This window comes from Lentimicrobiaceae bacterium, from assembly GCA_023227965.1.
Classification (GTDB): domain Bacteria; phylum Bacteroidota; class Bacteroidia; order Bacteroidales; family JALOCA01; genus JALOCA01.
Genome location: JALOCA010000011.1, coordinates 1 through 86832, shown reverse-complemented (window position 1 = coordinate 86832; position 86832 = coordinate 1). Strand labels below are relative to the sequence as shown.

Annotated in this window: 72 protein-coding genes; 49 read left to right on the top strand and 23 right to left on the bottom strand. The window is 39.8% G+C overall.

Annotated elements, in window-relative coordinates; translation table 11 throughout:
- The 4 genes from M0R21_05660 to lepA form a co-directional block, all read left to right on the top strand.
- Window positions 1-204, top strand: a 204-nt coding sequence (locus M0R21_05660; protein MCK9617305.1) for a DUF4469 domain-containing protein, incomplete at its 5' end; no start/stop codon positions are given.
- A gap of 425 nt (window positions 205-629) precedes the next feature.
- Window positions 630-2180, top strand: a complete 1551-nt coding sequence (locus tag M0R21_05655) for a T9SS type A sorting domain-containing protein (GenBank protein MCK9617304.1) — start codon at window positions 630-632, stop codon at window positions 2178-2180.
- Window positions 2181-2386: 206 nt separating this feature from the next.
- A complete protein-coding gene (locus tag M0R21_05650) occupies window positions 2387-4684 on the top strand; it encodes a hypothetical protein (protein MCK9617303.1) in 2298 nt (765 codons plus the stop codon).
- Window positions 4685-4873: 189 nt separating this feature from the next.
- Window positions 4874-6661: a translation elongation factor 4 gene (gene lepA, locus M0R21_05645; protein ID MCK9617302.1), complete on the top strand. Its 1788-nt coding sequence runs from the start codon at window positions 4874-4876 to the stop codon at window positions 6659-6661.
- A gap of 237 nt (window positions 6662-6898) precedes the next feature.
- On the opposite strand, the gene M0R21_05640 is transcribed toward lepA, so the two are convergent.
- Together M0R21_05640 and M0R21_05635 are read right to left on the bottom strand one after the other, a co-directional pair.
- The gene (locus M0R21_05640; GenBank protein MCK9617301.1) at window positions 6899-8566 is read right to left on the bottom strand and encodes a DUF5689 domain-containing protein; all 1668 of its coding nucleotides are present in this window, start codon (window positions 8564-8566) and stop codon (window positions 6899-6901) included.
- A 36-nt stretch (window positions 8567-8602) separates the two neighbouring features.
- A complete protein-coding gene (locus tag M0R21_05635) occupies window positions 8603-11347 on the bottom strand; it encodes a TonB-dependent receptor (GenBank protein ID MCK9617300.1) in 2745 nt (914 codons plus the stop codon).
- A 186-nt stretch (window positions 11348-11533) separates the two neighbouring features.
- On the opposite strand from M0R21_05635, the gene M0R21_05630 reads away from it, so the two are divergent.
- The 4 genes from M0R21_05630 to M0R21_05615 all read left to right on the top strand — a co-directional run bounded on the left by M0R21_05630 (window position 11534) and on the right by M0R21_05615 (window position 15269).
- Window positions 11534-12517, top strand: coding sequence for an endonuclease/exonuclease/phosphatase family protein (locus M0R21_05630; protein MCK9617299.1), 984 nt, complete (start codon window positions 11534-11536; stop codon window positions 12515-12517).
- Window positions 12518-12593: 76 nt separating this feature from the next.
- Window positions 12594-13331: a polyprenol monophosphomannose synthase gene (locus tag M0R21_05625; GenBank protein ID MCK9617298.1), complete on the top strand. Its 738-nt coding sequence runs from the start codon at window positions 12594-12596 to the stop codon at window positions 13329-13331.
- Window positions 13332-13406: 75 nt separating this feature from the next.
- Window positions 13407-14750 carry a dihydroorotase gene (locus M0R21_05620; GenBank protein MCK9617297.1) on the top strand — a complete coding sequence of 448 codons (1344 nt, stop codon included), beginning with the start codon at window positions 13407-13409 and terminating at the stop codon, window positions 14748-14750.
- An 81-nt stretch (window positions 14751-14831) separates the two neighbouring features.
- Window positions 14832-15269, top strand: a complete 438-nt coding sequence (locus M0R21_05615; protein ID MCK9617296.1) for a hypothetical protein — start codon at window positions 14832-14834, stop codon at window positions 15267-15269.
- Here the strand turns inward: M0R21_05615 and M0R21_05610 are convergent, their stop codons facing one another.
- Both M0R21_05610 and M0R21_05605 read right to left on the bottom strand, forming a co-directional pair.
- Window positions 15270-17708 carry a DUF5686 and carboxypeptidase regulatory-like domain-containing protein gene (locus M0R21_05610; protein MCK9617295.1) on the bottom strand — a complete coding sequence of 813 codons (2439 nt, stop codon included), beginning with the start codon at window positions 17706-17708 and terminating at the stop codon, window positions 15270-15272.
- Window positions 17709-17758: 50 nt separating this feature from the next.
- On the bottom strand, window positions 17759-18370 hold the full coding sequence (locus M0R21_05605; protein MCK9617294.1) for a phosphatase PAP2 family protein: 612 nt from the start codon (window positions 18368-18370) through the stop codon (window positions 17759-17761).
- A 204-nt stretch (window positions 18371-18574) separates the two neighbouring features.
- On the opposite strand from M0R21_05605, the gene M0R21_05600 reads away from it, so the two are divergent.
- A complete protein-coding gene (locus M0R21_05600; GenBank protein MCK9617293.1) occupies window positions 18575-19729 on the top strand; it encodes a THUMP domain-containing protein in 1155 nt (384 codons plus the stop codon).
- A gap of 1 nt (window position 19730) precedes the next feature.
- Complete coding sequence (gene priA / locus M0R21_05595) at window positions 19731-22211, top strand: primosomal protein N' (protein MCK9617292.1); 2481 nt, start codon at window positions 19731-19733, stop codon at window positions 22209-22211.
- Window position 22212: 1 nt separating this feature from the next.
- Here the strand turns inward: priA and M0R21_05590 are convergent, their stop codons facing one another.
- Entirely contained in the window at window positions 22213-22518 is a 306-nt protein-coding gene (locus tag M0R21_05590; protein ID MCK9617291.1) for a hypothetical protein, read from the bottom strand.
- A 224-nt stretch (window positions 22519-22742) separates the two neighbouring features.
- On the opposite strand from M0R21_05590, the gene M0R21_05585 reads away from it, so the two are divergent.
- The 3 genes from M0R21_05585 to buk all read left to right on the top strand — a co-directional run bounded on the left by M0R21_05585 (window position 22743) and on the right by buk (window position 26142).
- A complete protein-coding gene (locus M0R21_05585) occupies window positions 22743-24011 on the top strand; it encodes an IgA Peptidase M64 (GenBank protein MCK9617290.1) in 1269 nt (422 codons plus the stop codon).
- 136 nt (window positions 24012-24147) lie between these two features.
- The gene (locus tag M0R21_05580) at window positions 24148-25050 is read left to right on the top strand and encodes a bifunctional enoyl-CoA hydratase/phosphate acetyltransferase (protein MCK9617289.1); all 903 of its coding nucleotides are present in this window, start codon (window positions 24148-24150) and stop codon (window positions 25048-25050) included.
- 21 nt (window positions 25051-25071) lie between these two features.
- Window positions 25072-26142, top strand: a complete 1071-nt coding sequence (gene buk / locus M0R21_05575; protein MCK9617288.1) for a butyrate kinase — start codon at window positions 25072-25074, stop codon at window positions 26140-26142.
- 167 nt (window positions 26143-26309) lie between these two features.
- Here buk and M0R21_05570 read toward each other — a convergent pair whose 3' ends face one another.
- Genes M0R21_05570 through M0R21_05560 form a run of 3 tightly spaced genes read right to left on the bottom strand, consistent with a single transcriptional unit; the run spans window position 26310 to window position 29105 of the window.
- Entirely contained in the window at window positions 26310-26984 is a 675-nt protein-coding gene (locus tag M0R21_05570) for a hypothetical protein (GenBank protein ID MCK9617287.1), read from the bottom strand.
- 52 nt (window positions 26985-27036) lie between these two features.
- Entirely contained in the window at window positions 27037-27735 is a 699-nt protein-coding gene (tsaB, locus tag M0R21_05565; GenBank protein ID MCK9617286.1) for a tRNA (adenosine(37)-N6)-threonylcarbamoyltransferase complex dimerization subunit type 1 TsaB, read from the bottom strand.
- A gap of 5 nt (window positions 27736-27740) precedes the next feature.
- Window positions 27741-29105 carry an efflux RND transporter periplasmic adaptor subunit gene (locus M0R21_05560; protein ID MCK9617285.1) on the bottom strand — a complete coding sequence of 455 codons (1365 nt, stop codon included), beginning with the start codon at window positions 29103-29105 and terminating at the stop codon, window positions 27741-27743.
- Between the two features lie 679 nt (window positions 29106-29784).
- Here M0R21_05560 and M0R21_05555 point away from each other — a divergent pair.
- Together M0R21_05555 and M0R21_05550 are read left to right on the top strand one after the other, a co-directional pair.
- The gene (locus tag M0R21_05555; GenBank protein ID MCK9617284.1) at window positions 29785-30948 is read left to right on the top strand and encodes a hypothetical protein; all 1164 of its coding nucleotides are present in this window, start codon (window positions 29785-29787) and stop codon (window positions 30946-30948) included.
- A gap of 19 nt (window positions 30949-30967) precedes the next feature.
- Window positions 30968-32539 (top strand): glycosyltransferase family 39 protein, encoded by a 1572-nt coding sequence (locus tag M0R21_05550; GenBank protein ID MCK9617283.1) that lies wholly within the window; start codon window positions 30968-30970, stop codon window positions 32537-32539.
- A 187-nt stretch (window positions 32540-32726) separates the two neighbouring features.
- Here M0R21_05550 and lysS read toward each other — a convergent pair whose 3' ends face one another.
- Window positions 32727-34457 carry a lysine--tRNA ligase gene (gene lysS / locus M0R21_05545; GenBank protein MCK9617282.1) on the bottom strand — a complete coding sequence of 577 codons (1731 nt, stop codon included), beginning with the start codon at window positions 34455-34457 and terminating at the stop codon, window positions 32727-32729.
- Between the two features lie 108 nt (window positions 34458-34565).
- Between lysS and lipA the strand changes: the two genes are divergently transcribed.
- Genes lipA through M0R21_05530 form a run of 3 tightly spaced genes read left to right on the top strand, consistent with a single transcriptional unit; the run spans window position 34566 to window position 37609 of the window.
- Window positions 34566-35423 (top strand): lipoyl synthase, encoded by an 858-nt coding sequence (lipA, locus tag M0R21_05540; protein MCK9617281.1) that lies wholly within the window; start codon window positions 34566-34568, stop codon window positions 35421-35423.
- On the top strand, window positions 35424-36110 hold the full coding sequence (lipB, locus tag M0R21_05535) for a lipoyl(octanoyl) transferase LipB (protein MCK9617280.1): 687 nt from the start codon (window positions 35424-35426) through the stop codon (window positions 36108-36110).
- Window positions 36111-36118: 8 nt separating this feature from the next.
- Complete coding sequence (locus M0R21_05530) at window positions 36119-37609, top strand: glycosyltransferase family 39 protein (protein MCK9617279.1); 1491 nt, start codon at window positions 36119-36121, stop codon at window positions 37607-37609.
- Window positions 37610-37663: 54 nt separating this feature from the next.
- Here the strand turns inward: M0R21_05530 and M0R21_05525 are convergent, their stop codons facing one another.
- The gene (locus M0R21_05525) at window positions 37664-37876 is read right to left on the bottom strand and encodes a hypothetical protein (GenBank protein MCK9617278.1); all 213 of its coding nucleotides are present in this window, start codon (window positions 37874-37876) and stop codon (window positions 37664-37666) included.
- Between the two features lie 808 nt (window positions 37877-38684).
- Between M0R21_05525 and ileS the strand changes: the two genes are divergently transcribed.
- The 5 genes from ileS (at window position 38685) to atpC (ending at window position 44912) form a co-directional block, all read left to right on the top strand.
- Complete coding sequence (gene ileS / locus M0R21_05520) at window positions 38685-42056, top strand: isoleucine--tRNA ligase (protein MCK9617277.1); 3372 nt, start codon at window positions 38685-38687, stop codon at window positions 42054-42056.
- A 29-nt stretch (window positions 42057-42085) separates the two neighbouring features.
- The gene (locus M0R21_05515) at window positions 42086-42493 is read left to right on the top strand and encodes a TraR/DksA family transcriptional regulator (protein ID MCK9617276.1); all 408 of its coding nucleotides are present in this window, start codon (window positions 42086-42088) and stop codon (window positions 42491-42493) included.
- On the top strand, window positions 42465-43100 hold the full coding sequence (locus M0R21_05510) for a lipoprotein signal peptidase (protein MCK9617275.1): 636 nt from the start codon (window positions 42465-42467) through the stop codon (window positions 43098-43100). The genes M0R21_05515 and M0R21_05510 overlap by 29 nt, the downstream gene beginning before the upstream one ends.
- 61 nt (window positions 43101-43161) lie before the next feature.
- Complete coding sequence (gene atpD, locus M0R21_05505; protein MCK9617274.1) at window positions 43162-44667, top strand: F0F1 ATP synthase subunit beta; 1506 nt, start codon at window positions 43162-43164, stop codon at window positions 44665-44667.
- 8 nt (window positions 44668-44675) lie between these two features.
- Window positions 44676-44912 carry an ATP synthase F1 subunit epsilon gene (gene atpC, locus M0R21_05500; GenBank protein ID MCK9617273.1) on the top strand — a complete coding sequence of 79 codons (237 nt, stop codon included), beginning with the start codon at window positions 44676-44678 and terminating at the stop codon, window positions 44910-44912.
- A 2-nt stretch (window positions 44913-44914) separates the two neighbouring features.
- On the opposite strand, the gene lptB is transcribed toward atpC, so the two are convergent.
- The 3 genes from lptB to M0R21_05485 form a co-directional block, all read right to left on the bottom strand.
- Entirely contained in the window at window positions 44915-45637 is a 723-nt protein-coding gene (gene lptB, locus M0R21_05495; protein MCK9617272.1) for an LPS export ABC transporter ATP-binding protein, read from the bottom strand.
- Between the two features lie 51 nt (window positions 45638-45688).
- Complete coding sequence (locus M0R21_05490; protein ID MCK9617271.1) at window positions 45689-48076, bottom strand: DUF5686 and carboxypeptidase regulatory-like domain-containing protein; 2388 nt, start codon at window positions 48074-48076, stop codon at window positions 45689-45691.
- Window positions 48077-48248: 172 nt separating this feature from the next.
- Window positions 48249-48605, bottom strand: coding sequence for a carboxymuconolactone decarboxylase family protein (locus M0R21_05485; GenBank protein MCK9617270.1), 357 nt, complete (start codon window positions 48603-48605; stop codon window positions 48249-48251).
- A gap of 360 nt (window positions 48606-48965) precedes the next feature.
- Between M0R21_05485 and recQ the strand changes: the two genes are divergently transcribed.
- The 3 genes from recQ to M0R21_05470 are packed head-to-tail and all read left to right on the top strand — an operon-like array spanning window position 48966 to window position 52212.
- Window positions 48966-51164: a DNA helicase RecQ gene (gene recQ, locus M0R21_05480; protein MCK9617269.1), complete on the top strand. Its 2199-nt coding sequence runs from the start codon at window positions 48966-48968 to the stop codon at window positions 51162-51164.
- Window positions 51165-51179: 15 nt separating this feature from the next.
- Window positions 51180-51872 (top strand): OmpH family outer membrane protein, encoded by a 693-nt coding sequence (locus M0R21_05475; protein MCK9617268.1) that lies wholly within the window; start codon window positions 51180-51182, stop codon window positions 51870-51872.
- Window positions 51856-52212, top strand: coding sequence for a DUF4296 domain-containing protein (locus M0R21_05470; protein MCK9617267.1), 357 nt, complete (start codon window positions 51856-51858; stop codon window positions 52210-52212). The genes M0R21_05475 and M0R21_05470 overlap by 17 nt, the downstream gene beginning before the upstream one ends.
- 2 nt (window positions 52213-52214) lie before the next feature.
- On the opposite strand, the gene M0R21_05465 is transcribed toward M0R21_05470, so the two are convergent.
- The 5 genes from M0R21_05465 to M0R21_05445 form a co-directional block, all read right to left on the bottom strand.
- Complete coding sequence (locus tag M0R21_05465) at window positions 52215-52646, bottom strand: hypothetical protein (protein MCK9617266.1); 432 nt, start codon at window positions 52644-52646, stop codon at window positions 52215-52217.
- Between the two features lie 16 nt (window positions 52647-52662).
- Window positions 52663-53133 carry a hypothetical protein gene (locus tag M0R21_05460; protein MCK9617265.1) on the bottom strand — a complete coding sequence of 157 codons (471 nt, stop codon included), beginning with the start codon at window positions 53131-53133 and terminating at the stop codon, window positions 52663-52665.
- Between the two features lie 64 nt (window positions 53134-53197).
- Window positions 53198-54010, bottom strand: coding sequence for a redoxin domain-containing protein (locus tag M0R21_05455; GenBank protein ID MCK9617264.1), 813 nt, complete (start codon window positions 54008-54010; stop codon window positions 53198-53200).
- A gap of 42 nt (window positions 54011-54052) precedes the next feature.
- A complete protein-coding gene (gene deoC, locus M0R21_05450) occupies window positions 54053-54895 on the bottom strand; it encodes a deoxyribose-phosphate aldolase (GenBank protein MCK9617263.1) in 843 nt (280 codons plus the stop codon).
- A gap of 122 nt (window positions 54896-55017) precedes the next feature.
- The gene (locus M0R21_05445) at window positions 55018-55998 is read right to left on the bottom strand and encodes a class I mannose-6-phosphate isomerase (protein MCK9617262.1); all 981 of its coding nucleotides are present in this window, start codon (window positions 55996-55998) and stop codon (window positions 55018-55020) included.
- Window positions 55999-56207: 209 nt separating this feature from the next.
- Here M0R21_05445 and M0R21_05440 point away from each other — a divergent pair, with 209 nt between their 5' ends.
- From M0R21_05440 to M0R21_05420, 5 genes are read left to right on the top strand one after another with little or no spacing between them, the layout of a single operon-like run.
- Window positions 56208-56444 carry an acyl carrier protein gene (locus M0R21_05440; GenBank protein MCK9617261.1) on the top strand — a complete coding sequence of 79 codons (237 nt, stop codon included), beginning with the start codon at window positions 56208-56210 and terminating at the stop codon, window positions 56442-56444.
- Window positions 56445-56457: 13 nt separating this feature from the next.
- Entirely contained in the window at window positions 56458-57708 is a 1251-nt protein-coding gene (gene fabF / locus M0R21_05435) for a beta-ketoacyl-ACP synthase II (GenBank protein MCK9617260.1), read from the top strand.
- 3 nt (window positions 57709-57711) lie between these two features.
- A complete protein-coding gene (gene rnc, locus M0R21_05430) occupies window positions 57712-58443 on the top strand; it encodes a ribonuclease III (GenBank protein ID MCK9617259.1) in 732 nt (243 codons plus the stop codon).
- Between the two features lie 31 nt (window positions 58444-58474).
- Window positions 58475-59011 carry an IPExxxVDY family protein gene (locus tag M0R21_05425; GenBank protein MCK9617258.1) on the top strand — a complete coding sequence of 179 codons (537 nt, stop codon included), beginning with the start codon at window positions 58475-58477 and terminating at the stop codon, window positions 59009-59011.
- Complete coding sequence (locus M0R21_05420; protein MCK9617257.1) at window positions 59008-59448, top strand: hypothetical protein; 441 nt, start codon at window positions 59008-59010, stop codon at window positions 59446-59448. The genes M0R21_05425 and M0R21_05420 overlap by 4 nt, the downstream gene beginning before the upstream one ends.
- Before the next feature lie 218 nt (window positions 59449-59666).
- On the opposite strand, the gene M0R21_05415 is transcribed toward M0R21_05420, so the two are convergent.
- Entirely contained in the window at window positions 59667-61262 is a 1596-nt protein-coding gene (locus tag M0R21_05415; protein ID MCK9617256.1) for an AbgT family transporter, read from the bottom strand.
- A gap of 105 nt (window positions 61263-61367) precedes the next feature.
- On the opposite strand from M0R21_05415, the gene M0R21_05410 reads away from it, so the two are divergent.
- The 7 genes from M0R21_05410 to M0R21_05380 all read left to right on the top strand — a co-directional run bounded on the left by M0R21_05410 (window position 61368) and on the right by M0R21_05380 (window position 67917).
- Window positions 61368-62144 carry an ABC transporter ATP-binding protein gene (locus M0R21_05410; GenBank protein MCK9617255.1) on the top strand — a complete coding sequence of 259 codons (777 nt, stop codon included), beginning with the start codon at window positions 61368-61370 and terminating at the stop codon, window positions 62142-62144.
- Window positions 62145-62147: 3 nt separating this feature from the next.
- A complete protein-coding gene (locus M0R21_05405) occupies window positions 62148-63593 on the top strand; it encodes an ABC transporter permease (GenBank protein MCK9617254.1) in 1446 nt (481 codons plus the stop codon).
- Window positions 63594-63600: 7 nt separating this feature from the next.
- Window positions 63601-64101: a hypothetical protein gene (locus M0R21_05400; protein MCK9617253.1), complete on the top strand. Its 501-nt coding sequence runs from the start codon at window positions 63601-63603 to the stop codon at window positions 64099-64101.
- 9 nt (window positions 64102-64110) lie between these two features.
- On the top strand, window positions 64111-65115 hold the full coding sequence (locus M0R21_05395; GenBank protein ID MCK9617252.1) for a BtrH N-terminal domain-containing protein: 1005 nt from the start codon (window positions 64111-64113) through the stop codon (window positions 65113-65115).
- A gap of 17 nt (window positions 65116-65132) precedes the next feature.
- On the top strand, window positions 65133-65411 hold the full coding sequence (locus M0R21_05390; protein MCK9617251.1) for a phosphopantetheine-binding protein: 279 nt from the start codon (window positions 65133-65135) through the stop codon (window positions 65409-65411).
- An 87-nt stretch (window positions 65412-65498) separates the two neighbouring features.
- Window positions 65499-66584, top strand: coding sequence for a sulfotransferase (locus M0R21_05385; GenBank protein ID MCK9617250.1), 1086 nt, complete (start codon window positions 65499-65501; stop codon window positions 66582-66584).
- A complete protein-coding gene (locus M0R21_05380) occupies window positions 66571-67917 on the top strand; it encodes an AMP-binding protein (GenBank protein MCK9617249.1) in 1347 nt (448 codons plus the stop codon). The genes M0R21_05385 and M0R21_05380 overlap by 14 nt, the downstream gene beginning before the upstream one ends.
- An 11-nt stretch (window positions 67918-67928) precedes the next feature.
- Here the strand turns inward: M0R21_05380 and M0R21_05375 are convergent, their stop codons facing one another.
- Window positions 67929-69311: a thiol protease/hemagglutinin PrtT gene (locus M0R21_05375; protein MCK9617248.1), complete on the bottom strand. Its 1383-nt coding sequence runs from the start codon at window positions 69309-69311 to the stop codon at window positions 67929-67931.
- Between the two features lie 219 nt (window positions 69312-69530).
- Between M0R21_05375 and M0R21_05370 the strand changes: the two genes are divergently transcribed.
- From M0R21_05370 to M0R21_05350, 5 genes are all read left to right on the top strand, one after another.
- On the top strand, window positions 69531-70301 hold the full coding sequence (locus M0R21_05370; protein ID MCK9617247.1) for a TatD family hydrolase: 771 nt from the start codon (window positions 69531-69533) through the stop codon (window positions 70299-70301).
- A 23-nt stretch (window positions 70302-70324) separates the two neighbouring features.
- Window positions 70325-71350 carry a type I asparaginase gene (locus M0R21_05365; GenBank protein MCK9617246.1) on the top strand — a complete coding sequence of 342 codons (1026 nt, stop codon included), beginning with the start codon at window positions 70325-70327 and terminating at the stop codon, window positions 71348-71350.
- Window positions 71351-71499: 149 nt separating this feature from the next.
- Entirely contained in the window at window positions 71500-71853 is a 354-nt protein-coding gene (gene rbfA / locus M0R21_05360; GenBank protein ID MCK9617245.1) for a 30S ribosome-binding factor RbfA, read from the top strand.
- Window positions 71853-72659, top strand: a complete 807-nt coding sequence (locus M0R21_05355; GenBank protein MCK9617244.1) for a class I SAM-dependent methyltransferase — start codon at window positions 71853-71855, stop codon at window positions 72657-72659. Before rbfA ends, M0R21_05355 begins: the two co-directional genes overlap by 1 nt.
- Before the next feature lie 62 nt (window positions 72660-72721).
- A complete protein-coding gene (locus M0R21_05350; GenBank protein ID MCK9617243.1) occupies window positions 72722-73960 on the top strand; it encodes an FtsX-like permease family protein in 1239 nt (412 codons plus the stop codon).
- 58 nt (window positions 73961-74018) lie between these two features.
- Here the strand turns inward: M0R21_05350 and M0R21_05345 are convergent, their stop codons facing one another.
- Complete coding sequence (locus M0R21_05345; protein MCK9617242.1) at window positions 74019-74177, bottom strand: hypothetical protein; 159 nt, start codon at window positions 74175-74177, stop codon at window positions 74019-74021.
- Window positions 74178-74196: 19 nt separating this feature from the next.
- On the opposite strand from M0R21_05345, the gene M0R21_05340 reads away from it, so the two are divergent.
- Window positions 74197-75735: a YifB family Mg chelatase-like AAA ATPase gene (locus tag M0R21_05340; GenBank protein MCK9617241.1), complete on the top strand. Its 1539-nt coding sequence runs from the start codon at window positions 74197-74199 to the stop codon at window positions 75733-75735.
- Window positions 75736-75743: 8 nt separating this feature from the next.
- Here the strand turns inward: M0R21_05340 and M0R21_05335 are convergent, their stop codons facing one another.
- Together M0R21_05335 and M0R21_05330 are read right to left on the bottom strand one after the other, a co-directional pair.
- Window positions 75744-77645: a class II glutamine amidotransferase gene (locus tag M0R21_05335; GenBank protein MCK9617240.1), complete on the bottom strand. Its 1902-nt coding sequence runs from the start codon at window positions 77643-77645 to the stop codon at window positions 75744-75746.
- A 306-nt stretch (window positions 77646-77951) separates the two neighbouring features.
- A complete protein-coding gene (locus M0R21_05330) occupies window positions 77952-79655 on the bottom strand; it encodes a M2 family metallopeptidase (protein ID MCK9617239.1) in 1704 nt (567 codons plus the stop codon).
- A 497-nt stretch (window positions 79656-80152) separates the two neighbouring features.
- Between M0R21_05330 and M0R21_05325 the strand changes: the two genes are divergently transcribed.
- The 5 genes from M0R21_05325 to M0R21_05305 all read left to right on the top strand — a co-directional run.
- Window positions 80153-82465, top strand: a complete 2313-nt coding sequence (locus M0R21_05325) for a T9SS type A sorting domain-containing protein (protein ID MCK9617238.1) — start codon at window positions 80153-80155, stop codon at window positions 82463-82465.
- Between the two features lie 48 nt (window positions 82466-82513).
- Complete coding sequence (locus tag M0R21_05320; GenBank protein MCK9617237.1) at window positions 82514-83440, top strand: glycosyltransferase family 2 protein; 927 nt, start codon at window positions 82514-82516, stop codon at window positions 83438-83440.
- A gap of 80 nt (window positions 83441-83520) precedes the next feature.
- Complete coding sequence (locus tag M0R21_05315) at window positions 83521-84177, top strand: DNA repair protein RecO (GenBank protein ID MCK9617236.1); 657 nt, start codon at window positions 83521-83523, stop codon at window positions 84175-84177.
- Window positions 84178-84185: 8 nt separating this feature from the next.
- Window positions 84186-86363 (top strand): YfhO family protein, encoded by a 2178-nt coding sequence (locus M0R21_05310; GenBank protein MCK9617235.1) that lies wholly within the window; start codon window positions 84186-84188, stop codon window positions 86361-86363.
- Window positions 86354-86832 (top strand): class I SAM-dependent methyltransferase (locus M0R21_05305; GenBank protein MCK9617234.1); only part of this gene is annotated, 479 nt, incomplete at its 3' end. The genes M0R21_05310 and M0R21_05305, both read left to right, overlap by 10 nt.

Sequence of the window (86832 nt, the reverse complement as noted above, 5' to 3'; positions counted from 1 at the left end):
AACCAGCAGACATCGGAGGTAATAACTATTCCGCAGACCTCACTGCTGATAAACGATCCATCCAAACTTACTTTTATAGTACCCGCTACTTTGCCTGACGGTGATTATAAGCTGAATATTGCAACCCAGTTTTCGCCTTCGGCAAAAATACTCAGCGAAGTGCGGACTTATGTTTTTGATTACGTATTGAATGTAACCCGTTAAAAAACAAAAGTGGCTCCCTGACAAAAAAGAGCCACTTTGTATTATACAAGTGAATCATCCACTCTTATAAGAGGGCAACGACCACTCTTAGGGGAGGGTAACGACCACTCTTAGGAGAGGGTAACAACCACTCTTGGGAGAGGGTAACAACCACTCTTTTTCTTTAGCCGGAAGCCTGATAATTTCCAAATACAGATTTACCCATTTACCAACCAGCATATTTTTAAATTAACTAATTCAACCTTCAGAAAACAGAAATATTTTTTAAAATAACCTGAAAAAGCATACAACATTTTGATGATTTTTTTTATAAATGTTCATTATGGAAAGGAGGAGAAAGATGTAGCCAACAGAAATTTCTCGTTAAATAAATCAACTTGTTTTTTTAACTAATTTTATTGTCTAATCTTTGAAAATATTGTTTTATGAAGGCTAAAAACTTATATTTATTTATTATTGTTATTGTTTTAACTGCCTTTAGCAAAACATGCTTTTGCCAGGCAGATACTAACGAACTTATAAAAGTACAGATAGACTCGCTAAGTGATCAGGCAATCTCCGTTACAGGTTATATAACGGATTCATTGGTAAAAAACCTGAGGCTGCCCGGCGAATATGGCGGGGTATCTCCGCTGGATGTTTGTTATGTAGGATATGGCAGCATTAATAAATTATATGTATATGGAGACCATAGAATATTAATTTATTATTGCAGTGCGCATGGCAATATTAACGTAATACAATGCACCCGGAACGAAATCCCCCTTGACCAGGCAAGCTGGAAATGGCTCTCTTTCCCCCGCCTCCAACGTACCGGCAATGACCCGGTTAATGCACAGAACCTGTTAAGTACCATTACGCCTTTCCCCGAGGGAATTAATTTCCTGGGATGGAACAATCCTGGCGATTATGGTACCTGGCTTAATTATGATCAAATTACTAATTGGACTTCATATTATTTAAATACTATCCAAAGCACCCTGGGTTATAAAATCTATACAACGGACAGCGACCACAGGAAAAGCATCCTGCCTACACCCGGAACGGTACTGGATGCAGGTACTTCTGTTACCATTTATTCTAACCATGATAACTGGATAGGCTATTTTTTGCCCAACTCACAAATGCCGGCAGATGCTTTCGGAACTGTAATGATGAACAAGCTGAAAATGATAAAAACACAAAACTGGACGATGGCTAAGGTTAACGGAGTGTGGATAGGCACTTCCGGAATAGTTCCTTTTAAATATGGCGATATGGTAGTGGTAAACTACGAGGATCACCTTTTCCCTTATACAACTTTTGCATGGCAGCTTGCCAGTGAAGCAGAGGATACCGAAATGGCAAAAGCAGAAAACTTTACTTATACTGAAACATCGGATTATGTGCCTATTTACGTGGAAGTGGATTCTGCCGACCAGGTAAAGGAAATAGCCGCCTATGTGGATGGCGTATGTGTGGGAGCAGCCGTAGCCGGCGATACGCTGGTGGAAGTAAATGCCTATATCAGTGATACTGTGCCAGCCGGTTGCGACATTGAACTTGTAAAATACTACGGAACCAAGTCCACCTTATCGTATGTAAAAGATTACTGGGTATATAACCCGGTAACCTTCAGCAAGGAAAAGCGTAAGCTAAAGACAGGAGGGAAAGCAGATTACTATATGGTATCCTTCAAAAACAAAGAAGTAATGACGTTTACCGATAAACCTTCACTTACGTGCTATCCTAACCCCTTCCGTACTATGCTTACCTTTAATTATACCCTTCCATACGAAACCAATGTAACGCTGAACATATATAACCTCAACGGGGCATTGGTTAGTACGCTGGTAAGTGGCCGGCAAAGCAAGGGAAGCTTTGGCATAAACTGGGATGGAACCAACAACGGAACGCAATTACCCAACGGGATTTATATAGCAAGACTAACCACCGGAAAGGACATATTGCAGAGTAAAATAACATTGATAAAATAATAAGCAATAGATTGACCCCACCCGTTTCCTCCCCCTGAGGGGGAGGGCGGAGTGAGTCGGAAAATCAGTTAAATATTGAATAAGTAAAGTCATAAAACCAGATTAACCACATTATGAACCGAGCATGTTTATATAAAAACACAAACCTGCATGGAAATAATAACATGCGAGCTCCATCCGGCATATTAATAACAAATTATTTTCGGATGAAAAGAACTATTATAATAAGTTTCCTGTTGTTGCTTACCGTTATGGTATTGCATGCAAACGTAATTACCGTAAAACAGGACGGAACGGGCAATTATACGCTGATACAGCAGGGCATCAATGCAGCAGCAGGCGGGGATACGGTGCTGGTTTATCCGGGCATTTATTACGAGAACATCAATTACAACAGCAAAAACATAACTCTTGCCAGTTTATACCTGCTGTACCATGCCGACTCCCTGGTACGGCAAACGGTAATAGACGGCAGCCACTTAGAAAGCGTGGTAACTGTAAAAAACAACGCTGATACAGCGGTATTATGCGGGTTTACCATACAAAATGGTAAAGGGCACGATCCATTATCAACTCTGCCTACCGGCGGAGGCATCTATCTCTACCATTCAAATATACAGATACATAATTGTATAATAAAGGATAATGAGTCTGTTATGGGGGGTGGAATATTATGTAATGGATCTCAAATGTTTTTATCTGGAGTTACGGTTAATGGGAATCATAGTACAGTAATTGGGGGCGGAATTAGTTTCTGCTGTGATTCCAGGGTTGAATTTGACACTACTAATTTGTGTAATATATATCTTAATTATTCAGCCTGGGGAAACGATATTTCTGTTACTTCTTTGTCTCCACCACTTAATGTAGTTGTTGATACTTTTACGGTAATGAACCCCGGGTTTAACAGCATTATTTCAATTAATAGTAATGGAATCCCACTCAATGATGTAACAGTAAGCATAAAAAATGCTAAGGTAGAGAGTGTAAATGCAGATTTGTATGTTTCGCCGGAGGGAGACAATAAAAACGACGGTTTAAACCCGCAATACCCTTTGAGAACCATCAGTTTTGCCCTTGTAAAAATGATTTCCGACAGCCTGCATCCCAATACCATTCACCTGACTAAGGGCATATATTCGCCCTTACGAACGGGAGAGATGTTGCCACTAAACCTTAGCAGCTTTAATTCTGTAAGCGGAGAACAAAAGGACAGTACCATCATAGATGGGGATTCATTGTATTCGCACATAAAAGTAAACTGCAAAACGAAAAATATAACCTTGAAGGACTTCACGCTGAAAAATGGTTTTTATTTAGATGAAGCATATATTGCAGCTATAAGTAGTATCTATATGAGGAGTAGTTCTAACATTGCATTGGAAAATATAAACATTACCGATAATAGTACAGCATTGGGAACCTTCTCAAGTTTAACTACCTTATTCAATGGTATTGACCAATTACATTTGAATAAGGTTAATATAATCAATAATTTTTCAGGGCAACCCCTTCCAATAGGTACAGAAGACACACTTAGTAAAACTTTTTATGTGGAAAATTGTAAAATAAACAATAATAAACCGGATGGAGACCCTGACACCTGGGATGGAGGATATACATCAATATTTGGTTATGGATACCCAACCTCAATATTAAAAGGGACTATTGCAAATACAGAAATAACACAGAACGAAAGAGATGTAACCGGTGGAATAAGTGCATCCGAGGCAATGGTATTATCCAATTTTGCAAAAGTGGATATGGTAAACTGTACCATAGGCGATAATACATCTCCGGTAGGAGGAGCTATAAGCATAGATTATGGTGCGGAATTAAATATCTATAACTCCATCATCTATGGCAATACCCTGCCCAATGCCTATTTGTTTAATTTTGAGAATAATGATCCCTGCAAGCTCAGCATCACGCATTCGCTGGTAGAAGGCGGCAGGCAAAGCCTGATAGACTATACCGGCAACAATACCATCTTATACAATGCAGGCAACATAGACACCATCCCCTGCTGGGACACACAGGGAGAGTTTCCTTATGCCTTAACTTTCTATTCTCCATGTATCAATGCCGGCATGAACGAAATACCCGGCATAACCATACCCCAAACCGACCTTGCCGGCAAAAAACGCATAGTATATGGCACCATTGACATGGGAGCCTACGAGTTCCAGGATACCATTGACGGGATATTTCCTGTGATTAAAAAAACAGTTAATACATCTCTTACCGCTTATCCCAATCCTTTTGACGAATATACTACCCTTTGCTATCATCAGGCAAAAGCGGGAAAAGTAATTATAGCAGTGTATGATCAAAATGGCATAAGGGTAAAAGTCCTTACCGATGCAATGCTTTCGGCAGGCGATTACCGCTATATCTGGGAGGGGAAAAACGGAGACGGAAGCAAATTACCTGCAGGAATATATCTTTGCAAAGCCTGGATGAACAATAAGCCGTCAGGCGAATGCAGGCTGGTAAAAAAATAAATTAAAAACAGTAAGACATCCATTCTCTGAAGAGGGCAATTTACCCTTCTACAAGCCTTACTGTATGGGTAAAAACAATATTGCTGTTAATACAAATATTGTAATGGCACATCAATATTACAAACATCAAATCCTGAGAACGATTTTGTTTTTATTAACATTTCAAATTTTCGTCGTATTTTTGCGGCTATGAATAATATCCGGAATTTTTGCATCATTGCCCATATTGATCACGGGAAAAGTACCCTTGCCGACCGCCTGCTCGAATTTACAGGAACCATCACCGAACGCGAAGCCCAAGATCAGATTCTCGACGACATGGACTTGGAACGCGAACGTGGCATCACCATCAAAAGCCACGCCATTCAGATGGATTATGAACACGAAGGACAGATGTTCAAATTAAACCTGATTGATACTCCCGGACATGTTGACTTTTCATATGAGGTATCCCGCTCAATAGCAGCCTGCGAAGGCGCTTTGCTGGTGGTGGACGCCACCCAGGGAATTCAGGCACAAACCATCTCAAACCTGTACCTTGCCATTGAACACAACCTTGAAATTATTCCCGTACTCAATAAAATGGACATGGCTAATGCTATGCCTGAAGAAGTTAAAGACCAGATTGTTGACCTTATCGGTTGCAATCGCACCGACATCATCGAAGCCAGCGCACGTACCGGCTACGGAGTGGATAAAATTTTGGATGCCATCCTTCAGCGTGTGCCCTCACCAGCAGGCAATCCTGAAGCTCCTCTTCAGGCTCTGATTTTCGACTCGGTGTTCAATTCTTTCAGGGGCATTATCGCTTACTTTCGTATTTTCCAGGGAAATATCAGCAAAAACGATTTCGTTAAATTTGTTGCTACCGGCAAAGAATATAATGCCGATGAGATAGGTGTACTGAAACTTACCATGACTCCTAAAGACCAGCTTTCGGCTGGCGACGTTGGTTATATAATCTCGGGCATAAAATCGGCTAAGGAAGTTAAAGTTGGCGATACCATAACCCACGTAACACGACCCTGTGATAAAATTGTCGAAGGTTTTACCAACGTAAAGCCAATGGTTTTTGCAGGTATTTATCCCGTTGATGCCGACGACTACGAAGAACTGCGGGCATCTATTGAAAAACTGCAGCTTAACGATGCATCCCTAAGTTTCGAGCCCGAGTCTTCAGCAGCATTGGGCTTTGGATTCCGTTGTGGTTTTCTGGGGCTGCTCCACATGGAAATAGTACAGGAACGTCTCGACCGCGAATTTGACATGGACGTAATTACCACCGTACCCAACGTTTCCTACAAAGTTATTTCTACCAAAGGAGAAATAGTGGAAGTACACAACCCGTCGGGCATGCCCAATATTACTACGATTGACCACGTGGAAGAGCCCTACATCACTGCCCAGATAATTTCCAAATCCGATTACGTGGGTTCGGTGATGACTCTTTGCATCGAAAAACGCGGAACACTGAAAAACCAGGTTTATCTTACCAGCGACCGGGTGGAAATAACCTTCGAACTTCCCCTGGGAGAAATAGTTTTCGACTTCTACGACAAGCTGAAAAGTATCTCCAAAGGCTACGCTTCATTCGATTACCACATCACTGGCTACAAGCCTGCCCGCCTGGTCAAGCTCGACATTCTGCTCAACAGCGATTCGGTGGATGCCCTTTCCACCCTTATTCATCAGGATCATGCCTACGACTTCGGGCGCCGTATCTGTGAAAAGTTGAAAGAACTTATTCCACGCCAGCAATTCGATATTGCCATTCAGGCAGCCATAGGTGCCAAAATAATTGCCCGCGAAACCGTGAAAGCCGTTCGCAAGGACGTTACAGCCAAATGCTACGGCGGCGACATCACCCGTAAACGCAAATTGCTCGAAAAACAAAAGAAAGGAAAGAAACGCATGCGCCAAATCGGTAATGTAGAAGTTCCTCAGAGTGCTTTCCTTGCCGTGCTGAAGTTAGATTAAAAGGAAATTTTGGGGAATTAATAAAAATTTAAAAAACTACCAGAATTTCCGCAAAGAGGTCATTCCGAAGTATTCCTCTTAAAGACCAAACCCGTTTACCTTTTTATTAAACCGAAACCGCTGCAAAAACCTTTTCAGACTTCAACGATACTCAAAATGACAAGTTGATATTAATCTATTGTCAAGCTGAGTATCGTCGAAAAATGAATAAAATACAACCTTTGCAACGGTCTTCGTTTACTTTTTATCGGAAATCAGCAGTACTTTGCCTATTTCCCAGGTAGCACTTGCAGTAGCAGAACAATTATATTTGAAAGCAATACGAACGGTTTGTCCTTCCCAGGTGGCAAGGCTCACGTCTCCGCTTTCAACAAAGGTGAAACTGCTGCCTGCCGAACGTGTAAATCCTGTCAGTTCGGTCCAGGTAGCGGTGTTGGGGTTGCTTGTGCCATCATAGTTGGTTGAAATAAGCACTTTCATATCATCAATGCTTGTAATATAGTTGATGGCTTCGCGGAAGCTCATCTTAACGCCGGTTTTGCCGCTAAGCGAAACAGGAGCCGAGATAAGCCAGTCTTCGTTGGCATTATTGCTCCCGCCTGAATAACCGCTCATCTTGGCACAACCACCATCATAAGTTGCCCATATCCACGTCTGATCGCCCGAAACGCTGTAAGGAGTAAACTGTCCGAGTGTAGATGTAAATTCTTCGGTAAAGAAGCCGGTAGCAGGTATTATACCCGAGCCATCGAGCCAGTAACCAGTAAGGCTTTTCACTCCCGGCTGGCTGAAATAGTTTTCAATATTACCGAGTACCATAACCTGTTTGCCTTTGTTTGCTTCATTTGAGACAAGGTTAAGGGCTTCGCGGATGGTGCCCGTAGGCAATTGTACCGGAACACAGTTTATCAGATTGGTTTCGTCGGGAGTATTGGCAATAAGAATATTGGAATTAGTCCTGAATGGAGCGGTAAAATTTGCTGTAAAGGGATCAACATCGGTTTCAAAAACGCCCACTATATAGCCCTGTACCCAAACGCCAGCTTTACCTGTATGTGCAATAGCGTAAGAAACATTATATGGGTCATCAAAGGTACCCGTACCGCTACCCGGAGGGGGTGCAACGCCGTTGAAATCCTGTACATCGCTAGTATCGCGTATTGTAAGCTGATAGGTGTCGTTATAAACGCTAAGTATGCCTGTTACAGTACCCGTTCCGTAAGGAATGGAATCACTGGCAAAAGTTGCATATTTACTTGTGCGAACGTCAATGGCGTTTCCGTCAGCATCGAGAAGCTGTCGGCTTGTGGCTGAAGCCGTCTGTTCAGCCCAGAGATAACCTGGCTGCGAAAAATGGACATTGGTAAATTTTACTAATGTACTTACCTTTGGCAAAAGATTATCGTTCATACTAACTTCTACCGCAGCCGGAACATTGCCCGGAAGGCTGTCGGGGAAAATATGACTGTTGATAAAGTTCTGGGGAAGTCTGCCAATGGCATTATCGTAAATATAACCCAACTGGATAAGCCCGTTATAATCGCCTATATACATTCCCTGGCATTTTACATACACACGCTGTCCGAGGCGGAAATCGTTGAAAAGAGAAGCCCGATCGAGTTCTATAACTATACCGCCGGTTTCATCCTGAATGACGATATATTTATAAATATTGCCCGATTCGTCGTTGCCAACTACAATACCTTTGATAACTATGCTATCAGTTATTTCGGTAAAATTGCCGGTGTAGGAATTGGTTAACTCAGCAATGGTTTTATTAGCCGGAAAGTCAACATGAGGAATATTTACGGGTGGCATGTCGGGGTCGCCCTTAACACATCCCTGAAAAATAGCTGTTGTTGCTAGCAAAGCGATTGCCAATAAATTTAAAATGATTCGTTTCATATTGTATTTTTTAAAATTTTTGATTCAAATAATTAATTAAAAGCGAAAACCTAAGTTAAGGAAAAAAGTCCTGCCATAGGCATAATAGTATTTTGAAGGGTAAGTTGATGCGTCTTTGGTTTCATAATCGAATCGTCCTTGCTCGTATCCTCCGGTAATCAGGTCCTGGTTGTTCAGGATATTGCTCATACTTAAGTTAACATTGAGAAAATAATCCTTTATTTTCCACGATTTACCTATTGATACATCGAGAGTAAAGGCATCGGGCAATTCTTCTTGTTCTGCTATTTCCTTTCTCCTGGGGTCGTCTTCGCCTAAGAAGTAAACTGCACCCAAAGTACGACGGTCGGCACTGAAATCGAGGTACATCTTGGCAAAATAATTTCCTTTCACTTCAAAGAACCAGTAGTTTACATTGTATTTTATGCCCAGCGAAGCGGCAGTTTGAGGAGTACCATTCACATAAAAGTTTTTGCAGTAAACCAGTTTGGTTGAATCGGGCATCGAACCGTTTTCGAAAGAAGTAGTAACCTTGGGACGGTTAGTGTAACGATAATTACCCCAGCCAGCAACACCAATAAACGAAAGTTGGGAAGTTAGTTTGTATTCTGCACCAAATTCAAGCCCCTGATGAGTTTTGTTTATTCCGGTCATAACCTGATTTACAAAAGTGGGTGTGTAGGAAGTGGAAACTGCGGTAAGATTTTCTTCGTAGTAGAAATTGTTTATTTCAATCTGATTTTCAAAAGTTGTGTTATAAACAGTAAGCCTTGCATTGAAAGAAGGATAACGAACAAGATAAGAAAGGTCGAAACTCGAAATTTTTTCACTCGTAAGGTCGGGAGAAAAGTCATTACGTATTTTGGGTGCTATGAAAGCATTTTTTACAAAAGGAGCGCGGGTAAGATAAGCTGCATTGGCAGTAATGAAGTTTCTTCCATTAATTTTATAGGTCAGTCCGCCTTTGATTCCAAAATTAGTAAAATCCTTCTTGGGCGATTCGCCATAGGAACTTCCGGGATAACGTCCGTTTTTCATTTTACCGTCGCGCCAGAAAGTGGTTTGGGTAATCGAACCGGCAATAGAAAAGTCAAATTTTTTGTAATTAAACAATACTTGAGCCCAAAGGTTTTCGCTGTTCTGGTGAATATCATAATTGTATTCAAATTTGTCTCCCTCTTTTATTATTCTGTTGGGATGGTTTATGTCGTTTTGCATACGGTTGGGGTCATTAGGAAAATCGCGTTGGGCATAATCATCAATGTCGATCCAGTATTTTCCTCCCAGCAAATCGTCAAGTTCCTTGTAGTGCGAAGCGGTATAGGAAGTAATATCAATTCCTCCGGTAAAAGTAGTGTTAAAGTTGAGTTCCTGTGTAAGGAAGGTGTTGAAGGAGCATTGGTTGTGATCGGTGATATTATTTTCAACGGTATAACTTGCCTGCTTTCCTTCCAGATTATTAAGGTAGTTAACCTTATATAGCCTATCCCAGTTGATTTGGCTTACATTGGAGTTGGTTTTCCACTGGTTGGTAATGTATTCTTTTACAACAGGGTTAATGGGAATATTTGGATCGGATTGGTAGTTAGGAAGATTGCGGTAGTAATCCGGGCGTGGATCCATTGCATTATACCAGTTAAGGCTTGTTGTACCGTTTTTGCCAAATGAATAAGCGAGCGAAGTGGTAAGTTTGGTTTTGGGGCTTATGGTCCAATAGTGATTAAGCAAAAACATGGGTTCATGAAAATTTTTCACTTTGGCATTGCGCTTTTCGCCATCCTGGTAACCCCAGTTCGGATTGTAATATTTGTTGTCAAGAATATCATAAACTTCCTTTACTGTGCCTCCCTGTTGCCCTCTACGGGTAGGTGCTCCGAAAGCAGTTAAGGCGATGCTGTGTTGGTTGTTGATTTTCTTTTCAACACCCAGGAAGTATGCCCATGCATCATAAAAAGTACCATCAACATAGCCTTCGTCGCCCCAACGACGTGAACCGCTAAGAGTTATTGCCCAGTTGTTTTCCATTAAACCAGTAGAATAGGTAAACATTAGCCGGTTTGCATAAGTGCGGTTGGAAAGGGCATACGAAATTTTGGTTTGTTTACGCTGCATAGAGGCACGAGTAAGAATATTGGTAGTGCCCCCGAGGTTACCAAAACTGAATTTTGCCGTATTCAGTCCATTAATTACTTCTTTATTGCGGGTGGCATCATTTAATCCTCCCCATTCACTCCAGGTAGCCCTTCCGTTTTCAATATCATTTACCATGATGTTATTGATATAAACCGATTGGTTTTCGTTATCGTAACCACGTATTCGGTAGTAAGCGGTTCCAAATGTGTAGGCAGACGTGGAAACGTAAATGTCGTTCGACGATTGCAACAAACCAGAAATACTTTGGTCCTTGGTTTCGTCGTCCGAATCAAGGTTAGCCAGGCTGATTTCGCTTATTCCATTATCAGCGGCTTCATTCTGTGATGACAATTTAATCTGGACAGAACCCAGATTCAGATTTTTTCCCTCGAAGGATACCGTTTTTTCGATAGTTTCGTAACCTTGCATCGTAAAACTGATGGTGATGTTACCGGTAGCAGGGTTTTTAAGAATAAATGAACCATCGGCTTCGGTAAGCGTTTTCATTGTTCCGGCTGTTACGATTACCCCTTCTACCGGGTCATTAGAACCCGCATCCAAGACCTTACCGCTGATAAAAGCATTTTGTGCAAAAGTCCCCAGACAGACGAATAGCAACAGCATTACTAAAAATAAAAATTTCTTCATGTATTAATGTTTTTGTAAATGTTTTTGATAGTGGTTTTTATAAATCTCAAAAATTTTACAAATGAACAAAAAAAACAAATACAGCCCTATTTGCTTATATATTTTGTATTAAATTGAAAATTTGCGGGAAACGGGTATCTTTGCCACAGATTTAAATATTAATACCTTTTCAGGATGTTTAAAAAAATGTCAATTTTATCAATTCTGCTATTAACTGCAGGTTTTTTGAGTGTTATTGCCCAGGAAGCAAAAGTAAAAGTAGGATGTATCGCCTTTTATAATCTTGAGAATCTTTACGACACCATTGATGACCCCAGGACTGATGATGCGGAATTTTTACCCGGAGGTGCAAACGATTGGACAAGCAAACGTTATTTGCTCAAGATTAACAATATGTCGGAAGTGATATCCCAAATCGGGGATGAGTTTATCCAAGGAGGTCCTTCTATTATTGGAGTTTCGGAAATCGAAAATCACCGTGTTCTTGAAGATTTGATTTCTACCCCTCGTTTAAAAAAATCCGGTTATGCAATAGTGCAGTTCGATTCGCCTGACAGCAGGGGAGTTGATGTAGCTCTGCTGTACCGGGAAAAAGATTTTACTGTAACCAATGCTAAAGTGGTAAAATTAACCGTAAACTGGGATGCTAAATTTAAAACCCGAGACCAGTTGGTCGTAAGTGGACTTTTTGATGGAGACCCTCTTACAGTTATCGTGAACCACTGGCCCTCACGTGGTCATGGCAGTGAATACCGTATGGCTGCCGGGAAACTTACACGTTCGATAGTTGATTCGTTGTTGAAAATTAACAAAGACGCTAAAATTATCGTGATGGGCGACCTTAACGATGACCCGGTTGACCCCAGTATTAAGAAAAATCTTAATACCATTATGTATAATCCTATGTTACAAATGTTTAAAAATGGAATTGGTTCATTAGCTTACCGCGACTCGTGGAATCTTTTCGACCAGATAATTTTATCCAAAGCATGGCTAAGAGAAAATGGTGTTAAAGGTTACAGTTTTTATAAAGCCAAAGTATTCAACAGAAAATTTCTCATTACTAAAGAAGGTCAGTATTCGGGTTATCCTTTTCGTACCTTTGCAGGTGGAGCATTCCTCGGTGGATACAGCGACCATCTGCCAGTATATATATTTATAACAAAATAATTTAAAATCAGTTTCGTTTGAAATGTTGTCGTTTAATTTTAATTTATAGTGTAATTTCGTAAAAAAAAATTTAACAGTGCAAGAAAATTTAGTAATAATACCCACTTACAACGAAAAAGAGAATATTGCTAAAATTATTCACAAAGTATTTTCTCTGCCTATTGATTTTCATATTTTAATCGTTGAGGATAACTCACCTGATGGCACAGCCGATATTGTTAAGGAATTGATGCTCCAGTATCCCGATCAATTGTTTATTGAAGAAAGAAAAGGTAAACTTGGTTTGGGAACGGCTTACATCCATGGTTTTAAATGGGCATTAAAAAGACATTACAATTTTATTTTTGAAATGGATGCCGATTTTTCGCATAACCCCGACGACTTGTGCCGGTTATATGAGGCTTGTTCACAACAGGGTGCCGACCTTGCAATCGGTTCCCGCTACGTTAAAGGAGTAAACGTGGTAAACTGGCCAATGAACCGTGTTTTGATGTCGTATTTTGCGTCAAAGTATGTCCGGTTTATTACCGGTATTACAGTGTGTGATGCCACTGCAGGTTTTGTTTGCTATACACGCAGAGTGTTAGAATCCATTGACCTTGACAAAATACGCTTCATCGGGTATGCCTTCCAGATAGAGATGAAATTTACAGCATGGAAGCTCGGCTTTGTCATCAAGGAAGTTCCCATTATTTTTACCGACCGTACAGAAGGTTCTTCCAAAATGAGCAAAGGTATTTTTAAGGAAGCCTTTTTAGGGGTCATTAGTATGAAATTCAGTAGCTGGTTTCACAAATACCGCAAAGCATTATAATTTTTTATTGAGGGATTTCTGTTGTTTGATTTTTTGCAATTTATCCGATCATTGCAATTTATTATATAAACATCTATGAGCAAATCTGTTCTTCTTACCAATGCAAGAATTGTAAATGAGGGTAAAATCTTTTCGGGGCATGTTTTAATTGCTGATGGACGTATTCAGGAAGTTTTTTCAGATGAAGACAACGCCTTTCCCAAAGTTGAAATGATAAATTGTGAAGGGAAATTGCTGATTCCCGGGGTTATTGATGATCAGGTACATTTTCGCGAACCTGGTTTAACCCATAAAGCCGACTTGTTTACCGAAAGCCGGGCTGCAGTTGCCGGGGGAGTTACTTCGTTTATGGATATGCCCAACACAATCCCCAATACGCTGACCCTTGATTTGCTTGAAGAAAAGTTTCAGCTTGCTGCCGAAAAATCTCTTGCCAATTATTCGTTTTACATGGGCGCTTCTAACCATAATATTTCCGAACTCGGCAAAGCCGATCCTTCGAAAATTTGTGGGATCAAAGTTTTTATGGGTTCTTCTACCGGTAATATGCTTGTGAACGATCCTTTTGCACTGCAGGAAATTTTTTCTTTAGGTAGAATTCCGGTTGCAGTGCATTGCGAAGATGAAACTATCATACAAAAAAATACAAAAATTTTCCATGCCCGCTATGGCGAAAACATCCCCATGGAATGTCACCCACTGATTAGAAGTGCTGAAGCATGTTATAAATCATCGGCTTATGCCGTGGAACTTGCCTACAAAAAAAGAACCCGTCTGCATCTGCTACACCTTTCCACCGCAAAAGAAATGCAACTGCTTTCGAATACTATTCCACTTTCCGAAAAAAAAATAACCGGCGAAGTGTGCGTTTATCATCTTTGGTTCGATGAAAGCGATTATGCCCGTAAAGGCTCGTTCATAAAATGGAACCCCGCCATAAAAACCGCTTCCGACAGGCAGGCACTGCTTAAAGCTGTGTTAAACAATACTCTCGACATCATTGCAACTGACCATGCCCCCCATACATTGGAAGAAAAGCAACATAGTTATTTTGCCACTCCTTCAGGTGGACCATTAGTTCAACATTCCCTGCTGATGATGCTCGAATTATACCATCGGAAACAAATCTCTCTTGAAAAAATTGTCGAAAAAATGTGCCATCACCCAGCATTGTGTTTTGGAATTAGGGAAAGAGGGTTCCTGCAAAAAGGATATTACGCAGATTTAGTATTAATTGACTTGAATGCTTCCGAAACAGTATCCCGTGAAAATATTTTTTACAAATGCGGATGGTCGCCTTTGGAAGGAGAAACTTTTCATTCAAAAATTACCCATACTTTTGTCAACGGAAATTTAGTGTACCAAAACGGAGCTTTTAATAACAACGAAATGGGTATGCGCCTTAGTTTTAACAGATAAAAATGAAATTATTTTTCAAAAATAATAAATTGACAACCAGAAAATTAAAAATTCTTGCAACTTATAAATAACTGTAAACAAATGAGAAAGTGGCTGTATTGTTTTTTGGCTTTGAGCGTGATGTTTGCCTGCAAAGAGAAAGTAGAAGAAGTAGTTGATGCAAAATATCCCGATGGTAGCAAAAAAATGGTTCATTATTACAAGGAGGAAGGAAAGACTAAAATTCTTGTAAAAGAAATAAAATATTACGAAAATCATCAAAAACAATATGTTGGAGAATTAAACAACCAGATACGTGACGGAAAATGGACTTTTTGGCGCAGAGATGGAAAATTGTGGAGCGAAGGAGAATTTAAGAACGGCAAACGCAACGGCAAAGGAACCGTTTTCCACGAAAATGGTAAGATTTTTTATGAATGCGAATATAAAGATGATGAACGCTGCGGAATCTGGCGTTTTTACGATGATAAAGGCAAATTTATCAAGGAAATAAATTACGATGAGCTTAACTCAAAGTAATTACAACGGAAACTGAAGAGTGAGTTTCCAGGCTGCATTATCCTCAGTCTTTTCAAACGAGTAGTGCCCGTAACGGTAAAAAAAACCAAAACCTAACGAGTACAAATTCAAATCAAGGATTTTATTTATCAGCAATCCCGATTCATAATACCCTTTTTCAAAAGAATTTACCTGAACATCCCTGTGAAAACTTTCATCTTTCAGCTCCCCAAAACCTATTCCGGTTGCAAGTTCAAATTCGGGGTTAATCAAATATTTCTGTGTACCTAACAGCAGTTTCCCAAAATTATGGGTTACATAAAGTGCTGCGTACCTGTCGGCTGCAAATTCATTCATACGCATAGTCGCAAAACTGCAAGGAGCATAAAGAGTAAACGGATGGTAACTTCCGTGTCCGTTGTACAGGATGCTGTAAGGTACATCTCCCTGTACAAGACCTGCCATAAGCGTAAACGATGTTGTTCCTATATATTTTGTAAAAAAAGATTTTTCAATTTTAATATCCACTTTACCATAGGGATATTCGCCATGGAGAAAATTATCGAACCCTCGTGTAAATTGTAACCAAACAATAGGATATTGTGTGCCCAACGAAATTTTTCCGTGTATATTTTGCAGAAACTTTTCATGGTAGGCATATCGCAGTCTCAGGCTTACTTCTGTGAAATGAAAATCTGTTAAATTAAGGATTGAATATCCTGGTTTATGCCTCGAAAAAGCATAAGGATAAGTGGGAAAAAGGTAGCGTTGGGTGATACTTACATTGGTTCTCAGGTATTTTAGCCAGAGAAAATCTAACGAAAGCTGTTTATTTTCCGTTCTGTCAAACTTTTTTATCAGGTAATTTCTGAAACTTTCATCCGCCAATAACTTCTCCCCCGAAAAAGTATTGCAGGAAGCAGCTTCGCTTAAATCATTGATGTATGATGCCGTAAGTTTAAGATCTGTTTTTCGGTGTAAAAGCCAGGAGGCTTCGCCGCCATATTTGGCAGTTTGATCGGCAAAGCCATAACCCCAGTAGCCGCCAAGAGTAATCCGGCGCGAAAAACGTGCATTGGTAACAGCACCTAACCCCAGATACAACCCTTCGTAAGGATTGTAACGGGCGATTTTATTCAAATCAAAATCAAGAAATTTATAGGGAATCCTGCCTTTAAGCAACGTTTCGAGAGTACGCACGATGCGGTCGAAATGTTCGGCTTTACCGATGCTATCAATTACACGGTAAGTTTCTTTTTCCTTACTTGTAAGGCTGTCAACCCGGTAATTGTTCCAGAAAGTATCCGGTTTTTCGGCGGCATTAGGCGCCACTTCTACTTCAATATTATCAAATTTTCGTTTTACAAGATCCGGATTCAGCACAATGTCACGGATATAGCTTTTGCCTTTTCCCATCATGTGGAAATTTTTTTTGCCAGCCGAAATCTGTACTGAAAGAAATGTAAGGTCAGTGTTCAACTGTACCGGGAACCAGTGTTTGCCATCCACCAGTTCGTATTTTTGCTGAATCTTAATGGTAATTGAACCTTCGGTAGTTGCAGGGGAAGCAATTACATTCTGTATTGCCCATTTGTTGCTGTTGATGTACAAAAGCCCCTTCAATCCATCAAAATTTTTCCCCCTAAACGGACGGAAAGAAATCACAAAAGTGGTATCGGAATGGTTTTCGCTGTACAAAGTGTCTTCCAACTGGTAAAAATACTTGGAAGTACATCCGTTGCTGATGGGGTTAACATAATTTTTGTCTAATATTTTTATTATTTCTTTATAAAAAGAAGTGGATTGTACCTGCGAAATCAGGAACACAAACAACGGATCACTCAATCCCGAAATGCGTGTAGCGGTAACTTTTTCACGGTTTTTATCCGGCGATATAAACATGCGCTCCACAACGTTTTCCATCATAAATAAATGCTGTTTGTTTAAAAAATCGCGTATGTTTTTCATAGTAGTATCCTGTGTCGAAGTATCATTCAAGATAACAGAATCAATATCCGGCTCGAAAATGAACTTTTCGTATGAAGTATAGGAAAAGGATTTCAGTTTTTCAGGATCGTTTATTTCCTTGTTATTTAGTGCATTCAGTATTATCCGATGGGCGGGGTTTGCCCCGGGAATAATCACCACTTCGGATAGTTCGAGCTGGATCCGGTGCAATTCTATCCGTAATCCAGTCGTTTGTTTACCGATTTCGTAAGAAACAGGTTTATAACCCACATAACTGAAATGCAACGATTGTATGGGAACAGAAGAGGTTAAATTAAACTTTCCATCAATATCACTTACATCGCCCTTATTGCCCTTATTGATAACAATGTTTACAAAAGCCAGCGGATCATGAGTTTGATCATCAATAACTTTACCCGAAACCTTGCATTGCTGTGAAAATGCAATCCAGGGAATTATCAAAAGCAAGCAAAGGGAAATTTTTTTCTTCATTCTACGATATGTGCCGACAAATATAAAAAAACTAAACTTTTTTCTGTTTTTTAGTATTTTCTTTTTTGTTTTATAAGCAATATTACCTGTTTTTTAATAGCTGGGTAAATCCAATACGTAATCTGAGCAGAAACCATGCCCACGGCTGCACCAACCATAACATCCGAAAGCCAGTGCTTATTATTGAGCATCCGCAAAACGGCAACGGCAGTAGCATCTGCATAGGCAGCCGAACTATACCAAAGGCTGCGTTCCCCATATTCGCAGTGCATAAATTGTGCATTGGCAAAAGCTACCGATGTGTGTAATGAGGGCAAAGAAGCAGAATTGGACTTATCAGGACGTTTAACGTGGGTTATGTTTTTCATTGTTAGTGTAATACCTCCATTAATAGCGTTGGCAATCAGGTAAATGGCTGTACGATCTGTAAAATTGTGTTTCCCCTGTATTCCACAGATATTCAGTGTATATACAGCTATTCCGGGAGCAAAGGGAAGAAAACCATCGGCATCGGTTTTAAAGTTAGGGAAATTTTTTTGCAGGTCGTTGTGTGCATCAAAACGGTCGTAGAAATTATGGTTATGGTAAAAAGCAGCAATACCGTATCCGGCAAGCAAAGCTGGAGCAGATAGAGGTTTTGCCTGTATAATTTTTTTTTGCAAAAACGTATAATGCAAACTGTCAGATGTTTGCGCATTTATCTGAAATATAAAACAATACCACGCCAACAAAAGGCTGCAAAGCCTGAAAAAAATATGTCGTCCAGACATTTTAGGGTTAAATAAATTTTACAATGTTAGTTAAAAATCCCAGAATAGCGGAAAGCGCTGTCGAAAATTGGTACTTTTGCATCAAATATTTTACCCTTGACAAACGAAAAAAAGTATCAGATGGTAGCCAAAACCATCACCGGGCTGGAGGAAGTTCTTGCCCGCGAACTGGAAGAAATTGGGGCAGAAGATGTAAAAATTCTGAAACGGGCAGTAAGTTTTAACGGAGACAAACGACTGATGTACAAAGTTAATCTATGGTGTCGTACGGCTCTTCGCATTCTGAAACCCATCCGGTCGTTCCCGTTGAAAAATGAAGCGGATTTATACGAACAGTTACAGAACATTCCCTGGGACGAATACATGAATGTGCGCCAGACTCTGGCTATGGATGCCGTAGTCAACGATTCGCTGTTCACACATTCGCATTTTGTAGCCTTACGTTCAAAAGATTCTGTAGTAGATTACTTCCGAAACAAATTTGGCAGACGTCCTTCGGTGGACACGGAAAATCCCGATTTGCGAATTAATATTCATATTCAGGATAATGTTTGCGATGTTTCTCTCGACAGTTCAGGAACCTCCTTGCATAAACGGGGGTATAAACAAGTGCAAGGTGAAGCGCCCATGAGCGAAGTTTTAGCTGCAGGACTGATTTTAATGAGCGGATGGGATAAAAAATCTCATTTTGTTGACCCTATGTGTGGCTCGGGAACCCTGCTGATGGAAGCTGCTCTGATTGCCAATAATATCCCGGCAGGAAATTACCGACAGATTTTTGGTTTCATGAACTGGCCCGATTATGAGCCTTCTTTATGGGAAGAATTGCAAGCCGAAACCATTGATACACAAGTGGAGTTTGAACATCGGATTATCGGTTGCGATATTTCGGAAAAAAGTATCGCCATATCCAGGAGAAACCTTCAGTTTGCCCGGCTGCATAAGGATATAGAACTGTTCCATTCTTCTTTCCAGGATTTTACTCCCCCCGCTGGCAATGGATGGCTTGTTACAAATCCTCCTTACGGCGAACGCCTGCAAGTGAAAGACATCATCGGTCTTTACAAAGATATGGGCGATACCCTCAAACAAAAATATGGTGATTTTCATGCATGGATTATCAGTGCCGATATTGCCAACATCAAATTTATTGGCTTAAAACCCTCAAAAAAATATATTGTTTTTAACGGACAATTAGAATGCCGTTTTCTGAACTTTGAATTATATAGGGGAAGCAAAAAAGCCACCTAAAATGGATAGATGTACGCTTTTTGCCGATCTTCTGTTTCCGTTACCTGTTAAAGGGTATTTTACATATCGTATTCCTTACGAAATGAATACGATGGTAAAGCCCGGGGTGCGTGTTGTGGTTCAGTTTGGTAAAAAAAAGTTGTACACAGCCCTCGTAAAATCTGTTCACGAAAAACCCCCTGCTTACACTGAGGTAAAATACATTCTTTCGGTACTCGATGTCAAGCCCATGGTAAACAATTGGCAGTTTGATTTTTGGGAATGGATGGCAACATATTATTTTTGTTTTGAAGGAGAAGTGATGAATGTTGCCCTTCCTTCGGCTTTTAAACTTGCCAGCGAATCGCGTATCATTCTGAACCCGGTTTTTAACGGCGATATCTCTTCCCTTAACGAAAAAGAGCTCATGATTGCCGAAGCCATGCAGCAACAGCCTGTGCTTACCCTGAGTGATGCCGCACGTATAGCAGGACAACTTAAAATTATCCCGATTATTAAAGCACTCATAGAGAAAAATATAGTGCTGGTTAATGAAGAGGTGGAGGAAAAATACAAGCCTCACAAAGAAACCTACATTCGTATTGCCGATGCTTACGCTGACGAAAATTCCCTGAAACAGGTTTTTGAACAACTTGAAAAACGTGCATTTAAACAATTAGAACTGCTGATGACCTATCTGCAGTTATCACAGGCTTTCGGGAAAAGTCCCGTTGCCGTTTCGCGTGCCGATTTGCTTGCCAGACAAAAAAATGCGGATGCAGCCCTTACTGCCTTGGTAAAAAAAAGTATTTTCATAATGGAAGAAAAAATATTAAGCCGACTGAAAACTTTTGAGGCGGAAAACACTCCGGAGGCTATTGAACTAAATGAATACCAGCAACAAGCCTATGAAAGCATCTTACAAACATTGGGAAAAAACGGTGTAAGCTTGCTTCATGGCATTACATCGAGCGGAAAGACCGAAATTTATATTAAACTTATCAGCCAGGTAATTGAAAATGGGGGGCAGGTTTTGTACCTTTTGCCCGAAATTGCTCTTACAACACAAATAATAAACCGTTTACGGAAATATTTTGGTAACAAGGTTGGCATTTATCATTCTAAATTCAATGATAGTGAGCGGGTAGAAATATGGAACAATATACTGGTTGGTACTGAAGCAAGTTATTCAGTACTGCTTGGAGCGCGTTCGGCTTTATTTTTGCCTTTTTCCCGTCTGCGTTTGATTATCGTTGACGAAGAACACGATACCTCCTTCAAACAGATGGACCCTGCCCCACGGTACAATGCAAGGGATGCTGCAATTTACCTGGGATATTTACACAAGGCTCCCGTTTTGCTGGGATCAGCTACTCCTTCGGTGGAATCTTACTGTAATGCCCTTAGCGGGAAATATACATTAACAAGTTTGACACATCGTTTTGGCGGTTTGTTACTCCCCGAGATTTTTCTGGTCAACATCAGGGAAGAAACCCTCCGGAAGAACATGAAATCACATTTTTCACCTTTTTTAATCGAAAGTATCAAGGAAACCCTTGATGCCAACGAACAGGTTATCCTTTTTCAGAACAGAAGAGGTTTCTCCCTTCGTATTGAATGCAATGCCTGTCATTGGGTTCCTCAGTGCATAAACTGCGATGTTTCGCTTATTTACCATAAAAAAATCAATCTGCTGAAGTGCCATTACTGCGGGTATTCCACCCACATTCCGGCAGAATGCCCCGATTGCGGACATACCGGTCTTCTGATGCAAGGTTTTGGTACGGAAAAAATTGAAGAAGAACTTGCCATTTTTTTTCCCGAAGCCCGTATTGCCCGAATGGATCTCGATACTACCCGTTCCAAATATTCGCACCAACAGATAATCGGAGATTTTGAAAACGGAATTATTGATGTACTTGTAGGTACACAAATGGTTACCAAGGGACTTGATTTTGATAACGTAGGACTGGTAGGCATTCTGAATGCCGATTCCATGCTGACGTATCCTGATTTCAGGGCTTACGAACGCAGCTTCCAGCTTATGGCACAGGTAAGCGGAAGAGCCGGAAGGAAAAACAAACGAGGGAAGGTGATTATTCAAACATACAACCCCCAGCATCCGATAATCCGCTATGTGCTGAATAATAACTTCGAAGCAATGTATTCCCACCAGATGGAAGAACGAATGCAGTTTCAGTACCCTCCGTTTGTACGGCTTGTCCGCCTTACATTAAAGCAAACAGATCCCAATCTGGTAAATAAAGCTGCTGATGCTTTGGCTGCAAGCTTAAAAAAAATTACCGGCATCAGGGTTTTGGGTCCCGAATATCCGCCGGTTTCGCGCATCAGAAATCAGTTTTTAAAGAATATCATTATCAAAATACCTCGTTCGGCAGCCCTTTCCGATACTAAAAACACTATTGCGGTTAAAGTAAATGCTTTTTTAAGGGAAGCAGATTTTAAAAAAATTACGGTCGCAATAGATGTTGATCCTGCGTAATTTATTGAAATTTTGTAGAATCTCGTTCAATTACATATACATCTTCGCTGTCTTTTTTCATCAGGTAGGTTTCCCGGGCAAATTTTTCGATGGTTAACGAATCGGAAAGCATTTCATTGAGCAGGGTCTTGTTTTTCAGAATTTCTTTCTGGTAAAATTCTTTTTCTGTCTTCATGGCGTTAAGTTGTTGCATTTGTTCGTATTGTAAAATGATGTTGCTGTCATCGAAAAACAAAAGTAAAACCACGAAAATAATTGTTATCAGCAAATATTTGTTTTTTAGTAACGAAGGGATTTTTTTCCACATAAGCCGACCATTTTTTCTGCATACAAACTTACGAAGAATTTCTGTTTTTTTTTGAGTTAATTCGGATTTCTGTCGTCTCCAAAGCCAACATTAATTTTTATTTTTCGTATTCCCCGCAATTGGAAACAAAAAATGTATTTCTCAGATTTTTAATTTTCTCTTTTATACGTTGTTTATTAAGCAGATTGTATAATTTTGCCAACGAAAAAATCAAATCCTATTTTATGCGATATTTCCTTTTTATCGGGTTTCTTTTAGCATTGCAAACCGTCCAGGCAGCTTTCAGCGACTATTTTTACGATAAAACCCTCCGATTCGACTATTTTCATACCGGAAACGAAAATGAAGATATCATCTCGTTCGACCAAATGATAGAAGAACCCATTTGGGCAGGTTCAAAAACCCAACTCACCGATACTTCAGGATACGGTGAATATATGTTTACTATCAAAGACTTAAACACAAAAAAACTTATTTATTCCCGTGGATTTTCCTCTCTTTTTGCCGAATGGCAAACAACGGAAGAAGCGAAAACCACACAAAAATCATTTTCAGAAAGTGTGATTTTTCCCTTTCCCAAAAGCAAAGTTATTTTAGAAATATTTTGCAGAAAATTTTCCGGTAGTTGGGAGTTGAAGTTTACATATCTGATAAACCCAGCCGACCATTTTATCAGCAGGGAAAGGAAGATGCAATATCCTTGTAAGGTGGTGCAGCAATCGGGTGAGCCTTCCGAAAAGTTGGATATTGTATTTATCTCTGATGGATATACAGAGGGAGAAATGAAAAAATTCAGCAACGATTGCAAACGGTTTGCCGATTACCTTCTCCATTGCCATCCTTACGATACATATAGTAATGGCATCAATATCTGGGCAGTGGAAGCACCGTCAACCGAATCGGGAACAGACATCCCAGCAACCGGAACCTGGAAAAATACCGTTGCCAACTCAACATTTTATACTTTCGACTCGGAACGATACTTAACTACTTTCGACAATAAAACACTCAGAAACCTGGCTGCAAATGCTCCTTACGACCAGATTGTACTACTGGTGAATTCCGAAAAATACGGAGGAGGAGGTATCTTCAACCAGTTTGCCGTTACTTCCGTTGACAACAGCCTTTCAGCATTCGTTTTTACTCACGAATTCGGGCACGCATTTGCCGGTTTGGGCGACGAATATTACACTTCAGACGTGGCTTATACAGGTTTCTATAATTTAGAAATGGAACCCTGGGAGCCTAATTTAACCACTTTGGTTAATTTCGATGCCAAATGGAAAAATAAGGTAGAAACGGGGATACCCGTTCCTACACCCAATGAAGAAAAATATAAAAACGTTACAGGCGTTTTTGAAGGTGGGGGTTATATTACTAAGGGAATGTACCGTCCGGCTTACGATTGCTCCATGAAATCGGCTGTTTATAATACATTTTGTCCTGTATGTAGGGATGCCATCGGCAGGATGATAGATTTTTACTCAAAATAAACAGTAACAAAGTAAAATGAAATGAAAATTTTATTACTTTTCCGCTGGGAATTTCTAATTTTGCACCCGAAAAACAAAAATGGAGAGAAACATTTAACTATTTAAAAATCAATTAATATATAAGGAGAAATACGATATGGCAATTACCAGACTGGAACAAATGATTGAAGTTGTAAAAAATAAGCCCAGAAAACGACTTGTGGCAGCTTATGCCAACGATTCGCATACCATTGGAGCAGTGAACCAGGCTTGCAAATTGGGTATTATTAATGCAACGCTTGTTGGAGATGAAGCTACTATAAGAAAGGTGTGTCTATCGGAAAATATTGACGTAACCCAATTCCGTATTGTACAGGAAGCCAACGAACAAAAAGCCGCTACTCTGGCTGTGGCATTAATCAATAAGGGCGAAGGTGATATCTTGATGAAAGGACTGGTAAGTACAGATAAATACATGAGAGCCATTCTTAATAAAGAAAGTGGACTTTGTAATCCGGGTGCCATCCTGAGCCATGTAAGCGTATTTGAAGTTCCTGCATATCACAAATTATTGATTTGTAGCGATGTTGCCATCATCCCATTACCCGATCTGAAACAAAAGATTGCCATTGCCAACTATCTGATAAAAGCAGCCCATGCATTGGACATCGAAAAACCCAAAATTGCCTGTATTGCAGCTACTGAACAAATGCTGGCAGGTATGCCCGCTTGTGTTGACGGAGCCATTATTGCCAAGATGGCTGAACGTGGGCAGATTAAAGGTGCTATTATTGATGGTCCGCTTTCGTTAGATGGCGCCGTTGATAAAGAATCTGTTCAAATCAAGAAAATAACAGGCGAAGTAGCAGGAGATGCAGATTGTTTGTTGTTTCCCAATATCGAAGCAGGGAATGTTTTCTATAAAAACAGTACCAAATTTGCCGGAGCCGAATTAGCTGCATTGGTAGTGGGTGCAAGAGTACCTGCTGTACTTTCTTCGCGGGGCGACAGCGAAAAAACCAAACTCTATTCCATTGCTCTTGCCGCCCTTTTAGCATAAAATAGTATTATTTAAAATAATATGGATAAATTTAAAATTTTAGCCATTAACCCTGGTTCCACTTCAACTAAAATTGCAGTTTTTGAAGACAACAATCCCGTTTTTTTAAAAACCATACGGCATTCATCAGAGGAACTGGATAAATTTGAAAAAATAACAGATCAGTATTCTTTTCGTAAAAATATCATCTATAAAGAACTACAAGAAGCTGAAGTTCGGATTAACGAAATCAGGGCAGTTGTCGGCCGCGGCGGTGTAATACGACCAATTCCTTCCGGAGTGTACGAAGTAAACGAAGAAATGAAACACGATCTTACACATTCCCGAATGCAACATGCAAGCAACCTGGGTGGTTTGATTGCCGACGACATTGCCAGTGAACTGCCTAACGCCCGGGCTTACATTGCCGACCCGGTAGTTGTAGACGAACTTAGCGACCTGGCAAGAATTTCCGGTCATCCGGAATTCCAAAGGATTTCAATATTTCACGCACTTAATCAGAAAGCCGTTGCCCGTCAGCATGCCAAATCCGTTTTGCGAAAATACGAAGACCTGAACCTCATAGTAGTGCATTTGGGCGGTGGAATTTCCGTTGGTGCACACCAAAAAGGGAAAGTGATAGATGTTAACCAGGCTCTCGACGGTGAAGGACCTTTTTCGCCCGAACGAAGTGGTACCTTGCCTGCCGGCGACCTTGTGCGGATGGCTTTCAGCGGAAAATATACTGAAAAACAAATGCTCAGAATGATAACCGGCGGCGGCGGACTAACTGCACACTGTGGTACCAACAGTGCATACGATGTGGAAATAAAAGCAGCCGAAGGCAATCCTCATCACAAGCTTATCTTTGAAGCGATGGCTTACCAGGTAGCTAAAATCATTGGAAGCATGTGTCCAGTTTTAAAGGGTCAGGTTGACGCCATTCTAATAACCGGAGGAATGGCAAACAGCAAATGGTTTGTAAAAATGATTATCGAAAGGGTGAATTGCATTGCCCCCGTACATGTTTACCCCGGTGAAGATGAAATGCGTGCACTCGTTACAAATGGATTGATGGTTTTGAAAGGCGAAATAGAAGCCCGGATATATTGATAAACGAAAAGTAAATTTTTATAACCACTACTATTGGCGAGCAGATTTTTGAAAAAAGAACTGCCATATTGTTTTTCGAACACGATTTTACCCATGAATGTTGTACACTACATCAAACCGAGAAGGGTGTAAGAGAAGTCCAGATTTCTAACCTTGCATCTTTATAGTTAAACTTTGCGACCGAGGAATTTTTTGTCGTTTTCTTCTATCTGGTTGTAAATGGAAATATCCCGTAATTCTTTTCTAAAAGCTAACCATTCAATGATTTCCATTGCAATTTTTTCGTTCAGCCCGCTTATAGGAAAAGAGTATAAAACATGTAAACGCTCTTCGGCAGGTTCATCTATCTGATGGTGCCGCTGACGACTACGGACAGACATGCCGGCAATTTTTTTCTCGGGCTTGCTTTTCTGTTTTAATTTTTCCCGCATGAGTTGCGTTTCTTTAATTTCTATATCTGCCATGTCGGCATTGTCAGAAACACAAACATATAAAACCCGTATGTGCTTGTAATGTTCTTCCTTAAAAAAGGGGAGAATGATGCTGTTTTTTCTTTTTTCGAGACGTTTACTGCTGGATAAAATATTAAGTTTGTTGTCTAACTTCGATTTTTTGGTGCTGGTATGGATTTTTTTAAAAGGCTGACGGTCATCAAAAGGAAGTGCATTTACCCTATCGGTAAGGTTGTTGACTACCGAAATAAAATGTTCATACTCCTTGGCGTTTTTAAGGTAATTTGTTTTTATAAAATTCTTTTTTTGCTGAATTTTTTCTACATATCGCTGCGATCTTTCTAAGCGATGTTCCTGCCGTTGTTCGGCATCTTCTAACCAACTTGTCATAATAAAATTCTTTAAACAAAAGAATCAGTTAACAATATTCAAACAGGCAAAATTAATGTAATCCTTTAACTTTTGGTATTCCTGCTATAAAATCTTTCAGATAAAAAGGCTCGGCATAAGTGGTGTTTTCGAATTGCGATTGCATAAATTTTTTTTCGGCGATAGTTATCATAAACTTAGCCGAAGGGAGTACTTGTGCAAAAAATATAGCGTTCGCATCTGCAATTACCGTTTTGCACTTGGGTACACCATTGCCCGAAAAAACAACACGATGATTATCTAATAAATACCGGAATGTGTGCTCATCCACAATCCGGGCAGTAGTGGGCTCTACTTCTTCGAGTGAAGAATTGAAAACAGCCGAATATACTTCCATTCTTCGTGCATCGAACATAGGACAATATAATGTATTTTCCCCACATTCGGTATCATAAATGCGTGAACCGGCAGCCAATGCCTGCAAAGAATTTACTGCAATGAGCGGAATAGAAAGAGCATAGCATAATCCTTTGGCAGTGGAAACTCCTATCCGCAAACCCGTATAAGAACCCGGTCCCTGGCTTACTGCCACGGCATCCAGGTTATGTACATTCAGTTGTGTTTCAAACAATACCTGTGCGATACTGTCGGCAAGTATTTCTGCATGAGAGTTTTTATCGGCAGTTTCGCGAAGAGAGTGTAAGTTGCCATTTTCTGACAAGGCAACGGAGCAGATATCGGTTGCAGTTTCGATATGTAGAATTACCGGCACCGGTTTTATTTTTCCTGTGAAAAGAGTTGTTCTTTATCCACTTTTTTTACCGCATCCCCATCCTTCAGCTTTTTGGTAACTGCTTTGTAGGGTGCTGTAACTACTTCGTCTTTCACTTTTAATCCCTGAACAACCTGGATGTACATATTGTCCTGAATTCCGGTTTTTACCTTTTGCATTTTCACTTTTCCGCCGACATACAAAAAAACATATTCTTGTAAGGGTTCGTTTGTTTTTGGGGAAATAGATTCTTCTCCGGTTTTTGGTTTTTCACGGCTAATCACTTGATTTTGCTTTATTTTAGCAGAATCGGCACGGGTGGTAACCGCTTGAATCGGGATGCTGAGCGTATTCACTTCTGCTTTGGTTTGGATATCAACGGTGGCTGACATTCCCGGGCGGAAGGGAGACTTTTCCGTATCGCCTTTCGGGATGAGGTCTTTGTAAGATTCTTTGAGAATGCGAATTTTAACATCAAAATTAGTAACCTGGTCGGCGCTGAGCCCGGTGGTATTTGCTGACGTGGCAATTTCGGTTACCAGTCCTTTAAATTTGCGGTTAAGGTAGGAGTCCACTTCTATCAGGGCTGTATCGCCAATTTTTACCCTTACGATGTCGTTTTCGTTAACACTCACATTTACTTCCATCGAGGAGAGATTGGCTATGCGCATGATTTCGGTGCCGGCAAATTGCGAGGTTCCCACCACCCTTTCGCCTTTTTCAACGTTCAGTTTGGAAATAGTTCCGTCAACGGGAGCAAAAATAGAGGTCTTGGCAAGGTTTTCTCTCGCTTCCTTTACGGCGGCTTCGGCACTTTTAACACCGTATTCGGCACCTTTTACACTTTGTTCAGCAGCGTCCACCTCTGCTTTTGCCACTTCATAAGCCGATTGGGCATTGTCGTACTCCGACGGAGATATGGTTTTTGATTTCCATAGTTGGACACTGCGCTCGTAGGAAGATTTTGCGTTGATAAACTGGGCTTTTACTTGTGCTAACCTTGCTTTGGAATTGGCAAAGGTAGATTTTTGTGTGTTGAGTGAAGCTATTATCCTGTCGAGGTTGGAACTGTAAATTTCAGGATCAATACGTGCCAGCAGGTCTCCTGCCTTTACCGGATCGCCTTCTTTCACGTTCAAGGTAACAATTTCACCTGAAACATCCGGGGTCATTTTTACTTCCACCTCAGGTTGAATTTTACCGTTGGCGGATACGGTTTCCACTATTGTTCTTTTTTGCACGTATTCAGTAGCTACTTTGGTGATTTCTTCTTTTCCTATCCATCCAGCTTTTTTGGCAATAACGAGAAAAACGATAAGCACAACTACGCCGATAACAGAAAAACGGATGATCTTTTTACGGTTTATCATGGTATGGTAAAAATTTTTCCAAAGATAAAAAAAATGGAGGAAACAAATACTGAAACAAAATAATATGAATACTAATACTGAAAACGGATGTTTACTGTTTTTAGTATTATAAAAAACCGGCGAAACCTTATTTTTAAATTGGACTCCACCGGTGTGTTTTAAAAAGGAAGTTACAAAGGGTTTTTAAATTATTGTTTTCTTTAACTACTAAGCCCACTAAAAAGCACTAAGGATATATTTTTCTTTGTTCTCTTTGCACCTAAGTGGTTATGATTTTTAGTATTTTTCTTTCCGAAATCCCCATTCCCTTAACACATTTTTATAGGTATCGTGGGGTTTTCTTCTAATGTCATAATTTTGTTTTTTATTTAAATAAATTCAAATATTTCCGCTCGAAATTTACAGCTTGTTTTTTATTTATGCAAGGAAACCATTATTTTTTTACATTTCTTATAATTTTTTTTTGAAAACGGTATTTTGTTTTAACTGTTATTAAAAAATTTCATTCTTTACCAGGCAATTTTTTAAAAATAATATTTTTGTCGGAAACACTGCCAAATGATAAAAAATCTTAATGCTCTGGTTTTTCTTTATAATTTTACCCTTTTAATAGATAAAGAATGTCAATTCTGAATATTTATACCCGATGAGAAAGCCATTAAGATATGTTATAAAAATAATGATCCGCTTATTATGGTTATTGCCTTGCATAATTCTATATCTTCTATTGGCGCAATACCTGCTGAGCCCGGTTTATAAATTTCCGCAGCCCCAACCATTTTCAGGACAGGTTATTTATAATCCATACCAGGAAGCAGATTCGGCGCATTGGCTCAGATGTAACTTCCATGTGCATTCCAACGCATGGTTCGGACTTACCGATGGCAGTAAAAACAACAGCAAGGATATTTACAATCGTTACCATCAGCTTGGCTACGATGTGATCAATATTTCGGACTACCAGAAAATAAACACTTTTGGCAAAGACAATGAATGCTATATCCCCGTTTACGAACATGGCTACGGGCTGCAGAAGATTCACCAGTTGTGCCTGGGCAGCGATAAAGTGAGCTGGGTAGATTTCCCGATATTCCAAAACATCAACCAGAAACAATACCTAATTAAAACACTGAAAAAACATAATCAGTTGGTGTTTGTTGCCCATCCTAAGTTCAGCCGCGGCTTTTCGCCAAAGGATTTCCGCTACCTTACCGGCTACGATGGTATAGAAGTACTGAATCATTACCGTAACTCTACCGAACATTGGGATGTAGCACTTTCCACCGGACATTATGCTCCCCTGCTTGCCGACGACGATGCCCACGATGTAACCTTACCACCTAAGATCGCTCGCCGTTACACTTTCGTAAATGCGCCTTCCGCAAAGCAACAGGATGTGCTTGATGCAATAAAAGCAGGAAGAACCTATGGGATAGATGACGGAAAACCACAAAATATCTCCTGGGAACAAAAAATTGCCTGGATGAAGATCGTTCCACGCCTGCTGAAAGCTACGGTAAGAAACGATACTTTTGTTGTAGCGGTGAGCGATACGGCAGCAAAATTCCGTTTTATCGGGCAAAACGGTAAGGTAAAGCTGGAAGTCAATAAACAAAACAAAGCATCGTGCCTGATTATTCCTTCCGATACTTATATCCGTACCGAAATAAGTTTTAAGGATGGCAGAACGATGTACCTGAATCCCATCGTGCGCAACAACGAAAACAAACCTCCGCAAATGCAGGCCACAACAATAAATTTTTTCAGCACCTGGATACTCCGGATGGGAATTGCCGTCCTGTTAATTTATGTAGTGTATTATATCATTCGAAAAAGAAGGTAATTTTGTAAAAAATTCCCCATTGCGAACACCCGTTAAGTTTACCCGACCACTTTTATGGCTGATCTTTCTTTCGCTTTTGGTAAGAGGATTTGTTGCCGCCACCATCGAGTTCAACAACGATGAGGTGTACTACTGGACTTATGCGCTTTATCCCGACTGGAGTCATTTTGATCATCCTCCTATGGTGGGTTGGTTCATCCAACTGTTCTCGCTAAACCTTTCTTTCCACAGCGAATTTTTTATCCGCCTATCGTCAGTGGTGATGGGTGCGGTAAACACCTGGCTTATTTTTTTAATCGGGAAAAAGATAAAAAATGAACTCACCGGATGGTACGCTGCCCTGTTGTACAACGCTTCGGTATATTGTTTTGTGATTACCGGCATTTTTATCCTTCCCGACACTCCGCAGGTGTTTTTCTGGTTGTTGGGATTGTTTTGCATGGCAGAAATATTCACGGGAAACGAAGTTAGCTCCCGAAAAACAAAGTTTTTTCTTCTGTTTGGAATCGTTGCCGGGCTGGCAATGATTTCCAAATACACTTCGGCATTTTTATGGCTTGCAATCTGGGCAATGGTAATTTTCGATAACCGGAAATGGTTAAAAGTCCCTTCATTTTACTTAGCCCACCTGCTTTCCCTCCTGATTTTTTCCCCGGTACTCCTCTGGAATATCGGGAACAACTTCATCAGTTTTACTTACCAAAGCGAAAGAGTCGGATTTTTTGGAAAAGGATTGCGGTTGGATTATTTTTTTACAGAACTTTTTGGCGAAATTTTATACAACAATCCCGTTAACTTTATCCTTATCCTGCTGATGCTTGTTGCACTTATCCGAAAAAAGAAGTTTGTACAAGCAACCTATCAAAAATTACTTCTTTTCAGCAGTTTACCACTCATTGGCACTTTCCTGTTTCTTGCACTTTTCCGTAGTACTCTACCCCACTGGACAGGTCCCGCCTATTTGAGTTTGATGTTACTGGCGGCAGCCTTTTTTGCTGAAAACTCTTCCAAAAAACAAAAATCAATCCTTTTTCCGAAAGAAATTATTATTTCACTTTTACTACTGGGAACTGCTTTAACTGCCAGTTGGACAGAAATCAATTACGGCTGGATAAATCTGGATACGCGCCATACCGGAAACCCTCAAAAAATGGGAGAAGACGACCTCACTCTCGACATGTACGGTTGGAAACAGTTAAAAGAAAAAGTGGAACCTATCATCAATCAGGATAAACTAAACGGGAAAATGCACAAGCCGGTGATAATTTCCTACCGCTGGTTCCCGGCTGCCAATCTCGATTATTACGTTGCACAGCCCCTTGGCATAAAGCTGTATGCTGTTGGCACCCTGGAACGTATTCATAAATATTATTGGATTAACCACCTTCGTGGAATACCTGCCGCCGGAACAGATGCTTACTTTATCACCCTTAGCCATGATTTTAAAGATCCGTTACCACTTTACGGCGACTGTTTCGACACCATTCTGCCTCCCGATACTCTTACAATCACCAGGTGCGGTAAATCGGCGATGAATGCTTTCGTTTACAGGATGAAAAAACTGAAGAGTTTGCCTTCTGCAATTGAATAACCTGAGTCCGGGATAAAACATGTTTTACTATTAACCCGTCAGGGTTTTAATATCCATAGAAAGGATATTTAATATTTTTCAAAAACCTCCCACTTTCTTTGCAGGCTTCAATGGTTGGCAAGTCTGTTTTGCCTTAAAAAGAAATGCGTTTACTTCTAAAAAGGAATGCCACCAATGAATTTCCAAATCACCCTTCTACCCACCGTTTAATATCATCCAGTTTTATCGTAGGGATGTCGAGTTTCATTTTTTTGCGTAAGCCACCAAGGTCGTTCAGCAGCTTGTTGGAATTGGCTTTTTTCAGAGAATCAATATTACTGATGCCAGCCTTATGAAATACAGGAATCCATTCGGCAGGAATACCTAAGGTTTCAAACTGGGCATCATCATTCACCGGAGCAGAAGAAGCTACTTCGGGGCGCATCTGCGGGAAGAAAAGCACATCCTGGATGGATGGCGAGTTGGTCATGATCATGGTGAGGCGGTCAATGCCGATGCCGAGACCTGCTGTGGGAGGCATGCCATATTCCAGCGCACGGAGGAAGTCTTCGTCGAGTATCATGCTTTCGTCGTCGCCACGTTTGCCAAGTTCTAATTGTGCCTCGAAACGTTTGCGCTGGTCAATGGGGTCGTTCAGTTCGGAAAAGGCGTTGCAAAGTTCCTTGCCATTACAAATGGCTTCGAAACGTTCCACCAAACCTGGTTTGCTGCGGTGTTTCTTTGCCAGGGGCGACATTTCCACCGGATAATCGGTGATAAAAATAGGCTGAATCAGCTTGGGTTCGCAGGTTTCACCGAAAATTTCATCTATCAGCTTGCCTTTACCCATGCTTGCATCCACTTCTATGCCGAGCTTTTTGGCTGTTTCCACCAATTGTTCTTCATTCATCTCCGAAATATCTATCCCGGTAAATTGTTGAATGATTTCGAACATGGTAGCACGTTTCCAGGGACGTTTGAAATCAATGATATTTTCGCCTACCATTACCTTTGTTGTCCCATGCAGGTCGAATGCTATCTTTTCCACCATTTCTTCCACCAGATTCATCATCCATTCGTAGTCTTTGTAGGCTACGTAAAGTTCCATCTGTGTAAATTCAGGATTATGGAAGCGGTCCATTCCTTCGTTGCGGAAGTCTTTTGAGAATTCAAAAACGCCATCGTAACCGCCCACGATGAGGCGTTTCAGGTATAATTCATTTGCTATTCGCAGGTAAAGAGTAATATCAAGCGAGTTGTGATGGGTTTTAAAAGGGCGTGCGGCAGCACCACCGTACAATGGCTGGAGAATTGGCGTTTCCACCTCGAGGTAGTTTTTAGTGTTCAGAAACTGCCGCATGGAATTTACCAATTTGGTTCTTTTTACAAAGATTTCCCTTACCTGTGGATTTACTATCAGGTCAACATAACGCTGACGGTAACGCATTTCGGCATCGGTAAAGGCATCATATACCACTTCGTCTTTTTCCTTTACCACTGGTAAAACCCTAAGCGATTTGCTCAGAAGTTTAAATTCTTTTACGTGAATGGTGATTTCACCCATCTGAGTAACGAAAACGAAGCCGCTAACACCAACTATATCGCCAATGTCGGACAGACGTTTAAAAACAGTGTTGTACAGAGTCTTGTCTTCTCCGGTGCAAAGGTCATCCCTTTTGAAATAAAGCTGGATACGACCTTCGGCATCCTGGATTTCGGCAAAAGAAGCTGCACCCATTATCCGTCGGCTCATGATGCGTCCGGCTATGCTTACATCCTGGTAAAGAGTATTATCTTTAGGAAAATTTTCTAATATTTCTTTCGTATTCACATTAACATCAAATTTCTCGGCAGGGTAGGGATTGATGCCAAGATTTTCCAATTCTGTAAGCGCATTGCGGCGGATAACTTCCTGTTCACTCAGTTCTAAACTCATCATTAAAATTTTTGCAAAGATAAAAATTATAAAGTTATACGATAATGGTGAATCTAAGGCAGTTTTAATGCTGATAGAATTGTTGGTACTTTTGCCCGAGAATTTGAAAAGATGAATCCCGAAAACGAAAAACCCATCCGCAAACCTGCCTGGCTGAAGATCAAGCTACCGAAAGGTGAAAATTTTCTGAATGTCAGCCATGCAGTAAGCGAAAACCGTCTGCATACCATTTGCAAAAGTGGCAACTGCCCCAACCAGGCCGAATGCTGGGAAAAAGGTACTGCTACGCTGATGATACTGGGCAATACCTGCACCCGCAACTGCCATTTTTGTGCTGTTGACCATGGGAAACCAATGCCTCCCGATTCCGGCGAACCGGCAAGGGTGGCAGAGACGGTAAAACTGATGCAATTGAAACATTGCGTACTTACTTCCGTTACCCGCGATGACCTTTCCGATGGCGGAGCCGCTCTTTGGGCAGAAACCATCCGGAAAGTAAAAAAATTGAACCCACAAACGACCATTGAAGCCCTGATTCCCGATTTTAACGGTGATGAAGAAGCACTTCAAATAGTGATAGATTCCCGTCCGGAAATTCTTTCGCATAACCTGGAAACAGTAGAAAGGCTTACTCCCGTGATAAGAAACCGTGCGCAATACCGTCGTAGTCTTGCTGTTCTTCAATACATCAGCCAGGAAGGAGTAACTGCCAAATCAGGGATAATGCTTGGCTTGGGTGAAACGGAAGAAGAAGTTTTGGAAACCATGAACGACCTGCTGGATACGGGTTGCGGCATTTTTACCCTCGGACAATACCTGCGGCCTACACTTCGAAATATTGCTGTTGCGGAATACATTCACCCGGACGTATTTGAGAAATACCGTAAGGCAGGACTTGCCAAAGGATTCCGTTTTGTGGAAAGTGGTCCGTTTGTTCGTTCGTCGTATCATGCCGAAAATCATTTATAGATGAAAAAGTCTGTTATTTATCATGATTTAGGAATCATGGAATACAGGGAAGCCTGGGATTACCAGGAAAAACTTCTGCAGGAAGTGATTAAACGAAAAACCGGGAAAGATATCCCGGAAATAGAAGCTTTAAATTATCTGCTGTTCTGCGAACATCCGCATGTATATACCTTAGGGAAAAGTGGTTCTGAGGATAATTTGCTTATCAGTTACATACAGATGCAGGCAGTAAACGCTACCTTTTTCCGTACTAATCGCGGAGGCGACATTACCTATCATGGTCCAGGGCAATTGGTTGGTTATCCTATTTTCGACCTGGAACAGTTTTCGCTTGGTGTGAAAAAGTATATTTTTCTGATAGAGGAAGCCATTATCCTTACTCTTGAAAAACTTGACGTTACGGCAGAACGTTTCGCAGGTGCCACCGGCGTGTGGCTTGATACCGCTAAACCGCATCTTACCCGTAAAATCTGTGCTATTGGCGTAAGGGTAAGCCGTGGGGTTACAATGCACGGCTTTGCTCTGAACGTGAATACAGATCTGAATTACTTCAATTTTATCAATCCCTGTGGTTTTATAGATAAAAAAGTAACTTCCATTGAAAAGGAAACAGGGAAGAAATATGATATGAGCTACGTAAAAGATTTGCTCAGGAAGCAGATTCTTCTCACTTTTGAAACCCAATAAAAATTCTTATGGCAATTAAATCTCCCCGTGTTTTTACATGGCATGTTGCATTGTTTTTACTTTTAATTCCGCTTTTTTTCATTAATATACATTCCAGCCACGACTGGGGCGACGATTTTGCCCAGTACATCATCCAGGCAAAAAATATCGTGGAAGGCATTCCTCAATCGCAAACCGGTTACATCTACAACGAAACTTATCGTCAGCATGCTCCTCCGGCTTATCCCATTGGGTTCCCTTTGATCATTGCCCCCGTTTATGCTGTTTTTGGTATTGATTATATCGTCTTCAACTATCTTACAACATCTTTTCTCGTTTTGCTTGCGCTGACGTTCTTTATTTTTTTCAGTAAGAGATTTTCTTACCCGAATTCGTTGCTGCTAACTTTGATTCTTGTTTACAATCCCTGGATGCTGAATTTTAAAATGGAGGTGATGGCCGACATCCCCTTTGTGTTTTTTCTGTTCCTTGCCTGGCTTATGTATGGAAAAAGTAAAAAAACATGGCAGACAGTTCTTACAGGGACGATTTTTGGATTTGCAATTTTAATAAAAACAGTAGGAATTATTGCTCTTGCAGCCTTGCTTTTCGATAGTTATATCAAGGCGTTGAAGACTACAAAAGCCGAAAACACGAAATTAAAGCTATTCCCTGCAGTCCAAAAACCCTTTATAGTTTCGGCAGTAGCCATTATGCTTCATATAATTCTTAATGTGATTGTTTTCCGTTTGCCTGGCGACGGCTTAACGGGCTACATAGCCATACTTAATCTGCCTGGTTTGCCAAAGGTAATTTTGGAAGGTGTAGGTTTTTATTTTTATGCTTTTCAATTGTTTTTCAATTTCGAAAGCGGAATTATGTGGGTGCTGCCTCTTGGCATTCATGCTTTGATTTTTTGTGCATTGTTGTTCGGAATAATCAATCGTCGCAAAAAAGCTCATGGGGCGGGCGACTGGTTTGTGATGTTTTACTTTGTGGTTTTATTGCTGTTTCCTTCGCATACTACCGGCTTTCGTTACCTTTTGCCGGTTGCAGCCTTTTTATTGATTTATGCGGCAGAAGGAGTTGATGCCGTTAAGTTGAATTTCCCTTTGCAAAGGAAGAAACTTGCAATGGCACTCGGACTTATCGTTTTGGCTTCGTATGTTTATCCCGGGATCGAAATTATAGGAAAACAAAACGAAATTCCCGATGGACCCATGAGCAAAGAATCGGTTGAAGCATTGCGCTACCTAAGGTTTCACACTCCCGACAGTGCGGTAATAGCTTTCGTAAAGCCACGGGTTCTGCCACTTTTTACCGGTCATCCGGCTTTGTCGAACCGCCCGGGGCAGCCGGCAAAAGAAATTGACAGCGTGTTCAGATTGAAAAATGTGAAATATGTTCTCATACACTCCAAACTTAGCGACGACTCTCTGATATATTACATTTGCAACAATACCAAAAAATATGAAATGGTATGGAACAACCATACATTCAGGTATTATAAAAGAAAGTAAGTCTCGTAAGCCGGTATTCAAAAATTTTATTATTGCTTTTCAGGTAAGAAAAACTTATTTAAACTTCAACGGCAATTCAATACCGTTGTGTAAAATTTCCGAAGCCAACGAATTGGAAAAATTAAAATCGGCTTCGTTAAAAGGATGGGGTTCGATATCAATGGAAAAATTTCGGCAGAGTACCATTAACTGTATCTGAATCCCTATAATATCGCTTACACCGGGCATAACAATGGCTAAGTTAATATCACTATCCTTGGTAAAAATATCTTTGGAATACGAACCAAATAAATATGCTTTGTTGATCCTGATTTTTTCTCGTTTATCAGAAAAGACAGGTAATCCAATACTTTTTAAAATGCTTTTCTTTTATCCATTGTTTGGTATATTCCCTGGTACATTTTTTATAAAATGCGAAGTAATAGACATTTTTCAGGATAAATTTTAGACGATGGTTTCTAATGGACATTTTTCAGGGTGTTTATTTCTACACTTTTAGTGAACGGTAGTTTAAATTTCACATTTTTGTAAAAGCTACTCAAACGGAAATAGGCTCTGCTGGAGAGTAACCTATCAGGCAAATGTAAAACCATATTTTATTTTGAACTCAGGTTATTATTATCAGTGTTTATCCACTTTATCCGTGAACTCAGCGTCCTATTCTTTTCTAATATACGACATTCTATTTGTCCAATTACTTTCATCATCTGCTCGTAAAAATAATTGTTAAAATTTGACAAAACAAAAGGAATACACTCTTGCTTAGCAATGCTCTTACTTTGCAATGCGAATGCAGAATAAAATTAAAAATACCTAAAAATCTTTTCAAGAAGGAGTTACTGTTTCTTGGCTTTTTTTTCTTTTTTTTCAGCCCTTTTTTCCTTCAGCGATTTTGCAGGCTCTTTTTTTGCTTCTTTCTTGATATCTTTTGACTTAGACATGTTCGTAATTATTTGGTTACGGGCAGACTAAATTATAAAAAAAAACTAAACCCTCAACATGCTTCTCCACTTTTGTAATGTAAATTTATTAATTTTGCACCCTCTTTTTCCGATAGCAAAACGTAATTATCTGAATGAAAACGCAGTATAAAGAATACAAACAATTAAATTTATCCACTCTCGGCAAAGAAGTTTTGTCGTGGTGGGAAAATAACCAAATATTTGAAAAAAGCCTTGCCAACCGCAAAAACCATCTTCCTTTTGTATTTTACGAAGGTCCCCCCTCTGCCAATGGCATACCTGGTATCCATCATGTTATGGCACGGGCTATTAAGGACATCTTTTGCCGTTATAAAACACAGAAGGGCTTTTTCGTAGAACGGAAAGCCGGATGGGATACCCATGGGCTTCCTATTGAAATTGCCGTTGAAAAAACTTTAGGTATTACCAAAGAGGATATAGGAAAAAAAATTTCAGTAGAAGAATACAACAATGCCTGCCGGAAAGAGGTGATGAAATACAAGGATTTATGGGACGACCTCACAAAAAAAATCGGCTATTGGGTTGACCTTGATCATCCTTACATCACTTTCGACAATAAATATATCGAAAGTGTATGGCATCTGTTATCAAAACTTTACGAAAAAGGCATGCTTTATAAGGGTTATACCATCCAGCCGTATTCACCTGCCGCCGGAACTGGTTTGAGCACCCACGAACTAAACCAGCCCGGCTGTTACCGTAATGTAAAAGACAATACGGTGGTTGCCCAGTTTAAAGTACGTTTCGATACAAACCATCCTTTACTGCAGCAGCTATCCAATTTTGTTCAGGATGATCTTTTCTTTTTGGCATGGACTACCACACCCTGGACTTTACCCTCAAATACAGCATTGGCTGTTGGAAAAGACATTACCTATGCCATTGTAAAAACATGGAATCCCTATACGTATCAACCTATCAATGTATTTCTTGCAGAAGATTTACTGGATAAATATTTCCCTGAAAAAAATGCAGGACTATCTCTATCGGAATACGAACCCGGACAAAAAAACATCCCTTTTTCTATTCTTGGGTTTTTTACCGGCACACAACTCGATGGGCTCCGCTACGAACAATTGTTACCTTATGCTCAACCCGAAACCGGAGATGCTTTCCGTGTAATTATCGGCGATTTTGTAACTACCGAAGACGGTACAGGTATAGTACACATAGCTCCCAGTTTTGGTGCCGACGATTTCAGAGTTGCAAAACAATACGGTATAGGCACCCTTACATTGGTAAGCAAACGCGGGCAATTTACCGGGGAAATGGGTGAATTTGCCGGAAGGTATGTTAAATCCGAATACGCACCCGACTACACTCCAGAATCTAATGATAACGTCGACATTGATATAATTGTAAAATTAAAGAAAGAAAACAAAGCCTTCAAATCGGAAAAGTACGAGCACTCCTACCCGCATTGCTGGCGAACCGACAAGCCCATATTATACTATCCATTAGATAGTTGGTTTATCCGTACCACGGCACTGAAAGATCGCATGCAGGAACTTAACCGTACCATTAACTGGAAACCCGAAGCTACCGGCACCGGGCGTTTCGGAAACTGGCTCGAAAACCTCGTTGACTGGAATCTTTCCCGTTCGCGCTATTGGGGAACACCCCTTCCTATTTGGGTAACAGAAGATCGCTCCGAACAGATTTGTATTGGCTCGGTAGCCCAGTTGAAAAAAGAAATTGAAAAATCGATAGCCGCAGGTTTCATGCAATCCAATCCTTTAAAAACATATACAGCCGGGGATACCACAGAGGAAAATTACCTGAAGTTCGATTTGCACCGTCCATACGTTGACGAAATCCTACTCGTTTCTCCTTCCGGCAAACCTATGCGCCGCGAGCCGGATTTGATTGATGTTTGGTTCGATTCGGGAGCCATGCCTTATGCCCAATTCCACTATCCTTTTACAAAAGATTCGCTGAAAGGAATTTTCCCCGCAGATTTTATTGCCGAAGGCGTTGACCAAACCCGCGGATGGTTTTATACTTTGCATGCCATCGCCGTATTACTATTCGATTCTGTTTCGTTTAAAGCTGTTGTTTCCAACGGACTTGTCCTTGATAAAAACGGAAATAAAATGTCGAAACGCCTCGGAAACGCAGTTGATCCCTTTGAAACCATCGAAAAATATGGACCCGATGCCACCCGTTGGTATATGATTACCAATGCCCAACCCTGGGACAACCTGAAATTTGACATTGAAGGAATTGCCGAAGTAATGCGTAAATTTTTCGGCACCCTTTACAATACCTATAACTTTTTCGCACTGTATGCCAATATTGACGGGTTCATCTATTCCGAACCGGATATTCCTTTAATAAACCGCCCCGAAATTGATCGGTGGATACTTTCGCAGCTTAACACACTGATACTTGAAGTGGACGAATACTATTCCGACTATGAGCCCACCAAAGCCGGGCGTGCCATTTCTGAATTTGTTGACGAACACCTCAGTAATTGGTACGTACGCCTATGCCGTCGTCGTTTCTGGAAAGGAGAATATTCCCACGATAAAATTTCGGCTTACCAGACGCTTTACACCTGCATCGAAACCATAGCCTGCCTTTCTGCACCTATTGCACCCTTTTTTATGGACAGATTATTTACCGATTTAAATGCGGTTACCATAAAAAATCCTGCAATCTCGGTGCATCTTACCGATTTTCCGGAAGCAGATGTACATATGATTGATAAAAAATTAGAAGAGCGTATGCAATTGGCACAGCAAATCTCTTCTATGGTATTATCACTCAGAAAAAAAACCAACCTTCGTGTTCGCCAGCCACTGCAAAAAATCATGTTACCTGCTCCCGATAAACACTTCCGGCAACAGGTAGAAGCAGTAAAAAATCTCATCCTTTCCGAAGTGAATGTGAAAGAAATTGAGTTTATTGATGCTGAACAAAATATTCTGGTAAAGAAAATAAAACCCAACTACAAAACGTTAGGTCCTAAGTATGGCAAATTGATGAAAAACATTGCCACAGCAATAGAAGTTTTTACCCAAAACGATATTGCTGATCTGGAAAACAAAGGAATGATTTCACTAAATATTAATAATGAAAACGTTGACATTTTATTACAGGATGTAGATATTATTACTGAAGACATACCCGGGTGGGTTGTTACCCATATGGGCAACTTAACTGTGGCGCTCGATATTAATGTAACCGAAGTTTTGTACCACGAAGGCATTGCCCGCGAATTGGTTAACCGCATTCAAAATCTTAGGAAAGAGCTTGATTATGAAATTACTGATAAAATTTTTCTGCAGATTGAAAAAAACCCGCTCATCGAAACGGTAATTAATCAAAATTATGCTTACATTTGTTCTGAAACTTTGGCTGAATCACTGAAAACGCCTGATTGTATTGATGAATCAGAAAAAGTGGCAGTTGAACTTACAGAAAAAGTGGCTACATTTATTTCTATTAAGAAAATGGAATAAACAGTATTCAGAATTTAACACTTAGCATTATGAAAAACGAAGAAGCTACCGAATTAAGAGAAAAGACAAGATATTCAGATGAAGAACTGGAAGAATTTCGTCAAATAATTATTGAAAAACTTGAAAAAGCCCGGCGTGATCTTAAAATGCTTACAGAAGCTTATACCATAAATAACGAACACGACATTAATGATACCTCCCCTACTTTTAAAGTTTTGGAAGAAGGATACCAGGTAATGTCGAAAGAAGAAAATGGAAGATTAGCCGCCCGGCAGGACAAGTTTATAAAAGCCCTGGAAAATGCATTAATTCGCATTGAAAATAAAACCTATGGCATATGCCGCGAAACGGGAAAACTCATCTCGAAAGAACGACTTCGCAGCGTACCCCACGCTACTTTAAGTATAAATGCAAAACTTCAGCAGGGAAAGAATTAGCAGTGCCGTGTTAAAGAAATCTCTTATTATCATCTTTTTAGTGTTGCTGCTCGACCAGGTCGTAAAAATCTGGATTAAAACACATATGACATTAGGGCAGGAATTCCCGATTTTTGGCAATTGGTTTCTTATCAATTTCACCGAAAATGAAGGCATGGCTTTCGGGATGCAGTTTGGAGGGAACTACGGTAAACTCTTGTTAAGCCTTTTTCGCCTGATTGCCATCGGCGGAATAGGGTATTATATTGTGTATCTTATCAAAAAAGGAGCCGGCACAGGCTTGGTTATCTGCATGTCGCTTATTCTTGCCGGTGCATTTGGAAATATCATTGACAGTGCATTTTACGGTATGCTATTCAGCGAAAGTACTTTTATAGAAACAGCACGACTTTTGCCCGCCGGAGGCGGCTACAGTACTTTTCTGCATGGAAAAGTAGTAGACATGCTTTATTTCCCGATTATCAGCGGCAACTATCCTTCATGGGTTCCTTTCTGGGGAGGAAAAGATTTTTTGTTATTTCGTCCGGTGTTCAATATTGCTGATTCTGCTATAACCATCGGAGTGTTAACCATTATCATCTTCCAAAGGAAACTCATAAAAAAATAATTTATCATATACTTATACTTAGGTTTTGTTTAATTTTGGCAGCTTTTAAATACCGATTCTTATGAACCCCAAAAATACCGGCAGAATAATCCAAATCATTGGTCCTGTTATAGATATTTCTTTTGATGAAGACGTTCGTTTACCTAATATTTATGATGCCCTTGAAGTAACCAACGACAACGGTCAGGTCATCGTACTCGAATGCCAGCAGGATATTGGTGAAAATACCATTCGAACCATTGCAATGGATTCTACCGACGGACTTCGCAGGGGAATGCCGGTAATTGCCACCGGCAAACCCATCACCATGCCTACAACAGAGGAGATTAAAGGTAGGCTATTCAATGTAATAGGTGAAGCCATTGATGGCTTGGGAAAAGTTGAAAAAGTAAAAGAATACAGCATACACCGCGAACCACCTCTTTTTGAAAATCTTACCACGCAACGCGAAGTGTTATACACTGGTATAAAGGTAATTGATTTGATTGAACCTTATGCAAAGGGCGGTAAAATCGGATTGTTCGGAGGGGCAGGAGTAGGCAAAACGGTTATTATTATGGAATTGATTAATAACATAGCAAAAAAATATTCCGGAATTTCTGTTTTTGCAGGTGTAGGCGAACGTACGCGCGAAGGAAACGACTTGCTGCGTGAGATGATAGAATCGGGTGTAATTCGCTATGGCAAAGAATTTGAAGAAGATATGAAAAACGGGGGTTGGGACTTGTCGAAAGTTGACCGCAACGAACTGGCAAAGTCACAGGGAACGCTTGTCTTCGGACAAATGAACGAACCTCCAGGAGCCCGTGCACGGGTTGCCCTTTCCGGTTTGTCGTTAGCCGAATATTTCCGCGACGGAGATGATAAATCGGGCGGACACGATATTTTGTTTTTTATTGATAATATTTTCCGGTTTACACAGGCAGGTTCCGAAGTATCGGCACTGTTGGGACGTATGCCTTCCGCAGTAGGATACCAACCTACCCTTGCCACAGAAATGGGAATAATGCAGGAACGTATTACCTCCACCAAACGTGGGTCTATTACTTCGGTACAAGCTATTTATGTACCTGCAGACGACCTTACCGACCCTGCACCTGCTACCACTTTTGCCCATCTTGATGCCACAACGGTACTCAATCGTAAAATTTCTGAAATGGGTATTTATCCCGCAGTTGACCCTCTCGATTCCACATCCCGGATTCTTTCACCCGACGTTGTGGGCGACGAACACTACAATACTGCCCAACAGGTAAAGCAAATTTTGCAGCGAAACAAGGAGTTACAGGATATTATTGCCATTTTGGGAATGGATGAACTTTCTGAAGAAGACAAGTTAATCGTGCACCGGGCACGGCGTGTTCAGCGCTTCCTGTCGCAGCCTTTCCATGTTGCCGAACAATTTACAGGTCTTCCCGGGGTTTTTGTATCTATTGAAGATACCATTAAAGGGTTCAAAATGATTCTCAACGGCGAAGTGGATGAATATCCCGAATCGGCATTCAACCTTGTGGGAACCATAGAGCAGGCAATTGAAAAAGGAAGAGTTATGTTGAAATCTGTTTAACCTTCCCCATGAAATTGGAAATCATTAAACCCGATCAAACTCTGTACACTGGCGAAGTATCGCTTGTACAACTAACGGGTATTGATGGCAGTCTGGAAATCTTAAACCATCATGCCCCATTGATATCTATACTTGTCAAAGGAAAAATTAAGATAGTGGATAACGAAAACCAAACCTTTTTTTATGAGGTAAATGGCGGCGTTGTGGAAGTGAAAAATAATACTGTGCTGATATTGGCAGAATAGTTTTATCTTAATTCAAATTTTTCTCCCAGGTACACCTTTCTTACCTGTTCGTCATTTGCCAGTTCTTCAGAAGTACCAGCCTTGAGTACCGAGCCTTCAAAAAGTAAATATGCTCTGTTGGTTATCGAAAGGGTTTCGTGTACGTTGTGGTCAGTAATCAGTACCCCGATATTCCGGTCTTTTAAGTGAACCACAATATTTTGAATATCTTCCACTGCAATGGGGTCAACCCCGGCAAAGGGTTCGTCGAGCAAGATAAATTTGGGGTCAACGGCAAGTGCACGGGCAATTTCCGTTCTACGCCTTTCTCCTCCCGAAAGGGTGATGCCATAACTTTTCCGTACGTGAACCAGTCCGAATTCTTCCAGCAGCGATTCGAGCCGTTGCGATTGTTCCTTTTTATTAAGCTTTGTAAATTCCAATACCGCACGGAGATTATCTTCCACACTTAATTTTCTGAAAACGGAAGCTTCCTGTGCCAGGTAGCCTATTCCCAATTGTGCACGCCGGTACATGGGTTCTTCGGTAATTTCCTTGTCTTCAAGAAACACCTTTCCCATAAGGGGTCTAATCAATCCTACTATCATATAAAAAGAAGTAGTTTTTCCGGCTCCGTTCGGGCCCAGCAATCCTACAATTTCTCCTTGTTTTACCTCAATGGAAACATTATTTACTACCGTCCGCTGACGGTATTTTTTTACAAGATTTTCTGTACGAAGGATCATTTTCGGTTTATTTTATCAATGAGGACTTTCGCGAGCAAAAGTAACGAAAAATCAAAAGTCGAACCACATGGATACCATCACACCAAATTTATTAATTTCGGGATGATCGTAATACGATAATCTCCATACCGCATCTATACGGATAAATTTCAGGATGTTTTCCACTCCGACACCCGCTTCAAAGTATGGTTTGTCCAAGGTATAGGTTCCTTTGGGAAAAGCTGCATAATTTTTATTTTTTTCATCCACCGTTCCCATTACACCTTTTATAAAACCCACTTCTCTCCACTTCAGTTTGCGCATCAGGGGGATTTTATTCAAGAAAAAGCCTACAAAATGATGTGTGTAGTAGAAACTTGCATAGGTATTACTTACAAATTCGTTGTAATTCATCAGGTTGAAAGCCATATCATCAAACCAGTAGGTTTCGTTGCCCTCATGAATTTTCAATAAAGGGTAGGGCACTTTTCCCCATATTTTTCCACCTTCAATACTATATTTCGACCAGCCAAAAGTACCGATATTATACCAATCGGTAATCCTGAGTTGCAGCCGGTGGTATTCGTAGTTACTTTGTAAAGCATGGGGGATACCGTAAGCATAATCAATATCGAGCACGGGGTATTGGGCGCCGAGGCTGATTCTTTCAAATTCACCCATCACAAAACGTTCTTTATAAGCCAAATGGGTTTTTAACCCAATTTCAGTAGTGGTAATGCTATTTATAGTATCTTGTTTTCCATTTACATAGCGGTAAAATTTTGTTTCACCTATGGAAAACAGGTTTCTATGAGTAAATAAAACAGTATTGGAAAATCCGGTCATCCATTCGTGTTCGTAATAAGCGTGGTAGTGATCTACAAGCGATAATTTGTCAGATGGATTTCTTCTGATGATAGAAGTGAACAAAAAATCTTCGCCCCAGGCGTTTAGGCTTTGTCCTAACTGCTCATTGTCGTGTTTAAACGAAGCGCCCATAGCTCGTCTTGGGTTTTTATCGAACATGTAAATAAAGCCGCCTCCATATTTGAATTTTTCATCTTTAGTTCCATACGCTACATGACCATCGAGCATTATTTTGGTACTGAATTTATTGCTTGTTCGTCCTCCAATTTTAAACCGATTTCCCTCTATTTTATTAAAACTGTAAAGCGAACCTACCGGTCCCCATTCAAAATTTCCTTTTATCCAGTAACCTAAGGTTACCATTTTCACAATATCTACATAGGTGTTAAAAACAGGTAGAGTTTTTAATGTATCCACCATTTTGTAAATTGTTTGTTCGTCGCGGGTTAAACTATCGTGTCGTGCTGTATGCCAGAAGTTATTGCTCTTTTTCAGTGCGTCGTCGGCTATAACTATGTTTGTTGGAGTCGTATAAATTTTATTTTCCCTGGGAGTGTCAAAAACAAAATTTTTATATGAAGTGGTTTTATGTCCGTAAAAGCCCATAGTGGATTTAGCATCTTCTACAATATTAAAATCAACCACCATCTGATCTTTTGTGATCATCCAGTACTTGTTTTCAAATCTGTTATATTCCTGGTTAATAACTAAGTCGTTGATGAAGTTCATGTTGATATCGTCGCTCATGCGCATATCCACCTTTTTAATGGCATAGGTTGAGTCGTGAATCCATATTTTACCGGTAAAAGTAAATTCTTGTTTACGCCGGGGCTTAAACATTACCTGATAGCACCATTGGTTTCCAACAAACGAACTGTCAACCAGATAATATTTATAAAACACAAGTCCGGAGGATCCGGCAGGATTCACAAAATTTTTCTGAAAGATTGTCAGATAGTTATCATATATATTGATATTCTGTATCATATCTCCCAAAAACTGCGAAATACTTTCATTTTCAATGCCAGACACCTTTGATGCTTTAATATATTCCCGTTGTGATTTTGGTTCTTTTCGGAAATAAATGTCGGAAACGGTTTCCGAAAGAAAAATTGGCAGGTAGGCTTTTCCATTGATGGTGGATGTATCCACATTGTCGAAAATAAATTGAAAAGGCTTAAATATTCTCCGGTTGCGAAATTTTTCTGATAAGTTGTTGGCATCAAATTGAATTTTTGTATATGCCTCATATTCATAATAATTCAGCTTATCCATGTCATTATTTTTCCTGTTTGCCAGCAGTTTTTCCCATAAAACTTCCGCGGGATTTTTGCCGGGATGGATTTCTACTGTGGCAAGGGTAAGCTTATTGGGAAAAAGTTCGAAGTTGATCGTTTGAAATTTATTTTTGATAATTTTTTTTGTAACGGTAATATACCCTAAAAATGAAGCGGCTATGCTGTCGGAAGCTTTTTTAGTATCTATGGAAAAATTTCCTTCAAAATCAGTAAAAGTACCTATGGTTGTCCCTTTGAGGTATACATTGGCAAAAGGAATGGGCTCGCGGGTTTGGGCATCAATGATTTTTCCCATAATTTTTGTACTTTGCGCTAATACAATAGATTGAGGCACAAAGAAAAAAAGAAATAAGAAGATAACAATTGTACTAAATCGTAAAATTTGTTTCATACTTTCTGGCTGAACTTAGTGGTTAAAAGATGGGGAAAAATAATCATAATCCCTTTGCGGTTTTTTCCAGTTCTTCTCAAAGCTCCAGGGTTCTTCGTGTATGATGAATTACTATGATGCCTTCCACAAGATTTACAATTCCAAAAACTGCAAAGAGTTCTTCCCGGGCAAATCTATTCTCGAAGCATTTTATCAAGTGGTATTTTATACAATCGCCGCAACGAAGCACCATGGAAGTAACAAGCCCTAATATTTCCTTGGTTTTTACGAATAAAGCTCCTTCTTTATATGCATTTGCATCGGTGTTAAAAATTTTTTTAATCACTTTATCGTTAGTTCCCAATAACTTTTTATTCATTTTTTGGCGGTAGGCATTGTAATCCTCTAACGCATCCATGGGCATTTGGTTTAAAATAGAAACGCAAATGTACATATTAAGTTGTTTTCATATTGCTAATTTTAAAAAATCATACCATCAAACATTACATAAATACTTGTATTACCATTTGATACAAATCTTTTCATTTAATAGTAAAAAAATACTTGTATGATTAAACAGTTCAATAAAGTTTTTTAATTTCGCACAATATTCAGAAAAAGAATCGTTTTAAACGGAGGGAGATTTTTTTTCTGCAAAAGGGAATTTTTATTTTTTATAATTACATTTGTTTTTAATTGAGAATAGTTGAAAAAATTATCTCAAAAAGAAGTAAATTTGTATTCATATTAGCAATCAGAACATAGCACTTGTCTGATATGCAATTGTTTAATATTATTAATACTGTTTAATAAAATGGCTGGTATTAAAGAAAAAGACTCGCTTCATGGTTTTTTAAAAAGATTTTTTGGTTACGACACCTTCAAAGGAAACCAGGAAGTGATAATTAAGAGTGTGCTCGAAAACAAGGATACCTTTATAATAATGCCGACCGGTGGAGGAAAATCGCTTTGCTACCAGTTGCCTGCATTAATACTTGAAGGTACTGCAATCATCATCTCACCGCTCATTGCACTGATGAAAAATCAGGTGGATGCACTTCGCAATTTCGGAGCAGAAAAGGGAATAGCCCATTTTTTAAACTCCTCATTATCCAAACAGGAGATTATTGATGTCAAAAAAGATCTTACGTCTGGCAAAACCAAGTTGCTGTATGTAGCGCCCGAATCGCTTACAAAAGATGAGAATGTGCTGTTTTTGAAGGATATTAATATTTCCTTCTATGCCATTGACGAAGCCCATTGCATTTCGGAATGGGGGCACGATTTTCGCCCTGAATATCGCAGACTTCGCCCAATCATAGAAAACATCGGGCAAAAAGTTCCCGTGATGGCACTTACAGCCACAGCCACCCCAAAAGTACAACAGGATATTCAGAAAAACCTGAATATGCTTAATGCTGTCATCTTTAAATCCTCCTTCAACCGGCCCAACTTGTACTACGAAGTAAGGTCCAAAGGTAGCGATGTGGTAAAGGAAATAATCAAATACATAAAGGCAAATCCCGGAAAATCAGGAATTATTTACTGCCTTAGCCGGAAAAAAGTGGAAGAAATTGCCGAAACCTTGCAGGTAAACGGAATCAGGGCTTTACCCTATCATGCCGGGCTCGATTCTCAAACAAGGGTAATTAACCAAGACAAATTCCTGATGGAAGAAGTAGAAGTTATTGTTGCTACCATCGCCTTTGGAATGGGAATAGACAAACCCGATGTGCGTTTTGTTATACATCACGACATCCCCAAAAGCCTCGAAGGATATTACCAGGAAACCGGACGCTCAGGCAGAGATGACGGTGAAGGAAATTGCATTGCATTTTACAGCTACGACGACATCCTGAAACTGGAAAAATTCATGAAAGACAAGCCGGTAGCTGAACAGGAAATTGCAAAAGCCCTTTTGCTTGAAACCGTTGCCTATACTGAATCCTCCGTGTGCCGCCGCAAACAACTCCTGCATTATTTTGGGGAAATCTATTTGGAAGAAAATTGCCACAACTGCGATAACTGCCTGCATCCCAAGGCAAAATTTGAAGGGCGCGACTACGTGATGCTACTTTTGGAAACCGTGCTCGAAGTAAAGCAACTTTTTAAAGCCAAACATATTGTCAATATTCTTATCGGAAAAAATTCCGCTACCATTAAAACCATGAAACATAATAAATTATCTGTTTTTGGAAAAGGTATGGAAAAAGACGAAAGATTTTGGGACAGTGTGATAAGACAAGCTCTTATTGAGAGATTACTGGTAAAAGACATTGATAATTACGGACTACTCAAAGTAAGCCCCGAAGGAATGAAGTTTTACAAAAAGCCCCATTCCTTTATGCTTACCAGCGAGTACGAATACGAACAACCCGAGGATGACGAATTTTTTGCCGGAGGTCATACAACGAGCACTGCCGACAAAACCCTGTTTTCCCTGCTTAAAGATTTGCGAAAAGAAATTTCTCGCAAAGAAAAGTTGCCGCCCTTCGTAATTTTTCAGGATCCTTCGCTCGAAGATATGGCGATACAATATCCCATTACCTTAGACGAACTAAAACAAATTACTGGTGTTGGAGCCGGTAAAGCTTTAAAATACGGTAAGCCCTTCATCGAATTGATTGCCCAGTATGTAGAAGAAAATGAGATTATTCGCCCCATGGACATGGTAGTGAAATCGGTAGTCAACAAGTCGGGACTTAAGGTATATATCATCCAAAATATTGATCGAAAAATTGATCTCGACGATATCGCTTTTGCCAAAAACCTCACTATGGATGAGTTGCTTACTGAAATTGAACGCATCGTAGCTTCCGGAACCAAACTTGACCTGAATTTTTATATCGAAAAAAACGTGGATCTTTATCATCAGGAAGAAATTTTCGAGTATTTTCACGACGCAGAATCCGATTCTGTGGATGTTGCATTAACCGAACTTGGTGAAGACGAATATAATAAAGAAGAAATTCGTTTGATGCGGATAAGATTTATGTCTGAAGTAGGAAACTAAAATCACAAAATCAACATGACCGAAGAAAATTTTCCACCCGAAGAAGAAACCCCCTCTGCACCTGTCCTGCAAATACCGGAAATAAAAACAGGCAAAAAATGTAACCCATTGCGAATATTATTTTTGCTTAATGCTTTGTTATTTACAGGATTGTTGGTTTTGTATGTGCTCTTTTTTACTTCCCCAAAAACAGCCACAATTTATCCGGTTTCGCTGCAAGCTAAACAAGTTTCTGGCTCGGTATCAGTGGCTTGTGTTAATTCCGATTCCATACTTGAACACTACACACTGGTAAAAGAACTCCGGCAACAATTGGAAAATGCACATAATCGTAAACAATTAGACATTAAAACCCTGAAAAAAAACTTTGATAAAAAGGTAGCGGATTTTCAGCAAAAAGTTGCATCCAACATACTCACTTCTGAATTAGCCAAAATCAATGAAAAACAACTGATGGATGAACAACAGAAAATTTTGGAACTTCAGGATAAATATGCCGGCGAACTTTCACAAAAAGAGATTGACTTGAATATCCAGTTATTTGATAGTGTAACTAATTTTTTGAAACGCTATAATAAAACATATCAATTCGATTACATTCTGAATATTAAAAAAGGAGGAGATGTTTTTCTTTCAAACGATACTCTTGATATAACCAAGGATGTGATAGAACAATTGAATAAGGAATATAATGCAAACAAAAAATAGCTATATTATTGTCATATTATTACTATTTATTATATCCTGTAATAATAAATCTGCCAGTAATTCTTCTGTGGCTATTATTCCTTCTTCAAAAATGGTAGAAATTCTTACTGACGTACATCTTGTGGAGGCTGCCTTAAAACAAAAACAAGAAAGAGGAGCAAATATGAACTTTTATACTCCTTTTTATTACAAAAATATCTTTATTAAACATGGTATTAACCAGCAGCAATTCAGAAAAAGCTTACAATATTATTTACAAAAGCCTGATAAATTTGAAAAAATATATTACGAAGTAATTACCTCGCTTACCGAAATACAAAATAAAGAACAAGCAAAATAATACTATTGCTTTTCAGCTATTGCAGTATGGCTTTCCTCATCTCCCCCTATGGTAATCTTATAATGCCATTCCATTTGTGAAGAAGTAATTTTTACGCCCGAACCTTCTTTTATCAGCCAACCATCACCCGTATTTTGTTGTGGAATTTCAATATTGTTTTCTGATACAATTCCATATACAGGGCTATAACCAGTACCTGGGTTCCCAAAATTGGAAAGTAATACCTGGAAACTGTTGGCGGGGTCTTTGCTGATATATACTGGATAATAGCTACTAATATCGTACTTTAAGGAGGTTTCATTAAACCGCCATGTACCAATAAAATCATCCCGGTAATCTACATATGGATCCTCTTCATTATCAGGAGTACATGATTGAAATAAAACAAATGAAATAAAAATTAATACAATTATTTTTATAATATATTTTATCATATATTTCTATTTTTTGTTATTTTCTTTTAAAAACAAACAGTGCATATAAACTGAATAATAATGTACTTATAACTTGTGCAACTACAAAACTAAGATTGAGTTCGCTAAGGGCAAATGCAATGGAAAACAATGGAATATATAATAAATAACAAAAAATCTTACTAATAAAAATACTGGAAAATACGGAGTAAAAGACTTTTATTTTTTTATTAATAAAAAAGTAAAACAACGCTGTATTAATTACAAGTTCTGCGGTAATAACCATCATTTTTAGAGGAATGGGATGCCCAGAGAACAGAAAAGAAAACAAAGGCAAAATAGAAGCAATAAAAAAAGCATTATTTTTTGAAGTATGTATAATAGCTAAAATAAGCATTAAACGCATAGGTTCAATATAATACACAGGCATCCCCGACAAATGGGAAATTGCAGGAACAAAAATAACGAGTGCCAAAGCAGTTCCGTCAACCAGAACATTGGAAACCATAGCTCGCTTTTTATGAATTAAAGTAGATAACTGCATAATCCTTAGTATTTTTTAATTCAAAGTTTTACTGTGCAATTTTACAAACTTTTTTCTGAATAGTCAATTTTCCGGGAATTTCAACACCAATAATATAAAAGCCAGGTTTACAATTACCCATAGAGAATACCCGGTAAACATAACCTTGTGTGGATTGTTCGCACGGCTGTTCATATACCCTGCGACCGGTTGCATCAGAGACATACAGTACCAACTTTTCGGCAAATTGGGTCTCGAGTGCAAGGTACAGCGCATCGGAAAACGGGTTGGGATAAACAGCAAGCGTAACAGGTAATTTCTCCTCCTTCAAACCAATTGTACAGGGAGAGGGAGATAATACTCCGCCGTAAGCTGATAATAAACTATCGAGTACCCCGGCTGAAGGGGGCCATATATATTTTTGAGCTATCAGTTTGTCGGGAGTAATCAGGATGACGGTGGGATAGGAAAGTATAGTGTAATTACTGTTGATTTGATTCCCTCTTCCCTGAATTCCGCTAACCGAAGGATAAATTGCATTGAAAAGACTATCGAAGACAAGTACGCCGTGGTTATCAGTCCCGTAATTTATTCCCAGCACTATAACATTCCCGGTATTGCAACCGAAATTCAAATAAGTTTGACTTACTTCCGGCGCATAAATCTGGCAGGAACCGCAAGCCGTCGTAAAAAAATCTAGCAAAACTATTTTACCCTCATCCAGATAGTCGTAAAGCCGATGAATGTTACCATTAACATCCTTTACTGAAAAATTTACTGCTGTGTCGAGCGGGGTTTGTGCAAAAATGGTATTTGTAGTACAATACAATATAATAAATAAGGAAACAACCCATTTTTTCATTGGTATATATTTTCCAAAAAATTGATATAGATTTTTAATAATTTACTTAATTAATTCTTTTAAAATATTATCGGCAAGTCGGCTGGCTCCTAGCCTAAACAGAGTGTTGCTGAGCCATGATTCTCCGAGTGTAGCATGAACCAATGCATAATAATTTAATGCCTGCCAGGGTTCGGAAATCCCGCCCGAAGGTTTTATGCCTGCTTTTTTACCGGTTTTTTCAAAATAATCCTTTATGGCATCCAACATCACCAGTACGGCGGGTTCAGTAGCAGAAACCGGAATTTTTCCTGTGGATGTTTTTATAAAATCAGCTCCGGCATATAAAGCTATCCTGCTTGCCCGGCTGATATTGGTAAGAGTACTTAGTTCTCCTGTTTCGAGTATTACCTTCAGGTGAACGCTTTTACATGTTTCGCGGATTGCTGCAATTTCATCAAACACAAGATTGTACTCTCCCTCAAGAAATTTTCCCCTCGAAATAACCATATCAATTTCATCAGCCCCTTCGTCAACAGCATATTGTATTTCAGCCAATTTAACATGTAATGGCGATTGCCCTGACGGGAAAGCACCGGCAACTGACGCCGTTTTTATTCCGGTAGATTTTAATAACTTTTTTACCGTGGAAACGAAAGTAGGATACACACAAACAGCAGCTACATTGGGAATTTCTTCACCTTTTTCTCGGAAAGTCGTTGCCTTATAACACAATGCCATCACTTTTTCCCGTGTATCTGCTCCTTCAAGGGTAGTAAGATCAATGCAGTTTAGCAGAGTTGCATATGTTTTTTTCTCAGGAAAAGATAAATTTCCGATAATCTTATTTACCCTTTTCCGAATAATAGTTTCGTCTATTTCTTCAATATTTAAAGAATATAACATGGTTTCTTCTTTTTAATGTAATAAAAAAACAAATATACATAATATTAAGTTTATTTAGCTTATTTTTTTTGATATTCAAAAATATCTCAAAATTATTTTAAATAAAGATTTTCAAACTCATTTTATTCAATATAAACTTCCAGGATTTTACTTTCGATAGATGGAATTAAAGTTACATTTTTTACGATAGCAGGAATTAAAATCACTTCCCCCTTTTTCATTGTTTCATTACCTCCATCCCACACAAGTTGTAAAGCGCCTTCAGTGCAAATATAAATTACAAACGAATCTATTTCAGAGTAATCCTTTGCAATTACATTCTTCAGATGGAGTATCCCTGTAGTAAAATGCGGACTGTTAATTAATGGTACGGTTTGGTTGTTTTTTTCGACATACGGAATTTTGTAAGTGTCGTACACATTAAAGTCAATGGCATCAAGAGCAAGGTCGGTATGTAGTGTACGGGGTTTCCCTTTGTCATCAGTTCTGTCCCAGTCATAAATTCGATAGGTAACATCTGATGTTTGCTGTATTTCAGTCAATAGGATTCCGGGACCCAGGGCATGCACCCTGCCGGCGGGGATAAAAAAAACATCACCGGTTTTTACTTTTTCAAAATTCAGAATTTCGGGGAGCGATTTATTAATAAGGTGTTGTTTATACATTTCTGGTGATATCTTTTGTGAAAAGCCGCAAATCAGTTCTGCCCCGGGAACTGTATCTATGATATACCACATTTCGGCTTTACCAAAAGCATGATGCCTCCGGGCAGCCAGTTCGTCGTCAGGGTGTACCTGTATGGAAAGATAATCCTGGGTATCAATAAATTTTATCAACACAGGAAACTCATTTCCAAACTTTTCATACACTTTTTCTCCTACCAGATCGCCCATGAAAGTTTCCACTATTTCGTTCAGTTCGTTTTCTGAAAAATATCCATTGGCTATTACTGAAGAATTATCCTGAATTCCGGAAACCATCCATGCTTCGCCGCAATTGAGCAATGGGGCATAATCGAGCCCCAGCGTATCATGCACACGGGAACCTCCCCATATTTTGTCTTTAAAAATAGGTATAAATTTGAATGGATATAACGATAGCATGTCGGAAAAATTTGGGCGTGTAAAAATACAACATAATAAAATATGTACTGCAAAACATAATTACAGAAAAAATCCTCCGGATCCGTATTTTTTAACTATCTGAATATGTGTTTTATATTTTGGTTGAGGTTAAATTTTTGTAGTGAATTTTGTTAATAATGCAAAAAATAACTTTCTTTGCACCCTTAATCTTTAAAAAGTAGAAAAACATGTCTGACATTGCAACTAAAGTAAAGGCTATCATCGTTGATAAGCTGGGTGTTGATGAAAAAGAAGTTACACCCGAAGCAAGTTTCACCAACGATTTAGGCGCTGATTCCCTCGATACGGTTGAATTGATTATGGAATTCGAAAAAGAATTTAACATAGCTATTCCCGACGATCAGGCAGAAAAGATTGGAACAGTGGGTGATGCTATCGCTTACATCGAAAACAACACCAAATAAATTTCATTTACGGATGGAATTAAAACGTGTAGTCGTTACCGGTCTTGGTGCACTAACTCCATTAGGCAATACCTTTCCTGAATTTTGGGACAACCTTATTAATGGAGTTAGTGGTGCCGATGCCATTACCCGTTTTGATGCTTCGAAATTTAAGACACAGTTTGCCTGTGAAGTAAAAAATTTCGATCCATTACAACATTTCGACAGAAAAGAAGCCAGAAAATACGATTTGTATGCCCAATTTGGATTAGTATCAGCCGAAGAAGCCGTTCACGACTCAGGCTTCGATTTAGAAAAGCTAAACTTAGACACTATTGGGGTTATCTGGGCTTCGGGTATTGGTGGATTATCTACTTTCTTTGAAGAAGTAATCAGCTATGGAAAAGGAGATGGTACCCCCCGTTTTAATCCCTTTTTTATTCCGAAAATGATAGCCGACATTACTGCCGGTCATATTTCGATACGTTACGGACTCAGAGGACCTAACTTTGCTACTGTTTCCGCTTGTGCTTCTTCGGCAAATGCCCTTGCTGATGCATTTTTATACATTCGCACGGGAAAAGCCAATGCTTTTATCGCAGGAGGCTCGGAAGCGGCTGTCAGTCCTGCCGGTGTAGGCGGATTTAATGCCATGCACGCACTGTCAACACGAAATGACGATCCCAAAACTGCTTCACGCCCATTTGATATTGGTCGTGACGGGTTTGTAATGGGTGAAGGTAGCGGCGCTCTTATTTTTGAAGAACTGGAGCACGCCAAAGCCCGCGGTGCGAAAATATATGCCGAAGTTATAGGCTCTGGACTTTCTGCCGACGCTCATCATATGACAGAACCCCACCCCGACGGTATTGGTGCATACAATAGTATGAAGAATGCTCTGCAGGATGCCGGTATTACCCCAGAAGAAATTGACCATATTAATACCCACGGAACTTCAACACCCAAAGGCGACATTGTTGAACCTAAGGCTATCATTAACCTGTTCGGCGAACATGCTTCTTCCATCAGCGTAAATTCTACCAAATCAATGACCGGGCATCTGCTGGGTGCAACAGGAGCCATAGAAGCTATTGCTACCATATTGGCAATCAAAAATAGTATTGTACCTCCTACCATTAACCATTTTACCGACGACCCCGAAATTCCTGTACTGGATTTCACCTTCGGCAAGGCTAAACATCGCACGGTAAATATTGCATTAAGTAACACTTTTGGGTTCGGAGGACATAATGCATCACTTATTTTCAAAAAATTCAGTGAATAACCGTTGCCTTTCAGAAAGATTAAACCGGTAAAAGCCTTTTTCTCGGGAGATAAAGTACTTTATGAAGCCATAAAGAATATTTTTGGGTATTATCCCAAGAATATTTTTTTATATAAATTGGCATTCAGGCATAAATCAGTAGCACAGGAATTAATGAACGGGGTAAAAATAAGCAACGAACGTCTCGAATATTTAGGAGATGCCATTCTGGGTGCCATAGTTGCCGATTACCTTTTCAAAATATTTCCTTACAAAGATGAAGGCTTTTTAACTGAAATGCGTTCAAAAATTGTAAGCCGCGCTTCGCTTAATAAGTTGTCGCAAAAACTTGGAGTTGACGAACTTATTCAATCAAACTCTGAATCTAAATCTGCCAACCGTTCAATGAAGGGCGATGCCTTTGAAGCATTCGTGGGAGCATTGTACCTTGATAGGGGTTATAATTTTACCCGGAAAATCATCCTGTCCAATATCATTCAACGGCATTTCGACATAGATGAGCTCGAAACACTCGAAATCAACTTTAAAAGTAAGCTCATAGAACGGTTACAGAAAGAAAAAAAATCTATTGAATTTGTAGTTACCGGCGAGGTTGGTAGCGGATACAACAAGCAATATGTTGTGGAAGTGCACATTGATAATAAATCATATTCGCAGGCACAGGATTATTCCATTAAAGGCGCCGAACAGCTTGCCGCCGAAAAAACATGGAAACACCTCTATGAGATAAATTAATTCTTAGGAAAGTCTTTTTATAAAAGAAGTTTTGTACATTTATTCCGGATTTATCCGCCGGATTATGCCGCAAAAAGCCAATACTATTACTACTGTAAAAGATGAGTATCACATCATTGGTATTTCATACCAATTACGGGATTACCGCTTGTCGTTCAGCATAAACAAAGCATTGCATTTCCAGTTAAAAAAAATTCCCGATTTTGAATTCAGAAAATCGGGCAGTGATATTGTAAGAAATTTTTCCATGTACTTTTTCAATGATAACGACTTTTTAAATACTTACTGCTTGCTGGCTAACCATTCCGATAATATTTACCTCATCCCAACACATAAACAAATTGATTATTTTTTCATTATTTCCGGGCAGGTTAAACCCGAACGTTTTCAAATGTGCTTAAAAAGCCTAAAAACCATACCACAGGTACTAACTGCCATAGTCATTGATACCGATAAAACAGCACAGCTTGAGCAACTTATACCTGATATTGACAGCCACATCACTGCCTGTCTCGATCAAAACAAATCCGGATTTTTAAAATTGAAAACACCAAACATCCCGAAATGAAACAAGATATTATTTCTTATACGCTTGTTTTTTTGCAATTTACTGGAATCGGATTCGTTTTCATCACGGGTCCCTGGCTTGCCGAATCCCTGGCAGGGTGTATTGCCGAAGGTTGTGGATTGGTGCTGATATTATGGTCGGTACTGGCGATGCAAATCGGTAACTTTCACGCCTCGCCTTCCGTTAAAAATAATGCCCGTCTGGTAATTAAAGGACCTTACCATGTTATTCGCCATCCTATGTACTTATCGGTATTGCTGATTTGCGGAGCATTGGTTGCTGATTCCTTTACTTTTTACAGGGGAATTATTTTTCTTTTACTTTTTATAATTTTGACAATTAAAATATTATATGAAGAAAGTCTGCTAAAAAAGCATTTCATCGAGTACCGCTTGTACATGAAAAATACAAACAGGTTGATCCCCTGGATTTTTTAAATAAATGGGGAAAAACTCTGGTAGCCAGCTTTTCGGTTAATGGGATGATTACCTTCCTACCCCAAAACAAGTATTCAATACCTATTCACCAGATTAGCCAGGTCTTTTGCCAGTATACCAATCTGTTCAAATTAATTCTGATATTTACCTACAAAAAAATTATTCATCAATCATCAAATTTTGCTTTTCAAACCTGCTGTAACGATACAGCAGGTGTTTTAATATCCGCTTAGCTGCATGGTAACAGTAGGTATCAACAATATCCAACCCAAAATTACGAGTATCAGAATCAGCTTCCATGCCCAGTGAAACCACTTGCTGAATGGAATACGGGCAACTTCCAGCACGCCTATTAAAACTCCTGAAGTAGGAGTAATGAGGTTGGTAAATCCATCTCCTATGTGAAAAGCAGTAACGGTAGCTTGTTTTGATAAATTTACCATCTCTGAAATATCACGCAGAATGGGCATTAAAAGTGCAGCTTTGGCAGTGCCTGATGTAATAACCATGTTTAGTGCCGATTGGAAAATATACATCAGCGAAAGGGTTGTTATCTGCCCGGTTCCCTGCATTGAGCGTGAAATTCCGTACAAAATTGTATCTATCACTTTCCCATCTTCAAGTATCACAATGATTCCTCCGGCTAAACCCACTACCAATGCTGCCGAAAGAATGTCGCGGGCTCCGGCAACAAAAAGTCTGGTAATTTCATTGGCATCTTTTCCCATTGCCATACCAGATACTATTGCCATAGCAAAAAACAAAGCGGCTATTTCCATTAACGACCAATCGAAGGCAATAACTCCGACTACCAGAAACAATATGGTAAACATTAATATGGTAAGAATGAAAATCTGTACTGAACGACGCAGGGAGAAAATTGCAGAAAAAGCAAATAATGCACAAATTACCGGCAAAAGAGGCATTTTAAATGAACTGGCTCCCATTTTTATGGTATTCATGGGAAGAATAATGGCATAAACAATCAAAATTCCCGACACGAGTGCACAGGCAATCCATGCGCCACGTCCGGGTTTCAGTTTTTCAACATTCATAGCAGAAGAATTATGCTGACGCCAGTAAGCATCGTTTTCATACATAATTGACCGCTTGGGGTTTTCCCGGATTCGATTTGCATACCACAACACATATCCAATCCCTGCAATATTTACAACAATCCAAATGAAAAACCTGTATTCAATCCCCGAAAACAATTGTATTCCTGCAATTTCCTGTGCTATTCCCAAAGTAAACGGGTTAAGCATGCACCCGGCAAAACCTATTCCTGCCCCGATAAAACACATACAAACCCCAACGATGGAATCGTAACCCATAGAAATAGCTAATGGAACAAAAATAATTACAAAGGCAATGGTTTCCTCGCTCATACCGAAAACAGCACCGAAAAAGCTGAACATCAGCATTACCAAGGTAATGATAATATTATTAATACCAACTTTACGGATTAACCGGTAACGCTCCAATTTACGACTTCGGGAAAGAAACGACTGTACACCCGCATCAATGGCTTTACTTTCGTTCAGTATCCAAAAAGCCCCGCCAAGTATGAGAATAAAAACAATGATTTTGGGTGTACGGACAAAACCCTTGTAAAAAGCGGAAAAAATTTGCCATGTCTGCGGTTGTTGCTCAACAGTTTTATATGACGTTGCATCAATAACATCTCTTTTTATTTCACCGGTGGTAATGGTTTTCCGCGAAAATTCCCCTGAAGGAACAAACCAGGTGGTAACGGCTGCAAGAACTATCAAAAAGAAAATGATTACATAGGTATGGGGAACTTTCTTAAACATACGCCTGTGGTTAAAAGGATTTTCGACAAAAATAAAGGTATTTTCAAATTTACGTTGCAAATATCATAAAAAGCACATAAGTTTGATGTTGAATTTTAATTACCGATGAGCAACAGCAACAGGCATACCCATAACTCTGAAATCGTGCTACAAACAGAAAAGCTGGTGAAAATTTACCGCCGGTCGGACGAACAAACGTTAAAAGGGGTTGACCTTTCAATAAGCAAGCAAGAGTTTTTTGGATTATTAGGTCCAAATGGTGCCGGAAAAACCACACTCATCTCCATAATCTGTGGATTGCTGAAAATTACATCCGGTACGGTTAATGTCCAGGGAATAGATGTGAAGAAACATCCCGAAAAAATAAAAAACATCATCGGACTGGTACCCCAGGAACTGGCTTTATATCCCACACTCACCCTGCGCGAGAACTTGAGTTATTTTGCCAGTATGCACGGGCTTAGTGGTTCGGTACTCAACAAACGGGTGGAAGAACTCATCAGCATGGTGATGCTTGACAGTCATGCTAACAAATGGGTATCCCGCTGTTCAGGAGGAATAAAACGACGCGCCAACCTTATTACAGGGTTGGTGCATAATCCTTCCATCCTTTTTCTCGACGAACCTACACTTGGAGTTGATGCACAGTCGCGAAACCTGATTTTTGAATACCTGCAACAGTTGAATAGCTCTGGCACAACCATTTTTTATACAACACACTACATGCAGGAAGCTGAAAACTTATGCTCAAGGGTAAATATTATTGACAATGGACAGATAATTGAAAATGGTACACCCGCACAACTGATAGAAAAAAATCCCAGTTGCGGTAATTTGGGAGACGTATTTTTGAAATTAACTGGCAAAGATTTGAGAGACTGATATATGTATAAATTTTTATCAGGCATAAAAAAAGAATTTCTCATCCTGGTTCGCGACCCGGCAGGACTTGCCATACTTTTCATTATGCCTATGTTTCTCATCGTTGTGGTAACTCTTACTCAGGAAAATGCACTGAAATCTATTCGTGGCTCGCAAATAAAAATCCTTTTTGTTGACGAAGATAATTCCCGGTTAAGTAAAACCATAAGGCAGGGGCTGGATACTACCGGTTGTTTCGAAATCATAACAAATATTAATTCACAACAGCTTACCGAAAAAACTGCCAGCGAAGCAATCGCTTCGGGAAAATACCAGATAGGAATTTTAATCCCCCGCGGAGCTTACAGCCAGTCGCTCCGGCGCGCTGATGCGGTTATTTCAAATTCATTCAGGAAAAACGACAGTACAAATATTTCAGGAACAGTTATAACCGGCGTAAACATTCTCCTTGACCCTGCAATAAACGATGCCTATAAAAACTCTGTAGTCAGTGCTTTGAAAATGCTTGTCCAAGGTGCCGAAATTCAAATTCTGACGGAAAAATTTTGCAGCCTGCTTCCGGCGGAAGTCAACAAGAAGCTTCGCATTCCCATTGAAAGTGAATTAAAAAACAGGTTCCAACGCATGCAAACCGATTTTGAAAAACAGGTTCGTGAAAAAATGGGGAAATTTGCACCAGCCCATATTGACATGAGCGATGCCACGAAAAGAATTGAAAAAAGTGCACAGGGTATTCATTTTACCATTGAAGAGGCAAAATTCCCCTGGAAACCTGGTAATGTGTTGATGGTAAAAGAAATCATCGCTTCTCACCGACAGGAAACAATCAAACCTACCGTAGTGCAAAACAACGTACCCGCTTTTGCCTTGTTTGCCATGTTTTTCATTGTCATACCTCTTTCCGGTAGCCTGATTACCGAAAAAAACGAAGGAGCCTACAACAGGTTACGTACTCTTCCGATAAGTTATTTTACTATATTAAGTTCAAAAACTGTTGTTTATGTAATTGTATGTTTATTACAACTGCTAATGATGATGGCAGTGGGAATTTGGTTTTTCCCGGCAGTTTTCGGGATGCCGGCACTACAAACGGGCAACCATGTGGGACTAATCCTGGTATCGGCGCTGGCATCGGCGTTGGCGGCAGTAGGTTTCGGGATGCTCATCGGAACGCTTTCCCATACCATCGGACAGGCAGCCATGTTCGGTTCGCTTTTCGTTGTGATACTTTCCATTTTGGGCGGTATTTTTATTCCTGTGTATCTTATGCCCGCTCCTTTACAAGCAGTAAGCATAATTTCACCAATACGATGGGGGCTCGACAGTTTTCTCGACATTTTTGTACGGAAAGCTACGTTTGCTGCCGTACTGCCCAATATTTGCCGTTTGATTGTATTTTTTGTGCTTGTACAATTCATTTCATTGTTTAGTTTTGTAAAACGCAATTAAACGGAAAATGAAAGAAAAAGATATCAAGGTGGATTTCGACCCGCACAAGGTGATAATGTATGCTGAAAAGGAAGATAATACCTATGGGCAGGTTCTCACGGGTTCCTATATTTCCAAAAATTACCTTGACGATTTCCAGCAAAAACAATTGCACCGGGAGGAAGAATTGCTGCAACAATTACAGAAAGGGGAAATCAGCCCCGTTTATTATTATATGGAAATAGAAGGCTTAACCATGGCAGAATTGGCTTCGAGGGCAGGCATCAGTAAACGGAAAGCCCGGAAACATCTCAATGCCCGGAAATTTGGCAAAACTACGGTAAAAGACCTATTGCGCTATGCTGAAATTTTTAATATCCCCCTTGCCAATTTCTTTCAGATAATTCAAACGGAAAACGACAGCAGATGGAAAGCCCATTTTAAGGAAGATAAAAAAATTTTAGCTATTATACAGAACAAAACCAGCAACCCTGTAATTATAGAAACAAAAATTGAGGAGAAGGAATAAGTGAGTCAGGTGGAATTTAAACATACAATGGCAGCCCATTGCGAATCGGGAACAGTAGCAGCTTTATTGAATCATGCGGGGCTTGCAATTACAGAGCCCATGGTATTTGGAATCTCCAGTGGAATTTTTTTTGGATATTTCAGTAAACAACCCAGCCTTAATTTCCCTACCTTCATCGTTCGTAACAAACCCGGGCAAATGCGGAAAAATATTTCCCAAAGGTTGGGAATATCCTTTTACACCGAAAAATTTTCCGACCCGGTAAAAGCGGAAAAAACTCTCGACACATTGCTTGAAAAAGGCATACCCGTGGGCATACAGGTTGATTTTTTCTACATGAACTACCTGCCACCCTGGATGCGAGTTCATATCAATATGCATTATATTACTGTGGTAGGTAAGAAGAACAACTTGTATATTGTAAGTGATTGTTATCATCCCCAGCTTGCCGAAATTGATGCCGAAACACTGCGCAAAGCACGTTTTCCCGGAGGGATGATGTCGCCACAAGGTTTTCTTTTTTACCCATTACGGATTCCCCCTGCTGAAAAAATCAACTTAAAACAAGCCATAGCCAAAGGAATTCACAAATCCGCCTTCAACATGGTTAAATTGCCCATTCCTTTTTTGGGCATCAACGGCATTCGTAAATTCTCGAAAAAATTGCCTGAGTGGCCATCGTTGGCTCGCGATACCGAGCATTTGTCGCATGAAATTATGAAAATTAATGTATTGCTCGAAGACCAGGGAACAGGTGGAGCGGGTTTCCGGTTTATGTTTGCCACATTTTTACGGCAGGCTTCTGAAATCATGCAGGATGAGCGACTGCTGGCGCTTTCTAAAAAAATGATGGAAATAGGCGATGGTTGGCGCGAAATTTCACTCTTTGCCGCCCGTATCGGGAAAAACCGCGACCTTGGAACAGACAAGATCAAACAACTTAGTGAAATGATTTGGGGTCGCTCAGTAGTAGAAAAAGAATTTTTTACCGAACTTTACAAACTCAAATTTTAGGATAATCTCTATATCGTATGACAGAAACGAATACAACTGCTTTAAAGCTTGAAATCAAACAACTAATTATAGACACTTTGAAAATACCCGATGTTCTTCCCGAACAGGTACAGGAAGACATCTCCCTTTTCAGCAGCGATAACTTGCTGGGATTAGATTCTATAGATGCTCTGGAAATCATTATGGCTCTGCAACGTAAATACGGGGTGCGCTTGGACGACCAAAACCTGGCAAGGTTTATTTTAACTTCTATCAATACCATTACCGAATTTGTGGAAAAGGAAAGAACACAATAAAAACCAGTAACTGTAGCCGCTTTCTTTTACTGTGGTTACCTTTATCTCTGCCTTTTCTCTCGTGGATTGCTACAAAAATCCTTTACTATGAAAACAGCCTACCTTTTAGCCGGAACAGAACTTTCTGTACTATGGCGATTGGTACGTCGTAACAAAGCCGGTTTTTCGCCACGCTACATACCCAGGTTGCTCTTTTTGCTGAATGCCGGGATGTGGTCGTCGCTGTTTTCGGTAATTGAAAAGAAAAGATATGGTAAGCACATTGCTGCTTCCCCGCTTCCCGATAATCCAATCATCATCGTCGGGCACTGGCGTACCGGAAGCACCTGGTTACACCAGCTTCTCAGCCTCGACCCTTCCCTTGTAACGCCCACCCTCTTTCAAGCAGCCCTTCCCCGGAGTTTTTTCAGCGCAAGACTATATTTTGCCCCGGTAATGCGTTTTTCTATTCACAAAAAACGCCCTATGGACAATGTTAAGTTGGGCATTGATGAACCCATGGAAGACGAATACGCCCTGTTGCGTCTTTGCGGTTTTTCGCCGCTCGAAGGATTGATTTTTCCCCAAGATACATCTTATTTTCTTAACGATTTCCCCGGATTTTTGCCGGAACAAAATATCTCCGAATGGGAAAAAGCATTAAATTATTTTTGCCGTAAACTCACATTTAACAACAAGCAAACGCTACTGCTGAAAAATCCTTTCCATTCATTGCGCATACAGTTTTTGTCGGAAATTTTTCCCAAAGCCCGGTTTGTACATATTTACCGTAGCCCTTATGCTGTAGTTCCTTCAACCCTTAACATGTGGGAAACCGTAGGGCAGCAAAACCGAATGAAGTGCAACCATACCCCTATTTCCATGCGGGAAGTAGCCGACATGTACCAACACCTGCTTACTTTCATCGAGCAGGCATTGAACAACATTCCTCTTCAGCGGCAATATTCCATTCGCTACGAAAACCTTGAAAAACAACCCGAAAATACCATCCGGGATATGTACAGGCACTTCGGTATGGATTTTTCAGATGTTTTTTGCAAAAACATTCAACAGTTTCTGCAGGAAAATACCAATTTTAATAAAAATATATTCACACCAACCCCTGACGACAAAGCTATTATCGCTACCGTTTTGGCTGATGCAATAAAAAAATATGATTATGCAGCAAATTAAACCCTGGTTGAAAAAAGGATACGGAAGAGTGATCCCGGAAATTGAAACGGCAACTTCCGACGAGATCAGAAGATTTCAGGAAAAATTATTACGACAACAATTGGATTATCTTCAACAATATTCCACCTTTTACCGGCAGGTTTTCAAACAAAACAAAATTAATATCAAAAGCATACGTTCGTTCAGCGATATAGAACAGCTTCCCGTTACAACCAAACACGATCTTCAGCAGTATAACAACAACTTCATTTGCGTTCCTCAATCAAAAATTATTGATTATGTTACCACATCCGGAACGCTTGGCGATCCGGTAACGTTTGTCCTTACCGACAACGACCTGCACCGTCTTGCTTATAACGAACACATCTCTTTTGTATGTGCAGGTGGCTCTGAAAATGATATTTACCAGTTGATTACAACTATAGATCGTCGGTTCATGGCAGGTCTGGCGTATTTTATCGGGGTACGCCGCATGGGAGCCGGTATTGTCAGGGTGGGCTCGGGTATGCCTGAATTGCAGTGGGATAGCATCAACCGGATAAAACCTACCAGTTTTATCACCGTTCCCTCCTTTATTCTTAAAATTATAGATTATGCCGAAAAGAACGGAATTGATTACCGCAACAGCAGCATCCGTCAGGCTGTCTGCATTGGAGAGCCCCTTCAAAACCCTGATTTTTCACTGAGCAAATTAGGTACGCGTATCAAAGAAAAATGGGATATCGAACTATTTACTACCTATGCTTCCACCGAAATGTCGAGCGCTTTTACCGATTGCAGCCAGCACCGTGGCGGGCACCATCATCCCGAACTTATCATCACCGAGTTTTTAGATGAAAACAATAAGCCTATACAGGAAGGCGAAGCAGGAGAAGTAACCATTACGACGCTCGGGGTGGAAGGAATGCCTTTGTTACGGTTTAAAACCGGCGACATTTGTTCTCACGAAACGGCTCCCTGTGCTTGTGGAAGAACCACTATGCGCCTCGGTCCCATCATCGGCAGGAAAAAACAAATGATAAAATATAAAGGTACTACCCTATACCCGCCCGCTTTGTATGACATTCTTGATAATATAGAAGGCGTAGTGAATTACGTGGTGGAAGTGTCAACCAATACCATTGGAACCGACGAGATTTTAATCCGTTGTGGGGTAAATTCCCTTTCGGCTGATTTTGAAAAAACGGTGAAGGACCATTTCAGGGCAAAACTGCGTGTAGCGCCATCAATTAAGATAGAATCTGCTGAAACACTGGCAAAAACTCTCTTCAACGACATGAACCGCAAACCGGTTAAGTTTGTTGATAAACGGCAGGATTCACTTCCTGATTAACGAAGCTTTTCTTATATTACGATTAGCTTTTCCGTAATTTTTTTACCTTTCGCTGTACAATGCACAAAATATATCCCTCTGTTCAAATGAGATATGTCAAGCATGTCGCCATTTTTGCACCGGTATTTTCCTGCGGTTCTCCCATCGGAAAAAATGATAATCAATTCGCAGGCGGTTTGTTCCGGCAATTGTATTTTCACAAAATCTGCAGCAGGATTAGGCGATAACATGCACAAGTTTTCTTCATTAATTTCAGGATTCCGGATGCCTACATTATTGGGAACAATATCCACTATGGCTCCTTCGAGCACAGTTAAACTATAAGGAAATTCATCAGGAAGCAAGTACCATCCGTTAGCCGATCCACCCCATCCAAAATTGAGATGGAAATAATTTTCAGAATTATGACCATCAACCACCACGTTGTGTCCTGTACTCCAAGTGGAATCAACCACTGCAAGATGAACAGGCATAGCGTTTGCAACATTCTGTGCCATACGGGTATAAACATTGGTATCGGCTTCGGTAAGCAATACCGAACCGCTAAAATTAAACTTCTGGTAAGCGTCGTATGCCTGACCTACGCCAAATGTTCCCGAACCCGAAGAAGTAAATACCTGAATAGCCGCAACTCCGCAGGCAAAGGTTAATGCAGCTTTATCGTTATCGGTAGGAGGGATTGAATTCTGATAATGAACTCCGAGCGTATCAAGATAGGCGTTCAGCATGGGAAATGATGGAAAATCAACTGTAGCATAATCATCATCAATCCAGTATTGACGTCCGGCGTAGTTATGGTAATAATCATCTTCGTCAGTAAACGTTACGCCATTGGTAGTCTGGTAATAATTGACTATTTGTGCCATTGCTACAGCCGGGCATCCTGCTATGCTACGGTTGCCGTTTTGTGGGTCGAGAGGGCAAAAAAGATTGTACGGTCCGTCCTGGTGCCAGTTGGTCTTCACCAGAAAGACGTCTTTACCGGAAAACTTGTAACCATCTTTCAGAAACAAATCCCATGCGGCTTTTCTTTTCGTAATTATAGTTTCAGGTAATTTTGATATAGCCTGCATCCGCAGATGAATATCTGTTTGCAGCCATTGTTTCCATTTTCCTTCCGCATCGGCAGAAGCGGTGAATGAATACGCAATAACCGGCGGCAAACGGTAATCGCCGGAAACGACAATATAACCTGCAGGTTGCAAAGGGAAAAAATAAAACAAGAGGGTCTGCCCATTGTCAGAATAAACCTGTGCTGTACCCAATGTACAATTAGTTTGGACGGCTGTTTTCTGCATTGCCACCTTACCGGCAGTAACTAAATCAACTGGCTGGCTGTAAAGCAACTGGCAAAATATCGTAAAAACTACCAGTAAGAAAAAAGTTCTTTTCATTGTTATTTTTTATAAGATTAAACGGGTGTAAAAATAATAAACATAAGCAAACAACAAGAGATTAACTGTAAAATTGTTTATTTATTATTACCATAAACTCTTCAATGTCCTGCAAACTTTAAAAGGTTAACGCAAAAACCTTCCGGGTGTTTCACACTTCGGAAGAGTTTTTTAAAAAATTCAAAATATTTAAGAAACCAAAAACCGTATTTTTGCCAAATGATTTTAGCGGACACCCATACCCATCTTTACCTGGAAGAATTCCACAACGACAGGCAACAAACTGTGGAAAGAGCCATCAGCAACGGGGTAAAATACCTGCTGTTACCCAATGTTGACAGCAAAACTCTTCCGGCACTCCATTCACTTTGCGACGCCTTCCCGGCTTCGTGTTTTCCCATGATAGGGTTGCATCCCACTTCGGTAAAGGATAACTTCGAGGAAGAATTGCTTGTAATGGAAAAAAATCTGGCTCTTCGTAGTTATATTGCTATAGGTGAAATAGGTATGGACTTATACTGGGATACCGCCTATGTCATCCAACAACGCCAGGCATTGATAAAGCAATTGGTTTGGGCAAACAAATATCAACTTCCGGCTGTAATTCACACCCGGAATGCCAACGACGAAGTACTCACTATTTTGGAAGAACTGCATCTTGCTTCGTTGAAAGGGGTGTTTCATTGTTTTTCGGGCAACATAAAGCAGGCTGAAAAAGCCATAAGTCTCGGTTTTATGCTTGGAATTGGCGGAGTTATAACGTTTAAAAACTCAGGTTTGGGAAAAGTGGTGGCACACATCGGACTGCAGCACCTGCTGCTCGAAACTGATTCGCCTTACCTTGCACCCGTTCCTTACCGCGGAAAAAGGAACGAAAGTGCTTACCTGCCTTTAATAGCCTCCAAGATTGCCGAAATAAAAGCTATAAACATGGAAGAAGTGGCGGAAGTAACTACAAACAATGCAAAACAACTTTTTCATTTACCCTGATAAAAAGTAATGGAGAAAAAAAAATGCAAAATACATCCATTTTAGTAATTTACACTGGCGGAACCATTGGTATGGTACAAGATAAACAAAGCGGAGCATTGCAACCTTTCGACTTTGCACATCTGTACCAGCATATTCCCATCCTCCGTAATTTCGATTATCAACTCAGCTTTCATTCTTTTGATCCTCTTCTCGATTCGTCGAACATGAACCCGCAGTTCTGGATTCAGCTTGCAGAAATCATAGAAGAAAAGTACGAAAAGTACGACGGATTTGTAATTTTACATGGTTCCGACACCATGGCGTACACGGCTTCCATGCTCAGTTTTATGCTTGAAAATCTTAACAAACCGGTGATATTTACCGGTTCGCAACTTCCCATCGGGGTAATACGAACTGATGCCCGCGATAATTTTATCAACAGCATTGAAATAGCTGCTGCAAAAGAAGACAACACTCCCCTTGTTCCCGAAGTAGCCATACAATTTGAGAATAAGCTGTACCGCGGCAACCGTACCACAAAGTATAATGCCGAGAACTTCGATGCATTTCTTTCGGGTAATTATCCCATACTTGCCGAAGTGGGAGTGTATATCCGCTACAACCGCAACAGCATAGCCCGTCCCAATTTCAAAAAATTAAAGGTATATCGTAACCTCGATACGCATATTGCCATTTGCAAATTATTTCCGGGCATTTCGGAAGCTGCCGTTAATGCCATACTGCATACCGAAGGCTTAAAAGCCGTTATTCTCGAAACCTTTGGAGCAGGAAATGCGCCCACCCATCCCGGATTTCTCGATGCATTACGACAGGCTGCGGCAAAGGATATAATTATTTATAATGTAACACAATGTAGGGGCGGTTCCGTGGATTTAGGTAAGTACGAAACCAGCGCCGAATTAGGCAAAATAGGCGTAATCAGTGGATACGACATTACCACAGAATCCGCCGTAACGAAACTTATGTTTCTGCTCGGACAAAATTTACCAACCGAAGAAACAAAACGACTTTTGCAGGCTCCGCTGCGGGGCGAAATGACCCTGTAATTGCACAGATCACAGTTACTCTTTTTCCTGCCCGGTTATTTTAAACGCAAAACAGGGAAATATTCTTACTTTTGTTAACCGGATTGCTTCCACATTTCCTGCCAGCCGTGGAGATAATTAAAAGAACATTTATTTAATATTTTTGCACTATGGAAAGTACACGTCAGCAAAAAATTGCACGTTTGATGCAAAAGGAATTAGGGCTAATATTTCAAACCGAAAGTCGTAACCATTTTCAGAGCGCCCTTATCACAGTTACAAAGGTTCATGTAACCAGCGACCTGTCGTTAGCAAAGGTTTATCTGAGTCTTTTCGGAATGAAGGATAAGAACGCCCTGTTTGAACAAATAGAAAAACACCATCGCGAAATACGCCATGCTCTTGCCCAGCAGGTAGGTAAACAATTAAGAGTGGTCCCTGAACTCGAATTTTTTATTGACGATTCACTCGACTATATCGAAAAAATTGAAAACCTGCTTAAAAATAACGAAACACCTTCCTGATGCAATATGATCCTATAAAACATACACTGGGGAAATTTTTCAACAAGGCTCCCCTGTTGCGTAAATTATTCTATCGCATGCTCGATTTGTTGCTACTGCGTACCTGGCACATTAAAAAAGAAATCCGGCTATGGGCAAAGTTTCACAGGGATGAAGCCCGCCTCTTAGATGCAGGCTCGGGTTTTGGGCAATATTCCTTTTTCTTATCCGGAATAAATAAAAGATGGACTATTCATGGCGTGGATGTTAAAAACGAGCAGATAAACGACTGCAACACATTTTTTACAACCATTGGCAAACGCAATACCTCTTTTTCTTTCTGCGACCTTACTACTCTTTCCGAAACGGAACGTTACGACCTGATTCTTTCCGTTGATGTTATGGAACATATTCTAAAAGACGTTACCGTTTTCGAAAATTTTCATCGTGCATTGAATCCTGGTGGAATGGTACTTATTTCTACCCCTTCCGATCAGGGAGGTTCTGATGTGCATGAGCACAGCGGCGGCTCATTCATCGGGGAACATGTACGCGACGGATATAACATTTCCGAAATACAGGAAAAACTGCAAAAAGCAGGGTTCGCCCGCACCGAAGCATATTACCAGTATGGCTGCCCTGGTAAAATTTCATGGAAACTTTCAATGAAATTTCCTATACAGTTGCTAGGAGTTTCAAAACTCTTTTTTATTGTCTTGCCTGTTTACTACCTGATTACCTTCCCTTTTTCGCTGCTGTTGAACTATTTTGATGTTAAAGGCGCTCATAAAACCGGAACAGGCTTAATTGTAAAAGCATGGAAGTAATATCCTAATTTGATAATAGTTTATTAATTTTATCACTAATAATTAATCATTTATAATCCCCCGTGCACCTGCCGTTTTACATAGCCAAACGATATTTTTTTGCAAAAAAGTCGCACAACATCATCAATATCATTTCGGGTATTTCGGTGGCAGGAATTACCGTGGGAACTATGGCATTGGTAGTGGTGCTTTCGGTGTTCAACGGGTTCCAGCAGTTGGTGGAATCGCTCTTCAATACATTTAACCCCGACCTGGTGATTACTTGGAAGGAAGGAAAAACATTCAATGCATCCTCAATTCCTGCCGAAAAGTTGAAAAAGTTATCTGGCGTGATAAAATACACCGAGGTAATCGAAGAAAATGCCCTTCTTCGTTACCACGAAAAGCAGTTTATTGCCACCATTAAAGGTGTAAGCAGCGGTTTTAAAAAAGCGAATCCACTTGACACTATGCTTGTGGAAGGCGATTTTGTATTGGAAGACGGGGAAACAGATTATGCAGTAATGGGCGCCGGAATAGCGTATTACCTGAATGTACAACTGAACGATTTTAACACACCCCTGATGGTTTACGTTCCGCGCAGAGGCAGCAATGTTTCACTTAATCTTGAAGAAGCGTTCAATAGTGAGGCTATTTACCTGTCGGGTATTTTTTCCGTGCAACAGGATTTCGATACCAAATATCTTTTGGTTCCAATTCGTTTTGCACGCAGACTGCTCGATTACGACCAGGAACTCACCTCGATAGAACTTTCACTGTCAGATAAAATCTCTCAGGACAAGATACAAAAGCAAGCAGAGACATTGTGTGGTAAAGATTTTGTTGTAAAAAACCGTTTTCAGCAACAGGAAATGCTTTACCGTATCATGAAATCAGAAAAATGGGCAATTTTTCTAATCCTTGCTTTTATTCTCTTCATAGCGGCATTTAATGTAGTAGGCTCTCTTTCCATGCTTATTCTCGACAAGACCGAAGATATAGGCATACTACGCAACATGGGAGCCGATAACAGACTTATCAAAAATATTTTCCGCACTGAAGGTTTACTCATTTCGATAGGAGGTGCTTTGTTGGGTCTATTTTTCGGATTTATTGTTTGCTATCTGCAACAGCAGTTTGGCATCATACGGTTGCAGTCTGCCGACAGCACTTTTGTGGTAAATGCCTATCCTGTTAAGATGCAATGGATGGACTTCCTTTCTGTTTTTGCCACCGTGCTTGCTTTGGGAATTGTAGCAGCCTGGTTTCCCGTGCGCAGGTTGGGCGAAAAACAACTCAGAAATTTTACATCCAAAAACTGAAAGCTATTTATTAACCTGAGTTCGGGATAAAATATGTTTTGTATAACCCATCAGGGTTTTAATATCCATAGAAAGTTATGAAGAAGCCGAAAGTTTCGTAAAACTCGACCCTGCCGTAAAAGCCGGTAGGATGGGTTACAAAATTCATCCCTGGTGGGTGGTTACCGGTAGTAAACTTTTTTAGCTTCATTGCATCCTGTCGAAATAATTTGTACATTGCCGACAAAAAAAGAAATATGCTTGTTAAAACCTTCGGTAGCACTATTCATGGCATCAATGCCATTACCATTACCGTAGAAATAAACATGGAACCCGGCGTGCAGTTTTTTATGGTAGGACTGCCCGATAACGCTGTAAAAGAAAGCCATCAGCGTATTGAAGCTGCGCTGCGCAATACCGGCTATCGCTTTCCGGGCAAAAAAATAATCATCAACATGGCTCCTGCCGATATCCGGAAGGAAGGTTCGGCTTACGACCTTACGATTGCAGTAGGCATACTTGCTGCCTCCGAACAGATAAAAGTTGAGAGAATAAATGAATACATCATCATGGGCGAACTGTCGCTCGACGGAGGATTTCAACCCGTAAAAGGAGCACTGTCTATTGCCATTGAGGCACGAAACCAAGGATTTAAGGGAATAATCCTTCCCCGGCAAAATGCAAGGGAAGCTGCCATTGTAAACGATCTGGAGGTGTATGGAGTGGAAAATATCAGGGAAGTCATTGATTTTTTTAATGAAGAAAATATCCTGGAACCGGTAACTGTAAATACACGGGAAGAATTTTATAACCATCTTAACGAATACGAATTTGATTTTTCTGATGTTAAAGGGCAGGAAAACATTAAACGTGCTCTCGAAATTGCGGCAGCAGGCGGACATAATGTAATACTGATCGGTCCTCCCGGTGCTGGCAAAACCATGCTGGCAAAACGCCTGCCGTCTATTTTACCTCCACTCAACCTGTACGAAGCCCTTGAAACCACTAAAATACATTCGGTAGCCGGCAAAATGCAAAAAGATGCTTCCCTGATTTCTATCCGTCCCTTTCGTTCGCCACACCATACTATAAGCGACGTAGCATTGGTAGGTGGAGGTGGAAACCCCCAACCCGGCGAAATTTCGCTTGCACATAACGGTGTTCTTTTTCTTGATGAACTTCCCGAATTCAAACGTACAGTATTGGAGGTGTTGCGACAACCACTGGAAGATAGAGAAGTAACTATTTCCAGGGCAAAATCAACGGTAGCCTACCCCGCCAGTTTCATGTTGGTAGCAGCCATGAACCCCTGCCCCTGCGGGTATTATAATCACCCCGAAAAAGATTGTGTCTGTCCGCCGGGTTTGGTACAAAAATACCTGAACAAAATTTCCGGTCCTTTAATGGACAGAATTGATATTCACGTGGAAGTGGTTCCGGTGCCTTTTCGCGAACTATCCGACTCAAGAGCTTCTGAAAAAAGTGAAAAAATTCGCCATAGGGTTGTTGCCGCCCGTCAAATTCAGGAACAACGTTTTACCGATGTAAAAGGAGTATATTGCAATGCACATATGTCGAGCAAACTGCTCAGGCAGGTGTGCGAAATTAACGAACCCAGCAGGCAGATATTAAAAAATGCCATGGAAAAACTGGGGCTGAGCGCCAGGGCATACGACAGAATTCTAAAAGTATCGCGTACCATTGCCGACCTGGAAAACAGCCCGGAAATACAAACCGAACACCTTGCCGAAGCCATTCATTTTCGCAGTCTTGACCGCGAAAGCTGGGGAAGCTGAAAATCGCCTTAGTAGGCTCTTTCATTTTTCCCTTCAATAAAATTGATAAAGGCTTTATTCACAACTTTATTTCCACCCGCAGTAGGATAATTTCCCGTAAAATACCAGTCACCGGTATGCTTCGGACATGCCAGGTGCAGATTTTCGATAGTTTGGTACACAATTTTCACTTTCGCCTTTACGTTGTTCGCAGTTACTAATTCGGCTATTTTTTGCGAAAGCTGTTCGGTGGTAAACGGTTTGTAAATTTCTTTTACATAATTAACAATTTGTTCTTTTGGAAGGTTTTCCTGTCTTTTCGACTTTTGATATATTTCATTGATTATGTGTTCCTGATGGGTTTCCTTAAGCAGTACAATGGCGGCATTAAATGCAACAAAGTCCGTAAGTTTAGCCATATCTATTCCGTAACAATCGGGATAGCGGATTTGCGGAGCCGATGAAGCTATTACAATGGACTTGGGTTGTAAACGGTCAAGAATACGTAAAATACTCTTTTTTAAAGTAGTTCCGCGAACGATGGAATCGTCAATCACTACTAGATTATCAATGCCGCTACGCAGAACGCCGTAGGTGATGTCGTACACATGGGCTACTAAATCGTTTCGCTGTTTGTCCTGGGTAATAAACGTCCTCAGTTTGACATCTTTTACTGCAATCTTTTCCACCTTGATTTTCAGTGAAAAAATGGCGTCTAATTTTTCAGGGGAAATGTCGCCCTGCAATTGCAATATTTTATCTTTTTGAATGGAGGTGCAGAAATCGCGAAGAGCTTCCACCAGCCCGTAAAATGCTACCGCCGCCGTATTGGGAATGTACGAAAATACAGTATTTTCTATATCATAATCAACTGCCTGTAAAATAGGATGGAGCAGTTGCCTGCCGAGCGATTTTCTTTCCCTGTAAATGTCAGCATCTGTACCTCTCGAAAAATAAATCCTTTCGAATGAGCAGGCTTTCCGGGGCATGGGTGCAGTAAAACTTTCTTCAAAAACGATTCCGTTTCGTTTAATAATTAAAGCATTTCCGGGGGTAACTTCTTTGATGGCTTCCACAGGGACATTAAAAGCCGTTTGTATTGCAGGACGTTCGGAAGTTACAACAACTATTTCGTCGTCCTGGTAAAAATAAGCCGGACGTATTCCTGAAGGATCGCGCATTACAAAAGTATCGCCGTGTCCTAATAATCCCGCCATAACATAACCACCATCCCAGCGTTCGGCAGACTCACGCAAAACATGGACAAGGTCAATATTTTCGGCTATGAGCGCAGAAATAGCCTTTTTTTCAAATCCCTCACTTTTGTATTTCTGGTATAATTTTTCATTTTCCACATCCAGAAAATGCCCAATTTTTTCGAGCATAGTCAGGGTATCGGTGGTTTCAACTGGATGCTGCCCCAATTCAATCAGTTTATTGAACAGCTCATCCACATTGGTAAGGTTAAAGTTCCCGGCAAGGACAAGATTACGCGTCATCCAGTTATTTGCCCGTTTTACGGGATGCAGGTTTTCAATCCGGTTTTTCCCGAATGTTCCGTAACGAAGATGTCCAAGGAAAAGTTCGCCTGTAAAATCCATGTTTTGTTTCAGCCACTGAATATCGTGGATCTGGTTCGGAAACTTTTCTGTAAGTTGCTGAATATTATCATATAACCCTTTAAAAATATCGTTAATAGAAGCCGGAGAATTGGAACGCAGCCGGTTAATGTATTTGCTGCCGGGGGGCATATCCAGTTTGATACATGCAATTCCTGCCCCGTCCTGCCCGCGGTTGTGCTGTTTTTCCATCAGCAGGTGCAGTTTGTGCAACCCATAAAATGCAGTTCCGTATTTCGAAAGGTAGTATTCAAGGGGTTTGCGGAGCCGGATTACCGCAATGCCACATTCATGATGAATTGCTTCGCTCATTAAATCAATAAATTAAAAACAAGTTTGCCTTCGTTTTTCAAACTTCAAAAGTACACAATCTTCATTACCCTGACTATGTATAACAAGGTTCTTTTGCCTTTTTTTAGGCTCTCTTAATGATGGTCGGCAAACCCGGCTTGCGGTATTGTCTCAGATTTTGTGTAAATAACAAAGAGGAGATGCTAATTGGTTTTAGATTAATAAAGTAACAGAAAATACATTTACACTAAAGCATACGAAGCTTGATTTATAATAAAAAAGGCTGCTTCCTTTCGGTTGCAGCCTTTTTTATTTATCGGGAACTCGTTAATTAACAAATTGCTTTGCGTAATATTTTGCGGTAAGTTTTTCACCGGTGGCTTTTTCAATCATATCATTCCAATAATATTTACTTCCGGGTTGAAATACTTTTTCGATAAGATATTTTCCAACTTCGGGGTTATTGAAGAAATCCTGGTTTTTCATGTCTTCAGACTTCAGAATATTAGTTCCGATGTAATGGTATAACTGCGAGGCAAGCAATTCTCCAAGCAGGTAATTGTGATAATAGCACGGAGAAGTGGCAATATGAATTTTGGAAGCCCAGTCGGGTTCATTGCGTCCGGCGGGAGGTTTCACCATCTGATATTTTTCTACCAAGGTCCACCAAAGTGCATTAATGTCCTGATCAGGGTTGGTATAGAGTTGTTTTTCAAAATTATACATTACCTGTGCCCAGCGGCTGAACACCAATTGTTCGAGACGAAGAGTTTTAAAACAATCTTCACTGATTTTGTTTTTTTCTTCTTCCGGAATATTCAATATATCTTTCATCCACTGTGGGTTGGAGGCAAAGCGTCCAAACATTTGTGCGATTGCTTCTGTAGTAAAAATATGCGCAGGGTTCCGCAATGAAAAGGGCAAACTATTGTCAATATATTTGTCGTAGGCGGCATGTCCGTTTTCATGTAACATCGTATTCATCCATTTGGAGTTCGGTTTTATGTTGCACAACACTCTAACATCCCCGTTATTATCAATGTCAATACAGTAAGCATGCTGATTTTTACCGGGTTTTTCAAACAGGTCGCTGCGCGAAATCACGTCGCTGATGTCAATGCCCATACTTTTATAATATGTATCTGTTAATTTAACAAGGTTTTTTCCTGTGTAATATTGATCGAGATTGGTTTTATAAATTGTTGGAGCTTCCTGGAAAAAACGGTTTTGATAATGCCAGGGCATCAGTTTTTCTTTTTTAATGTTGAATTTTTTAGCAAGATAGTCATCTATTTCAGATTTTACCTGGGCGAAAGCCGGACGGGTAAGGCTGTCAAGTTCTGTAAAAATTTTTTCAATTTCCTTCGGGTCTTGCTCGCTAAGCTGGAGACTCATCTCGTGATAATTGCTAAATCCAAGTTCTTTAGCCACTTCGTTACGAAGTTTCACCAGTTTTTTAATGTCTTCGCCTACAACTGTCCCGATTTTTTTATGTGCCATCCAAGCGTTTTTACATTCGTCGGAATTTGTTGAGGTTTGCAATACGGATTCAATGTCATTATCCGATAATTGTTTCCCATTTATTTCTGCTCTGAAATTGGAATATTTTTTTTCAATTTCGGTCTGTAACTTGATTATTTCTGCAAGTTTCATCGTATCTACCTGGTTCGAAAGGTAGGCGTTATACAATACATCCAGTTGTCGTTTCATCAGAGGGTCGGAAATAGCATTCGCATCCTTGATTTCTTTAAGTTTTGCAAAATCTTCTTTATTAGCGTAAATATTTGTGAGCTGAATATTTAAGTCCTCTGCCTTTTTGTAATCTTCATCTTTACCCGAAATAGAAGCGTTCCAGTAGGCTAAACTGGCTTCTTTGCTTAGGGGAATAATTTTGGTTTCGTAGTTTTTAATGAAATTTTTTAGTTCTTTTTCCATTTTTGTTTTAGTATTTGAACATCCAACAATTACACCTAATGCTATTGCTACCATTGTCAGGCTTGCAAACCATTGCGAAAAATTTTTCTTTTTCATCCCGTGAATTTTTAAATTATGAATGCTACAAAAGTATAAAAAAGAGCAAATAATGAAATGTTTGCCGATAATTTTACGGTAGGACAAAAAACCTATAGAAGCTTTTATTTATTTGGAATATTACTAATTGGTTTTGAATGTTATTTTTAGGGGAGACTTGGTTTTCAAATTTATTAACCTGTGGTTTAACGATACAGCAAAGATAATTCAAAGCCAAAATGCAGAAGATATTTTTGGTCTTTTCACAGAAGTTGCTAAATGCCGTTGTAGTTTTACAATAAATTCTCCGGATAAGTTCAATACGCAAGTAGTTGATTATTATTAAGCGGTTCTTTTTCAACTATAAATTCATAAGTCGTATCACTATAAATTTGGGTTACAAAAACGTTTTATGCCTGGTAAAACAGCCTTTTTTATAATTTCATTACAATAATTCGATAAAAAAACAGTTTTACTTTCGGTAAAGTGTTGTACTATTGTAGTCTTAAATTTTCTATATGCAAAAATTTAAACCATTTTTTATTGTTTTGGTATTAATTTCCCTATCCTTATCGGCTTTAGCACAGGAAATAGGAATTGACCAATGGCGTGATCATCTTCCCTATAACAAGTGTTTATCAGTAGCCGAAGTGTCACCGGAAATATATTGTGCTACTTACCAAGGGCTATTTTCATTCAATACATCCGATAACAGTATCAGCCGATTAACAAAAGTCAATGGATTATCTGATGTAGGAATCAGTTGGATATCTTACAATAAGGAGCAAAATACACTGCTCGTTGCATATGCCAATACTAATATTGATCTGATTAAAAATGGTACCATTATCAATATCTCAGATATAAAACGCAAAGAAATTTTAGGTAATAAAACCATTAACAAGATTCAATTTGTTGGTAAATATGCTTATTTATGCTGTGGTTTTGGTATTGTTGTGTTGGATGTGGAACGTGAGGAAATTAAAGATACCTGGTATATCGGAGACAACGGGAGTCAGGTCAACGTACTGGATGTTACATTAAACACTACGGACTCTATCATCTGGGCGGCTACCGAGAACGGACTTTTTTATGCGGATTATAACAATCCCTATATTTCGAGCTATACTTCTTGGACCAGGGATACCACAATCGAACTCCCTGACCAAAAATACAATGCGATAGTTTTTTTTAATGGATGTATTTATGCAAATCAAAGTATTAACGATTCTGCTTCAGATATGATGTATAAAAAAACTGAGGGCAAATGGGATAAAGTATTCACAACCAACCAAGCACGATATAATAGCGTAAAAGTTTTTTTAGATAAGCTTGTTAAATGCGGTGACGGGTTTGTTGATATTACCAATACCAATGATTCATTGATACAAAGAATTTATTCTTATGATGGATTGGGATCAATTTGGCCAAGACCCAAAGATGTTCATATAGACACTGACGGAAATATTTGGATAGCCGACAATAGATATGGATTGATTAAAAACTACGACAAGTGGAGTTACAAACAATATCTGCTTAACGGACCTGCCTCTACGAACGTTTATGCCATGAATGCTAAAGGTAATAATGTGTGGGTAGTTTCCGGAGGGCATACCCAATCCTGGGCAAAAACATGGAATAGGGCTGGTATATATGCTTTTACAAATAACAAATGGCAATCATTTAACTCCGATACCGACAATACATTCGATACTATTACCGATTTTGTTTGTGTAGCCGTCAATCCCACCAACCCCAACAAAGCCTATGTCGGAACCTGGGATAAGGGCTTGCTGGAACTTACCGATGGTGCCCTCACCGAAATTTACGACAGCCATAACAGCACTCTGCAAAGAGAAAACATTGAGAACAAATACATTATGGTGGGTGGTGTTTGTTTTGACAATGAAAATAATTTATGGGTAATTTGTTCACATGCAGATATTGCCTTATCAAAACGTACACCCAACGGAATCTGGACTTCTTACGATCTGGGCTCGGCATTAGGTGGACTGGACTTAGGAGCATTATTGGTGGACAATTACGGACAAAAATGGATACTTACCCGAAGCAATAACATCCTGGTTGTTAATGCTGCCAATACTCAGGTGAAAAGATTAACCTCAATAATCGGTAACGGAAATATTCCGGGTAATTTTATTTATAGTATTGCACAGGACAGAGATGGTGCCATTTGGGTGGGAACAGATAAGGGAGTTATAGTGTTCTATTCCCCTGAAAACGTATTTACAGGTCAAAATTTTGATGCGCAAAAAATCTTGCTCGAAGTGGGTGGTTACTGGCAGTATCTGCTCGAAACGGAATCTGTGAACGCCATCGCCATAGATGGAGCCAACCGCAAATGGTTTGGCACGGAAAAATCAGGAGCATTCCTGATGTCTTCAGACGGCACCAAACAAGTTAGTCATTTTACTGAAGAGGAAAGCCCAATATTAGCGAATACCATTTCTTCAATAGCTATTGATGCTGACGGAGAAGTTTTCTTCGGAACAAGCAAAGGAATAGTTTCCTATAAAGGAACAGCTGCCAGCCCAGACAATGACACTACCAAAGTATATGCATATCCCAACCCCGTTCGTGAAGGATTTAATGGTTCAATTACTATCGATGGATTGGCAGATAATTCGGATGTTAAAATAACCGATATAGCAGGTAATCTGGTATATTCAACTAAAGCCAACGGAAGCCGGGCAATTTGGAAAGGGAAAAACTTTGATGGCAGCAGAGCACATTCCGGAGTCTATCTTGTGTTTGCCTCCGACAAAAATGGGTCAAAAACATTGGTAACAAAAATTCTGGTGATTAAATAACCGGATTTCTTTCTATTTTTACTTCCTGTTTTAACCCATACTCCTTTTATGGATATACAACCTGTTTTGTCCATCGTAGTTCCGTTATTCAACGAAGAACCAAACCTTATTCCGCTTTACGAAAAGCTGACTAAAATTACCAATACTATTTCAAATAATTACGAGATAATTTTCGTGGACGATGGTAGCACAGATACTTCTTTTTCCATAATCAAAAAAATCAGCAGCGACGACAAACATGTAAAAGGAATTTCTTTATCAAGAAATTTTGGCCATCAGGCAGCATTAACTGCCGGATTGGAGTCGGCAAAGGGAAAAACAGTGGCGATGATGGATGCCGACCTGCAACACCCGCCCGAACTAATTAAAGAAATGTACGAACTGTATTTACAAGGTTTCGACGTAGTGAATACCAGACGTATGGAAACCAAAGGAAATGGTTACTTTAAAAGCATCTCCTCCCGATGGTTTTATAAATTTTTAAACACCCTCTCCGATTTTCCGATAGAACCCTCATCCGCCGACTTCAGGCTGGTAAGTGCCAAAGCACTGGAAGCTTTTCTACAAATGCGTGAAAGAAACCGGTTTACACGGGGAATGGTTAACTGGGTAGGATTTAAACAAACTTACCTCTCTTATACAGCCTCCGAACGTAATGCCGGTTCTTCAAAATATACCCTGAAAAAAATGCTGAGTCTTGGTTTGAACGGGATAACTGCCTTTTCTTCCAAGCCTTTACGCATGGCTTTTTACGTAGGGTTATTGATTTTTCTTTTTGGCATTATCTATGCAATTTATGCAATTGTAGAATATTTTTCCGGCAAAACCATTCCCGGCTGGACATCAATTTTGCTGTCGGTATTGATAATCGGAGGATTTCAATTACTGAGCTTGGGAATTATAGGAGAATATATTGCACGCATTTTTAACGAAGTTAAAGCCCGCCCTCTGTATTTGATCAAAGAAACCACCTGATAAATTCTTTTCTTATCAAAACGCTGATTTCAACACGGGGAATTGTACTCAGCCGGATTAAATATTCCGAAACCAGTGTTATTGCCAAAATTTATACCGAGCAATTAGGGTTGCAAACCTATCTATTCAAAGGGATGCGTAGCAGACGCTCCAAAACAAAAAGTAACCTGCTTGAGCATCTTTCATTACTCGAAATGGAGGTATATTTTAGTGAAAACACCGAGATACAACATCCTAAAGAAATCAAATCTGCATATGTGTTTCAATCCCTGCCTTTCGATATGAAAAAAAACGCAATCGTTTTTTTCCTTAACGAAATACTGATTAACTCGGTAAGGGAGCACGAAGCCAACCCGCCGTTTTTTCAATTCATTTACGATACAATCATTGAATTAGACACTACAAAAGAAAGTGTGGCTTCTTTTCATCTTTATTTTATGCTCAGGATTTCCCGTTTTCTCGGATTTTTTCCTGCTTTAAACTATTCGGAAGGGAATTGCATATTTAACCTGAACGAGGGAAAATTCCAGCCGGTAGTTCCGGTTGATGAAGACTATTTGCCACCAAGGCTTTCCGGTATATTTTTCCGGTTTATTTCTTCCCCGGAAAAGGAATTTCAGCTTTCGTATGCCGAACGCACTTTGCTTCTCGAAAAGCTAATTGCATATTTTCGCATACATTTGCCAGGTTTTAGAGAGGTAAAATCTCTTCCGGTTTTAAAAACGGTATTAAACTAATTTAGCCTATGCAGGAAATAAAAAAACATATACAAAATGTTTTTTCAAACCCTTACATTGTTCTTTTGCTTGTAACCGTTGCAGGATACTGGTCGGTAGCATCGTTCCAATACTGCGTAAAATATGATATGATTGATTGTTACCTGCCCTGGCGGTATTTTGTGGGCGAAAGCCTTCAGCAGCATCTGTTGCCGTTATGGAATCCTTATTCTGCATTCGGGCAGCCTATTCATGCCGACCCGCAGAGCGGATGCTGGTATCCTTTCGCCTGGATCATTGGCTATTGTTTTGGGTATAACATCTATTCTATTGCATTTGAATTTATTCTACATATTTTCATTGCTGGTGTGGGATTTTATCAACTTATCGGCAAATTGAAAATGCAAAAAAGTGTGGCACTTATCGCAGCCATTTCCTATATTTTGTCCGGGTTTTTTATCGGTAATTCGCAACATCTTACTTACATAATCAGTGGTACATGGATTCCTTTCATCATTGGTGCTTTTATTGACCTGTATCATCAGAAAAATTTTTATAATTCCCTGAAATTAGCCCTGTTTGCTTTTTTACTGGTTACCGGAGGTTACCCGGCTTTTTCTTTCATTTTACTGTATTTCACCGCATTGCTTTTGTTAGGAGGAATATATGTTTTGATCAAAGAAAAAAAAGACAATAAAGGGGCGCTTCGTTTTTTCCTTTTTACGGTATTATCGGGAGTAATGGCATTGCTGATGAGCTGTATAACAATTATATCTGTTTATGGTGTATTGCCATACTTGTCGAGAGGTGCCGGGGTTGACCTGGCATCGGCACAATTGTTTCCAGTTTCTCCACGAGCTTTTATTTCGTTGATTCTTCCTTATGCTCTGGCAAAAAATAAAGCGTATTTTGATACAGATATTTCGATGGCAGATATTTACATGGGGCTACTAATGCTTGTTTTCTTTTTTGTTTCGTTGACCATAAAACATAAACGCTTCATTTGGGTATTGATGGTTTTCGGAGCGGGGAGCCTTTTGGCAGCAATGGGTAAATACTTACCTGTAAGAGAATGGCTTTATCATAATATTCCTTTAATGAACCTCTTCCGGTTTCCCGGTTTGTTTAGGTATTTTACAATTCTGGGATTTTTGGTTTTTGCTTCTGATGCCTTGCAATGCTTTTTTCAACAGCCGGAAAAGTATAAAAGTAAAATTAAATACATATCTTTCACATTGCTTGGAATTATTATAATATTTCCGGTATATCAACTATGTTTCTATACGATGGATTTGCCTTATTTCCTTAAAAGCGGATTTTTCCGGGAAATAAATTATTCAACGATTCACGAACATATTTTTTCCCAGGGAATCATCCAGGCTATTTTTATTATAACCCTGATTTTTATCATAACAAGGTTAAAGAAACCGGCAGTTTTACTTTCTGCAATTTTACTTTTTACTATAGCAGAAACCGTTGTCTGCGCCAGATTAGTAACACCATATACTACTCATGCTTACATAACTACCAAAGAAGTTTCGGAAGTTGAAAAAACATTCCCCAATCAGTTTCCTATTCCTGCAAATCATAGCGTATCCAAAAACACAGACCAAAGTAAAAGCAAAGCCATTTTTTGGAAAAACATGAATATCTTTTACAAACAAATTGGGAAAGAAGGTTTTACACCTTTCCGTTTTTACGGATACGAAATGCTTACCGACAGTTTTCCACGTTTGCTCGATTCCATTACACAAAACATTCCGGTTTATTTATCTTCTGACCTAAAACCACTTTCATCACTTAAAAATCAATACAATTCCGGTAATTTTTCAAGCAAAACACTTTTTATTCTCGACTCATTGTGCATAAAATATAGCGACACTTTAAAACAAACTTTAAACGATTCAGCTTATTTTAGCTCTTTTTCACCTGAAAAAATGATAATTACTGCTCAAACTTCCGAACCGCAAATGTTAACTTTACTACAAAGTAATTTCAATGGATGGAAAGCAACTGTAAATAATAAATCCGTACCAATAATCACTTCTAATTTATTGTTTATGTCGGTACCAATTTCTGCCGGAAGAAATATTGTCGAATTCCAATTTGAGGTGAAACCTGTTGAAGTAGCATTTCTTATTTCGCTTATAAGCATATTCCTGTTTACTACACTTTTTATTATATTAAAACTTAAAAGATGGGCTTAAAAAGACGATTGTATTATGCTGTAAACTCCGATTTACGATATATTATCAGAAAATATTATTACTTACCGATTGATATTTTCGAAAAAATAACACGGAAGCGACATCCGCTTGTGCCTCCCAAAGGATTGATTTTTACAGGAAGAGGAAATTATATTGTGCAGGGAGAGCAATTTCTGGAATATTTTAAAAAATATTGCGGGCTACAACCCAATCATAAAGTGCTGGATGTTGGCTGTGGTGTTGGACGGATGGCGATACCGCTGGTTTCTTACCTCAACACAGAAGGAACGTACGATGGGTTTGATATTGTAAAGAAAGGGATAAGATGGTGCAACACACATTTCCGCAAACAACATCCCAATTTCCGTTTCCATTATGTTGACATTTACAATAAGTTGTACAATGCTAAAGGTGAAACCCAGGCTGAAGATTTCAAATTTCCGTTCAATGACGAAAGTTTTGATTTCGT

What these genes read in the sequence shown, in the direction of transcription:
- M0R21_05655 (MCK9617304.1), top strand. Translation starts at nt 630, where the DNA reads ATGAAGGCTAAAAACTTATATTTATTTATTATTGTTATTGTTTTAACT.
- M0R21_05650 (MCK9617303.1), top strand. Translation starts at nt 2,387, where the DNA reads ATGAAAAGAACTATTATAATAAGTTTCCTGTTGTTGCTTACCGTTATG.
- lepA (MCK9617302.1), top strand. Translation starts at nt 4,874, where the DNA reads ATGAATAATATCCGGAATTTTTGCATCATTGCCCATATTGATCACGGG.
- M0R21_05640 (MCK9617301.1), bottom strand. Translation starts at nt 8,566, where the DNA reads ATGAAACGAATCATTTTAAATTTATTGGCAATCGCTTTGCTAGCAACA.
- M0R21_05635 (MCK9617300.1), bottom strand. Translation starts at nt 11,347, where the DNA reads ATGAAGAAATTTTTATTTTTAGTAATGCTGTTGCTATTCGTCTGTCTG.
- M0R21_05630 (MCK9617299.1), top strand. Translation starts at nt 11,534, where the DNA reads ATGTCAATTTTATCAATTCTGCTATTAACTGCAGGTTTTTTGAGTGTT.
- M0R21_05620 (MCK9617297.1), top strand. Translation starts at nt 13,407, where the DNA reads ATGAGCAAATCTGTTCTTCTTACCAATGCAAGAATTGTAAATGAGGGT.
- M0R21_05615 (MCK9617296.1), top strand. Translation starts at nt 14,832, where the DNA reads ATGAGAAAGTGGCTGTATTGTTTTTTGGCTTTGAGCGTGATGTTTGCC.
- M0R21_05610 (MCK9617295.1), bottom strand. Translation starts at nt 17,708, where the DNA reads ATGAAGAAAAAAATTTCCCTTTGCTTGCTTTTGATAATTCCCTGGATT.
- priA (MCK9617292.1), top strand. Translation starts at nt 19,731, where the DNA reads ATGGATAGATGTACGCTTTTTGCCGATCTTCTGTTTCCGTTACCTGTT.
- M0R21_05590 (MCK9617291.1), bottom strand. Translation starts at nt 22,518, where the DNA reads ATGTGGAAAAAAATCCCTTCGTTACTAAAAAACAAATATTTGCTGATA.
- M0R21_05585 (MCK9617290.1), top strand. Translation starts at nt 22,743, where the DNA reads ATGCGATATTTCCTTTTTATCGGGTTTCTTTTAGCATTGCAAACCGTC.
- M0R21_05580 (MCK9617289.1), top strand. Translation starts at nt 24,148, where the DNA reads ATGGCAATTACCAGACTGGAACAAATGATTGAAGTTGTAAAAAATAAG.
- buk (MCK9617288.1), top strand. Translation starts at nt 25,072, where the DNA reads ATGGATAAATTTAAAATTTTAGCCATTAACCCTGGTTCCACTTCAACT.
- M0R21_05570 (MCK9617287.1), bottom strand. Translation starts at nt 26,984, where the DNA reads ATGACAAGTTGGTTAGAAGATGCCGAACAACGGCAGGAACATCGCTTA.
- M0R21_05560 (MCK9617285.1), bottom strand. Translation starts at nt 29,105, where the DNA reads ATGATAAACCGTAAAAAGATCATCCGTTTTTCTGTTATCGGCGTAGTT.
- M0R21_05555 (MCK9617284.1), top strand. Translation starts at nt 29,785, where the DNA reads ATGATCCGCTTATTATGGTTATTGCCTTGCATAATTCTATATCTTCTA.
- lysS (MCK9617282.1), bottom strand. Translation starts at nt 34,457, where the DNA reads ATGATGAGTTTAGAACTGAGTGAACAGGAAGTTATCCGCCGCAATGCG.
- lipA (MCK9617281.1), top strand. Translation starts at nt 34,566, where the DNA reads ATGAATCCCGAAAACGAAAAACCCATCCGCAAACCTGCCTGGCTGAAG.
- lipB (MCK9617280.1), top strand. Translation starts at nt 35,424, where the DNA reads ATGAAAAAGTCTGTTATTTATCATGATTTAGGAATCATGGAATACAGG.
- M0R21_05530 (MCK9617279.1), top strand. Translation starts at nt 36,119, where the DNA reads ATGGCAATTAAATCTCCCCGTGTTTTTACATGGCATGTTGCATTGTTT.
- ileS (MCK9617277.1), top strand. Translation starts at nt 38,685, where the DNA reads ATGAAAACGCAGTATAAAGAATACAAACAATTAAATTTATCCACTCTC.
- M0R21_05515 (MCK9617276.1), top strand. Translation starts at nt 42,086, where the DNA reads ATGAAAAACGAAGAAGCTACCGAATTAAGAGAAAAGACAAGATATTCA.
- M0R21_05510 (MCK9617275.1), top strand. Translation starts at nt 42,465, where the DNA reads ATGCAAAACTTCAGCAGGGAAAGAATTAGCAGTGCCGTGTTAAAGAAA.
- atpD (MCK9617274.1), top strand. Translation starts at nt 43,162, where the DNA reads ATGAACCCCAAAAATACCGGCAGAATAATCCAAATCATTGGTCCTGTT.
- atpC (MCK9617273.1), top strand. Translation starts at nt 44,676, where the DNA reads ATGAAATTGGAAATCATTAAACCCGATCAAACTCTGTACACTGGCGAA.
- lptB (MCK9617272.1), bottom strand. Translation starts at nt 45,637, where the DNA reads ATGATCCTTCGTACAGAAAATCTTGTAAAAAAATACCGTCAGCGGACG.
- M0R21_05490 (MCK9617271.1), bottom strand. Translation starts at nt 48,076, where the DNA reads ATGGGAAAAATCATTGATGCCCAAACCCGCGAGCCCATTCCTTTTGCC.
- M0R21_05485 (MCK9617270.1), bottom strand. Translation starts at nt 48,605, where the DNA reads ATGTACATTTGCGTTTCTATTTTAAACCAAATGCCCATGGATGCGTTA.
- recQ (MCK9617269.1), top strand. Translation starts at nt 48,966, where the DNA reads ATGGCTGGTATTAAAGAAAAAGACTCGCTTCATGGTTTTTTAAAAAGA.
- M0R21_05475 (MCK9617268.1), top strand. Translation starts at nt 51,180, where the DNA reads ATGACCGAAGAAAATTTTCCACCCGAAGAAGAAACCCCCTCTGCACCT.
- M0R21_05470 (MCK9617267.1), top strand. Translation starts at nt 51,856, where the DNA reads ATGCAAACAAAAAATAGCTATATTATTGTCATATTATTACTATTTATT.
- M0R21_05465 (MCK9617266.1), bottom strand. Translation starts at nt 52,646, where the DNA reads ATGATAAAATATATTATAAAAATAATTGTATTAATTTTTATTTCATTT.
- M0R21_05460 (MCK9617265.1), bottom strand. Translation starts at nt 53,133, where the DNA reads ATGGTTTCCAATGTTCTGGTTGACGGAACTGCTTTGGCACTCGTTATT.
- M0R21_05455 (MCK9617264.1), bottom strand. Translation starts at nt 54,010, where the DNA reads ATGAAAAAATGGGTTGTTTCCTTATTTATTATATTGTATTGTACTACA.
- deoC (MCK9617263.1), bottom strand. Translation starts at nt 54,895, where the DNA reads ATGTTATATTCTTTAAATATTGAAGAAATAGACGAAACTATTATTCGG.
- M0R21_05445 (MCK9617262.1), bottom strand. Translation starts at nt 55,998, where the DNA reads ATGCTATCGTTATATCCATTCAAATTTATACCTATTTTTAAAGACAAA.
- M0R21_05440 (MCK9617261.1), top strand. Translation starts at nt 56,208, where the DNA reads ATGTCTGACATTGCAACTAAAGTAAAGGCTATCATCGTTGATAAGCTG.
- fabF (MCK9617260.1), top strand. Translation starts at nt 56,458, where the DNA reads ATGGAATTAAAACGTGTAGTCGTTACCGGTCTTGGTGCACTAACTCCA.
- M0R21_05420 (MCK9617257.1), top strand. Translation starts at nt 59,008, where the DNA reads ATGAAACAAGATATTATTTCTTATACGCTTGTTTTTTTGCAATTTACT.
- M0R21_05415 (MCK9617256.1), bottom strand. Translation starts at nt 61,262, where the DNA reads ATGTTTAAGAAAGTTCCCCATACCTATGTAATCATTTTCTTTTTGATA.
- M0R21_05410 (MCK9617255.1), top strand. Translation starts at nt 61,368, where the DNA reads ATGAGCAACAGCAACAGGCATACCCATAACTCTGAAATCGTGCTACAA.
- M0R21_05405 (MCK9617254.1), top strand. Translation starts at nt 62,148, where the DNA reads ATGTATAAATTTTTATCAGGCATAAAAAAAGAATTTCTCATCCTGGTT.
- M0R21_05400 (MCK9617253.1), top strand. Translation starts at nt 63,601, where the DNA reads ATGAAAGAAAAAGATATCAAGGTGGATTTCGACCCGCACAAGGTGATA.
- M0R21_05390 (MCK9617251.1), top strand. Translation starts at nt 65,133, where the DNA reads ATGACAGAAACGAATACAACTGCTTTAAAGCTTGAAATCAAACAACTA.
- M0R21_05385 (MCK9617250.1), top strand. Translation starts at nt 65,499, where the DNA reads ATGAAAACAGCCTACCTTTTAGCCGGAACAGAACTTTCTGTACTATGG.
- M0R21_05380 (MCK9617249.1), top strand. Translation starts at nt 66,571, where the DNA reads ATGCAGCAAATTAAACCCTGGTTGAAAAAAGGATACGGAAGAGTGATC.
- M0R21_05375 (MCK9617248.1), bottom strand. Translation starts at nt 69,311, where the DNA reads ATGAAAAGAACTTTTTTCTTACTGGTAGTTTTTACGATATTTTGCCAG.
- M0R21_05370 (MCK9617247.1), top strand. Translation starts at nt 69,531, where the DNA reads ATGATTTTAGCGGACACCCATACCCATCTTTACCTGGAAGAATTCCAC.
- M0R21_05365 (MCK9617246.1), top strand. Translation starts at nt 70,325, where the DNA reads ATGCAAAATACATCCATTTTAGTAATTTACACTGGCGGAACCATTGGT.
- rbfA (MCK9617245.1), top strand. Translation starts at nt 71,500, where the DNA reads ATGGAAAGTACACGTCAGCAAAAAATTGCACGTTTGATGCAAAAGGAA.
- M0R21_05355 (MCK9617244.1), top strand. Translation starts at nt 71,853, where the DNA reads ATGCAATATGATCCTATAAAACATACACTGGGGAAATTTTTCAACAAG.
- M0R21_05345 (MCK9617242.1), bottom strand. Translation starts at nt 74,177, where the DNA reads ATGTACAAATTATTTCGACAGGATGCAATGAAGCTAAAAAAGTTTACT.
- M0R21_05340 (MCK9617241.1), top strand. Translation starts at nt 74,197, where the DNA reads ATGCTTGTTAAAACCTTCGGTAGCACTATTCATGGCATCAATGCCATT.
- M0R21_05335 (MCK9617240.1), bottom strand. Translation starts at nt 77,645, where the DNA reads ATGAGCGAAGCAATTCATCATGAATGTGGCATTGCGGTAATCCGGCTC.
- M0R21_05330 (MCK9617239.1), bottom strand. Translation starts at nt 79,655, where the DNA reads ATGAAAAAGAAAAATTTTTCGCAATGGTTTGCAAGCCTGACAATGGTA.
- M0R21_05325 (MCK9617238.1), top strand. Translation starts at nt 80,153, where the DNA reads ATGCAAAAATTTAAACCATTTTTTATTGTTTTGGTATTAATTTCCCTA.
- M0R21_05320 (MCK9617237.1), top strand. Translation starts at nt 82,514, where the DNA reads ATGGATATACAACCTGTTTTGTCCATCGTAGTTCCGTTATTCAACGAA.
- M0R21_05310 (MCK9617235.1), top strand. Translation starts at nt 84,186, where the DNA reads ATGCAGGAAATAAAAAAACATATACAAAATGTTTTTTCAAACCCTTAC.